This window comes from Microcystis sp. MC19, from assembly GCF_003019735.1.
Taxonomy (GTDB): Bacteria; Cyanobacteriota; Cyanobacteriia; order Cyanobacteriales; family Microcystaceae; genus Microcystis.
Genome location: NZ_CP020664.1, coordinates 173,015 through 287,521 on the forward strand (window position 1 = coordinate 173,015; position 114,507 = coordinate 287,521).

Annotated in this window: 115 protein-coding genes and 8 pseudogenes; 59 read left to right on the top strand and 64 right to left on the bottom strand. The window is 42.7% G+C overall.

Going from position 1 to position 114,507, the window contains the following annotated elements; translation table 11 throughout:
• Nucleotides 1-2: 2 nt before the first annotated feature.
• The 4 genes and pseudogenes from B5D77_RS00805 to B5D77_RS00815 all read right to left on the bottom strand — a co-directional run bounded on the left by B5D77_RS00805 (nt 3) and on the right by B5D77_RS00815 (nt 2,913).
• A complete protein-coding gene (locus B5D77_RS00805) occupies nt 3-1,199 on the bottom strand; it encodes a DNA double-strand break repair nuclease NurA (RefSeq protein WP_008201756.1) in 1,197 nt (398 codons plus the stop codon).
• 108 nt (nt 1,200-1,307) lie between these two features.
• Nucleotides 1,308-2,174: pseudogene (locus B5D77_RS00810) on the bottom strand (ImmA/IrrE family metallo-endopeptidase); the annotation flags it as partial.
• 120 nt (nt 2,175-2,294) lie between these two features.
• Nucleotides 2,295-2,585 (bottom strand): annotated as a pseudogene (locus B5D77_RS27880) (HigA family addiction module antitoxin); the annotation flags it as partial.
• Nucleotides 2,578-2,913: a type II toxin-antitoxin system RelE/ParE family toxin gene (locus B5D77_RS00815; RefSeq protein ID WP_008201750.1), complete on the bottom strand. Its 336-nt coding sequence runs from the start codon at nt 2,911-2,913 to the stop codon at nt 2,578-2,580. The gene B5D77_RS00815 and the pseudogene B5D77_RS27880, both read right to left, overlap by 8 nt.
• Before the next feature lie 422 nt (nt 2,914-3,335).
• Here B5D77_RS00815 and rpsL point away from each other — a divergent pair, with 422 nt between their 5' ends.
• The 5 genes from rpsL (at nt 3,336) to rpsJ (ending at nt 8,355) form a co-directional block, all read left to right on the top strand.
• Nucleotides 3,336-3,719, top strand: coding sequence for a 30S ribosomal protein S12 (gene rpsL, locus B5D77_RS00820; RefSeq protein ID WP_002740176.1), 384 nt, complete (start codon nt 3,336-3,338; stop codon nt 3,717-3,719).
• A 155-nt stretch (nt 3,720-3,874) separates the two neighbouring features.
• Nucleotides 3,875-4,345, top strand: coding sequence for a 30S ribosomal protein S7 (gene rpsG, locus B5D77_RS00825; RefSeq protein ID WP_002758831.1), 471 nt, complete (start codon nt 3,875-3,877; stop codon nt 4,343-4,345).
• Between the two features lie 143 nt (nt 4,346-4,488).
• Nucleotides 4,489-6,564, top strand: a complete 2,076-nt coding sequence (gene fusA / locus B5D77_RS00830; RefSeq protein ID WP_008201747.1) for an elongation factor G — start codon at nt 4,489-4,491, stop codon at nt 6,562-6,564.
• Between the two features lie 153 nt (nt 6,565-6,717).
• Entirely contained in the window at nt 6,718-7,947 is a 1,230-nt protein-coding gene (gene tuf, locus B5D77_RS00835) for an elongation factor Tu (RefSeq protein WP_008201745.1), read from the top strand.
• 90 nt (nt 7,948-8,037) lie between these two features.
• Nucleotides 8,038-8,355, top strand: coding sequence for a 30S ribosomal protein S10 (rpsJ, locus tag B5D77_RS00840; protein ID WP_002800099.1), 318 nt, complete (start codon nt 8,038-8,040; stop codon nt 8,353-8,355).
• 219 nt (nt 8,356-8,574) lie between these two features.
• Here the strand turns inward: rpsJ and glyQ are convergent, their stop codons facing one another.
• The 4 genes and pseudogenes from glyQ to B5D77_RS00860 all read right to left on the bottom strand — a co-directional run bounded on the left by glyQ (nt 8,575) and on the right by B5D77_RS00860 (nt 12,341).
• On the bottom strand, nt 8,575-9,450 hold the full coding sequence (glyQ, locus tag B5D77_RS00845; protein ID WP_008201736.1) for a glycine--tRNA ligase subunit alpha: 876 nt from the start codon (nt 9,448-9,450) through the stop codon (nt 8,575-8,577).
• 113 nt (nt 9,451-9,563) lie between these two features.
• On the bottom strand, nt 9,564-9,875 hold the full coding sequence (locus B5D77_RS26430; RefSeq protein WP_216824548.1) for a hypothetical protein: 312 nt from the start codon (nt 9,873-9,875) through the stop codon (nt 9,564-9,566).
• Nucleotides 9,872-10,795, bottom strand: coding sequence for a hypothetical protein (locus B5D77_RS00855; RefSeq protein WP_008204313.1), 924 nt, complete (start codon nt 10,793-10,795; stop codon nt 9,872-9,874). Before B5D77_RS00855 ends, B5D77_RS26430 begins: the two co-directional genes overlap by 4 nt.
• A gap of 308 nt (nt 10,796-11,103) precedes the next feature.
• Nucleotides 11,104-12,341, bottom strand: a pseudogene (locus B5D77_RS00860) (RNA-guided endonuclease InsQ/TnpB family protein).
• A 91-nt stretch (nt 12,342-12,432) separates the two neighbouring features.
• Between B5D77_RS00860 and B5D77_RS27885 the strand changes: the two are divergent.
• Nucleotides 12,433-13,034 (top strand): annotated as a pseudogene (locus B5D77_RS27885) (Uma2 family endonuclease); the annotation flags it as partial.
• A 195-nt stretch (nt 13,035-13,229) separates the two neighbouring features.
• On the opposite strand, the gene B5D77_RS00875 reads toward B5D77_RS27885, so the two are convergent.
• On the bottom strand, nt 13,230-13,853 hold the full coding sequence (locus B5D77_RS00875) for a PEP-CTERM sorting domain-containing protein (protein ID WP_106908092.1): 624 nt from the start codon (nt 13,851-13,853) through the stop codon (nt 13,230-13,232).
• 395 nt (nt 13,854-14,248) lie between these two features.
• Between B5D77_RS00875 and hemC the strand changes: the two genes are divergently transcribed.
• On the top strand, nt 14,249-15,208 hold the full coding sequence (gene hemC / locus B5D77_RS00880; RefSeq protein ID WP_106908093.1) for a hydroxymethylbilane synthase: 960 nt from the start codon (nt 14,249-14,251) through the stop codon (nt 15,206-15,208).
• 18 nt (nt 15,209-15,226) lie between these two features.
• On the opposite strand, the gene B5D77_RS00885 is transcribed toward hemC, so the two are convergent.
• The 9 genes from B5D77_RS00885 to B5D77_RS00925 form a co-directional block, all read right to left on the bottom strand.
• Nucleotides 15,227-16,123 (bottom strand): sulfite exporter TauE/SafE family protein, encoded by an 897-nt coding sequence (locus B5D77_RS00885; protein ID WP_106908094.1) that lies wholly within the window; start codon nt 16,121-16,123, stop codon nt 15,227-15,229.
• 215 nt (nt 16,124-16,338) lie between these two features.
• The gene (locus tag B5D77_RS00890) at nt 16,339-16,884 is read right to left on the bottom strand and encodes a rhodanese-like domain-containing protein (protein ID WP_008201726.1); all 546 of its coding nucleotides are present in this window, start codon (nt 16,882-16,884) and stop codon (nt 16,339-16,341) included.
• Nucleotides 16,885-16,906: 22 nt separating this feature from the next.
• A complete protein-coding gene (locus B5D77_RS00895; protein ID WP_106908095.1) occupies nt 16,907-17,608 on the bottom strand; it encodes an MBL fold metallo-hydrolase in 702 nt (233 codons plus the stop codon).
• 210 nt (nt 17,609-17,818) lie between these two features.
• Nucleotides 17,819-18,112 carry a ferredoxin gene (locus B5D77_RS00900; protein ID WP_008201722.1) on the bottom strand — a complete coding sequence of 98 codons (294 nt, stop codon included), beginning with the start codon at nt 18,110-18,112 and terminating at the stop codon, nt 17,819-17,821.
• Between the two features lie 336 nt (nt 18,113-18,448).
• Nucleotides 18,449-19,219 (bottom strand): peroxiredoxin-like family protein, encoded by a 771-nt coding sequence (locus B5D77_RS00905; protein WP_106908096.1) that lies wholly within the window; start codon nt 19,217-19,219, stop codon nt 18,449-18,451.
• The gene (locus tag B5D77_RS00910) at nt 19,216-20,352 is read right to left on the bottom strand and encodes an anhydro-N-acetylmuramic acid kinase (protein ID WP_008201719.1); all 1,137 of its coding nucleotides are present in this window, start codon (nt 20,350-20,352) and stop codon (nt 19,216-19,218) included. The genes B5D77_RS00905 and B5D77_RS00910 overlap by 4 nt, the downstream gene beginning before the upstream one ends.
• Nucleotides 20,353-20,385: 33 nt before the next feature.
• Entirely contained in the window at nt 20,386-20,595 is a 210-nt protein-coding gene (gene thiS / locus B5D77_RS00915; RefSeq protein ID WP_002751314.1) for a sulfur carrier protein ThiS, read from the bottom strand.
• A gap of 261 nt (nt 20,596-20,856) precedes the next feature.
• The gene (locus B5D77_RS00920) at nt 20,857-21,873 is read right to left on the bottom strand and encodes a thiamine phosphate synthase (protein WP_106908097.1); all 1,017 of its coding nucleotides are present in this window, start codon (nt 21,871-21,873) and stop codon (nt 20,857-20,859) included.
• A 228-nt stretch (nt 21,874-22,101) separates the two neighbouring features.
• Nucleotides 22,102-22,713 carry an IS607 family transposase gene (locus B5D77_RS00925; protein ID WP_008201712.1) on the bottom strand — a complete coding sequence of 204 codons (612 nt, stop codon included), beginning with the start codon at nt 22,711-22,713 and terminating at the stop codon, nt 22,102-22,104.
• Between the two features lie 1,118 nt (nt 22,714-23,831).
• Between B5D77_RS00925 and B5D77_RS00930 the strand changes: the two genes are divergently transcribed.
• The 5 genes from B5D77_RS00930 to B5D77_RS00955 all read left to right on the top strand — a co-directional run bounded on the left by B5D77_RS00930 (nt 23,832) and on the right by B5D77_RS00955 (nt 29,443).
• Entirely contained in the window at nt 23,832-24,473 is a 642-nt protein-coding gene (locus B5D77_RS00930) for a PEP-CTERM sorting domain-containing protein (protein ID WP_106908098.1), read from the top strand.
• Nucleotides 24,474-24,862: 389 nt separating this feature from the next.
• On the top strand, nt 24,863-25,498 hold the full coding sequence (gene hisIE, locus B5D77_RS00935; RefSeq protein WP_008201700.1) for a bifunctional phosphoribosyl-AMP cyclohydrolase/phosphoribosyl-ATP diphosphatase HisIE: 636 nt from the start codon (nt 24,863-24,865) through the stop codon (nt 25,496-25,498).
• A 411-nt stretch (nt 25,499-25,909) separates the two neighbouring features.
• Nucleotides 25,910-27,295, top strand: a complete 1,386-nt coding sequence (locus B5D77_RS00945) for an NAD(P)/FAD-dependent oxidoreductase (protein ID WP_008201698.1) — start codon at nt 25,910-25,912, stop codon at nt 27,293-27,295.
• Nucleotides 27,296-27,320: 25 nt separating this feature from the next.
• Nucleotides 27,321-28,013 (top strand): dTMP kinase, encoded by a 693-nt coding sequence (gene tmk, locus B5D77_RS00950; protein ID WP_008201695.1) that lies wholly within the window; start codon nt 27,321-27,323, stop codon nt 28,011-28,013.
• Complete coding sequence (locus B5D77_RS00955) at nt 27,950-29,443, top strand: thymidylate synthase (RefSeq protein WP_106908099.1); 1,494 nt, start codon at nt 27,950-27,952, stop codon at nt 29,441-29,443. Before tmk ends, B5D77_RS00955 begins: the two co-directional genes overlap by 64 nt.
• Before the next feature lie 195 nt (nt 29,444-29,638).
• Here the strand turns inward: B5D77_RS00955 and truB are convergent, their stop codons facing one another.
• The 3 genes from truB to B5D77_RS00970 all read right to left on the bottom strand — a co-directional run bounded on the left by truB (nt 29,639) and on the right by B5D77_RS00970 (nt 33,365).
• The gene (gene truB / locus B5D77_RS00960; protein ID WP_106908100.1) at nt 29,639-30,520 is read right to left on the bottom strand and encodes a tRNA pseudouridine(55) synthase TruB; all 882 of its coding nucleotides are present in this window, start codon (nt 30,518-30,520) and stop codon (nt 29,639-29,641) included.
• A gap of 105 nt (nt 30,521-30,625) precedes the next feature.
• A complete protein-coding gene (tsaD, locus tag B5D77_RS00965) occupies nt 30,626-31,672 on the bottom strand; it encodes a tRNA (adenosine(37)-N6)-threonylcarbamoyltransferase complex transferase subunit TsaD (RefSeq protein ID WP_008201690.1) in 1,047 nt (348 codons plus the stop codon).
• 121 nt (nt 31,673-31,793) lie between these two features.
• Nucleotides 31,794-33,365: a hydantoinase B/oxoprolinase family protein gene (locus tag B5D77_RS00970; protein ID WP_106908101.1), complete on the bottom strand. Its 1,572-nt coding sequence runs from the start codon at nt 33,363-33,365 to the stop codon at nt 31,794-31,796.
• Nucleotides 33,366-33,652: 287 nt separating this feature from the next.
• On the opposite strand from B5D77_RS00970, the gene B5D77_RS00975 reads away from it, so the two are divergent.
• Entirely contained in the window at nt 33,653-33,835 is a 183-nt protein-coding gene (locus B5D77_RS00975) for a hypothetical protein (protein WP_002734024.1), read from the top strand.
• Here the strand turns inward: B5D77_RS00975 and B5D77_RS00980 are convergent, their stop codons facing one another.
• Nucleotides 33,836-34,291 carry a response regulator transcription factor gene (locus B5D77_RS00980; RefSeq protein WP_173915178.1) on the bottom strand — a complete coding sequence of 152 codons (456 nt, stop codon included), beginning with the start codon at nt 34,289-34,291 and terminating at the stop codon, nt 33,836-33,838.
• An 802-nt stretch (nt 34,292-35,093) separates the two neighbouring features.
• Here B5D77_RS00980 and B5D77_RS00985 point away from each other — a divergent pair.
• From B5D77_RS00985 to B5D77_RS00995, 3 genes are all read left to right on the top strand, one after another.
• Entirely contained in the window at nt 35,094-35,675 is a 582-nt protein-coding gene (locus tag B5D77_RS00985) for a DUF1997 domain-containing protein (RefSeq protein WP_106908103.1), read from the top strand.
• 8 nt (nt 35,676-35,683) lie between these two features.
• Nucleotides 35,684-36,034 carry a Rieske (2Fe-2S) protein gene (locus tag B5D77_RS00990; RefSeq protein WP_106908104.1) on the top strand — a complete coding sequence of 117 codons (351 nt, stop codon included), beginning with the start codon at nt 35,684-35,686 and terminating at the stop codon, nt 36,032-36,034.
• A gap of 291 nt (nt 36,035-36,325) precedes the next feature.
• Nucleotides 36,326-37,822 (top strand): IS5-like element ISMae6 family transposase, encoded by a 1,497-nt coding sequence (locus tag B5D77_RS00995; protein ID WP_046660474.1) that lies wholly within the window; start codon nt 36,326-36,328, stop codon nt 37,820-37,822.
• Between the two features lie 733 nt (nt 37,823-38,555).
• Here B5D77_RS00995 and B5D77_RS01000 read toward each other — a convergent pair.
• The gene (locus B5D77_RS01000; RefSeq protein ID WP_002739868.1) at nt 38,556-39,161 is read right to left on the bottom strand and encodes an NYN domain-containing protein; all 606 of its coding nucleotides are present in this window, start codon (nt 39,159-39,161) and stop codon (nt 38,556-38,558) included.
• Between the two features lie 100 nt (nt 39,162-39,261).
• Nucleotides 39,262-40,875: a methionine--tRNA ligase gene (gene metG, locus B5D77_RS01005; protein ID WP_106908105.1), complete on the bottom strand. Its 1,614-nt coding sequence runs from the start codon at nt 40,873-40,875 to the stop codon at nt 39,262-39,264.
• A 156-nt stretch (nt 40,876-41,031) separates the two neighbouring features.
• Here metG and B5D77_RS01010 point away from each other — a divergent pair, with 156 nt between their 5' ends.
• The gene (locus B5D77_RS01010) at nt 41,032-41,748 is read left to right on the top strand and encodes a 1-acyl-sn-glycerol-3-phosphate acyltransferase (RefSeq protein ID WP_002758823.1); all 717 of its coding nucleotides are present in this window, start codon (nt 41,032-41,034) and stop codon (nt 41,746-41,748) included.
• A 265-nt stretch (nt 41,749-42,013) separates the two neighbouring features.
• Here B5D77_RS01010 and B5D77_RS01015 read toward each other — a convergent pair whose 3' ends face one another.
• The 4 genes from B5D77_RS01015 to B5D77_RS01040 form a co-directional block, all read right to left on the bottom strand.
• The gene (locus tag B5D77_RS01015) at nt 42,014-42,190 is read right to left on the bottom strand and encodes a type II toxin-antitoxin system HicA family toxin (protein ID WP_106909935.1); all 177 of its coding nucleotides are present in this window, start codon (nt 42,188-42,190) and stop codon (nt 42,014-42,016) included.
• Nucleotides 42,191-42,592: 402 nt separating this feature from the next.
• The gene (locus tag B5D77_RS01025) at nt 42,593-42,796 is read right to left on the bottom strand and encodes a type II toxin-antitoxin system HicB family antitoxin (protein WP_002783541.1); all 204 of its coding nucleotides are present in this window, start codon (nt 42,794-42,796) and stop codon (nt 42,593-42,595) included.
• Between the two features lie 360 nt (nt 42,797-43,156).
• The gene (locus tag B5D77_RS01035; RefSeq protein ID WP_106908106.1) at nt 43,157-43,849 is read right to left on the bottom strand and encodes a Rho termination factor; all 693 of its coding nucleotides are present in this window, start codon (nt 43,847-43,849) and stop codon (nt 43,157-43,159) included.
• Nucleotides 43,846-45,180 (bottom strand): AAA family ATPase, encoded by a 1,335-nt coding sequence (locus tag B5D77_RS01040; protein WP_106908107.1) that lies wholly within the window; start codon nt 45,178-45,180, stop codon nt 43,846-43,848. Before B5D77_RS01040 ends, B5D77_RS01035 begins: the two co-directional genes overlap by 4 nt.
• 84 nt (nt 45,181-45,264) lie before the next feature.
• On the opposite strand from B5D77_RS01040, the pseudogene B5D77_RS01045 reads away from it, so the two are divergent.
• Nucleotides 45,265-45,462, top strand: a pseudogene (locus B5D77_RS01045) (GAF domain-containing protein); the annotation flags it as partial.
• 57 nt (nt 45,463-45,519) lie between these two features.
• Here the strand turns inward: B5D77_RS01045 and B5D77_RS01050 are convergent.
• A protein-coding gene (locus tag B5D77_RS01050; protein WP_106908108.1) for an ISKra4 family transposase occupies nt 45,520-46,583 on the bottom strand; the annotation gives its coding sequence in 2 pieces (ribosomal slippage) (nt 45,520-46,427 and nt 46,427-46,583; 1,065 coding nt in all).
• A 141-nt stretch (nt 46,584-46,724) separates the two neighbouring features.
• Nucleotides 46,725-47,069, bottom strand: a pseudogene (locus B5D77_RS01055) (ParA family protein); the annotation flags it as partial.
• A gap of 84 nt (nt 47,070-47,153) precedes the next feature.
• Here B5D77_RS01055 and B5D77_RS01060 point away from each other — a divergent pair.
• Nucleotides 47,154-47,573, top strand: coding sequence for a GAF domain-containing protein (locus B5D77_RS01060; protein ID WP_106908109.1), 420 nt, complete (start codon nt 47,154-47,156; stop codon nt 47,571-47,573).
• Here the strand turns inward: B5D77_RS01060 and B5D77_RS01065 are convergent.
• Nucleotides 47,553-48,746, bottom strand: a complete 1,194-nt coding sequence (locus B5D77_RS01065; RefSeq protein WP_106908110.1) for an NAD(P)/FAD-dependent oxidoreductase — start codon at nt 48,744-48,746, stop codon at nt 47,553-47,555. The genes B5D77_RS01060 and B5D77_RS01065 overlap by 21 nt on opposite strands.
• A gap of 517 nt (nt 48,747-49,263) precedes the next feature.
• On the opposite strand from B5D77_RS01065, the gene B5D77_RS01070 reads away from it, so the two are divergent.
• Nucleotides 49,264-49,614, top strand: a complete 351-nt coding sequence (locus tag B5D77_RS01070) for a hypothetical protein (protein WP_008201641.1) — start codon at nt 49,264-49,266, stop codon at nt 49,612-49,614.
• On the opposite strand, the gene B5D77_RS01075 is transcribed toward B5D77_RS01070, so the two are convergent.
• Together B5D77_RS01075 and B5D77_RS01080 are read right to left on the bottom strand one after the other, a co-directional pair.
• On the bottom strand, nt 49,615-50,184 hold the full coding sequence (locus B5D77_RS01075; RefSeq protein ID WP_008201640.1) for a biopolymer transporter ExbD: 570 nt from the start codon (nt 50,182-50,184) through the stop codon (nt 49,615-49,617).
• Nucleotides 50,185-50,202: 18 nt separating this feature from the next.
• Nucleotides 50,203-50,841 (bottom strand): MotA/TolQ/ExbB proton channel family protein, encoded by a 639-nt coding sequence (locus B5D77_RS01080; protein ID WP_081504672.1) that lies wholly within the window; start codon nt 50,839-50,841, stop codon nt 50,203-50,205.
• A 437-nt stretch (nt 50,842-51,278) separates the two neighbouring features.
• Here B5D77_RS01080 and B5D77_RS26845 point away from each other — a divergent pair.
• Together B5D77_RS26845 and B5D77_RS01090 are read left to right on the top strand one after the other, a co-directional pair.
• Nucleotides 51,279-51,449 (top strand): annotated as a pseudogene (locus B5D77_RS26845) (IS630 family transposase); the annotation flags it as partial.
• A gap of 153 nt (nt 51,450-51,602) precedes the next feature.
• A pseudogene (locus B5D77_RS01090) lies at nt 51,603-51,851 on the top strand (helix-turn-helix domain-containing protein); the annotation flags it as partial.
• A 132-nt stretch (nt 51,852-51,983) separates the two neighbouring features.
• Here B5D77_RS01090 and B5D77_RS01095 read toward each other — a convergent pair.
• Nucleotides 51,984-52,889: a metal ABC transporter permease gene (locus B5D77_RS01095; RefSeq protein ID WP_106908112.1), complete on the bottom strand. Its 906-nt coding sequence runs from the start codon at nt 52,887-52,889 to the stop codon at nt 51,984-51,986.
• A gap of 135 nt (nt 52,890-53,024) precedes the next feature.
• Between B5D77_RS01095 and B5D77_RS01100 the strand changes: the two genes are divergently transcribed.
• Genes B5D77_RS01100 through B5D77_RS01110 form a run of 3 tightly spaced genes read left to right on the top strand, consistent with a single transcriptional unit; the run spans nt 53,025 to nt 54,609 of the window.
• Nucleotides 53,025-53,543 carry a cofactor assembly of complex C subunit B gene (locus tag B5D77_RS01100; RefSeq protein ID WP_002734244.1) on the top strand — a complete coding sequence of 173 codons (519 nt, stop codon included), beginning with the start codon at nt 53,025-53,027 and terminating at the stop codon, nt 53,541-53,543.
• A gap of 7 nt (nt 53,544-53,550) precedes the next feature.
• The gene (locus B5D77_RS01105; protein ID WP_106908113.1) at nt 53,551-53,967 is read left to right on the top strand and encodes a thioesterase family protein; all 417 of its coding nucleotides are present in this window, start codon (nt 53,551-53,553) and stop codon (nt 53,965-53,967) included.
• 3 nt (nt 53,968-53,970) lie between these two features.
• A complete protein-coding gene (locus tag B5D77_RS01110) occupies nt 53,971-54,609 on the top strand; it encodes a DUF1361 domain-containing protein (protein ID WP_106908114.1) in 639 nt (212 codons plus the stop codon).
• An 8-nt stretch (nt 54,610-54,617) separates the two neighbouring features.
• On the opposite strand, the gene B5D77_RS01115 is transcribed toward B5D77_RS01110, so the two are convergent.
• From B5D77_RS01115 to B5D77_RS01125, 3 genes are all read right to left on the bottom strand, one after another.
• Complete coding sequence (locus B5D77_RS01115) at nt 54,618-55,082, bottom strand: DNA phosphorothioation-associated protein 4 (protein ID WP_008201626.1); 465 nt, start codon at nt 55,080-55,082, stop codon at nt 54,618-54,620.
• Nucleotides 55,083-55,162: 80 nt separating this feature from the next.
• On the bottom strand, nt 55,163-56,755 hold the full coding sequence (locus tag B5D77_RS01120; RefSeq protein WP_106908115.1) for a glycosyltransferase family 39 protein: 1,593 nt from the start codon (nt 56,753-56,755) through the stop codon (nt 55,163-55,165).
• A 239-nt stretch (nt 56,756-56,994) separates the two neighbouring features.
• Nucleotides 56,995-57,201 carry a hypothetical protein gene (locus B5D77_RS01125; RefSeq protein WP_008201622.1) on the bottom strand — a complete coding sequence of 69 codons (207 nt, stop codon included), beginning with the start codon at nt 57,199-57,201 and terminating at the stop codon, nt 56,995-56,997.
• A 339-nt stretch (nt 57,202-57,540) separates the two neighbouring features.
• Between B5D77_RS01125 and B5D77_RS01130 the strand changes: the two genes are divergently transcribed.
• The gene (locus B5D77_RS01130; protein WP_008201621.1) at nt 57,541-57,933 is read left to right on the top strand and encodes a pre-16S rRNA-processing nuclease YqgF; all 393 of its coding nucleotides are present in this window, start codon (nt 57,541-57,543) and stop codon (nt 57,931-57,933) included.
• A gap of 39 nt (nt 57,934-57,972) precedes the next feature.
• Nucleotides 57,973-59,127 (top strand): glutamate--cysteine ligase, encoded by a 1,155-nt coding sequence (gshA, locus tag B5D77_RS01135; RefSeq protein ID WP_008201619.1) that lies wholly within the window; start codon nt 57,973-57,975, stop codon nt 59,125-59,127.
• A gap of 4 nt (nt 59,128-59,131) precedes the next feature.
• Here the strand turns inward: gshA and B5D77_RS01140 are convergent, their stop codons facing one another.
• A complete protein-coding gene (locus B5D77_RS01140; RefSeq protein WP_008201617.1) occupies nt 59,132-59,419 on the bottom strand; it encodes a YggT family protein in 288 nt (95 codons plus the stop codon).
• Here B5D77_RS01140 and B5D77_RS25620 point away from each other — a divergent pair.
• Nucleotides 59,412-59,567 carry a hypothetical protein gene (locus tag B5D77_RS25620; protein WP_157221748.1) on the top strand — a complete coding sequence of 52 codons (156 nt, stop codon included), beginning with the start codon at nt 59,412-59,414 and terminating at the stop codon, nt 59,565-59,567. The two genes, B5D77_RS01140 and B5D77_RS25620, sit on opposite strands and share 8 nt — an antisense overlap.
• A 126-nt stretch (nt 59,568-59,693) precedes the next feature.
• The gene (gene fumC, locus B5D77_RS01145) at nt 59,694-61,097 is read left to right on the top strand and encodes a class II fumarate hydratase (RefSeq protein ID WP_106908116.1); all 1,404 of its coding nucleotides are present in this window, start codon (nt 59,694-59,696) and stop codon (nt 61,095-61,097) included.
• 120 nt (nt 61,098-61,217) lie between these two features.
• Here fumC and B5D77_RS01150 read toward each other — a convergent pair whose 3' ends face one another.
• From B5D77_RS01150 to map, 5 genes are all read right to left on the bottom strand, one after another.
• Nucleotides 61,218-63,545 carry a YCF48-related protein gene (locus B5D77_RS01150; RefSeq protein ID WP_008201614.1) on the bottom strand — a complete coding sequence of 776 codons (2,328 nt, stop codon included), beginning with the start codon at nt 63,543-63,545 and terminating at the stop codon, nt 61,218-61,220.
• A gap of 134 nt (nt 63,546-63,679) precedes the next feature.
• Nucleotides 63,680-64,306 carry an aminoacyl-tRNA hydrolase gene (gene pth, locus B5D77_RS01155; protein ID WP_008201612.1) on the bottom strand — a complete coding sequence of 209 codons (627 nt, stop codon included), beginning with the start codon at nt 64,304-64,306 and terminating at the stop codon, nt 63,680-63,682.
• A 49-nt stretch (nt 64,307-64,355) separates the two neighbouring features.
• Nucleotides 64,356-64,580: a DUF2811 domain-containing protein gene (locus B5D77_RS01160; protein WP_008201610.1), complete on the bottom strand. Its 225-nt coding sequence runs from the start codon at nt 64,578-64,580 to the stop codon at nt 64,356-64,358.
• A 444-nt stretch (nt 64,581-65,024) separates the two neighbouring features.
• A complete protein-coding gene (locus tag B5D77_RS01165) occupies nt 65,025-65,426 on the bottom strand; it encodes a universal stress protein (protein WP_008201608.1) in 402 nt (133 codons plus the stop codon).
• 103 nt (nt 65,427-65,529) lie between these two features.
• Nucleotides 65,530-66,375: a type I methionyl aminopeptidase gene (gene map / locus B5D77_RS01170; RefSeq protein WP_008201607.1), complete on the bottom strand. Its 846-nt coding sequence runs from the start codon at nt 66,373-66,375 to the stop codon at nt 65,530-65,532.
• Nucleotides 66,376-66,739: 364 nt separating this feature from the next.
• Here map and trxA point away from each other — a divergent pair, with 364 nt between their 5' ends.
• From trxA to B5D77_RS01205, 7 genes are all read left to right on the top strand, one after another.
• The gene (gene trxA, locus B5D77_RS01175) at nt 66,740-67,057 is read left to right on the top strand and encodes a thioredoxin (RefSeq protein ID WP_008201603.1); all 318 of its coding nucleotides are present in this window, start codon (nt 66,740-66,742) and stop codon (nt 67,055-67,057) included.
• A gap of 33 nt (nt 67,058-67,090) precedes the next feature.
• Nucleotides 67,091-67,375: a DUF427 domain-containing protein gene (locus B5D77_RS01180; RefSeq protein WP_002743550.1), complete on the top strand. Its 285-nt coding sequence runs from the start codon at nt 67,091-67,093 to the stop codon at nt 67,373-67,375.
• Entirely contained in the window at nt 67,372-67,845 is a 474-nt protein-coding gene (coaD, locus tag B5D77_RS01185; protein WP_008201601.1) for a pantetheine-phosphate adenylyltransferase, read from the top strand. Before B5D77_RS01180 ends, coaD begins: the two co-directional genes overlap by 4 nt.
• A 36-nt stretch (nt 67,846-67,881) precedes the next feature.
• Entirely contained in the window at nt 67,882-68,541 is a 660-nt protein-coding gene (locus B5D77_RS01190; protein ID WP_008201600.1) for a hypothetical protein, read from the top strand.
• Between the two features lie 150 nt (nt 68,542-68,691).
• On the top strand, nt 68,692-69,489 hold the full coding sequence (locus B5D77_RS01195) for a hypothetical protein (protein WP_106908117.1): 798 nt from the start codon (nt 68,692-68,694) through the stop codon (nt 69,487-69,489).
• A gap of 218 nt (nt 69,490-69,707) precedes the next feature.
• The gene (gene folP, locus B5D77_RS01200; RefSeq protein WP_106908118.1) at nt 69,708-70,550 is read left to right on the top strand and encodes a dihydropteroate synthase; all 843 of its coding nucleotides are present in this window, start codon (nt 69,708-69,710) and stop codon (nt 70,548-70,550) included.
• Nucleotides 70,551-70,598: 48 nt separating this feature from the next.
• Nucleotides 70,599-71,057: a cupin domain-containing protein gene (locus B5D77_RS01205; protein ID WP_008201594.1), complete on the top strand. Its 459-nt coding sequence runs from the start codon at nt 70,599-70,601 to the stop codon at nt 71,055-71,057.
• A 17-nt stretch (nt 71,058-71,074) separates the two neighbouring features.
• Here the strand turns inward: B5D77_RS01205 and B5D77_RS01210 are convergent, their stop codons facing one another.
• Together B5D77_RS01210 and B5D77_RS01215 are read right to left on the bottom strand one after the other, a co-directional pair.
• Nucleotides 71,075-71,275 carry a hypothetical protein gene (locus B5D77_RS01210; protein ID WP_039899996.1) on the bottom strand — a complete coding sequence of 67 codons (201 nt, stop codon included), beginning with the start codon at nt 71,273-71,275 and terminating at the stop codon, nt 71,075-71,077.
• Nucleotides 71,276-71,548: 273 nt separating this feature from the next.
• On the bottom strand, nt 71,549-72,349 hold the full coding sequence (locus B5D77_RS01215; protein ID WP_106908119.1) for an Rpn family recombination-promoting nuclease/putative transposase: 801 nt from the start codon (nt 72,347-72,349) through the stop codon (nt 71,549-71,551).
• Nucleotides 72,350-72,407: 58 nt separating this feature from the next.
• Here B5D77_RS01215 and B5D77_RS01220 point away from each other — a divergent pair, with 58 nt between their 5' ends.
• From B5D77_RS01220 to B5D77_RS01255, 8 genes are all read left to right on the top strand, one after another.
• The gene (locus B5D77_RS01220) at nt 72,408-73,298 is read left to right on the top strand and encodes an LD-carboxypeptidase (protein ID WP_106908120.1); all 891 of its coding nucleotides are present in this window, start codon (nt 72,408-72,410) and stop codon (nt 73,296-73,298) included.
• Nucleotides 73,299-73,359: 61 nt separating this feature from the next.
• A complete protein-coding gene (locus B5D77_RS01225; RefSeq protein ID WP_008201587.1) occupies nt 73,360-74,337 on the top strand; it encodes an SDR family oxidoreductase in 978 nt (325 codons plus the stop codon).
• A 23-nt stretch (nt 74,338-74,360) separates the two neighbouring features.
• Nucleotides 74,361-75,278 (top strand): NAD(+) kinase, encoded by a 918-nt coding sequence (locus B5D77_RS01230; RefSeq protein WP_008201585.1) that lies wholly within the window; start codon nt 74,361-74,363, stop codon nt 75,276-75,278.
• Between the two features lie 86 nt (nt 75,279-75,364).
• Nucleotides 75,365-76,153 carry an ion transporter gene (locus tag B5D77_RS01235; protein WP_106908121.1) on the top strand — a complete coding sequence of 263 codons (789 nt, stop codon included), beginning with the start codon at nt 75,365-75,367 and terminating at the stop codon, nt 76,151-76,153.
• A gap of 193 nt (nt 76,154-76,346) precedes the next feature.
• Nucleotides 76,347-77,369, top strand: a complete 1,023-nt coding sequence (hemF, locus tag B5D77_RS01240) for an oxygen-dependent coproporphyrinogen oxidase (RefSeq protein ID WP_106908122.1) — start codon at nt 76,347-76,349, stop codon at nt 77,367-77,369.
• A complete protein-coding gene (locus B5D77_RS01245) occupies nt 77,357-77,590 on the top strand; it encodes a hypothetical protein (RefSeq protein WP_159036927.1) in 234 nt (77 codons plus the stop codon). Before hemF ends, B5D77_RS01245 begins: the two co-directional genes overlap by 13 nt.
• Before the next feature lie 83 nt (nt 77,591-77,673).
• Nucleotides 77,674-78,648 carry a tRNA lysidine(34) synthetase TilS gene (tilS, locus tag B5D77_RS01250; RefSeq protein ID WP_106908123.1) on the top strand — a complete coding sequence of 325 codons (975 nt, stop codon included), beginning with the start codon at nt 77,674-77,676 and terminating at the stop codon, nt 78,646-78,648.
• A 208-nt stretch (nt 78,649-78,856) separates the two neighbouring features.
• Nucleotides 78,857-81,157 (top strand): ATP-dependent helicase, encoded by a 2,301-nt coding sequence (locus B5D77_RS01255; RefSeq protein ID WP_106908124.1) that lies wholly within the window; start codon nt 78,857-78,859, stop codon nt 81,155-81,157.
• On the opposite strand, the gene B5D77_RS01260 is transcribed toward B5D77_RS01255, so the two are convergent.
• On the bottom strand, nt 81,122-81,361 hold the full coding sequence (locus tag B5D77_RS01260) for a DUF6737 family protein (RefSeq protein ID WP_016514583.1): 240 nt from the start codon (nt 81,359-81,361) through the stop codon (nt 81,122-81,124). The two genes, B5D77_RS01255 and B5D77_RS01260, sit on opposite strands and share 36 nt — an antisense overlap.
• A gap of 246 nt (nt 81,362-81,607) precedes the next feature.
• Here B5D77_RS01260 and B5D77_RS01265 point away from each other — a divergent pair, with 246 nt between their 5' ends.
• Nucleotides 81,608-82,174 carry a hypothetical protein gene (locus B5D77_RS01265; RefSeq protein ID WP_106908125.1) on the top strand — a complete coding sequence of 189 codons (567 nt, stop codon included), beginning with the start codon at nt 81,608-81,610 and terminating at the stop codon, nt 82,172-82,174.
• 34 nt (nt 82,175-82,208) lie between these two features.
• Here the strand turns inward: B5D77_RS01265 and B5D77_RS01270 are convergent, their stop codons facing one another.
• From B5D77_RS01270 to B5D77_RS01280, 3 genes are all read right to left on the bottom strand, one after another.
• Nucleotides 82,209-83,090, bottom strand: a complete 882-nt coding sequence (locus B5D77_RS01270; RefSeq protein WP_008201568.1) for a 4-hydroxybenzoate solanesyltransferase — start codon at nt 83,088-83,090, stop codon at nt 82,209-82,211.
• Between the two features lie 156 nt (nt 83,091-83,246).
• Nucleotides 83,247-83,744, bottom strand: a complete 498-nt coding sequence (locus B5D77_RS01275) for a DUF427 domain-containing protein (RefSeq protein ID WP_002779848.1) — start codon at nt 83,742-83,744, stop codon at nt 83,247-83,249.
• A gap of 37 nt (nt 83,745-83,781) precedes the next feature.
• On the bottom strand, nt 83,782-84,297 hold the full coding sequence (locus tag B5D77_RS01280; protein ID WP_012264253.1) for a DUF1499 domain-containing protein: 516 nt from the start codon (nt 84,295-84,297) through the stop codon (nt 83,782-83,784).
• Nucleotides 84,298-84,367: 70 nt separating this feature from the next.
• Between B5D77_RS01280 and B5D77_RS01285 the strand changes: the two genes are divergently transcribed.
• The gene (locus B5D77_RS01285) at nt 84,368-84,571 is read left to right on the top strand and encodes a hypothetical protein (RefSeq protein ID WP_002742962.1); all 204 of its coding nucleotides are present in this window, start codon (nt 84,368-84,370) and stop codon (nt 84,569-84,571) included.
• 73 nt (nt 84,572-84,644) lie between these two features.
• Here B5D77_RS01285 and B5D77_RS01290 read toward each other — a convergent pair whose 3' ends face one another.
• A complete protein-coding gene (locus tag B5D77_RS01290; protein ID WP_002736419.1) occupies nt 84,645-85,109 on the bottom strand; it encodes an SRPBCC family protein in 465 nt (154 codons plus the stop codon).
• A 446-nt stretch (nt 85,110-85,555) separates the two neighbouring features.
• The gene (locus tag B5D77_RS01295) at nt 85,556-85,804 is read right to left on the bottom strand and encodes a hypothetical protein (protein WP_002762990.1); all 249 of its coding nucleotides are present in this window, start codon (nt 85,802-85,804) and stop codon (nt 85,556-85,558) included.
• Nucleotides 85,805-86,128: 324 nt separating this feature from the next.
• On the opposite strand from B5D77_RS01295, the gene B5D77_RS01300 reads away from it, so the two are divergent.
• The 4 genes from B5D77_RS01300 to B5D77_RS01315 all read left to right on the top strand — a co-directional run bounded on the left by B5D77_RS01300 (nt 86,129) and on the right by B5D77_RS01315 (nt 87,210).
• Nucleotides 86,129-86,326, top strand: a complete 198-nt coding sequence (locus tag B5D77_RS01300) for a type II toxin-antitoxin system HicB family antitoxin (protein ID WP_002762992.1) — start codon at nt 86,129-86,131, stop codon at nt 86,324-86,326.
• A 5-nt stretch (nt 86,327-86,331) separates the two neighbouring features.
• On the top strand, nt 86,332-86,670 hold the full coding sequence (locus B5D77_RS27890; protein ID WP_002762993.1) for a hypothetical protein: 339 nt from the start codon (nt 86,332-86,334) through the stop codon (nt 86,668-86,670).
• Entirely contained in the window at nt 86,618-86,887 is a 270-nt protein-coding gene (locus B5D77_RS01310; protein WP_002736772.1) for a hypothetical protein, read from the top strand. The genes B5D77_RS27890 and B5D77_RS01310 overlap by 53 nt, the downstream gene beginning before the upstream one ends.
• Nucleotides 86,888-87,051: 164 nt before the next feature.
• On the top strand, nt 87,052-87,210 hold the full coding sequence (locus B5D77_RS01315; RefSeq protein WP_004159063.1) for a type II toxin-antitoxin system Phd/YefM family antitoxin: 159 nt from the start codon (nt 87,052-87,054) through the stop codon (nt 87,208-87,210).
• Between the two features lie 52 nt (nt 87,211-87,262).
• Here B5D77_RS01315 and B5D77_RS01320 read toward each other — a convergent pair whose 3' ends face one another.
• The 4 genes from B5D77_RS01320 to B5D77_RS01340 form a co-directional block, all read right to left on the bottom strand.
• Complete coding sequence (locus B5D77_RS01320; protein ID WP_106908126.1) at nt 87,263-89,146, bottom strand: GTPase domain-containing protein; 1,884 nt, start codon at nt 89,144-89,146, stop codon at nt 87,263-87,265.
• Between the two features lie 26 nt (nt 89,147-89,172).
• Nucleotides 89,173-92,652: a hypothetical protein gene (locus tag B5D77_RS01325; protein ID WP_106908127.1), complete on the bottom strand. Its 3,480-nt coding sequence runs from the start codon at nt 92,650-92,652 to the stop codon at nt 89,173-89,175.
• A gap of 161 nt (nt 92,653-92,813) precedes the next feature.
• Entirely contained in the window at nt 92,814-93,452 is a 639-nt protein-coding gene (locus B5D77_RS01330) for a hypothetical protein (protein ID WP_106908128.1), read from the bottom strand.
• A 234-nt stretch (nt 93,453-93,686) separates the two neighbouring features.
• Nucleotides 93,687-95,999: a DUF3488 and DUF4129 domain-containing transglutaminase family protein gene (locus B5D77_RS01340; protein ID WP_106908129.1), complete on the bottom strand. Its 2,313-nt coding sequence runs from the start codon at nt 95,997-95,999 to the stop codon at nt 93,687-93,689.
• Nucleotides 96,000-96,174: 175 nt separating this feature from the next.
• Here B5D77_RS01340 and B5D77_RS01345 point away from each other — a divergent pair, with 175 nt between their 5' ends.
• The 4 genes from B5D77_RS01345 (at nt 96,175) to B5D77_RS01360 (ending at nt 99,952) form a co-directional block, all read left to right on the top strand.
• The gene (locus B5D77_RS01345) at nt 96,175-96,912 is read left to right on the top strand and encodes a phycocyanobilin:ferredoxin oxidoreductase (protein ID WP_008201538.1); all 738 of its coding nucleotides are present in this window, start codon (nt 96,175-96,177) and stop codon (nt 96,910-96,912) included.
• A 402-nt stretch (nt 96,913-97,314) separates the two neighbouring features.
• On the top strand, nt 97,315-98,898 hold the full coding sequence (gene ndhD1, locus B5D77_RS01350) for a photosynthetic/respiratory NAD(P)H-quinone oxidoreductase subunit D1 (protein ID WP_008201529.1): 1,584 nt from the start codon (nt 97,315-97,317) through the stop codon (nt 98,896-98,898).
• A gap of 404 nt (nt 98,899-99,302) precedes the next feature.
• Nucleotides 99,303-99,632, top strand: a complete 330-nt coding sequence (locus B5D77_RS01355; RefSeq protein ID WP_002791786.1) for a hypothetical protein — start codon at nt 99,303-99,305, stop codon at nt 99,630-99,632.
• A gap of 41 nt (nt 99,633-99,673) precedes the next feature.
• Nucleotides 99,674-99,952: a hypothetical protein gene (locus tag B5D77_RS01360; RefSeq protein ID WP_002735949.1), complete on the top strand. Its 279-nt coding sequence runs from the start codon at nt 99,674-99,676 to the stop codon at nt 99,950-99,952.
• A 212-nt stretch (nt 99,953-100,164) separates the two neighbouring features.
• Here the strand turns inward: B5D77_RS01360 and B5D77_RS01365 are convergent, their stop codons facing one another.
• Together B5D77_RS01365 and B5D77_RS01370 are read right to left on the bottom strand one after the other, a co-directional pair.
• Entirely contained in the window at nt 100,165-100,929 is a 765-nt protein-coding gene (locus tag B5D77_RS01365) for an ABC transporter ATP-binding protein (RefSeq protein ID WP_106908130.1), read from the bottom strand.
• Between the two features lie 256 nt (nt 100,930-101,185).
• Nucleotides 101,186-101,998, bottom strand: coding sequence for an inositol monophosphatase family protein (locus tag B5D77_RS01370; RefSeq protein WP_106908131.1), 813 nt, complete (start codon nt 101,996-101,998; stop codon nt 101,186-101,188).
• A 61-nt stretch (nt 101,999-102,059) separates the two neighbouring features.
• Between B5D77_RS01370 and scpB the strand changes: the two genes are divergently transcribed.
• Together scpB and B5D77_RS01380 are read left to right on the top strand one after the other, a co-directional pair.
• Nucleotides 102,060-102,578: an SMC-Scp complex subunit ScpB gene (gene scpB / locus B5D77_RS01375; RefSeq protein ID WP_106908132.1), complete on the top strand. Its 519-nt coding sequence runs from the start codon at nt 102,060-102,062 to the stop codon at nt 102,576-102,578.
• 133 nt (nt 102,579-102,711) lie between these two features.
• A complete protein-coding gene (locus B5D77_RS01380) occupies nt 102,712-103,062 on the top strand; it encodes a DUF760 domain-containing protein (protein WP_008201515.1) in 351 nt (116 codons plus the stop codon).
• A 288-nt stretch (nt 103,063-103,350) separates the two neighbouring features.
• Here B5D77_RS01380 and B5D77_RS01385 read toward each other — a convergent pair whose 3' ends face one another.
• The 6 genes from B5D77_RS01385 to B5D77_RS01410 all read right to left on the bottom strand — a co-directional run bounded on the left by B5D77_RS01385 (nt 103,351) and on the right by B5D77_RS01410 (nt 108,515).
• The gene (locus B5D77_RS01385) at nt 103,351-104,214 is read right to left on the bottom strand and encodes an NAD(P)-dependent oxidoreductase (protein WP_106908133.1); all 864 of its coding nucleotides are present in this window, start codon (nt 104,212-104,214) and stop codon (nt 103,351-103,353) included.
• A 25-nt stretch (nt 104,215-104,239) separates the two neighbouring features.
• Nucleotides 104,240-104,899, bottom strand: coding sequence for a class I SAM-dependent methyltransferase (locus B5D77_RS01390; RefSeq protein ID WP_106908134.1), 660 nt, complete (start codon nt 104,897-104,899; stop codon nt 104,240-104,242).
• A gap of 13 nt (nt 104,900-104,912) precedes the next feature.
• On the bottom strand, nt 104,913-105,770 hold the full coding sequence (locus B5D77_RS01395; RefSeq protein WP_106908135.1) for a DUF6671 family protein: 858 nt from the start codon (nt 105,768-105,770) through the stop codon (nt 104,913-104,915).
• Nucleotides 105,771-105,889: 119 nt separating this feature from the next.
• Nucleotides 105,890-106,747 carry a S1 RNA-binding domain-containing protein gene (locus B5D77_RS01400; RefSeq protein WP_008201506.1) on the bottom strand — a complete coding sequence of 286 codons (858 nt, stop codon included), beginning with the start codon at nt 106,745-106,747 and terminating at the stop codon, nt 105,890-105,892.
• A gap of 96 nt (nt 106,748-106,843) precedes the next feature.
• Nucleotides 106,844-107,578: a dienelactone hydrolase family protein gene (locus tag B5D77_RS01405; RefSeq protein WP_106908136.1), complete on the bottom strand. Its 735-nt coding sequence runs from the start codon at nt 107,576-107,578 to the stop codon at nt 106,844-106,846.
• 121 nt (nt 107,579-107,699) lie between these two features.
• Nucleotides 107,700-108,515 (bottom strand): Cof-type HAD-IIB family hydrolase, encoded by an 816-nt coding sequence (locus B5D77_RS01410; protein ID WP_008201502.1) that lies wholly within the window; start codon nt 108,513-108,515, stop codon nt 107,700-107,702.
• Between the two features lie 494 nt (nt 108,516-109,009).
• On the opposite strand from B5D77_RS01410, the gene B5D77_RS01415 reads away from it, so the two are divergent.
• Nucleotides 109,010-109,489 (top strand): hypothetical protein, encoded by a 480-nt coding sequence (locus B5D77_RS01415; protein WP_002782775.1) that lies wholly within the window; start codon nt 109,010-109,012, stop codon nt 109,487-109,489.
• 219 nt (nt 109,490-109,708) lie between these two features.
• Nucleotides 109,709-111,361 (top strand): acetolactate synthase large subunit, encoded by a 1,653-nt coding sequence (locus B5D77_RS01420; protein WP_008201498.1) that lies wholly within the window; start codon nt 109,709-109,711, stop codon nt 111,359-111,361.
• Nucleotides 111,362-111,461: 100 nt separating this feature from the next.
• On the opposite strand, the gene B5D77_RS01425 is transcribed toward B5D77_RS01420, so the two are convergent.
• Nucleotides 111,462-112,709, bottom strand: a complete 1,248-nt coding sequence (locus tag B5D77_RS01425) for a DUF4912 domain-containing protein (RefSeq protein WP_008201496.1) — start codon at nt 112,707-112,709, stop codon at nt 111,462-111,464.
• Between the two features lie 416 nt (nt 112,710-113,125).
• Here B5D77_RS01425 and B5D77_RS01430 point away from each other — a divergent pair, with 416 nt between their 5' ends.
• The gene (locus B5D77_RS01430; RefSeq protein WP_106908137.1) at nt 113,126-114,463 is read left to right on the top strand and encodes a histidine phosphatase family protein; all 1,338 of its coding nucleotides are present in this window, start codon (nt 113,126-113,128) and stop codon (nt 114,461-114,463) included.
• Nucleotides 114,464-114,507 lie beyond the last annotated feature (44 nt).

The following is a 114,507-nucleotide window of genomic DNA, read 5'->3' on the forward strand; positions in this document are numbered from 1 at the left end:
AATTAAGCGATACTACTGCGCTTTCTCGCTTCCTTATAAGATGTTCCCACATCCTGTAAACCGACTTTAATCATCTGTTGTTCCAAAAGGGCAAAAAAACGCAAGCGATCTCCACCTTTAATCACCGCTAAATTGTGCGCTTCCGCTAAGGCGATCGGATAACCATAACCTTTTAACACCTGGGCCAGTAAAATACTTAAAGAGCGATCGAGTAATTCTCCCTCCTCCACCACCCAAGCAGGAACCTCTACCCTAGCGATTTCCGTCCCCACATGGAGATAACAGAAGTAAATACGGTGTTCATCCCCATAAAGATCGAGTATTTTCAAAGAACTGCGCCAAAAAGGACTTCTTTGCCCCGGTTCCAATAAATAACCCCAGAGAGAAGCATCCCGGAGAGGATCGACAACGCGACAAGGGGTTTTTTCGGGGTCTAAATCACCGCAATTGATCAAGCAATTGGGACTATCATGGGGACAAGATTGTAAACGCAGGAAATTTAAGCCTTCCGTGCTACGAGAAGCACTAATATAACCTATAAGCGGGATTTTAGCCCCTCGCAAATCGTCCCAAGACTGAAAAATCGGTGGCAAAATTAAATCCTTTGCTTCCGGGGGGAGACTATCGATAAACCAATAGATCAAAGAACCATCCACAAGGGCTAAATTTGGTTCATAATGGGCGCCGGGGGGTTTTACCCAACGAGTAGCCATTTCTGCTAACATTTGGCTTTCTAATACCGTGCGACGATAACTCATCCACTCATCGACGCGAATACCCCACTGTTTAGAAATGTAGAGGTCTTCTGATTTGTAATAGACTTCGGGAATGCTATCGAGGAGCGGGTGCAAATTTTGACCATAGTGCAACATAATCCTACCGATATTAATTAGATAACAGTAGGCGATTTCGTGGTGAGAAGGGGCAATTTGGGAACCATCCGTGGCAAAAACGCTATGACTTTCGGGAGCGGGAAGGATACTAACCCGGGTGTCGAGAGGTTCGATCGGTAGTGCAACGGAGAAAATTAGGCGATCGTGCCAGTTATGATAGAGTTCTAGCAGTTTTTCCTGTTGCTGTTGAGCCTGTTCTAAAAGAATTTTAGCCCGTTGCACGCGCTCGCGACTAGCTGTCACTTCCTGTTGAAAATGTTGACTGATTCCTGGCATTTTTGCCGCTAATTTCGCAAGATCGAGCATAGCTGTCCTCTCCCTGACTTTTTTTGATTTTATCGCAATTTCCTGTCTCTAAGGATAATTTTGTCAATGATTGCCAAATTTATCCTTAGTAATCTCCGCTTACAGCAGTTATCTTAATGGTGAGATAGGAAGTTTTCCTTTTGGGGAGTCACTCGTCAATACCAAAAAGGAATTCTGCGTATTTAGACAATATTTCTCCTTAAGATCATTATAGTTTTGATAAGAAGTAATTTGCTCATGTTGCATTCTACCAACAATAATACCAGGGTGTATCCCTAGTTGTTCGGCAAATTGATTAATAGCTTTTCTATTCAGAGAATTATTGGCGATAAATCTCTGCCAATCTCCAGGATCAATTAAGAAATTAGCCGCAAAAACATCCGCCTCTTTTTCTTTAATTGTATCTTGAATATCTTGCCCCTCTAAAAATAAAGTTCGTTTCCCATGTAATAAAATATGACCAGCTTCATGAAAAAAAGAAAACCAAAAATGATCATTTGTTTTGTATCGATCGCTCAATTGAATTAAAGCTCTGTGAGAACCTAACCAACGGGTAGCACCGTGTACCCTTGTTTTCGGAAGTTCAGGGACAAAGGCTAAGGCAACCCCCGCTGCCGCACAAAGCTCGATCATTTGCGGTTGAAATACCTCGATAGACTTAATAGTTAACGAACGAATTTGTCGCAAGGCATCTCTGAATTTCAACTCGTTGTAATCAGCACAATTAATTTTCGATGCTTCTATTTCTACTTGACGCAACCATGCCGTTATTGCCCCTCGATCGCTATCAAATGCTTGAGACTTTCTAAAATCAATCGATAAATTTATCCCCCAAATCTCCTCCCATTTCTCAGGGGAGACAACGGCAAAAAAATTCAAGCTCTCTCGTAATTGCTCTATTTTATCCTCATCAAACTTGAGCCAGCCTAATTCAGTCATCTGGCGATAAGGAATTTGTTTTAACCAGCCTAAGTAGGTGGGTGGAATTAAATATAAAATGAACGTAGGTTGGGTTGAAGCATGAAACCCAACGCCCGCATGGGTTACGCTACCGCTAACCCATCCTACAAATAATTGTGCCTACCTACTTAAATAACCTTTTAATCTTTGATTCTCATTTTTTCTCGCTAAATATTCCCGATAAAGTCTTTCGCGCTCTATCCAGAAACTGGCGGGAGTTCCTAACACTAACTCTATCTGTAAGGCGGTATCGATAGTAATCTCCGCTTTACCTTTTATGATCTCATTGATAGTCTTTTTTGGTCTGCCCATGCGTTGGGCTAGTTCCGATTGAGACATATTTCTTTCTTCTAGGATTTCGGCAAGGGTTTCTCCCGGTGGAGAAATAAAATCCGGTGCATATCTGTTCTCAATAGTATTAGTCAAGGGTGTCATCTATGCCAATAATTACGACTGCGGTTACTTTCTGCCAATCAATTCCCCCGTCTGCTTTTTGAGGAATCGGTATATTAGCCGGCTCAAAAATTAGTCTGAGAGGATGAACTAAATCTAGAGATAGTTGTCCAGCACGGTTATGTAACAATTCGTGGCAACGTCCCAGCAGCGATCGCATTTCCTCCAGGACAATAACTGCTTTTAAGTCGTCGAGTCTTTGCCTGATTTTCTTAGCCATCTTCTCTCCATACTGTTTTTTCAGTAGTTTTTGGCTATTGCATTCGTTCTCAAATTTTTTTTCCTTAAATACAATATCCATTGTAGATGACCCTTGTAATATTGTTAACCTCAAAGGTTAACAATATTTTATGGCAGCACACCTGGGTCGCATCCAGTACAAACGCTCTAAATATATCGTTAAGAGCTAATAGTCTAGACACCAGTTCTGAAAATGAGGTTAGCTAGAGACAGCTTTTCAGACATTGGCCGATTAATCAGGTGATAATTATCGCTAAAATTGCACCATCAAGCCAAAACAACGAAGCTGTAATTTTATCGCCTAATAACGCCCGAATTGAGTGCCGCCGCCGCCCAAGAAAAAGACAATCTCTAACATCTAAACCGGAGAAAAGCACAATCGCGGACTTGACAACAACAGCAACAATTTGCTATAATGACCTTTTGTCAACGATTTGACCTTCGGTAATAGGAGTTCAGAGTAACCTTAGATACAGCCCTATCATGCCCACCATTCAGCAATTAATACGCGACGAAAGATCCAAAGCGAAAAGAAAAACCAAATCTCCCGCCCTCAAACAATGCCCCCAACGCCGGGGAGTTTGTACAAGAGTATATACCACCACACCGAAAAAACCCAACTCAGCCCTGCGGAAAGTCGCTAGGGTACGTTTGACCTCTGGATTTGAGGTGACAGCCTACATACCGGGCATCGGTCATAACCTGCAAGAACACTCGGTCGTCCTGATTCGGGGCGGTCGGGTCAAAGATCTACCCGGAGTCAGATATCACATCATTCGCGGCACCCTCGATGCCACCGGGGTGAAAAACCGTCAAAAGGCGCGGTCTAAGTACGGAACCAAACGCCCCAAACCCGCCGCTAAATAAACAGGGAATTGATTAACCAAAAAAATACTCCCACCGAGTCGGTCAAAGTTAACCCAAGAGACTGAAGACTCGCAGGAGAGGGTTTGAGATGGGCTGTAATCATCCGACTGTCAAGCAAAAGTTAAAGTTAACCTAGAAAATTCAGGAATATTCCGATGTCTCGCCGTAAAAACGTCAAAAAACGTCCTATTCCCCCCGATCCCGTTTACAATAGCTGTTTAGTCAGCATGACCATCCGCCGGATCATGCGATCGGGCAAAAAATCCTTGGCCGCTAACATCGTTTACGATGCCCTGAAAACCGTCGGCGAACGTACCGGTCAAGAACCCCTAGAAGTATTTGAAAAAGCCGTTAAAAACGCCACCCCCCTAGTGGAAGTGAAAGCCCGCCGGGTCGGTGGAGCCACCTATCAAGTGCCGATGGAAGTGCGCAGCAACCGTGGTAGCACATTGGCACTACGTTGGTTAGTCCATTATGCCAGAACCAGAGGCGGCAAAACCATGGCAGGTAAACTAGCCAACGAGATCATGGACGCAGCCAATGAAACCGGCGGCACAATCAAAAAACGGGAAGAAACCCACCGGATGGCAGAGGCAAACAAAGCCTTTGCCCACTATCGTTACTAAGAAAGATACTTTAAAGATACTTTAAGGGCGGTGGATCACACCGCTGCCGCCAAAAAACTGTCAAGAAAAGTATAGAATTGTAAATAGTGTAAAAAATCCTAGAACAAAATCCCATCACTGGCAAGCAAAGCAAGGAGGTTGCTGTGGCACGGACTATCCCGCTAGAGAGAGTGCGAAACATCGGAATCGCCGCTCATATAGATGCGGGCAAAACAACGACAACAGAAAGAATCCTGTTCTACACGGGAGTCGCTCATAAACTGGGCGAAGTCCACGACGGAACGGCAATTACCGACTGGATGGAACAGGAACGGGAGCGAGGAATCACCATCACCGCCGCCGCCATCAGTACCAGTTGGCAAGATCATCGCATCAACATCATTGACACCCCTGGCCACGTCGATTTCACCATTGAAGTGGAACGTTCCATGCGGGTACTCGATGGCGTGGTGGCAGTTTTCTGCTCTGTTGGTGGTGTACAACCCCAGTCGGAAACCGTCTGGAGACAAGCCGATCGGTACAAAGTACCCCGGATTGCCTTTATCAACAAAATGGACAGAACGGGAGCGAACTTCTTCAAAGTTTACGAACAATTAAGAGATCGCCTCAGAGCTAACGCCGTTCCCATCCAAATGCCGATCGGCGCAGAAAGCGAACTGAGCGGGATCGTTGATCTCGTCAAGATGCGCGCCTATATATATAAGGACGATCTAGGGAAAGACATAGAAGAAACCGACATTCCCGAAGACTTATTGAAAAAGGCCGAAGAATTCCGCGTGCAGCTGGTGGAGGCTGTAGCGGAAGCGGATGAAGAACTCCTAGAAAAATATCTAGAAGGTGAAGAACTCACCGAAGCCGAAATCAAACGCGGTCTCAGGGAAGGGACGATTGCTGGTACAATTGTTCCCGTCCTCTGCGGCTCGGCTTTCAAAAACAAAGGGGTACAACTGCTCCTCGATGCTGTCGTCGATTACCTACCCTCACCCTCGGAAGTAGCCGCCGTTAAAGGGATTCTTCCCGATGGCAGCGAGGCAATCCGGGAGGCTAAGGACGATGCGCCCTTCTCTGCTCTGGCCTTCAAAATCATGGCCGATCCCTTCGGTCGTTTAACCTTCCTGCGGGTCTATTCCGGTGTGTTAGCCAAAGGCAGCTACGCCTACAACTCCACCAAAGGAACCAAAGAACGGATCGCTCGCCTGATCGTCCTCAAATCCAACGAACGGATCGAAGTGGATGAACTGCGCGCCGGTGATCTAGGAGCGGCGATCGGACTGAAAAACACCATTACCGGGGATACCCTCTGTGATGATAAGAACCCGATTATTCTAGAATCCCTCTTTATCCCCGAACCGGTGATCTCCGTGGCGGTGGAACCGAAAACCAAACAGGACATCGAGAAACTCAGCAAAGCTCTGCAAGCTCTCTCCGATGAGGATCCCACCTTCCGGGTCAAAGTTGATCCCGAAACCAATCAAACGGTAATCGCCGGGATGGGAGAACTGCACTTGGAAATCCTCGTCGATCGGATGCTGCGGGAATACAAAGTCGAAGCAACCGTGGGCGCTCCCCAAGTTGCCTATCGGGAAACTGTGCGGAAACCTGTACGGGCCGAGGGTAAATTTATCCGTCAAAGTGGCGGTAAAGGACAGTACGGCCACGTCGTCATCGAACTCGAACCGGGTGAACCGGGATCTGGCTTTGTCTTCGTCTCCAAAATTGTCGGTGGTGCTATCCCCAAAGAATACATCAACCCGTCAGAACAAGGGATGAAAGAAGCTTGCGAATCGGGGATCGTTGCGGGTTATCCCGTCATCGACCTGAAAGCAACCCTTGTGGATGGTTCTTTCCACGATGTGGACTCCTCCGAGATGGCCTTTAAGATTGCCGGTTCCATGGCGATCAAAGAAGCGGTGATGAAAGCTACCCCCGTTCTCCTAGAACCGATGATGAAGGTGGAGGTGGAAGTACCCGAAGACTTCATCGGTAACGTCATCGGTGATCTTAACTCCCGTCGGGGACAAATCGAAGGTCAAGAAACCGAGGCCGGCATCGCCAAAGTGTCCGCTAAAGTTCCCCTAGCGGAAATGTTTGGTTACGCCACTGATATTCGCTCCAAAACCCAAGGACGGGGCATCTTCACCATGGAATTTAGCCATTACGAAGAAGTCCCCCGCAACGTGGCCGAGGCGATTATCACCAAAAGTAAAGGGAACGGCTAATCAGTGACCGGTGAGCAGTGAGCAGTGAAGACAAACCGATCATTTAAATTTGATCGGTCAACCCTAATAACTGCTAACTTAAAACTGATCTCCGGTGACTGATTAATGTTCACCCACCTGAAGAAGAAAAAAAAACAAAGGAACAGAAAGTAAATGGCACGCGCTAAATTTGAACGGACGAAACCCCACGTTAACATCGGTACGATCGGTCACGTTGACCACGGCAAAACTACCCTCACCGCCGCTATCACGATGACCCTAGCGGCTCTGGGTAATGCCCAAGCTAAAAAATACGATGAAATCGATGCCGCTCCCGAAGAAAAAGCCCGCGGGATCACCATCAACACCGCTCACGTTGAGTACGAAACCGCCAGTCGCCACTATGCACACGTGGACTGCCCTGGCCACGCCGACTATGTAAAAAACATGATCACCGGTGCGGCACAGATGGACGGTGGTATTCTCGTGGTCTCGGCCGCTGATGGCCCGATGCCCCAAACCCGGGAACATATCCTGCTGGCTCGTCAGGTGGGGGTACCTAACCTGGTGGTCTTCCTCAACAAAAAAGATATGGTGGACGATGAGGAATTACTGGAACTGGTGGAACTGGAAGTGCGCGAACTTCTCACCAGTTACGACTTCCCCGGCGACGATATCCCCATTATTGCCGGTTCTGCGAAAGAAGCCCTCGACTACATGACCAAAAATCCCAAGGCCAAAAAAGGCGACAACGAGTGGGTAAATGCGATCTATGAATTGATGGAAGCGGTAGATAGCTATATCCCCACCCCTGAACGGGCGATCGATAAACCCTTCCTGATGGCGGTAGAAGACGTATTCTCGATTACTGGTCGGGGGACGGTGGCTACCGGTCGGATCGAACGCGGTATTGTGAAAGTGGGTGATAACGTGGAATTGGTCGGGATCAGAGAAACTCGCCCCACCACCGTCACCGGGATCGAAATGTTCAAGAAAAGTCTTGATCAAGGGATGGCCGGTGACAACGCTGGTATCCTCCTGCGTGGTATCCAAAAAACCGACATCGAGCGCGGCATGGTGATCGCTAAACCGAATACAATCAAACCCCACACCCAGTTTGAAGGTGAGGTGTATGTGTTAACTCAAGCAGAGGGTGGTCGTCACACTCCTTTCTTTAAAAACTATCGTCCTCAGTTCTATGTACGGACAACCGACGTAACTGGCACGATCCAAGACTACACCGCCGACGATGGCAGCACTGTAGAAATGGTCATGCCGGGAGACCGGATCAAAATGACCGTGGAACTGATCAACCCGATCGCTATTGAACAGGGTATGCGCTTCGCTATTCGCGAAGGTGGTCGCACCATCGGTTCTGGCGTTATCTCGAAAATTATCAAGTAGGCTAATCTACTAATTAACGGGGCAGTGAATTTAAAAGCTGCTCCGTTACTGTCTTGATCTTGTACCTTGACAATTGCAATAGGTGAAATTATGGCTACGTTACAACAACAGAAAATTCGCATTCGTTTGAAAGCTTTTGACCGGCGCTTACTCGATACTTCCTGTGAGAAGATTGTCGATACTGCCAATAGAACTAACGCCACAGCGATCGGACCGATTCCCCTACCGACAAAAAGAAAGATTTATTGTGTCCTGCGTTCCCCTCACGTTGACAAGGACTCCCGTGAACATTTTGAAACCCGCACCCATCGCCGCATTATTGATATTTACCAACCCTCTTCTAAGACAATCGATGCTTTGATGAAATTAGATTTACCCGCCGGGGTTGATATTGAAGTTAAATTGTAAAAAATGCCAAAAAGATGTTAGTGCTAACATCTTTTTTTCTTAGAAACTCTTTCTGATACCAAATCCGTTTTTAATAGTCTGATTAACTCCCAAGTTAGGAATTTTTTCTCCCCACTCTCCCATAACTTTTAGATAGGATTTAGCATAAAAAGAGGTTATTAAAAGAAGGCCAGTACACTTGTTAAGGGTGCATCGCCACAATTGAGATGCCCCCGATCGCTAAACCGTTTGTAGGGGAAAACCTAAAGCTTCTCGTTGCTGTAAATACAATTGAGCAACCTGTCGCGCTAAATGGCGAATTCTGCCGATATAACGGGTTCTTTCAGCTACAGCAATCACACCTCTAGCATCGAGTAAATTAAAAGTATGGGAACATTTGAGAACATAATCTAGACTGGGAATCACCAGAGAGCGATCGATTAATTGTTTAGCTTCCTGTTCATATAAACTGAATAAACTAAACAATAACTCAGGATTAGAAGCCTCAAAATTGTAGGTACATTGTTCGATTTCATTTTGCAGAAAAATATCACCGTAGAGGATATTTTCATTCCATTGAATTTTATTAATTGCCTCCACATCTTGCAGATACATGGCTAATCTTTCTAAACCGTAGGTAATTTCGATCGCCACGGGACGACAATCGATACCCCCACACTGTTGAAAGTAGGTAAATTGGGTGATTTCCATCCCATCTAACCACACTTCCCAACCCACACCCCAAGCGCCGAGGGTGGGAGATTCCCAGTTATCTTCCACGAAGCGAATATCATGATCTTCTGGGTTAATTCCTAACACCCGCAGGGAGTCTAAATAGATTTCCTGAATATTATCGGGAGAGGGTTTAATTAGGACTTGATATTGATAGTAATGCTGAAAACGATTGGGATTTTCGCCATAACGGCCATCCGTAGGACGACGACAGGGTTCCACATAGGCAACAGCCCAAGGTTCCGGACCAATTGCTCTTAAAAAAGTGTGGGGACTCATGGTTCCTGCACCTTTTTCTGTATCATAGGGTTGAGCAACTAAACAACCGCGATCAGCCCAAAATTCATTTAATTTAGCGATAACAGCTTGGAAAGTTAGAGACATGGGAAAAAGTAAAAAAGCGGGTTAGGGGTTGGGTAATTATAAATTATAAATTATAAATTATAAATTATAAATTATGAATTGGGAATTGGGAATTATAAATTATAAATTATGAATTATGAAGTGGGGTAGTGGGGAAGTGGGGAGCTTATCAGTAAACTGATAACTGATAACTGATAACTGATAACTGATAACTGATAACTGATAACTGATAACTGATAACTGATAACTGATAACTGATAACTGATAACTGATAACTGATAACTGATAACTGATAACTGATAACTGATAACTGATAACTGATAACTGATAACTGATAACTGATAACTGATAACTGATAACTGATAACTGATAACTGATAACTGATAACTGATAACTGATAACTGATAACTGATAACTGATAACTGATAACTGACGGTTAAAGTCACTGACTTACTTTTAATTGCAAGCGCAAGTGAACGGGGGTAGAAGACTGGGGGAGAATAACTAATTCATAAAATCCCTCTTCGGGTAATTGACCGGACCATTGCCGATCGCTAGACTTATCTAAAAGGGTAATATTACCCGTGGGAGAGTAGAAAGATAGTAAAACTTCGCCTTCCGTCTCTAAATTTAAGTTTAACCGATCACTGGAACGCAATTTTATCGCATAGGCTTTTCCTTGTCCCTGGCTGAGAATTGCCTCGATAATCTCCTCCCCCCCCGCGTCTAAACTTTCGATCGCCCGGTAAGATAGGCCAGACTGTAAAGATTGTAACTGATTCCAGGCCAAACCACTCCACAGTTGACCCAGGCTGCCACCAAAATTTGGTCTTTCTGTCAATTCGGGAAATAGCTGAAAAAAAGCATTATCAGTGAGTAAATTAAGAACTCTACTGCTTAATCGTAACTGATTCACTTGTTCTCGCCATTTTTCTCGCTGTTGCTCGTTGTAGCTACCTAATGCTTCCCTAGTGCCAGAATCGAGATGTTCTAAGCGATCGAGGATTTCTGCTGCTAGAATATCTCTTTGTTCCTGTTTCTGTTTTTCCTCTTTGATATCCCCATAGCGGAGGTTAAACAATTCATTGACGAGATTCTTAAAAAACCGACCATCAATTCCCAACTCTAGACGGCGCTTTCTCATCTCGGCTTTCCGTTGCCATGCCGTATCTGTGGCAGAATTAAAATTATTTTCCTCCGTGGCAAAAACGGGTTTAACGGTTTCGGGTTGATTGCTATGTTTAACCCACTGTTTCCCGATTAACCAGCCTATTGCCGCCGATAATAACATCAAAAGGCAAAAAATAGCGATTCTGCTGGAACAGCCGAGAAAAACGGGCGATTTATTCCGAGAATTAGCGGCCATTATCTCCTGAGACGATGTGGGGTTTTGATCTGTAAAGATGAGATTAACACATAAGTAGGTAGGCACAATTATTTGTAGGATGGGTTAGCGGTAGCGTAACCCATGCGGGCGTTGGGTTTTATGCTTCAACCCAACCTATGTTCATTTTATATTTAATTCCACCCACCTACTTAATAATAGGCTAGGACGCATTTTAAGCACCTATCCTGAGATTAGCTGAATCTCCCTCAATCCCTTTACTGTTGCCCTTTATTATTCCTAGCAGTTGACATCCTCGCCGCCGTAAAACGGACGGCGATTCCCAAACCTCACGATTTAGGTTTCTGCTTCTTTCCCTTGCGGGGTTCCGCACCTGCCTTAACAGATTTACTCTGTTCTGGTCTTATGGTCGCTCTACAGACTGACACCGCAAGCCCTGCGGCCAAAATATTTTTACTGGCGTTAATATCTCGGTCATGGTGAGTCCCACAGTCTGGACAGTCCCACTCTCGAATATTTAACGGCATTTTCTCAGCAATATACCCGCAATTACTACACTTTTTAGAGCTAGGAAACCATCTATCTATTTCGATGTAATTTCTCCCATACCAACGGCATTTATAGGCTAATTGTCGCCCCCCCCAACCCCCACCCCCCCTGCCCCCCGACATCGGGGGGGTCGGGGGGGCAAGGGGGGGCAGCTTACATCAGATATTGCCTGAGATAACTTGGGGTTTTTGACCATATTCTTGACGGCTAAATTCTCAACCACAATCGTTTGGTTTTCACGAACTAATTGAGTGGTTAGCTTGTGTAGATGGTCTTTTCTACTATCGGTGATTTGAGCGTGAATTCTGGCTACTTTGATTCTTGCTTTTTCCCGATTTTTTGACCCTTTCTGTTTTCTAGAAAGGCTTTTTTGGGCCTTTCGCAGTCTCCGATAATGCTTTTTAAAATGCTTGGGATTAGACACTTTGTCACCATCGCTGGTAATCACGAGGCTACTAATTCCTAAGTCAATTCCGATGGCTTTATCTGTTACTGGTAAAGGCTTAATCGTTGGGTCATCAAATCTAATTGAGATATGCCAACGCCCAGAGGGATGTAATCTGACTGTTACTGTGCTTGGTTCACAGCTTTCTGGTATTTGTCTTGACCATCGAATAGGTAAAGGTTCTGTGCATTTAGCTAAATAGATTTGTTTGTCTTTAAATTTAAAAGCAGATTTGGTAAATTCGGCACTTCCTCCCTGATGTTTTTTCTTAAAGTTAGGATACTTAGTACGACCAGCAAAGAAATTAGTAAAAGCTGTTTGTAAATGTCTTAACCCTTGTTGTAAAGGTACACAGCTAACTTCGTTTAAAAACTCTAATTCTTCTTGCTTTTTCCAATCGGTTAGCATTGAAGAAGTTTGAGCGTAGCCTACTCTTTCTTGCTTTTCGTACCATGCTTGTGTTCGTTCGTGGAGAGCTTTGTTGTAAACTAATCTTACACAGCCCAAAGTGCGCCGCAATAGCGACTCTTGTTCGGGTGTTGGGTAAAATCGGTAAGAATAGGCTTTTTCCATGTCTCACATTTTAGGATATATTTCGTAAACGATGCTCATATTTAACAGTAAAGCCGTCGTAGAACGACGGGGTTTCAGACCCAAATTTCCGATGACTAGAACTCAACCCCTATCCCCTAGCCAAACCGACCGAAAAGATCAGATAATCTTCCCCAAGGGCGAATTTTGGAGTGATGAACCAACCTGGGAAAGTAATTTACACCTAACCCAGATTATTTTATTGATAAAATGCCTAGAATGGTTATGGCAAGATAGAGAAGATTACTTTGCAACCTGGAATTTAACCATCTACTACAGCCCAAATCAGAAAAAATCAGAATACTTTAGAGGACTTGACTTTTTTGTAGTATTAGGAACCACTAGAAACCAAAACCGGAAAAGTTGGGCAGTATGGCAAAAAGAGGGAAAATATCGGCTCTCTTAGGTTTGGTGGGCAAAATGTATTCTAAGATACATTCTTCCTAGCGAGCGAGTGGAAGGAACCACAAAGACACAAAGGACACAAAGATTGATCGATCCTATATAAGTTAAACTTATCACACAGAACCTAGAAGAGCCAAATATCAACCGATTCAACCCAATCAGCAAGGTTGGTTATGGAGTGAAGAATTGGGGTTATATTTAGGTATATACGCCGATAAATTGCGTTATTTTAGTTCTAAGGGCGAGTTAGTCCCCACACCGGTGGAAGCCGCTATTCTGGAGAGACAGTCCAAAAAATCTGAACGTCAACAAAAATAACTAGCTCCACCCAAAGTCGAGCAGTTAACGGCAAGATTAAGGGAATTAGGCATCAATCCTCAGGAAACCCTGTGGGGGAGGGGTACAAGGTGGTCAGTGCGTTTATCGAACTGCTTGCACCCTCACCTCTCATCGGGAAAATCAAAATTAACCTTTTTTGATAACTTTAGAAGCCAAGGCACCCAAACCTAACCCCAATAGGCCGACAACAGCACTAGGCTCAGGGATGAGTTGTAGGTTCCAGCCCGGTTGATTAAATGCTTCTTCCACACCCATTAAGTCATCCGGAACTGTAATATCCATGCCGGTATCGGGAAAGTTAGAAATAAAAGCGGGGTTGCCCAATTCCTCAAACTCACCAGTACCAAAGCCAATATAATCATTAGTCCCATTAGCTACAAGCACAAAATTCATCACTGAACCATCGAAACTAGCCTGAGCAGGTGGGTTCGGCATATTGAAAAAACCACCATAATCAGAGACAGTAGTGCCAGACTCCCAGATAGTGGTGTTGAGGGGAACACCATTATACACGAGGTTACTAAATCCATCGATCTCGATAATATTCCCTGTAGCCGTTCCCGTCAGTATTCCACTGAGAACTATCATGTTCGCGGCGTCGTTATAGGTGAAGCTGAACTGGGCAGCTTGGGCGGGATAGGCTAGGGCGGTCAAACCGATGGCGGTAGCAGCCCCTGCTAAAGAGGTTTTTAAAGACATCATTGCTTTGCTCACGAAAAATACTGTTAGGGACACCGGCCAAGATAGCATAGGACGGGTAGAAAGTCAAGTCTCTTCATAGAAAGGGTTGGCTGAATAAATTAAATATAAAAACCTTGTAGCATAGGACTTTTCGGCTTTTTTGGCAGTCCAAAAAACAGATGGTTAACCGCTCACCCCCACCCCCCCAACCCCCCCGACGTCGGGGGGGCAAGGGGGGGTAAGATAGCTGCCAAGAATAAAGAAAAATGGTATTAACCGCTCACCCTACTCCCCTCTCCCAGAAAAGGAGAAATGGGTAATTACCCTCACCCTATTTGCCTAAAAATATTAAGAGATGTAACTATTTATGCCTAACCGAGAAAGTGATTACTCAACAGGGGTGAGATCAGGATAGTCTAGATCGAGCAGTCAGATAGATGTTTACTTAAATTCCTAGTTCAGATATGTCCGTTTCTAGTCCTCCTCGTTCCCTGCGTATCGGTTCGCGTAAAAGTCAGTTAGCCCTAGTACAAACCTATTGGGTACAGGCAGAATTGAGTAAACACCACCCCCATCGACAGTTTGAGGTGGAGACGATGAGTACCCAAGGCGATAAAATTCTCGATGTGGCCCTGGCGAAAATCGGTGATAAGGGTTTATTTACCAAAGAATTAGAACTGGGAATGTTGGATAGATCGATCGATCTTGCTGTTCATTCTCTCAAGGATCTGCCCACTAATTTACCGGAAGGTTTAATCTTGGGTTGCGTCACGGAAAGAGTTAATCCGGCCGATGCTTTGGTGGTAAATAGCCAAAACCAAGACTATCAATTAGACAGTTTACCGGCAGGTGCGGTGGTGGGGACTTCTTCCCTGCGGCGATTGGCCCAGTTGCGTTACCATTATCCCCATCTGACTTTTAAAGATGTGCGCGGCAATGTTAACACCCGTCTGGCCAAACTGGACGCAGGAGAATACGACGGGATTATTCTGGCAGTAGCGGGACTGGAAAGGTTAGGATTAGGCGATCGAGTTCATCAGGTTATTCCGGCGGAAATTTCTCTCCATGCGGTGGGACAGGGGGCTTTAGGGATAGAATGCCGCGATGGAGATGCGGAGGTTTTGCAAGTCCTAAAAGTGTTGGAACACGCCCCTAGTCGCGATAGATGCTATGCTGAACGCGCTTTTTTACGGGAGTTGCAGGGGGGTTGTCAGGTTCCCATCGGAGTGAATACGGCGATCGAGGATGGTATCCTAACTTTAACGGGTATGGTGGCTAGTCTCGACGGTAAGCGCCTGATTAAGGACTCGGTTAGCGGCGCTCCTAGCCATGGGGAAGTCTTAGGACGAGATTTAGCCCATAAAGTGTGCGAGGCTGGTGCTGGAGAGATTTTAGCCGAGATTTTCGCTGAAGTGGGCCGATAATTAGTTATCAGTGATCGGTTATCCGTTATCAGTCTTAAGTAGGGTTGGCTGAATAAATCTCACCTTTTCCGCCGGGATGATAGAATTGCCTTTCGGAGTCAGGAAATTGTGCAGGATGTGACGATTTTGAATTAAAACTAAAGTTGCGATCGCTAAGAGAAAATAACCAAAACCTTTTTGTAACTGTTTTGCGGACACAAAATGTCCCAGATAGGAACCGATAAGAGTACCGAGGGCAGCCGCAAAAGCAAAAGATAGGGTTAACTGCCAATCGACGCTAATATGACCTAAATAGCCCAATAATCCCGCTACAGAATTGAGGAAAATAATCAGCAGGGAAGTGGCGATCGCTTGAACCATGGGGATTTTGCCCAATAATACCAGTGCGGGAACGATAGCGAAGCCTCCCCCAACCCCAACTAATCCCGTCAGGACACCCACAGCGATTCCTTCGCTCATTAACCAGAGCCAGCAATATCGGCAGACTGGTTGGGGGTAGAGAGTCAGATTTTTTTGCCGATCGCGGGCTTTATAATCAGGATTATCTATCTGTGTTGATCTACTAATCATAAAGGCTGCCGCTAGGAGCATTAGTGTCGCAAACAGGAGCATCTGGAAGGTGGCAGTGACGAAGGGTAATGTGGCTAATCTTGCTCCCAAAAAAGCCCCTATCATCGTGGCAGAACCGAAGATAAAAGCGGTTTTTAAGTTAATGTTGCCTTTTTTCCAGTGGGGAATCGTGCCAAGTAAGCTAACACTACCAATGACTAGAAGCGTCATAGCGATCGCCGATTTGGTCGGTACTCCCATCACATAGACTAGAATCGGTAATGCTAGTACAGAACCTCCTCCTCCTAACAATCCCAGACTAATCCCCGTACAAACGGCTAATAAATGTCCAATTAACCAAGTCATTTCAGTTATCAGTTATCAGTGATCAGTGATCAGTTATCAGTTATCAGTTTCTGAAGGCAACAGGCCCCAAGTAAAGAATCTGACAATTCTCCTACCTAAAAAGAAGGCTAGAAACTAAGTACATCTTAGGTTTTAGATTCTTCTCTTGTTATCAGTTATCAGGAAATCATATTTTATTATTTACTGGTTACTGATTACTGATTACTGCTTACTGCTTACTGATGGGGTTGATTGTAGGGAAGTTTAGCCAGAAGCATAGCTAAAGCACAGGTATTACTAATCCCCGCAAAAACTAGACCAGAACCGACAAAACCGCTTAAAATCAGGAACCAAGGCGAGAGAAAGGCTCCTAATACTGTTCCGAGGACTACTAAGGAACCAGCGACGATCTGCACCTGACGAAATAGGCTAATTGGCGCATTTTGGTCTTTTTCTGTAGCATAACCCGCACTTTTCCAAGTATTTAAGCCGTTTTTTAGCTGGGCAACTTGGCTAAATCCTGCCGCAATCAGTTTTTGTGCCGCTACAGTGGATCTGCTGCCGGAATTACAATAGAGAACTAGGGTTTGATTGGGGTCAAAAGCGATCGAATTAGGGTTAAAACTGGAAAGTGGTACTAATTTGGCCCCTGGAATGCGATCGCTGGCGTACTCCCCCGGTTCTCGCACGTCGATTAAGCAAACTTCTCGGCGCTCAATTAAGTTTTTTAAAGTATGGGCATCAAATTCTAGTAATTTTGCTTGATTTGTGGTATGGGTCATCGTTAATCTCCTGAATGGATATTTAAGTTAAAACAACTCCTAAATTGCCGCAGCCTTGGTTAGCGGGAACCGCCTCCATGATCTTTTTGGGATCTGGTAAATTAAGACTGTTCATAAACTCGATAAATTGTCTGCGGTTACGTCCGACAAAACGGGGATTGTATTGTTTTTCTTCGGCAATGGTGGAGACAGTTAAACCGCGATAGTCGTGGCCGGGATAAACTAGGGTACTATCGGGAAGAGTGAAAAGTTTTTGCGTGACCGAATCAAAGAGAGTACCAGCATCGCCGCTTTGGAAGTCGGTACGACCACAACCCCGGATAAATAGGGCATCTCCTGTCAAAATATGACTGTTATTGACTAAATAGGCTAGATGACTATCGGTGTGGCCAGGAGTAGCAATCGCTTTGATGGTGATATTTCCCAGTAACAATTCCTCTCCACCCGCCAGATGGCGATCGGCACAGGCTACTTGAGCATTTTCGGGAACTATACCCAGACAGCCTGTGATTTGCCTTAATTTTCCAGTTCCTGTGACGTGATCGGCGTGAATATGGGTTTCTAAACAATATTTTAGCGTTAATCCTAGCTCCCGTAATTGCCGATCATCCCTTTCCACCTGTTCCCGCACTGGATCCACTAATACCGCTTCCTTGCTGACGGGATCGGCAATCAAATAAGTATAAGTGCTGGTTTCGGGATCGAACATCTGACGGAATAGCATGATCTCTGACTCCCCTTACATAGCTTTATAACTATACTACCATATAATTATAAATTTGTAGGAAACCTCTGGCAGGATTAATTTTTGGGCTGTATCTCACTGTCGAGTCAAGAGCCAAAATACAAATAAAGCGAGAACTGTCGCTCTTACAGTTCCCGCTTTATTCCTGTTGCATTGTTGGAGTATCTAACCCCCAAATATTGAGTTAAATTAGTACAAATCTTCTTCTTTGTGGGTGACGATCACACAGTCAGAAGTCGGATAGGCCACACAGGTGAGGACATAACCCGCTTCAATTTGATCGGCATCTAAGAAGGATTGTTCGGACTGATTAACGCTACCAGATTCGATTTTACCAGCGCAACTAGAGCAAGCACCAGCACGGCAAGAAGAGGGTAGAGCTAATCCTTTTTCTTCTGCTATATCGAGAATATATTCATCATCGGGAACATCAATTGTCTGCTCGCCACCGGGTGTTTTCAGGGTGACTTTATAAGTTGCCATAGGTTTTTCCTCTTAATTAATCTAGTGAAAACGGCAGTCTCAAAATGCCTTTTCTCCCCGTTTAAACTGAACGGGTCGAATCAGTTTCCTTTTTGATACTACGGGAAAATTCACCAGGCTCAACTTAGCATTAGTAATGACATCTTTAAATAAACTTAAAATAATATTTACTTATCTCTTGGGTAAATAACCCCCGATAGTTGTGGATCAATCGTCAAATAATTTCATCAATCTTTAGGTAATTAAGTAGTCGGATAACATTAAATTTTTTTAGCTATCAGCTAGAAAAGGTAAAAGGCAAAAGTTGGGAGTGGGTGAGATGCAGAAGAAAAAAGCTTAATCCCGCAAAAAAGCGAGGGGATAACTCATATTCTCAGCAAAGCCCAAAATAGCTCGATCGCGATGCTCATAGAGTAAATTTCCTTGACTATCAAATAAAAAAGTCCCTCCTCGTTGGGTGAGATAACTACTATCGGGGATATATGTTGACCAATTGCCCAAAACTTGACCCATATTACGGAGTCTCAGGGTGGCTAATTCAAAAGGTCGCTGAAAACCTTCACCCCCGGCAAGATTGAATAGGGAACCCCGGAAAGGTGGTAAAGGCCGCGCTTGCATTGTTTCCTCCTCGGCAATTAATTGGGGAGCTTTGCGATCGCCAAGATAACCCCGCAGCACTTCGGCCAGAGTCCCCGGACTACCCAGACCCGCACACATCAAAATTAGATTTAACCAGGCATTTTGCCCAGGAGAAAATCTGGGTAATTTTAACGATAAACCGCGATACAGTCCTAATAAATTATGTAATTCAGCTTTGGGGTCAACAAAAAGCCAATCTTGCCGAAATTTCGTATATTCAGCGAATTTCAACCCTGAATTGCGATCGCCGATACCGATGGCACGAATGGATATCCCGGCATTTTGCCAAAGGGCTGCCTCTTTTTCTAACCACCAAGCGTATTCGAGACTGTCAAAATCTCCCAATTGCGGCCAAACAAGAATTAAAAGACGTTTGTAATCAGTACAATCGCTTAAAATTGGCACTATTTGCCCATCGCTGACCCTTTGGCGTTGAATTGTTGAAAATATTTCATATATGCTGCTCATAGATAAATTTCTCCTAATAAAACCGCTGCTTTTGCCCCCGTGACTTGCGGTAAATTACCGGGGAAATCGTGCCAGCGCCAATAGGCCAAGAGGGCAAAAGCGATCGCTTCTTTAAAATCGCTATTTAATCCTACCTCATCAGTGGTCAAAAGCTTGACATTTGACCCCAAATGTGCTAAGAGTCGTTGGCGCAGGTAGGCATTACGAGCGCCACCACCGCAGAGCAGCACTTCCGCGGGCATTTCCGGCAAAAAGGTTTGATAGCTGTGAGCGATCGAAATGGCGGTTAAATCGGTTAAACTGGCCAACCAGTCGGCATGACTGAGGCAATAAGCTTGGGCATCCCGGTGCAATTGGGCTAGATAGGCGGGGCTAAATAACTCTCTGCCGGTGGATTTAGGGGGATATTGTTGAAAATAAGGCTCCTGTAGCCATTTATGAACTAATTCGGAGCAGGGTTGACCCTGGGCCGACCATTGACCGTTATGGTCGTAGGTTTGTTGGCCTTGGCTCAAAAATTGTACGGCCAAATCGATAAGGACATTGCCGGGGCCAGTATCCCAACCGAAAATTTTTTGCTGCCAATTTTCCCTTTGTCGGGGGGGTAGATAGGTTAAATTGGCAATACCGCCGATATTTTGGACGCAGCGGGTTTTGGTGGGGTGAGAAAGCAGATAAGCGTCAATTTTCGGCACTAGGGGCGCACCGTGACCAGCTTGGGCGATATCGGCAGCGCGAAAATTACTAATGGTGGGAATACTGGTGATTTTTGCGATCGCTGCTCCCCGTCCTAATTGTACCGTGTAACCGAGGCGATCGTTTTCGGGGGGTCGATGAAAAACGGTTTGACCGTGACTGCCGATTAATTGGGCTTTTGGGGCTTCTTTTTGGATATTTAAAGCGGCTTGGGCGAATTCTGCGGCTATATCATCATCTAAGCTGGCTAAAGCTTCAATAGATAGCTTTTCTCCCCCACAGACTTGTAAAATTGTCTCTCGTAATCGGGGGGAATAGGGGTAGGTTTCCCCTGCTAAGAACTGCACCTGTGGAGATTCCACTGTACCGCTAATCTCCACTAAAGCGGTATCGATACCATCCACCGATGTGCCACTCATTAAACCGATAACTAACAAGTTTTTTCCCTCAAGTGTCGATTGTTGATTATTTTATCCCCCCCCGACAATAGTAACAATTTCTAATTTATCCCCCTCCTTGATTTCCGTGTTTTCCCAATACTGACGATGGAGGATTTCCCCGTTATATTCCACTGCCACTAACCGAGGATTCATGCCCAAATTTTCTAACATTTGCGGTAGTTTAGTTGCGGGTAAACAGGTTTGAGTTTTGCCGTTAATTTGCAAGGTTATTTCTGACATGGATTTGGATACGAACAAATGAATTAATCGGAGTATTCAGGAGACAGGAGACAGCTTTTTTCTCCCCACACCCCACACCCCACACCCTACACCCTACACCCTACACCCTACACCCCACTTCATAATTCATAATTCATAATTCATAATTCCCCCTCCCCACACCCCACACCCCACTTCATAATTCATAATTCATAATTCCCACACCCCACACCCCACACCCCACTTCATAATTCATAATTCATAATTCCCACACCCCACACCCTACTTTAATTGGGTTAATAATTCTTGTGTCACCACATCGGGGTGCTGCGCTTCCATGATGGCCCGGACTACAGCTACCTGTTGCGCTCCTGCCTCTAAAACCTCTTTAATGTTACTACTATCAATACCACCGATCGCAAACCAGGGTAAAGGGCAATTTTCCCGCGCATAACGGACATATTCCAATCCTGCCGGGGTTTTTCCGGCTTTGGTGGGGGTGGCATAAACAGGACCGACTCCCACATAATCGGCCTTTTCTTGGATTGCTTTGGCCATCTCTTGGGGATTAGTGGTGGACCTGCCGATAATTGCCGTTGGGCCGAGAAATTGCCGCGCTAGGGAAACCGGTACATCCTGTTGGCCGAGATGAACACCATCGGCATGAATGGCCTGAGCAATATCGACGCGATCGTTCATAATAAACAAAGCATCGTAACGGTGGCATAACTCACAGAGTTTAGCAGCTTCTTCTAAACGAATGGTATCAGCGGCGGTTTTATGGCGGTACTGCACCAATTTTAACCCCCCTTTTAGGGCTAATTCGACGATTTCTAAGAGATTTTCGGCAGGAGAAGTGACTAGATAGAGAGGAGAGGCTTTCAGTTTTTCCAGAGGTGGAGAGATTAATAGTTTACTCTCTAGCTGATAAACCCGATAGCGCAGCTGTTTACAGGCTATCCCTAGCTCCAGATCATAGAGTTTACCGTATTCTTCTAAAACCCTTAAGGCCTCCTGCACGCGAGCCAGATTTGCCTGCAGCAGTCCCTCGACAGTCTCCCGGATTTCTTCCCTGGGATGGCTTAAATCCCTGCCGATATCGCCGGCCGTGTCCCGATGTAGTTTAAGATCGATCGAGTGCCAACTAGCTAATTGATGGCGCATTTCTTTACATTCTTGGGCTAAATCGGGATTATCTAAGCCAAAACGACACCACTCTTCGATAATTCGCAGTCCTTCTCTGGCGCGGTCAAGGTTAGCATCGATAATCCGTTTAATCGCCGTGGTTTCTAGTTTCATTTGCCGTCAATGGGGAGTGATTATAGCCGTCAGCCAATTTGATCCCCCTCAATCCAGCTTGGAAAACGGAACTTTCCTGGTTTTCCCCCCTTTTTTAAGGGGGGCAAGGGGGGATCATATTCTCTTTATCATCTAAGATATTACTATTCTTGGCCCTGGTTCGGGGAACAGTAGAGGCGGCATCAGACAACTAAAAAGAGGGATGAGAAACCCAGGCCAAGGATAATTTTAACCCACACGGATATTCTTAAGCGCCCCTAGGTGTTCTAGTAATTGCTGATGAGCCTGGTCATGTATTGGGTAGAGACTATTGTAACAGATGGTGACGAGGGATTGGATATCCTCGACTAAATCCGCGTCTGCAATGGATTCATGGGGTTGATTGAGGATAATGACTTGGACATTCAAGAGACTGCACAAACCCAAAATAAAATCATGACAAAAGCGACTGACAGTTTCCGCATGGGTTAAAACTAGACATTTCACCTCACCCTGACAAATCATCGCCACTAGACGCATAAAATTAGGGTGATTGTGGCTGACTCCGTTGCCGATATCGGTGAGAATTTCAAAGGGTTGACCCTGCTGACGACAAAAGGATTCTAACGCTTTTATCTGGGTGTCTAATTGGGGTTTTTGTTCAGGTCGATTAACACGAGCATAGCCAATAATCAATGGGGTTGCTTGACCAGATTGTAAGAGATCTTCTGGTCGAAATCGGCGATGACCGCCGCGGGTACGAATTGAGGCAATTTTACCCTGTTGTTCCCAGCGCCGGAGGGTTTTAATGCTAACTCCGAGCAAATCCGAGGCTTCTCGAATAGTGATGAGGGTATTCATAGTATATAAGCTTTTAAGTAGGGTTTGCTGAAAAAGTTTGTTGGTGGGACTGGGAGTCAGGAGTCAGGAGACTCCGAGACAGGAGACAGGAGACAGCTTTTGTGTATTCTCCCCACTTGCCACTTGCCACTTGCCACTTTCAAGTCAGGAGTCAGTAAGAATTGCGGCAATTTACATTTCTTAAGATAGAGAACAGAATTTATGTCCGACTACTTAACTTAATCCAGTTTTAATTAAAGAAATTTCTCGAGAGAGAATCGTCCAACTTTAGACAGTCAGTTGTCCACTTTTATACTGCCATTGCCCTACACCAGCAACTATAGATGATTTAGGAAAATTAGTCATACCTCTTTAGATAGAGATATTAAACGGGATTTTTGGTCTTTCTAAAACCTGAGTTTGTCCGGGGGTTTTGGGGTGACATTTTTAGGGGACTAAAAAGACCTTGCTGTGGGGATGAATTGCCTTCCCCCCGTTTTCCCCGTTAGGGAGTTGATTGCCATCGAACTACAGTTTTGACTGTCAAAACTGTTAAGTTTTATATATTGTACCTCTCTTGATTAAGTTGTGTAACGAATTGAGAGATTTTTTTTAAGTAGAGCCTGTTTATTTGTCCAACTTTCACCAAAAAGCTTGGGTATATTTATAAACTTTTGGGTAATTATATTCGGGGAGAACTGCTGTAAATTGGACAAAAATATATAGGTATTGTCGAAAAATAATTTTCTAAAACACAGGGTAAGCGAAGCGCATCTTAACAATCCTTAACAAAATGAACTTGATTTATGTGAGTTGCTTACCCAGAGGGGGATTCAGGAATATTTGAGGAGAATTTACCATCTCAATTGTTAAGCAAAAATCGACCAAATATTAAGAATTACTAACTATTTTGATTGACTGGTATCACTTGAAATGCCCACACAGCAAGCAAATAACAAAATAGTCCAATGGTCAATAGCATTTGAGATGCGCTCACCCTGTTCTAAAACATTTGTTTTTTGTTGAAGAGTTTCGCTATAATTATGTTAGGTCAAATAAAAGGGTATCAGCAAGCTTAACGATTGTTTAACCTCTTTTTATGGCTATAGTACACACAATTAACGCTGGATGATTCAGTTATGATGACAACCAACAAATTAACCAAAACTTTTGCTTCTGGCTCTCTAGCCATTGGGGTTCTCGCCGGCGCAGTGCTTACCGCTACCAGTGCCAGTGCCGCGATGTTAAGTTGGGCGGATTGGACGAGCGGAACTCCTCTTATTGAAGGGGACAAAAAAGTTACGTTCGTCTCGGGTACCATTGGGGCCGAGGCGGTGGATGATGTTGCGCTGATGGGGATGGGTGATCATTATTATTTCGTATACGATGCTATGAATGGTCCCGCTATGGCTAATGTCAATTCCGGGTCTTTCACATATACAATCGAGGTCATTGGCTCCCCCGATTATATTGTCGGGGTTGACCTGGATTCAAACGTAACATCCAACTACGGGACTGTAACCGAGACATTTGTTGAGGTACCTAATGTCTTAGTTTCAACTAACGGCTCACCGGTCCCTGCTAGCGGTTTCATCCCTATCGCCCCCAAGAAACTGTTGACCGTCACAAATACCCTAAATAATACTGGTGGCGCCACTGAAGGTCTAATAGACTTCCAAAATTCTTTCCGTCAAACAACCGTTCCCGAACCGGGTACTATCCTCGGACTTCTGGCAGTGGGTGGTTTAGGATTGGTTTCCCGCTTCAATAAGCAAAAATAACAGTTACCAATGTGTGCAAGACATTGATAACTGTGACGTTGAAGAAGAATAGCTAAAGGTTAGATGCCCTGGGAGGATTTCTAACTTTTTCTTAAGTGTTGATTCTAACACAAGTCAAGACCTGATTTTGGTTTTTAATCAACTTCTGTAGGGGCGTACCGCGTACGCCCTCCCCTCGAAGGCAATTCGCCCCTACGGTGGGGAAAATTCGTATTCTGTAGGGGCGTACCGCGTACGCCCTCCCCTCGAGGGCAATTCGCCCCTACGGTGGGAAAAATTAGAGTATTGTAAAGTGTAATTCTGTGCGGCCATTTAGGGGAATTCCTCAAGGCTATATAATTAAGCTTTGGGTAATTTGTCCCACCATATTTCTTGCCCGCGAAAAACTGATGTCTTCTTTACTTTCCGCTATTCCCCTCGACGCGATCGCTTATAATCCCCAGGGTTTAGTGCCGGCGATCGCTCAAGACTATCTTGATGCTACAGTGTTAATGATGGCCTGGATGAATCGGGAATCCCTCGAAAAAACCCTCACCACTGGGGAAGCGTGGTATTGGAGTCGTTCTCGTCAAGAATTGTGGCACAAAGGGGCCACCTCGGGCCATATCCAAAAAGTGCGTCAAATTCGCTACGATTGCGATAGTGATGCTATCCTGCTGACGATTGAGCAAATCGGTGATATCGCCTGTCATACCGGCGAAAGAAGCTGTTTTCACCAAGTAAATTCGCAAAAATCACCGCCAGCGGCCGACACCCTCTCGGAATTGTTTAAGGTAATTTGCGATCGCAGAGACGAGCCTCATCCGGAATCCTACACCTGTAAACTTTTGGCCGGAGGAGATAACAAAATTCTCAAGAAAATCGGCGAAGAATCGGCAGAAGTGGTCATGGCCTGCAAAGATAATGATGGCGATGCTATTGCCTCAGAAGTGGCCGATCTTTTTTATCATACCCTCGTCGCCCTCGCCTATCATCAAGTCCCCCTGCGAGATGTCTATAAAAAACTGCAAGACCGGCGCCGGTAATCAGTTATCAGTTATCAGTTATCAGTTATCAGTTATCAGTTATCAGATTTGAGTTTTAAGTGGGTGGGTGGAATTAAATATAAGATGAACGTAGGTTGGGTTGAAGCATGAAACCCAACGCCCGATTATGTTACGCTACCGCTAACCCATCCTACAAATAATTGTGCCTCCCTACTTAAGTGTTAAGTTTCCGATTCCTGAATACCGTCTCCTGACTCCTGACTTGAAAGAGGGTGTAGGGTGTAGGGTGTGGGGTGTGGGGGGATGGGGAAATGGGGAGACCACTTCGTGCGCGTTGCGGGGGGAAGTGGGGAAGTGGGGAAGTGGGGGAATTTCAACTAAAACCCTTAAACCCTAACACCCCAAAACCCCCAACACCTTTTTTGACTTTTGACTTTTTACTTTATATTTGTGGTTTACGACTTAGTAATTATCGGTGCCACTCCTGCGGGGATAGAAGCGGCTTTGTTGGCTGTTCACCTCAAAAAAAGGGTGGCTTTAGTGCAACAGCCTTCTAGGGACAATTTAGAGGCATCTGAGGACATTTTTAGCAAGGGCTACAGCCAAATTATCCATCTCTATAAACTGCTTAATCATTGGCAAGAAACGGCTATTTATCCCCAATGGCAACGGTTGCGGCAATGGTTAGAGGAAGTGGATAAAACTATTAATAAATATCATTCTTTGGCAAGATTAGCCACGGAAGGAATAGACGTGATCCTGGGTGGGGGGGAATTTGTCCGGCTGCCCCATTTAGGATTCGTGGTTAACGGTCGGCAATTGTTGGCTAAACACTATCTTATCGCCCCGGATTTTTCTCCGCAAGTCCCGAAAATTTTCGGCTTAGATGATGTTAATTATTTTACCGCTCAAACCCTTTGGCAAGAGCCAAATTTAGACAAGTTGGGACAACATTTAGGGATTATTGGCAACAGCAGCATGGCTGTGAGTTTAGCCCAAATTCTCCGACGTTTGGGGAAAGAAATTAGCTTAATTATCGAGGATAGTTATCTACTACCGGATATTGATCAGGAAATCTCCTCTTTAGTTACTGCCATTTTAGAAGCGGAAGGAATTAAGATTTTACCCGGCTATTGTCCTAGTCAAGTGAAAGCGATCGAGGGTCAAAAATGGCTACAATTAGGTAATCGTGTTATCGAAGTTGATGATCTGATTTTTGCCGGTAATTATCAAGTCAATGAACAGGGATTAAATTTGGTCGGGGTGGGAGTGAAACTAGAACAAGGATTAATCAAGGTTAATCAGCAGTTACAAACCGATAATTCCCGCATTTATGCTCTAAATTTACTCAGAAATAATTATCCCGATCCTACTTTAAATCACCGGGCCGCTTTTGGGTTAGTCAAGCATCTGCTCACGGGAGAAAAATTTAACTTTAATCCCGATCAAATTCCCTCATTTATTGCTTTTGATCCGGCTATTGCTTGGGTGGGTTTAACCGGAAAAGCGGACCAGGACAGCTATGGTGAGCAGGTAAAGATGATCAACTATCCAATTAAAAATATGGTCTCACAGCAAATCTGGGGGGAAACCACGGGATTTTGTCAATTAATCTACCGACAAGATGGTAAAATACTGGGAGCGCAAATAGTCGGTAATCAAGCAGCAGAAATGATTAGTATTATCAGTTTAGCTTTACAAGAAAATTTAACCATACAATCCCTCAATAAAAATATTTATGCTTGGGGAAGTATGGGAGAGATTATCGGAGAAATGACGGAATTAATCCCCCAGAAAAAATCTTGGTTAACTTGGCTAAAAAAATTATTTAGATAATTAGATTGAGAAGGAAGATTAAATTATGAAACCGAAATTTATTGTCTTTGAAGGTATTGACGGATCTGGAACAAGTACCCAAGCAAAACTCCTACAAGAATATTTTTTCAAGCGAGGGGAAAAAGCAGTTTTAAGTCCAGAACCTTCCGAGGGAGTCATCGGTCGTTTGATTCGAGAAATAATGCAAACTAATCTTATTTCTATCCAAGATCAAAATAAATTTGACCGACAAATGGCTTATCTGTTTGCAGCTGATCGCCATTATCACTTATATAATGATCACGATGGCGTTTTTAAACTTATTCACCAAGAACAAACCCACGTTATCACTACTCGTTATTATTTTTCCTCCCTGGCCTACAATTGCAATAATCCCGAAGAATTTGCGTTTGTTAGGCAGTTAAATCAACATTTTCCCAATCCCGATTTAGTCATTTATATCGATGTTCTTCCCGATATTTCTCTGGCAAGAATTAAAAACCGAGCCATCACAGAAGTGTACGAAAAACAAGAAAAATTAATCAAAGTTCGTCAGATGTTTCTGGATATATTTAAAGAATATAAAGATAATTGTTTACAACTGGATGGCAGTGATACAATAGAACAGCTTCACCAAAATATTATTAATTATCTTGACCGAATTAATTTAAATCCATGCTTAGTACAGAAACCACCCCTAAATTCATCTACCAACCCCACTATAAACCCAATCAATTAATCTGCGGTCACGGCCAAACGGCAATTATCACGGGATGGACAGTAAAACAGTCCCTTGCTAAACATTTAAATACCGACCAATACGCAGTAATTGGTAATCTTTATAGTCCCACCAGAGGAATTAGTCCCCTGCTGAGAAACTTAATAGCAAATCCCCACGTTAGATATTTAGTTATTCTCAATGCGACTAAGGAAGATAAAAACTCTGGTAGCTGTCAGTGTTTGCTAGATTTTTTTAGTCAAGGATTTCAGTCAGGAAAAAGTGACACAGGTAGAGAATGTTGGCTAATTAATTCTTCTATCACGGGATATATTGACAAAGAAATTGACCGAGAAACTCTCGAAAAATTACGTCAATCGATTCAATACCAAATGGTTAAATCTATCCCAGAAGCGATTGAAACTGTCAAAAATTATGCAGAACAATCTCCCTTACCAACTTGGGGAGAACCCTTAATCTTTCCCCTCTTAGAAAATCTTCCTTCTCTCCTACCCGGGACAAGATACGGTCATCGCATTGAAGGCAAAACTATTGCCGAAACTTGGGTAAAAATTCTCCAAAAGATTAAAACCACTGGCACAATTAGACCGACGGGATATGATGGTAAATGGCAAGAATTAATTGACCTAATGGCCGTTGTCACAAATGAACCCTCAGACTTTTATTTTCCCGAACCTAATTATTTGCCTATAGATAGAGCTTTTCTTACCGAATATATCGGACAAATTCTCGATGATTCCCCTATACACCAAGGAGTTAAATACACCTACGGTCAAAGATTGCGCTCTTGGTTTGGTCGAGACCAAATTGCACAGGTTATCAATAAATTAATCTCAGAAATTGACGCCGCTAGTGCAGTTATGTCCCTCTGGGATGTGAAAGACCACGAAAAGGGAGGTAGTCCCTGTTTAAATCATATTTGGGTGCGAGTGGTGGAAAATGAATTGTCTCTCACTGCAATATTTAGAAGTAATGATATGTTTGCCGCTTGGCCGGCAAATGCCATGGGATTGCGCGCTTTACAGCAACATATTAGAGATGAGATTAGTAAGCGCTCTGACTACAATTTATCAATGGGTCCATTGATTACTATCAGTCAATCGGCCCATATATACGATGATACTTGGGAAAATGTCGAACGATTAATCGCCACCCAGTACGATAAAATTGTCAATCAGCGCGATTTTTTTGACCCTAGCGGTAACTTTTTGATTTCTGTGGAAAAAGAACAAATTCTTCTCCAACAAACTACCCCCGGCAGTGGGGAAATTGTCGCCTGTTATCAAGGCAAAAATCCCCTCAAATTAATCCGCGAGCTTGCCGCTACTAATCCCGCAATTATTCCCGAACATATCGGTTATCTGGGAATCGAACTACAAAAGGCATACAACTGTCTCAAGAATAATCAGCCGTATATACAAGACCAGTAGGAATTATGAATTATCAATTATGAATTATGAATTATCAATTATGAATTGGGAATTGGGAATTGGGAGTTGGGAATTATGAATTGGGAATTGGGAGTTGGGAGTTGGGAATTATGAATTATGAATTATGAATTGGGAATTGGGACCTATTTTCAGTGAAGGGTGAACAGTAATCATCAGATCTACCCATTATTAACCCTATTGCTGAATAACTATTTTAGGCTGTAGGTAGTATTCATCTTCTCTGACAACTATCTCACCAATGCCGAGAAATTGAGCCTCTAAAGACTCCACGGCAACCAGAGAACCTATCATAACATTTGTATCGGTGAGATTAATTTTTCTGCCGTGAAACCAATCGATAACTTTCTCTGGTGTCAAAGAAATCCAGTCTAGATGTGCCAAGGCAATGCGAGGCGAAATTAAACTCTCGGAATTAGCCATTAACGCTTCCAGATTAATACTATCGGCTAATTGAAAACCACAGCTTTCCGTGCGAGTTAAACTGGCTAAAGTGCCACCCACAGCTAACACCTTGCCCAAATCTCTGGCCAGGGAACGGATATAAGTCCCCGATCCACAGTCAATATCTAGCTCTATTTGTGGAAATTCGCCCTCTAACCAGCCTAAAACCGTAATTTGGTCAATTTTGACCTGACGAGGCTCCACTGCGATTATTTCCCCTTTGCGAGCCAATTCGTAGAGACGGCGACCATCCTGGTGAATAGCACTATACATCGGCGGAATCTGAGCAATATTGCCAATAAATTCCGCTAAATGGGGTTTAACTGCCTCTAAAGTTAAATCGCCACAGGGACAAGTGGCGATCGCTTTTCCCGTAATATCATCGGTATCGGTGCTGAGTCCTAACTGGATTTTGGCCCGATAAGCCTTATTTTCGGGTAAATAGGGCAGTAATCGGGTGGCAGATCCGACGGCGATCGGTAAGACTCCCGTAGCCATAGGGTCTAAAGTTCCGCCATGGCCGACTCGTTTTGTCTTAAGAATTTTTCGGACTTTGGCCACACAATCGTGAGAAGTCCAATCGGGGGGTTTATTGAGATTTAAAAAGCCAAACATTATAAATTATCAATTATGAATTATGAATTATGAAGTGGGGTGGTGGGGTGATGGGGAGAATAGATAAAAGCAATCTCCTCAATTCTGAATACTGACGGCTGATAGCTAAAAATCTGACGTATTATATAATTGCATAACTTCGCTTAAAGGTAAACGGGAACGAACACCGAGGGAAAGGTCAGAAAAATGACCAAGATCATAATGATCAACGGCAGCGCGAGCAATCATAGCGGCGTTATCAGTACAGAGTTTAAGCGGCGGAAAATAGACGGTTAAATCATGATTTTTGGCGGCAGTTTCCAGATGATTTCTCAAGGCACTATTAGCAGCCACTCCTCCCCCGATCGCGATAGTTTTTAAACCATAATCTAAGGCACAATTGATTGTCCGACGGGTTAAACTTCTGGCTACCGTATCTTGAAAACTAGCGGCTATATCAGCTACGGGTAAATTATCTGGCTCGAATTTCTCTACTAAGCGCAAAACAGCAGTTTTTAAACCGCTAAAACTGGAATCGTAGGCATGAAAACCGCCGGAAGGTAAAGATATTTTACCTTCAGGTAAGGGAAAAGCTTGGGGATTACCATCTTTAGCCATGCGATCGATGATCGGACCTCCGGGATAACTTAAGTTTAATAATCGTGCCACTTTATCAAAAGCTTCTCCGGCTGCATCATCTCTAGTGGTTCCTAATTGTTGATATTTACCGCAGCCCTGCACATGGATTAAACTGGTATGACCTCCAGAGACTAAAAGAGATAAAAAAGGAGGTTTAAGATCAGATTCAGCTAGATAGGAAGCATAGATATGACCTTCGAGATGATGAATGCCGATAAAGGGTTTATCGTGGACAATAGCGAGGGTTTTGGCTGCCGTCATTCCCACCATTAAAGCACCTACTAAACCGGGGGCAACTGTGGCGGCTATTCCATCAATTTCTGACCAAGTTAAACCCGTTTCTTGCCAAGCTTTTTCTAGACAAAAATTAATGGTTTCTAAGTGTTGTCGGGAGGCCATTTCTGGCACAACACCGCCATAGAGACGATGGAGATCAATTTGAGAAGAAACCACACTACTCAACACACGGTTATGGTTAACAATAGCCACAGCCGTTTCATCGCAACTGGTTTCGATCGCTAAGATAATTGTCATGATTTAATCAGTAAATCGTCAGAAACCCCCCTTATTAAGGGGGGATTAAGGGGGAATCCATCTTTAATTTAATTATAACCACTTACTTAATTTTGCTTAGGTACTTAATTAAAATTATCGTTCAGCAATTTCCATAGCCACCACCGCCGGGAGTTTCAATAATAAAAATATCACCAGGGTTCATTTCTACAGTCGCTGTGCCGGGCAATTCTTCGATAGTTCCATCGTTTCTTTCCACGACATTACGTCCTATTTTACCGGCTTTTCCTCCCGCTAGTCCAAAGGGGGGAATCTGGCGATTACCCGATAAAATATTAGCAGTCATGGACTCTTGAAATTTAATTCTTCTAATCACACCATCACCTCCAGAATATTGTCCCTTGCCGCCACTATCGGGGCGAATGCTAAAACTTTCTACTAACACAGGATAGCGCATTTCTAATACTTCCGGATCGGTGAGACGGGAATTAGTCATCTGGGTCTGTACGGCAGCAGTTCCCGCAAAATTTGCCCCCGCACCAGAACCGCCACAAATAGTCTCATAATATTGGTACTTTTGATTGCCAAAAGTGAAATTATTCATCGTTCCTTGACTGGCTGCCTGAATGCCTAAAGCGCCGTATAAAGCATTAACTATAGCCTGGGAAGTTTCCACATTTCCCGCTACTACGGCTGCTGGATAAACGGGATTAAGAAAACAGCCAGATGGGATAATTAAATGGAGGGGTTTGAAACAGCCAGCATTTAAAGGAATTGCCTCCTCCACAAGGGTACGAAAAACGTATAAAACCGCCGCTCTTGTCACTGCCAGGGGTGCATTAAAGTTATTATTTAACTGGTTAGATGTGCCAGTAAAATCGATGCTTGCTTGACAATTTTCAATATCTATGGTAATTCTGACCTTGATGACAGCACCGTTATCTAGATAATAGGTAAATTCGCCATCTTTCAAGACAGATATAGCTTTTCTCACCGCTAATTCGGCATTATCTTGAACAAACTGTTGATAGGCTTTAACCATAGCTAATCCGTAGCGATCAACCATATTATGTAATTCTCTTTCTCCCTTAGCATTAGCAGCTATTTGTGCCTGAAAATCGGCAATATTTTGGGCGATATTGCGTGCAGGAAAAGGACTATTAGTTAAGTGATTAATTAATTCTTGTTCCCGAAACTGTCCCGCCGCTACCAGCAAAAAATTATCGAATAAAATTCCTTCTTCGCTAATATGGACAGAGTGGGGAGGCATAGAACCGGGGGTAATGCCACCGATATCAGCTTGATGTCCCCGGGAGGCAAGATAAAATAATATTTCCTGATTTTGGCGATCAAAAATAGGACTAATTACTGTGACATCCGGCAGGTGAGTACCGCCATTATAAGGATTATTAGCTAGATAAACATTCCCCCGACGAATCGTCTCACCTTTATCCTGAATTAAACTTTTAACACTATCGGCCATAGAACCTAAATGGACGGGAATATGAGGAGCATTAGCGATTAAGTTTCCTACCTCATCAAAGATAGCACAGGAGAAGTCTAGACGTTCTTTAATATTGACACTTGCTGCCGTATTTTGGAGAGTAATCCCCATTTCTTCGGCAATAAATTGATAGAGATTTTTAAAGATTTCTAGATAAATAGGATCGGCAACGGTAGTTATTTCTGTGCGGTGAGAATTGAGAGGGGACATAGGAAAATCAGTTATCAGTTATCAGTTATCAGTTATCAGTTATCAGTTATCAGTTATCAGTGATTAGTTATCAGTTAAGCTGTACTGAATTTAATTGGAAATTTTAGTACAAATGCTCAAACTGCCTCTCCCTGCTCCGCGGCTCTGGCACTCCCCTGCAATCTTAACGAGTAATTTAGATAGTCAACAGCTTACTGGTGATCACTGGCTGTTCACTGTTCACCGATCACTGTTCACTGATAGGGGCTGACTGATATATAATCGCAGTCAGTACCAGAGGGTGAATTATGGATAAAACCAGCTTGATCGATAAAGTGAAACAAATGGCTAATAAACGCGATTATTTACTGCAATTGCGCGATAAACCCGACATTGGCGGACTGAGATTAGATGTTAATCAAGCTCTTGAGGAGTTAGATGAATTGCTCGATGAGTTTCAAGCAACTTTTCCTGAAGAAAAACTTAGTTAACTATCCGACTCGACGGAATTGATCTTTGTCCGATTGTGCTAATTTTCCCAAGTCATCGATCGCTTTGATCAGAGCTTGGGAAGATATATCTTTAGAGCAGTATAGGTCAAAAGCTGTACTTTGATTATTTTTTTCCATTGGAAGCTTTGGCAAGGAACTATAGGCAATAATGCGAATATAAGGGTCGAATTGTTTGATTTGAATAGCGGCGCTGTGTCCATCTAAGACAGGCATCCCTATATTTAAAATAATTACATCTGGTTGACAACTTTTCGCCAAGTCGATCGCCTGTTGACCATTAACCGCAATTCCCACCACCTGACAATGCGGCTGCTGGGAAATTAAAGTCTTGAGTCCTAAACAAGTTAGATCGTGATCGTCGGCAATCAAGACTTTAATTAGGTCTATCGGCTTCATGATTATTTTCCTTTCCCTAGAGGTCTCACTTGTTATCATTGTAGAGCCTGTTGATCTTTTGGACTTAACTTCACGACACTTCCCATCACCCCATCACCCATCTCCCCAATTCATAATTTATAATTCCCCCACTCTCTTCTCTCTTTGCTCTTCTCCCTTCTCCCCAACTCCCACTCTGCAATAACTACTGGCAGCCAGAAATACGTTCGTTCATATCACACTTTGTGCTTTTTGTCAAAAAAACTTTTTCTTTGCAATAAAACTACACAAAAAAAAGATCGTCGTTGTCGGTGAAATTGACTAATTTACCCGTTTTAATTAGGATCACCTTGTAGGTGTGGCAAGGGTTTCAACCATTGCTGCCCAAAAAAGCACAAAGTAACCCACCATGAAATTATATCAAATCGCTGTAACCATTACAACATCGTTGTTAAATAAAAATCTTTCTCAATTAATTCTTAAGAATTTGTAAATATTGCGGAATGTTAATTTAAATATTCTCAAGCTTTTGGAGTCAATAGATAATTTTTGCTTATCTTTGTCGGAAAATAGAACTCCTGTAAAAATCCAACATCTACCATTGGGCTAGAATTCTCCGAGTCAGGAGATTATTTTTATTTATTCTTCCCACTTCATAATTCATAATTCATAATTCCCCTTCTCCCCCACTGTTTACTTAAAACCCCCCACTGATCACTGATCACTGAAAAAAGCCTAACTTTGGGCAAAAATCTGGTTTGTGTCCCCTCTTAGCGATAAAATTTCTACATCTGGACTGTCGAAAAGTATAAGTTTTGTAAAGTAAAATTAAGAAGGGAGACAAATTTAAGATAGCCAACTTATGGAAGTAACTTTTACCGCTGCCGAATCCCTAGAAATTGTTGTTGCTGAACAAACCATCCCGATTCAGCATTATCTGCGCCAACCGCAAAGATTAGTACAGGCTATCGTTGAGACTAGCTTAACAGAACACTTGTCTGAACATCGGTTTCGCCTAAAAATGCGTCCCCTAAACTTCTTGGATCTGTACTATTTTCAGCCCACGGTTATTCTCAATGTCTGGGCCACCTCTGGGGGGACGATATTTTTGCAATCAGAAGACTGTCAGATCAAAGGTATTGATTATATCAACGATCGCTTTAGCCTCAATGTTAAAGGCAAACTCGCTCCTGTGGAAAAAAATAATCAAACCTATCTAGCGGGAAAAGCCAATCTTGAGGTGAAAGTCGCCCTACCACCGCCATTATGGTTAACCCCGCGTCCCTTGTTAGAAATCACCGGCAATAGTCTCCTAAAAGGGGTTTTATTGCGGATTAAACAGCGTTTAATGAGTCAATTGTTGCAAGATTACCAACAATGGGCTAAACAGGATATTATTGCCCAAAATTACCCCGAAACCATTCTCGATCTCTCCCTTAGTTAAATAAAAATATGAGTTGGACAAAAGTACTATCTGTAGATTCCCTTGCCCCCGGCGCCCGTCAAGTGGTAAAAGTGGGGGAAAATTCCATTCTGTTGATTAACAATAACGGTCAATTCCACGCCGTCGGTAATCGTTGTCCTCATTTAAAATTATCGATGACGAAGGGCAAAATTACCGAAGACGGCGCGATCATTTGTCCCTGGCATCGTAGTTCGTTTGATCTCTGTACTGGTGCTGTCAAAGACTGGATTACTTGGCCCCCGGTGGTTAACAAAGCGATGGCGGCAGTTTCTCAACCCCAAGCTTTACCCGTTTATCCCCTTCGCATCGAAGACGGCAGCATCTGGATAGACGCATAACCGCTCACCGAGGGGGGGTTTTGGGCAACCTAAAGAGCAGTTGCTTTAACTGACAATGGGTTAATCTTTTAAAGCAACCTCTCAAATGTCATTCTCTCAAATCCTTATCTAGCAACGTTTTTAGTCGATTTCTCGGAAATATATAGGGTTTGCTGAATAATGGTAAAAACCTTACAGGAAAGGGCTTTTAGCTTGATTGAGAGCTTCCCAAATGCACTTAAATCTGCTAGAATCTCTTAAAACCCTTGCATCACCCTTGCATCACCCTTGCATCTTCTCTAATTAGTGCTAATGTACCGTAAAAGCGAGTTACCCTCAACCCCACCAGAAAACTTCGAGCTGCCCTTTGAGGGGAAATTATCCCAAGACAATCGTTGGGTAATTATGGCCAACCTCATTCCCTGGTCAGAATTTGAAGCGGAATACGCATCACTTTTTTCAGAAGAAATGGGCACACCCGCCAAAACATTCAGGACAGCACTCGGAGCATTAATTATTAAAGAAAAATTAGGAACAAGCGATAGAGAAACGGTAGAACAAATCAAAGAAAATCCTTATTTACAATACTTCTTGGGGTTTTCATCCTACAGCAATGAACCCCGGTTTGAAGCGTCAATGTTGGTTCACTTTCGAGAAAGAATCACTCTGGAACTAATTAATAAAGTGAATCGCTTTATGGTCAAAAATTCGAGAGAAATAAAAGAAGAAGAAAACACCGAAAAAAAGTTAGAGAGCGAAACCCAAAGTCAACCAGAAAATCGAGGTAAATTAATTTTAGATGCCAGTTGTGCGCCCGCAGATATTAGTTATCCTACGGATTTAAACCTGTTAAATCAAGGAAGAAAACAAACCGAAAAAATTATTGATATTCTCTATGAAACTTTAAAAGGAAAACTTGTTCAAAAACCGAGAACCTATCGTCTCCTAGCCAGAAAAAGTTATTTAGAAGTAGCAAAAAAAAGAAAACCTACCGTCAAACAAAGACGAAAAGCTCTGAAAAGACAACTGCAATATCTAAAAAGAAATCTCGACCATATTGAACAACTTTTAGCAGAAGGAGCCTCGCTACAAAGCTTGAAAAAAAGAGACTATAAACTGTTATTAGTAGTCACAGAAGTTTATCGCCAACAACTCTGGATGTACCAAAATAACAAACAGAGTATTGAAGACAGAATTGTCAGCTTAACTCAACCCCATATCCGTCCGATAGTCAGAGGAAAAGCTGGAAAACCCGTAGAATTTGGGGCTAAATTCTCAGCAAGCTGTATAGATGGTTACATATTTTTAGACCGGATTAGTTGGGATAACTTTAATGAATCGGGAGATTTAAAAGCACAAATAGAAGCTTATTATGACTATACAGGATACTATCCAGAATCAGTTCATGTGGACAAAATTTATCGAACCAGAGAAAACAGAGCTTGGTGTAAAGAAAGGGGAATCAGAATCAGTGGGCCCCCATTAGGAAGACCAGCCAAAAATGTTAGTAAAGAACAAAAGAAACAAGCTACCGATGATGAGAGGATTCGGAATTGTATAGAGGGCAAATTTGGACAGGGGAAAAGAAGATTTAGCTTAGGTAAAGTGATGGCTAAACTTCCTCATACTTCCTTTTCAGCGATTGCTATTACTTTTTTAGTCATGAATCTTTCTAACCTGTTGAGGCAGGTTTTTTGGGCTTTTTTATGTCTGAAATGGAAAAACAGCACTTTTTCTCGGTCAATGATTAGGATAAGTTATAACTTAAAAATTAATCAACAACTAAAGCTTATGCTTGTAGCTAAGTGAAATCATTGATTAAGAGACCTGTACTTTTCAATGACTTTTTCAGCAGACCCTATATAGCTGAAAATTCGTCAAAACGTTGTGCCTTGTAGGTTGATTCATGAATCAACCTACCATGAGAGCCAAAACCTGTACTTCCCTGCTCCCTAGCTTACCTCATAAGCGATTAAGGGTAGCAAACAAAAGAATTAAGTAGCTGGTTATAATTAAATTAAAAATGGATTTTAGGTTCGATCCCCCCTGCCCCCCTTGATAAGCTATCCCTTATAGGGATCTTTCTTAACAATTTTTTCAGTAAGCACTCCAACCCTTATCCTGACTTGATTTCAGTTTTTTCCTTGTCAGTAAGGGTGTCAACAAGGAATATTACAGATTGTTAACCGAGTCTTGAAAGCCTTGTGCTACAAAGGTTTGAAATGTTAAGAAAGATGTGACTAAAGGACAGCGGGGGGATCTGACAACTTTTAACGCCTACCTACTTAGATTCGGAGAATGAATCAGCCCTACGGAGCGCATTAGTTTTTCGGTGGGATGCTTGCACACGGCTGCTGACACATCTGTAATAATTTAAGAGTCACTCCACTTCCATGAGTGCCTCTCCTGATATGTAGCCTATACTCAGCGGATTTAGTATCACTGATAACTGCTAACTGCTAACTGATAACTGATAACTGATAACTGATAACTGATAAAGGTGGGTAATTCCCACCTTAAACTGGATTTTTACTGAATTTTTCTAGCGACTGCTACGGTCTTGATCCAAGACGCTGACGGGGAAATTATTATAACCAACGTGATGTTTGCTGGTTTTTTGAATTTCTTCTTTAATTTGATCTAAATCAACATAGCGATCAGCCACATTAATTAAACTATCACTGGTCATCGATCGCAAACTAACCACTTCCACCCGCGCACCGCGGTAACTGACGGAATCGGCAGCATAGGCTAAATCTCCATCACCACTGACAATGACTGCGGTATCATAGGAACCCACTAGCGCCATTAAATCTACGGCGATTTCCACGTCAAGATTGGCTTTTTTGGAACCATCGGGCAATTGTACTAGATCTTTGGCGATGACTCGATAGCCGTTGCGACGCATCCAGAGGAGGAATCCCTGCTGTTTTTCGTTAGTGCGATCAACTCCAGTATAAAAGAAGGCCCGCAGGAGACGAGAACCGGCAGTTAAACGACAAAGTAATTTGGTGTAGTCAATTTCGATACCTAATTGCAGGGCCGCATAAAATAAATTAGAACCATCGATGAAAATCGCCACACGACCGCGATTTTCTAGCACTTGTTCGGGGGTGAAGACTGGGGCCGTGTCATAATCATCAAACATTTTATTTTTCCTCGTTTGTTAAAAGTTTAGTGTTGAGTGTTTGCCAGTTGTGTCCCAAAGGACAACAGACCTTAAAAAATAGAGTTATCAAAAAATTCCTTTAGGAATCGTTTAACGGCAGTTCTAGTTTAGAAAAGATCGGTTCAGGTGTTCCTAGTTGTGGATTTGTCGGTAATCCCCATTGACGGTGTTTACAAAAAGAGACACCATCAGAGGAGTTTTCCCCAGCCTCCGACCTGAAAGTATTAAAATCAATAACAAAACCTAGTTGTTGATAAATTTTACTGCTCAAGGTCGGTATTATCGGTGAGAGTAGGTAGGCAGAGAGTCTTACTGATTCCAAAACTGCGTAGAGAACCTGTTCTACGGCTGCTTGTTGTTTCTGTTTAAATAAACTCCAGGGCGCACTCTCATCGATAAACTTGTTACTAGCACGAATTAACGCTAATATTTCCTCACAGGCTTGATCAAATTGTAGCGCATCGTACTTCTGTTCAACAATCCCCCCTAAATTGATCCCCATATTCTTAAGGTGATTATCGTTGGGGATATCTACACCGGTCAACTGGGGGGGGTTATTTTGGCAGTATTTTTTGACCATGCCTAGGGTGCGATTGAGGAGGTTGCCTAAATCGTTGGCTAAATCCGCGTTCAGAATATTCACAAATCTGGTTTCCTGAAAATCGCCATCCTGTCCTAATTCAATCTCTTTGACGAAATAGTAACGGACGGCATCGGCCCCATAGCGATCAACTAAATCGAAGGGATCGAGGGTATTACCGAGACTTTTGCCCATTTTCCGCCCGTCTTTGGTCAAAAAGCCATGGCCGAATACTCTTTTAGGCAAGGGTAAACCCGCCGACATTAGCATAGCTGGCCAATAAATGGCATGGAATCTTAATATATCTTTACCGATCAGATGCAGATCGATCGGCCACCATTTGGCCAAGGCATTTTCTAGGGTGGGTTCGTCTTCGGGGTCGAGAAGGGCGGTAACATAGCCAAGAAGGGCATCAAACCAAACGTAGATGGTATGCTGACCATCGTGGGGAATGGGAAACCCCCAAGCCACATTAACCCTAGAGATGGAGAAGTCCTGTAGTCCTTGGTTGACGAAGTTGAGAACCTCATTACGTCGGCTTTCCGGTTGAATAAAATCGGGTTGTTCTTGGTAAAATTGTTCTAGTTGCGTCTGATACTTAGAGAGACGGAAAAAATAGTTTTCCTCGTCGCGCCATTCGGCGGCCAGATTAGTATGAATGGGACAACAGCCATTATCTAACAGTTCTCTTTTTTCCTTAAATTCTTCACAGGCGACGCAATACCAACCCTGTTGGCGATCGAGATAGATATCGCCCTTTTCCCAGACTCTTTCAAAAAATTCGTTAACAATTGCCTGATGACGGGGGGCAGTGGTACGACTAAAGCGATCATACTGGATCTGTAGCTTGGCCCAGAGATTGGCAAAACTGGTGGCGATGCGATCGCAGTGTTCCTGGGGAGCGAGTCCTTTGGTTGCCGCAGTCCGTTCGATTTTCTGTCCGTGTTCGTCGGTTCCTGTAATTAGGAGGACAGAATTCCCCTGTAACCGCTTCCATCGTGCCATAACATCCGCTACGATCGTTGTGTAAGCACTGCCGATGTGAGGGATATCGTTGACATAATAAAGAGGTGTTGTTAAAGCAAATGTTTTTCGCTCATTTAAATCATTCATGAAATTTATTTTTTTAAATAGACGAGGCTGCCCCGAGGCTGATCCGTAGATGATTGGGACATAATCCCTTATATTTTATGATCCTCTAATTCTGTTTTATCCTTTAGTTGTAGTCTAAGTCAATAAAAACAATCTTAAGGCCGATTTTTTTTTTCCATGAAGCTGCTTACCCCCCTATCCACCTCTCGTTTAATTCTTGATACCACGCGCACGAGTCTGTTTACCGTCGGTCAAGAAAATCTACCCAGCCAAGGAGTGGCGATCGTGGTAAGTAACCATCGTAGCTTTTTGGACGCGCCGATCTTAATTCAAGCTTTGGGCAAAACTCTCCCGATCGCCTGTCATCACTACATGGGAAAAACGCCACTTTTGCGAGAATTAATCGGAGAATTGGGCTGTTTTCCCTTTGATACCCCCGAAAAACGCCACCGGACTTTTTTTCGGCAAGCAACGGATTTTTTACAGTCCGGACGATGGATCGGTTTATTTCCAGAAGGTGGATCGCCGATGTTAAATTTGACTGCTCCTCGTCAAATTAGCCCTTTTCAGAGCGGATTTGCCCATTTAGCCCTGCGTTGTCCCGTGGAGAATCTATCGGTCTTACCTGTGGCTATTCTCTCCGAGTCGGAAACTGTTATTAGTCCTTTTCCTGTGCGTTTGCTGCGCTGGTTAGATACCACGGAACCTTTATTCGATCAAGATGGTTGGCATCCCGTTGTATTTTATCATCGTGTCAAGGTGGCGATCGGTCGTCCCTATGGAATTACTGAAAGCGATCGCTCAGATTATCAAGGTAAACAAGGAAAAAAAGCCCTTAATCGTTTAATTGGTCATTGTCAGTCGGAAATTAGCGATTTATTGCTGAAAGGCTAACGAAGTCAGGAGGCAGTCGGCAGCTTTTTTCTTCCCACTTCCTAACTCATAATTCATAATTGATACTGGAGTGATTTGTTATAAGTAGGGAGACACAATTATTTGTAGGATGGGTTAGCAGTAGCCTAACATGATCGGGCGTTGGGTTTCATGCTTCAACCGTTCGGCAAAAGCTCACGGCCGAAGCCCAACCTTGAATGATATTATCAGTCTAACTCTCGGTCGGGTGCAGTGATTGGTTAGACAGATGGACTTTAGATGAAGTTTATGGAGATTTCCACTCTCCTTCTGGGATCATGGCTGTAATCATGATGTTACGCAATGTTCCAGTAGGTAAATCTCTCCCTTGATGGTAAGGTACGATAACTTGAGTATCTTGATCCCTACCACGCCATTTTCTATGACTACCCTTCTGAGAGATCAGTTCAAAGTTATCGAAAATTTGGGTTAAAACCCCGTCCTTTTAGGACGGCTTTAAGCTACAATGGAAAAAGCGATAACCAAGCTAAAAACTGAACCTTGACAACAGATAGTAGGGGGTTTTGTTCAGAAAAGAATTCAAATTCGGCCTTGAACGAGTAAAACTTTCTAGGAAATAAGGTTGAACATTAGATTTTTTCGACTTGTTCAAAGTGGACGGAGGGCATTCGGACACTCAAAACGGACGGGTCGAAAGTGTCAGACTTAAGCAATTAAGCGTTTTTCGGTGAAGCGTCAACCCCGTTCAGCGACCACCCTAAAAAAGTGGCGTGGTGAGGAATCGCCGTCCGTTTTACGGCGGCGAGGATGTCAAACTTGCGTAATATGCGCTCAACCTCGTCAGCATTCATTCTCCTGAGTCGAGTCATCCCACCATAACCTCACGGATTACTGCTCCTGGTAGAAGATCGATAGCATCAGGTTGTAAATAAAGCTCGATCGCTTCGCGTATATTATTGAGAGCTTCCTCTTCTGTAATACCGGCAGATGTGCATCCGGGCAGTTCCGGACACCAAATTGCCCATTCGTTTGTATCGGGATCGGGTTCAAGTATCACTCGCCATTTCATAGGGACTAAATCCTTAGAGAACTACCCAAGATGATAACAGATGGACTCCACAAGCATAATCAATGCTCAAGTCCGGGATGACTCGATAGTGGTTCACGTTGAAAAAGCTCCCAATTCCATATCTTCGTTAGAAAGGCGGCTCTTCTCAACTTTGTGTGATAATTTTTGCTTATGGAACCCTGAAGTGCTTATTGGGCAAAACTTTTAGGACTATTTTGCGGATATTCTATCAGTATAGACCTCGTTTCCACACAGAAACCAGAAGAGCCGAAAGGCTTTGCTGCCATTTTAATTCACTTTCAATATCTTCTAGCAATTGATAATTCATAATTCATAATTCATAATTCATACTCCTTTTTCTTATTGCGCTAATATTCTGACTAGCTCTGCTTTCTTAATCTTGCTTAAACCAACGATTCCTTTTTCTTTGGCTAGAGTCTTTAATTCAGAAACAGTCTTGAGTTTGAGAGTTTCTTCTGAAAACTCCTCAATCACTGCATCTTGTTGAGATTGAGGAGTGAGATAAAAGACAGTTTTGAGTAAATCTAATCCCTTCCCTTTTGTAATTCCACACTTGAGGGCAACAATTGAATCTAAACTCTTCCAGAATTGACGGGGAGCCTCATCAATCCTAGCAGTAGCAGTAGCTAATTTAACTGTTTTCAGGGGGCTATTCGGTTGTTCAATTAAGAACTGTAAAGCAGATTTAATTTCTTCTCTTGAAGCTGTTGACAGATTTAGTTTTGGGGTTTCTTCTCTTGCCAAAACTCTGGATATATTCCTAGCATCTTCTGTTCCATCGGCAATAATACACCAAATTCTTTCTAGTCCAGCCCTTTCAGCCACAGCATAAACAAATGAGTTGCCGATAACTTCATAGCGATCCTCTGATAATTCTTTGACGATTACAGGCAGCCAATTGCGTCCACCTGTCTGCTGTAATAGTTTAGCAGTAGCTTCAATTAAAAAACTATCAGCATCGGTCCCATTGGTAATTTCTATTTCATCTAAGTAGAGATACTTCAAAGTACCAATATCGGTATATTCCATCATTGTAAAAAATACTCCTTTGCTAAGTCTTTGTAGTAGTCATAAACGGAACGATGTTTATAAACGGCTGGCACGCGCTCAAAAGCAGCACTGGCTATAATAGCGTATTCTGGCAGGTGATGAATATGTAAATCTTTTTTGGCATTAGTATATCTGGGATAAAAATAGTGTACAAGGTTTTTGTCATTTTTTAGTATTTGATTAATTTCTTTTTGGGCAAGCTCTAACTGTGGTTGAGTAATCTTCTCACCGTTGAAAAAAATTGGTAAGGCTATGGGAGTCCCATCTTTTTTTAATTTTTGCATTTGCGGCAGAAACTCCTTGATGGCAGTGGCTGCATTATTAAGGGAGAATGAATTGTTATGTTTTGTGGGTAAGAGGACAACATCGGCAGCATAAACAGCCAGCTGGCTAGGAAATCGCCAATTGGGAGCTGCATCTATAAAGATGTAATCATATTCATATCTAGCTAAGTCTAATTTTCTATGGAGAGTGAATATTTTCATTTGAGAATTATACTGAAATTCCGGATACTCTGCCATTTTAGGATCAGCAGGAACAACATCGAAGGTAATTTGTCGTTTTGAATTCTTAAAAATATAGGGAATGATCACTGATTTTATATCAATATTGCGGTCAGTTAAAGCCTTTTCTAGTAGTCCATCTTCTGGGTTTATAGTTAGGATAGATTTAGTTAAATCTCGTTGATTAAAATCAAAGTCTAAAACTAAAACTTTTTTACCTAAAAGGGCAAGGAAAGCTGCAAGATTTACGGTGGTGGTGGTTTTGCCTATACCGCCTTTATTATTGTAAACAGTAACCGTTAGTGCTTTGGGAGTGCTGTCAATTTTTGTCTTGATTAGAGCTATAGTGTCATCAATGTTATCAGGAGTTAGCTCTATGCAAGTAGTAGCAGGAAAAATGGTTTTACCATGTTTTCTAAATAACTGGATGTGTGAACTATTATTGATAATTCCCCATTGGGCTGCTTTACAGTTATTCCCTAATAACTGACGCTTTAACTGATTGACAGTTGCCTTATAACTTGGACTATTTTCAGTTAGGTTAATATCTCTACCCTTTAACTCTATCAGCAGAAAAGGATTACTCTTTGTCTGCAAAAAAATATCGTTTGCTAGGTTTCTCCGAGTGGCAAAGTCGGTAATCCCACCGCCTCCCGTGTCGTACTGTGGGATTATCTCCGTGGTTGAAAATCCTAAATATGATATCAGGTAACGTGCAAAGTTGGTGCTAACGATCGCTTCCGACGCATCTTGAGGCAAATGCTGAAGATAAGATTTGAGACTTGTTACTCTGGGGGTGTTATCTTTCATTTGAGTTCACAAACTATAGACTAAAGTTAATGAATTACTGTTTTTTTGAGTATAACACTCTATTTCCTCAACCCCTAACCCATTATGGAAAAATTAACTAATCTCGATCGCATTGCTGAAGAAATTTTAGGTTTAATTCCAACAGAAACGGTTATCATTGCCGAATTTGACGGTGATAGTATTGATTATCGCGCGGGTGCGGGTAAAAACAGCCAGGCAATTGTGGGCAAAAGGGGTGATATTGCCACGTCGGGATTGTGTACGGTGGTTTACCGGGATAGTTGGGGAGCATCTCACCTTTGCAATAAGTAGAAATGCTTAATGAGATCAATAAAAAAGTTAAAAAAGGCAACCATTTAGATAAGCACAGCGATGACGAAGGACTTGCGGTACATTACAAGATTGCCAACTTGCACCAGTAATTTTAAGACGATGAGCAATTTGTTTAATTTTTGATTCGACGGAGCCAGAGCCAATGGAAATCCCCTCTGCCTGCAAATAACCATAATTGACAATTCGATGTTTATGCTTGTTTAAATAAGTAATAAAATTCTCAACTTGCGGCTCTGACCATCCTTCACAACAAGAGATAGCGGCGTCCACGTCCCCCTTCCATAGAAAACATTTTACCTCCTCAATTCGCTGGAATGACCCGCCAACTTTATAGAGGTTTTCGATTAAATGATACCAATCCAATATTTCAATTCTTTCCTGTTTCTCTCCGATCTCACGAAATAAATTCCAGATACCATCATGTCCATCTCCTAAACAAATTAAAGGCTTGGCCAAAACTTGAGAATTAACCAAATCTAATAAAGCTGAGTTATCTTGAAAAAAAGCCGCTACCCCCAGTTGATGAAAACTCACTGCTTTATAATCACGCCAAATTAAGGCTTTTCCCTTGGCAGTTCTTAGTCGTACCTTACCGCCATCTAGGCTCATTTCTTCCACTTCCACTTCTGGGTTAGACGGTAATTCTTCAAAAGCATATCGATGTACGAGGCGTTGTTGGGTACTGTGAGAAACAGCAATCCCTGTCAATGATTTGATTTTCTGCGCCGATTTTTCGTAGGATTCATCGCCACTTAATAGCAAACAGTTCTTCTCTAACATTGGACTCATCTGAGTCCGAGACTTTATTTCTAATTTTTTCGCTTGTTTTTCTGTAATTGGTAATTCCCCCAAAATACTTTTCACTTTTCTCGTCCGACCGGCAGTTTCTTCTGTGCTTGTTTTGACAAAAAAATACCGATTTCTGGGTTAACATAATGAATCATTAAATCTCTGACTGTCTCCTCTATCTCTCCCAAGTTATTAAATTTCTTAATTTGGGATTGCTCATAGAGACATTGCCCTAACTCTTGACATAACTCTTTAATTCTTTTTTCATTTTCTGATAACATTGAATTATTCCTCCCATCGAGAGCTATTCTGAATTGTAAGTTATAACTATTATAATCTCATTTCTCTTTGTGATCAAGTTGAAGATTTTCTAGTTTTTGACTGCTATAAGTATTAATACTCATTGCATAAGTGAGATGCTCCCTACAGTTATTCCCTAATAACTGACGCTTTAACTGATTGACAGTTGCCTTATAACCTGGACTATTTTCAGTTAAGTTAGTATATCTATCTTTTAACTCTATCAGCAGAAAAGGATTACTCTTTGTCTGCAAAAAAATATCGTTTTCTAGGTTTCTCCGAGTGGCAAAGTCGGTAATCCCACCGCCTCCCGTGTCGTACTCTGGAATTATCTCCGTGGTTGAAAATCCTAAATATGATATCAGGTAACGTGCAAAGTTGGTGCTAACGATCGCTTCCGACGCATCTTGAGGCAAATGCTGAAGATAAGATTTGAGACTTGTTACTCTGGGGGTGTTATCTTTCATTTGAGTTCACAAACTATAGACTAAAGTTAATGAATCGCTGTTTTTTTGAGTATAACACTCTATTTCCTCAACCCCTAACCCATTATGGAAAAATTAACTAATCTCGATCGCATTGCTGAAGAAATTTTAGGTTTAATTCCAACAGAAACGGTGATTATAGCCCTATTTGACGGTGATAGTATTGATTATCGGGCGGGTGCGGGTAAAAACAGCCAGGCAATTGTGGGCAAAAGGGGTGATATTGCCACGTCGGGATTGTGTACGGTGGTTTACCGGGATAGTTGTCCGGTGGTGGTGGAACAAACCCTAGGAGATAATCGCATTCGTCAGGATATAGCGGTGGCTTTGGGGATAAAAACGGCTTTAGCTGTGCCAATTAGGGTTAATAATCAGTTATTTGGTGCAGTAATGCTTTTAAATCGTCTCGATGGTCAGGAATTGACCGATCGAGATAGTTTGTTAGTGGAGGAATATCTGAACTCGCTACTCAGAAATGAGGGATAGAAGGGGTTGGGTAATCCAGTTGAATGCTACGGCGATTTGATGGTTAAGGGTGGGCAGACGGTAGAGATAGACTAAGCGACGGGTAAGATGGGCAAGGGGACCGGCTAATTCTAGTCCTAAACCGCTAATGGTAGCTTCATCGACTCCGAGGGTCAACATTTCGCCTAAAGGTTGATAACGGAAGGGTAAAGCCGGTTTATCGTGGAAACTCGCCCAAATATTCCAAGCGCAGTAGTCGGACTGTTGAAGGGCCACTTGGGCCGTGGCAGCATAGGGTTTATCCTCTTGGTCGCGACCATCGGCCGCATCGCCGATCGCGTAGATGCTGGGGTTTTCGACAGTTTGTAAATATTGATTAACTTTTAGTAATTTGCGCTCATTATGTGCTAGAGGCAAATTAGCGATCAGTGGAGAGGCGATCGGACTAACGGTCCAGAGAATTAGATCAACGGGGATATTGTCGATCTGTCCTTTGTAGTCAAGGGAGAGGCGATCCGCTTGGATATCGGCGACGGTGGTTTCGAGGTCTAACCAAACCAGACGTTTTTCTAGGGCTTTTTTGGCGGTGTCGCGGTTAAATTGGGTTGAAGGGCCAAGTATATCGCTATTTCTTTCGATCAGACGAATTCTTCCCCTTTCTCCGAGACGATCGGCCAGCTTACAGGCTAATTCTACGCCGCTATAACCGCCCCCGATAATGGCGACCCGAATTTTATCGCGATCGGATTGTTCTAGGGTTTTGAGTCGATCCCGAAGACGATAGGCATCCTCTAGACTACGAAAGGGGATAGCGTGGGTTCTGGCCCCAGGTAGGAAGTCAAGGGAGGATTGACCACCGAGGGCGATCACGAGGCGGTCATAGCATATATCTTTTTGATTGTCAAGGGTTATTTTATGATTATTAACATCGATCGCCGTGACGGTTCCCTGTTGGAAGTCAACGGGGGTATTAGCGAGCAATTCGCTGAAAGGGGGGGCAATTTCCCAGGATTGCAGTTCTGAGGTGACTAATTCGTAGAGAAGGGGAGAAAATAAAAAGCGATCGCTTTTATCAATTAAGGTAATTTGGGGGGGGTGTTGATCTTGCCAAGGCAATTGACTCAAACGCAAAGCAGTATAGAGTCCACCAAAACCACCACCGAGAATACAAATTTTTGGGCTTGAGTCAGTCATAAGTAGTCGTGCAAAATAAATTTCCTAGTGAAGATAGGCAAGAGGCAATAGGCAAGAGGCAAAAGCTTTATCGAGATGTGTAATTAATTTTGCTTAGGTACTTATCGATCGCTGAGGGTTTTGTTTCTTATTGTGACACTGCCTGCCGTAAAATGGACGGGGAACCTTAACCCCAAATTTTCGGTAAAGCCAGGAAAGAAAAATAGTTTTTAATTATCTACCCAGCCAAATCGCCAGCAAAGCCACAATTGTAGCCAGAAAAAGGATATGATTCATCCAATCATCGAAAGACCAATTTTTAAACATAATTTAGTTCCTTAAAATCGAGGCTTACTGCTCAACAGCTTACCTTAATTTCTAATAGAAGTGCTATCGGGGGCAGCTGGTTGACCGGGGCAATATATTAAGATTAGTTAAGGGCAGTAAAGGGATCGTTAAATCAATCATAAATTGTTATAGTCCATCTCTTCTAGAGCCTAGCATAGAGGGGAATCCTCCTTAATTCCTAGATAATTGCATGAATGGACTACAACAACAGATTATCAGTCTTGATCGGAAAGTCGATCACCTACAGGATATTGTCGAAAGCCTCAGCCGGCAAATTGCTATCCTAGCCGGGGATAAATCGAGTCGTTCTCCGCGAGAATCCCTAGAAATGGTCGGTTTTTCCGAGTTATCCGATAATAGTCTCTACGATCATAAAGATATTCTCCGGGATCACGGTGGCAAACAGGCCCCGGCTGTCAATGGTGATAATTCTTTTGCCGATGAAATCCAAATTCGCCGATTGACGGCACAATTGACGGCGGCTTACAATCGTATTGCCGCCCTCGAAGAGCAATTACTCACCTATCGCATCCATTCCTAGTTAATTTCTGCCCAGAGGATTGGGTAAACTGGGTAAGGTGGGATTGGTAGGTAAATTGGGCAAAGGATTACTATTTTCCAGGGTGGGATTGTTAGCTTCCCCCGCTAGAGTCGCTAAAGCCACGCGATCGCCGCCTACCTGTCGCAGGAGGTCTAAAACCCCCACCACTTCGTTATAACTGGCATTACGGGAGGCATTGAGTACCATCAGTCCATTGGGACTATATTGATGATAATTCTTAATCGCCTCGAACAACTGGGCGCGAGTCACCATCTGTTTTTCGACGTAGAGTTGTCCGAAATCATCGAGACTAACCACCAACATTTCCCGCATCGGGGTGGTGGCGGTACTAGCTTTCGGTAAATCGAGGCTGATGGCCTGTTGGCGAGATAATCCCACTGCACCGAGAATAAAGAAAGTGAGAATACAGAAAATTACATCAATCAGGGGAATGATATTAACCTGCACATCCTCTTGAATGCGGTGTTGCTCATGCCATAATTTCAGGGGACGAGCCGTAATGTGGCTACTTTTGGGCTTTTTGTGGTTAAGAGATTTAGTTTCGGCCATGGGTGATTAGGGAGGAATTTAGCGATCGAGGGGTTTTTCTAGGTTAGCACTGAGGGAGTATTGTTGGTCTTCTCCATCTAGCCAACGTTGACGGTAGATAATTTCTAAATCACTGCCGGCCTTGCGAAAAATTCGGGCTTGATTGAACCAGAGTCCCTGAAAAACACGATAGAAAGCGAGGCTAAAAATAGCGACAATTAAGCCAGTAGCGGTGGAAATTAAAGCTTCACTAATACCTAAAGTTACTCCCGCCGTTGAGGAAGTTCCCAGGTCACTTAATTGAATATTGGCCAAAGAGGTAATTAAACCGAGTACCGTCCCCAATAATCCTAACAGGGGAGAAAGGGCGATGACTGCCTCAAGGATTTTATCACCCCGTTTCATTAGGGATAATTGTTCATCGGCAGCCGATTCGAGGGCAAAGTGAAAAACCTCTGGATCTGGATTTTCTAAGCGCAGGGGAGCGTAGAGATAGCTACCAATGGGATGATTACGGGAATCTCTGGCGACTTTCGTGGCTAGATCCCAGTTACGCATGGCGGATTCCATAATGCGATTTAAAATCTGCCCCTCACTGAGGAGGGTGCGACTCCAAAACCAAATTCGTTCGATAATAGTGCTAAGAGCTAAAATAGACAGAAAAAGCAGCGGCCACATGGCCACTCCGCCTTTTTGGATTAAATCAGTTATATTCACGGGTTTTTTGTTTCCTCCAATACCGAGCGATTCGGGCTTGATTATTTAGTTTAAGATTTAAGTCGATCAATTGACATTTGACATTTATAGTTCTTACGCTGACTTAGAATACAGGATGAGATGGGGCTTTTCAAGAGGCCAGAAGAGGTCAAAAAAAGGCTTTAGGGACTGTCCCGACTCTATTTGAATCTAATTCTGGCCGGAGAAGTCCAAACCAGAGCTATCTAGACCTGGATTCAGTGGCTGGGATTTTGCGCCTATGGTTAGGGATGGGATTCCCAGGCGGTGGCAATGCCGCCACTCAGCCGCCAGTATTTGATGTTTTAAATCAAATTATGCCATTTTTCAAAAACTGTGGCATACTTGGGGGGGGAGATAATTAAGCGGATCAATTGGCTATGTCTGGGGTAACTAAAATCAACATTGTTGAGTCAGTGGAAGATTTAAAAGAATTAATGAAACAACAAAAAAGTAGTTTAGCCTACGCTAAAGTACAGTCATTATATTTTTTGAAGATGGGCGAGGTAGAGACAGTTCGCCATCTAGCATTGTTAATGGGACGAGGGGAAAGAACAATGGCTCTCCCAGGTTTGGTGGGTAAAATGTATTCTAGGATACAGTCCTGCTGGCGAGTGAGTGGAACGAACCACAAAGACACAAAGGACACAAAGATTGATCGATCATATTGTAAGTTAAACTGATCACACAGAACCTAGAAGAGCCGAACAATTCATCGCTGGTTAAGTTTCTATCGAGAAGGTGGAATCGAGCGCTTATTATCCGAAGGAACCCCCTCTGGAAGACCGAAAAAGATTTCGCCAGAAGAAGTCGCTCTTTTACAAAACAAATTAAAAGAAACTGGGGGTTTGGCCCGCTATAAAGAGATTTATTTTTGGCTCTCGTTCGTGCGAGAAATTCCCATCAGCTATACAACAGTTTACCGTCTCGTTAGACAGGAATTCGAAGCTCAATGAAAAGTACCTAGGCTAGGAAATAGGCTCGGTTATTTAACGGTTTGCTGAAAAATTAGGGGCGAAGCATTCCGATAGAAAATCTACGGTTTCAGCGAGAGTTTATTGCCCGAATGCTTCGCTCCTACAGGACTAACGCCGTCTCAACAAATTTTTCATCTCTACCCAGATAGAAAGTTGACCACCTAGACTAGAGGGATGAGTGAAAATTCCTTGACGGGGACTGAATAAAAAGGCCAACATAAATAGGCTAAAAGCGACAAGCACGATCGCCGGTCCAGAGGGTAAATTCCAGTAATAACTTAAATACATCCCACTGATACTAGAAATAATACCCACACCCACACCTAAACCCATGACTTGATGAAGACGGGTAACTAAAAGATAGGCAGTGGCCGCGGGGGTAATCAAAAGGGACAAAACGAGGATTACTCCCACCGCTTGGAGACTAGCAACGATTGTCAAACCGATCAGGAGCATTAAGCCTAAATCTAATAAATTTACTGGTAAACCCGCCGCTTGCGCCCCGATTTTGTCGAAAGTGTAGAATAATAGTTCTTTATACAGGAGCAAAACGGTTAATAAAACGATAATGGCAATAATTAGGGTATCGCGAATGTCGGCAGCAGTAACACCGAGAATATTGCCGAAGAGAAAGTGATTAAGGTCAATTTTGTTGTTTTTTTGGATAAGAGTGATCAGGGTGATACCAAGGGCAAAAAAAGCCGAGAAAACAATACCCATGGCCGCATCTTCTTTGATTGGGGAACGATTACGGATCAGGTTAATCAGTAGGGTACTGACCATTGATGCTAGTAAAGCACCCAGTAGCAGATTAAAATTACCAATAAAAGCGATCGCTAGTCCGGGTAAGACCGAGTGACTGATGGCATCGCCCAAGAGGGCCAAACGTTGTACCATCAGGTAGGTTCCCACCACCGCACAGATGATCCCGACGATGATAGCTTCAATTAGGGATCTCTGCATGAAACTATACTGCAAGGGTTCGATTAATCCTGTTAATAGATTGTTGCCCATGAATCTGCCTTGGGGTTAAATTTTTCTGATTCTCGATCGAGGTTTTGCTCCTAGGGTCTATCTTCTAAATCGGGGGAGAAGATGAGTTAGGATAATTAGGATTAATTGTAAGTTTTTTCGCTCCTAACCGCCGCCATGGATACCCCCGTTCTTTCCTCAACTTTTTTTCTGACTCTCCTGCTCATGGTGGGATTATTCTTTTTTATTCGCGGTTCCGTCAAAGAGCGTATCGAACAGCGTGTCTATCTTACCAGTACCAGTGACGACCAACTATTAGAACAACTGCGAGATTATTTTGACCGACGTTCCTATCAAGTCAAGGCGATCGAACCCGAACAGAATATTGTCAGATTACAGGGTTTTGTGCCTCCTAGCCCTTTTCTAGCGATATTTTTGACAATTTTGGCGGCCTTGGGTTTATTTTGCTTCTCACTGGTCTTATCGGTGTTATTTCCCGATACTAATCCCTATATTTTTGCTCTTGTGGGTTTATCTCCCCTCGCCGGTGTTTTCTATTGGCAAAAAGTCGGCCGGTTAGAAGAAGTGGCTTTTAAAGTGGAAAGCAAATCTCAGCAAACGGAATTAACTGTCAAAGCCCATCGGGACGAGTTAAGACAACTACAAGATAGTTTAACCTTTCTAGAAAGACAATAAGCTTTTTATGTCCTATGAGCGCCTAATTTATCTGGCCGATACCGATGCGGCCGGTGTGGTTTACTTTGCCCATCTTCTCTCGATCTGTCATGAAGCCTACGAGTTTTCTTTAGCACAATTTGGCATCAATATCAAGGATTTTTTGAAAGATTCTCCGGTTGCCCTACCGATTACTCAAGCGGAAATCCAGTTTTTTCGTCCTCTTTTTTGTGGTAATCGCATAGAGATTGATTTCACTGTCCGATCCCTAAGCGAAAACGAGTTTGAATTGCAGTATAAAATTTATTTGGCTGAAATCATGGTCGGAAAAGCAAAAACCCGCCATGTCTGCATTGATCCCACCGCTAGAGAAAGAATCCCTTTCCCGGAATCTTTAAAAAATTGGTTAGGATATTTATCAACTTTAGAGGAGACTGGTATTTAAGGAATGATTTTGGCAGATTTAACCATGATTTTAACTAGGGATTGGTGGCACAGTGCTTGGCAATTATTTAACCTTAGTACCGGGAGGATTGTCTGGAATTCTTTTCTGGCCTTTATCCCCTTTATCCTCAGCTTTTGGCTATTTCGGACCACCCTCGATCGTTCCCTAATCTGGTGGTTAATTCTCTTAGTTTTTGTGCTTTTTTTACCCAATGCTCCCTATATTCTCACCGATAGCATTCATTTAATCTCTTATATTCAGCAGGATTACGCCAAAAGTTTATTTTTTTTAGTTTTAATTCCCCAGTATAGTATCTTTATTTTTATTGGCTTTCAGCTATACGTTCTCTCCTTACTTAATTTTAAAAGTTATTGTCAGGAAAGTCAGCTAAATTCAGCAGTTTTACCCCTAGAAATAACTCTCCATTTTTTAAGTGCGATCGGTATCTATCTGGGGCGTTTTCTTCGGCTGAATAGTTGGTATCTAGTCACTCAACCGCAGCAACTATTCTGGAGTTTGCAGAATTTACTAACTAAAAAACCTTTGATATTTATCCCTGTCTGTTTTTTAATTATTTGGTTACTATACGAGATCAACAAAAGACTTTACAATCGATTTTTTGCCTCCTGCGAGAATAACTAGAATTTCTACTACAAAAATCTCCCTAAATCGAATTCGGTTGTGGCAGTAATGTCTCGAAAACGTTCTTGACTGATAATTAACAATAATCTTTCAGTATAATCCACCGCACCGCGCAATTCTCGTTCTAATCTTGCTAAACCGGCGTTGGCATATTCCTCGAAAATTGTCACTCGCAAAGCTTCTGAATCTACCCCGTGGGGAGAAAGAATTTTTGTGTCTTGGAACTCATTGACTGCCAATAATTTGATTAGGGTATCGTAGCCACGAGAAATAAAAATTTCCAGGTTAATAGGTGAGGGTTCTTTCGCTACATTTTCTATGGCTACCCTCTCTTGATATCTTACCCCTAAAGCCGCCGCAAAAGCGATGACATCAGCATAGGTTTGAAAGGGTCCAATTCCCTGATTAAAATTAACTAAGGACTGGACAAATTCCCCTTTATCTCTAGCAATACGCACTCGATGAATGGACATATTTATCAAGTAAAAAGTTAAAAAGTTTACAAAATTTAGGAGATAGAAATCAGGAGTATTGATGAACTAATTGATCTATTTTAAGGATAGGTTTTAATTAGTCCTTTAGCTTGGTAAACATGAAATTGTTCGATGGTGACACCACCGCGCTTGATGGGAATGACAGCTACTTTAGTTATATCTTGGAAATAGGGACGGTAGCGATCAATTATTTCTGGTCTTTCTAGAGAACTATTTGTAGTAATTAATAAACCATTTTTACCGATCCATTCTTGAGGATTAAACCAAATTTGATAACCCCTTTGATCGTTGTTAAAACAGGTGACGGGAATAGGAACTAGGGGATAAAGGGCCATATCTAGCCATGCTGTCACATAAAAACTATGGGTAAAAACGAAGCTAGAATCTTTTAATAGTGCTAATAATTCGGGCGAATTAGCAAAGCCTTGGCGCAGTTGATTTATATCGACAATTTCCCGAGAAGGGTCTTGTTCTGGGGCAATAATTCCCCCAAAGATTGCGTATTGACCAGGTTTTTGGAAAGTGCCAAAAGTAACGTGAAGCATTGCTATAGATAAAACAGTAACGATAAAAATTCCCGATCCCCATAACCATCTTTTTACCCAGATTCGAGAAGATTGCTGCCAAGTATTGGCCTTTTCTCCTAATAAAATCGTGCAGGACCAAAACCCGGGTAAAATCCAACTAGGGGCGAGATAATGGGAAGCACCCACATAAAGCATTCCCAGGATTAAAGGCAGAGAAACCGAAAGAATTAACCAGTTTTTGAGGGATTCTTCATCTCGATGAAAAAATCTTTTTTTCGAGAGAAAGTTAGGAATTTGTTCGCCAAAGCTTTTAAATGTCACCCACCACATTGGCAGACCAAAAGGAGGAAACATCGTGGCGATACTAATGCCAATAACCGAGAGAATACCAAGAATATTAAAGGTTTTGGGTTCTCCAGAAAAACGGTCTTCTAAATGAAAGCGAAAGGAAATCCAATCATGGTTAATATTCCAGTAGATAATCGGCAATAAAGTTATCAAAAAAAGAATAAATCCTAATCCCAACCAAGGGGATCTAAATACAGGCCAATAGCGGGGAGTGGTCAGACAAAATAAAACTAAACCAAAACCCAAAATAAAGCCGTGATATTTACTTAAAACCGCCAATCCTACGGCAAGTCCAATATAAGCGAGACGATAGCTAGGATGATAGTTTTTTCCCCGAATTGGCCAGAATTCTTGGGCAGCTAAATAGACTGTTAATGACCAAAAAAAGATTAAAGGACTATCTGGCTGCGAGAGAATCCCGAAGACAATCCCATAGATGGGGATGAGAGTGGCGATCGCTAAAGTCATTCTGGCGACCGGCAGACTGAACAATTTTAAAGCTGTCAGATATAGCAAACAGAGGCTGCCAGTATAGAGGAGGAGAGTACCGAAGCGAATGGTAAATTGATTGACTAATCCCGTGATCCAAGTCCCAAAACCCGTGGAAATCGCTACTATTGGCGGATGATCGAAATAACTCCAATCCAGATTATGGCTGTAAACGTAATAATATGCCTCATCGTACCCCGGATAAAGCCCCAGGGCGATGATTGTTCTAAACAGGAGTCCACCGATGAGCAGATAAACGGCAATGCGATCGCTAATTATTTTGGTCAAAATTCTTACCTCATTTCATCGCTAAAACTGATGTTAGAGACGGGAGATTTTTGGGGTTGCCAGATTTGAGATTTGTGCATCTATGGCAAGGTTAGATTTAAATGTGATCTTTAGTTACTATATCACCAACTCTGTCATCTCTTAGCCCTTGGCTATCAACAAAATCTTCCTAGGCGTTGCTGATTGGCGATCTGAAAGAGGATTAAGGGAACGGGGAACTTAGATAAAACTGATGTTAATTAAATAACTTTTGCCACCATCAAATCAATAATAATCATGACAATAGCTTGTAACCGTAAATCACGACGCTGACTTTCTTGCTCAAGAGCCTCTACCATCCATGAGGGAAACTCAAAGGCAATTGTTTGTTCCTCGGAATTAGCAGGTTTAATTTTAGTTAAATCCAAGTATTCGATGATATTTTCTCCATCATCAAAAGCTTTCATAAATTTCTACCTCTTCAGGTCTAGTTCGTTTCCGTGGCTGCATCTCAATTTGGTCGAAATATCTATATTACATTTTGGGCGTACGCTATGCGCCCCTACCATAATATTATTGTAGTGACTGTATCGGCAAGAGTCATAGTATAATTGAACCAATAGAATTTGGGCTTCCCTTGCTGCTTTTATCAGTGAGCAGTGAACAGTAAACAATAATCAGTGGTTTTCACCTCACACTGTCCACTTAAAACTACAATCTGATCACTGATAACTGAAATCCCCAACACCCGACCCCCTAATTTAATGATTTAATCAAACCGACCAGTGCTGCAGGAGATAAAAACTATGTGTATTCTCGGTTTTGATCCGGGTAAGGATAAATGTGGGATCGCGGTCAGGTCATCGACGGGTAAAATTTATACCCATGAGGTGATAGCATCGTCACAAGCGATCGAGCGTTTAGCCAGTCTCTGTCAACAGTATCCGATCGAATTGTTGGTGATGGGGAATCAAACCACCTCAAAAAGTTGGCGCCAAAAAATTGCCGCTCGTCTCACCATCCCGATTACTCTAGTAGATGAACGCAATAGTACCCTAGAAGCGCGTGATCGCTATTGGCAAATGTTCCCCCCCAAGGGATTACAGAAACTCATCCCCCAAGGTATGCGTCTTCCCGATCGCCCCATTGATGATATAGTAGCGATTCTACTGATCGAACGTCATTTACAGTCCAAATAATGTCAAACTACAAAATAGACACAGCAGGGTGAATTGACGATGCTCCTAAGTAAAGGTTTTGAAGTGGAAATGTATACCGGAACAGCAGCCGGAGAAATTATCGGTTTATCCGATCGCATTGTCAAGGATTTGGATGGTTTTGTCCGGGAACCGGATAGTCGTAACGTAGAATATACTACGGCTCCCATGACTAACTATGACCGTCTTTTATGCGCTACTTTAAAACCTCGTCTGGCTCTACGGCAATATTTGCGTCGTTTAGGCGATTATACCCTAGTCCCCGGCAGTACCCTCTCCTTGGGTGATAGTCAGCATTTTTATCGCAGTGACCCCCACAATCCCTATCATGACTATATCGAACAGACCTACGGCACTAATGTGGTCACGGCCAGTATTCATATTAACGTCGGTATTAGCGATTATGAGGATTTAATGCGTGCCTGTCGCTTAATTCGCCTAGAAGCTCCTTTATACTTGGCTTTAAGTGCTTCTTCTCCTTTTCTCGACGGTAAAATCACCAGTTCCCATTCCCGTCGTTGGCAAGTTTTCCCCCAAACTCCCGCTGATGTTCCCCTCTTTGAAAGTCATAAACATTTTGTCACCTGGACCGAGGAACAATTAAAACTCGGCACGATGCAGAATGTTCGTCATCTCTGGGTGTCGGTACGTCCTAACGGTAGCAATCGTCCCTATAATCTCAATCGTCTAGAATTGCGAATTTGTGACCTGATTGCTGATCCTATTAGTTTATTAGCAGTTATGGCTTTTTTAGAGGCCCGTTTAACTCAACTTTTACAGGATCCCCAATTAGACCCCTTAATTTTAAGTCAATTACCCAGCAGCAATCGCAGCGAGGATTTATTGACTTTAACCCAAGCAAACGAACAGGCTGCCGCTCGTTTTAGTCTTGATGCCACCCTGAGACATTGGTACGATGGCCGAGAAATCTTAGCTAGGGATTGGATTAAAGACCTCTATGTTCAAGTTTATCCGATCGCTAAAGAAAGGGGTTTTAGTTGTTTCCTCTCCCCCTTACAAAAAATCCTCCGTGAAGGTAACACTGCACAGCAATGGTTAAAACAATCCGACCAGGGTATGGATGTTAAAAGTATTATCAAACAGGCGATTATTACCCTAGAAAAACAGGAACGAGAGTTAGAACATAAATTATGTCAGCATATTTTAGTCGCGTGAATAATTATTTTAAGGCCATGGTAATTAAACCCTGTTGACCGAGAAGAATTTCCCGCAGCAGCGTACAAATTCCCACCCAAATAATTGGAGAAATATCAACTCCTCCCAAGGGTGGTATCAGTTTACGCACGGGGATTAAAAAAGGTTCTGTGGGCCAGGCAATAATATTAAAGGGGAAGCTATTTAAATCTGCCTGTGGATTCCAAGTCAGCACGATCCTTAAGATAAACAAAAGGGTCATCAACCCTAAGATAATTCCCAATGTCCAACTTAATGCGATCGCTGTGTCCATAGTTTCCAATCCCGTCTTTTTTACCGATTATTTTCCCTACAATATAACAGTTTTTGTCCCATTTAATCATCCTCATCGCCCCAGCACCCTGCCAGTTATTCTTGTCAACCTCCCGGGTAAAAATGCCGCCAAGAAAAAGTCCCCATAGGGCTTGACAAACCAGCCCGACTTGACTTATACTTTTGTTATAATGGGAATCCGTGCCGACTTGGAGACCCTCTCTTTTCAGACCAAATAACGACCATCTTTTGCTGACCTCAGAAGTAACTTAAAGATGACAGAATTTCGCATCGAGAAAGACAGCATGGGAGAAATTCCCGTCCCTGCCGATAAACTTTGGGGAGCGCAGACCCAAAGATCCCTACAATACTTTAGTATCGGTGATAATCTCATGCCCCGGGAGATGATCCGGTCCTATGCCATTCTCAAAAAAGCCTGTGCAATTGTCAATCAGCAAAAAAATCGTCTCAGTCAGGAGAGAAAAAACCTAATCTGTCAAGTCTGCGATGAAATTTTAGCCGGACAACACGAGGATAACTTTCCCCTCTACGTTTGGATGACAGGAAGTGGTACTCAATTTAACATGAACATCAACGAAGTCATCTCCAATCGTTGCAGTCAACTGACGGGGAATCCTTTGGGGAGCAAAACCCCCGTGGATCCCAACGATCATGTTAATATGTCCCAATCGACGAATGATTCCTTTCCCTCGGCCATGTATATTGCCGTTGCCTTGGCAGTCAAGGAAAAATTAATTCCCAGTTTGCAACTATTACGGAATAGTCTCGATGAAAAAGCGCAATTATGGGCGAATATAGTTAAAATTGGTCGCACTCACCTACAGGATGCCACCCCTTTAACCCTCGGACAAGAATTCTCCGGTTATGTGGGTTTATTAGATGACGGCAGCGATTGGCTAGAAAAATGTCTCGAAAAAGTCTATCGTTTATCCTTGGGAGGAACAGCAGTGGGTACGGGAATTAATGCTCCCCCGGATTTTGATCGAGATGTGGCAGCAGAAATCGCTAATCTGACCAAATTACCCTTTATTACCGCTCCTAATAAGTTTACCGTGCAAGGTTCCCATGATGCTCTGGTTTTCTTGAGCGGGGGACTGAAAACTATCGCTAGTTCCCTCTATAAAATTGCTAACGATATCCGTTTACTTAGCTGTGGTCCCCGTTGTGGAATCGGAGAATTACAGCTGCCGGAAAATGAACCGGGTTCTTCAATTATGCCTGGGAAAGTTAATCCCACCCAATGCGAAGCTTTATCGATGATAGCGGTGCAGGTGATGGCTAATGATTTAGCGGTGACGATGGGAGGCGCCGGAGGACATCTGGAAATGAATGTCTATAAACCGCTGTTGATTCATAATCTCATGCAGTCTATCCGTTTGCTCACTGATGGTTGCGGTAATTTCTGTCAGTTTTTGGTTCAGGGGATGACTGCTAATCAAAAACAAATTGAGACTTTTTTAAATCAGTCCTTGATGCTGGTGACTGCATTAAGTCCCGTGATTGGCTACCAAAAGGCTGCCTACGTCGCTCATTATGCCCTAGAAAAAGATTTAACTCTGAAAGTGGCAGCCTTACAACTGGGATACATCGAGGAAGCGGATTTTGATCGCATTGTTGACCCCGCTAAGATGGTTAATCCCTACGTTGCCGATGGTTAATTGTCTGAGGGGATAACTGCCGCAAAAATCAGAGGTCGCAGGCAGGCACGGATTCCCATTATACATATAAGTATATGGCAAGCGGCGGGATTTGTCAAGCCCCACCGGTCAAAATTTCTCCTAAACTTGGCTAATGATAGCGAAGAAAACAAAGAGAAAAATCATAAATGCTGCTGCCATGCGGAAGAAGGATTTAGGAAGATTAATAACTTTCTCCAGTTGTAGGAAACCCACCAGAAAATAAGCGGCGATTGCGAGGAGAATCGGTATAACTAAGCGCCAGATTGTGCCGAGGGGACCAGAGAAAAACTCACCGATTTTATAGCGGGGTGTATCTTCTTCCGCGTGAGGAGGAATAGTTACACTTGTCCAAGTTTCCCCCCCATCGGTGGAACGAAAAACTGTAGTTTGAGCGCCACCAAAACCGAATAAAGTTTGATCTTGAGCGTAATTAGGAGAAAACTGGACCGAGATCCCAGAGGAAGGGATACTATGAATTTTCACTAGGGGTATTTTAGGATCACCAATTGATTTAAAAGTTTCCCCGCCATCAGTAGATTTAAACAAACCATCTCCCTGTAAACTAACTATTACCGTGCGATCATTAGCATAATCAGGAGAGATAGCAATGGTTTCTACCGATGCTTGCGGATTAAACCCCGGTTTCTCTAATTTTGTCCAACTTTTAGCACCATCTTTGGTGACAAACAAACCGGAAATTGTCCCAGCAAAAATAGTTCGATCACTGGGATAATTGGGAGAGATTGCCAACTGCACATTAGCGGTTTTTGATAGGGGGGGGCCTTGGCTGACATTATTCCAAGTTAGTCCACCATCAACACTTTGATAAATACCCTCTTTTCCCGTGACAAACAAAGTTTTATCCTTAGCAAAATCAGGGGATGCTACCATGGCAGGAGCATAATTACCAGAAATTTTGCCCACTTCACTGATATTTTTAACCGTATTTCCTCCATCGGTAGAACGAAATATTCTCCCCTGCTGATTGGTGAGAAAAAGAGTTTTATCGTTAGCAAAATCTGGAGAAGGAACTATTCTTGGACCGCGGACTCTCTGATCAATTTCGATAATTTTCCAGAAATCACCACCGTTATCGGATTTGGCAAATCTATTGCGTAAAAAACCAGCAAAAATAGTTCTATCTTGTCCATAGTTAGGAGAAAAGGCAATGTCAAAGAAACGCCGGGGATCTTGTCCTGACTCCTCCGTATCTTTACCAAATCGATAAACCTCTAAACCGCGATTAATTGGTGTCCAAGTTTCCCCTTTATCGCGACTGATAAAGATATTGCCTACATAATTAGCAATGACGACAGTGGCATCTTGGGCATAATTAGGAGAAACCGCCATGTCGATAACTGTTCCCCGAGCTAAAGTTTCTATTTCCTGCCATTTTTTGCCGCTATCAGTGTTTTTAAATAAGCCATTAAATCCCCCTAAAAACATCGTATCTTGAACGACTTTTAAATCCATAAAATGGGGAACTTTATAATCATCAGCCTGTTTATCTTTGGTTAAACCCTCGCTCGTTTTTGTCCAACTTTTGCCCCCATCCTGAGAAACATACATTCCGTCATACCAAGTGATGGCATAAAGGGTGGAGTTTTGGGCATAGTCAGGAGAAATAACGATGTCTTCGATGATTTTATCTTTAATTCCTTCGTTGACGGCTTGGAAGGTTTTACCATCATCAACGGTTTTAAAAATACCTGCTTCTTTTGTACCGACAAAAAAGGTTTTATCCCTGTCTAGATTAGGAGAAAAAGCAATTGTATCTACTGCCCCCACATTGGTAGGTAAGGGGAGATTCTGCCAAGTTTTCCCCCCATCAGAGGAAGTGTATAATTTCCCTTTTTCATCCCCGAAAAAAATTCGCCCTGGATTGTTGGGGGTAATAGCTAGAGATGTTATCAGTGCATTGGTGGGGAAAATATTTGACCAATTTTTACCACCATCTGCGGTTAAATAAACCCCTTTTTCTAATCCCACTGCTGCTGCTATATTGGGATCGGAAGGGGCAATTTCTACGAAGCTAATCAAGTTAGTTTCTAAACCCTGATTAACTTTCTGCCAAGATTCCCCCGCATCTTCACTTTTATAAATACCATTGGATCTTGAAGCTAAATAGAGAATATTTTTATTGAGGGGAGATAGGGACAGGGAACTTAATTCCCCCGTATAATCTAAACCTTGAATTAATCTTGTCCAGTTGCTGCCTCCATCGCTAGATTTATAAAAGTTATTTCGCACCAAGATATATACTGTATTATCTGTCTGGAAATCGGGAGAAACTTCCACTTGACTAATTACATCATGGGGACGATGGGCAAAAACGGGATTACTCCAAAGACAAAAAACTGTAGCGATTATCAATAAAATGAGATTAAACTTGTGGGCGCATCTCAGCAAACTTTGGCGATTAATCATAATTAAACTGCTAACATCGAGGATAAAGATTGACCTAATCTAGCAAAGGACGATCAAAATTTAAGCAAGGGTTCTGTAAGAGTATAGACAAAAATGGCGATTATAACCATTACTAAAATCGGGCTTATTTGCTATCAGCATAGATTAGAACCAATCTCTACACTTTGATTATTGTAGAGACTCATTGCCTTTTGTAACCCTTGTTTGAGACCAAGTTCGATCGCTTTTCTGGACAAGTCTAACACTTTCAAGATGACTTCGTTTTCTTGGGGGGTGAATCGGCCTAAAACGTGGGAAATTGTCGCTTTTTCGGTTGATTTACCGATTCCTATGCGTAAACGAGCGAAGTTTTCCGTGCCAACGTGGGCAATCATCGATTTAATCCCGTTGTGTCCGCCAGCCGATCCCGATAGACGGATTCTCAACCGGCCCAGGGGCAGATCCATATCATCGTAAATGACTAAAATCGACTCTGGAGCTAGTTTATACCAGTCCAGCACCGCTCGCACCGATTGCCCGGAGCGATTCATATAGGTTTGGGGTTTCAAGAGACGAATTTTGCCCCAGGGAGGACCGTCACCTTCGGCGATAAAACCTTGAAATCGCTTATTTTCCTGCCAAGATAGCCGCCAATCCCGCGCTAATGCGTCCACAGCTTCAAAACCGATATTATGACGGGTGCGATCATATTTGGGTTCGGGATTACCCAAACCGATAATTAGCCGAGGAATGATTAAATTAGGGGTTTTATCGGAATTCATAGGGAGAAATCGGGCTTTTAACCAGGACCCGACTCTTATTATCACCGAATTAGCACTCCGAGCGCTGGAACAAAGTTTCTAGATAAACCTTGGCACAGCTATTTTGCTCCTCAAAATTCATCCTTTCGGGGGATTGACAATTAAGTAGAAAAAATGACAAGGCCGCCGTAAACACACCATCTTGATCCCAACCGGGGTGAGCTTCTAGGTATTGTTGTAGGGATTGATGGAGGATTTCGGGGATTTCTGCCAAGATACTGACTGATGTATTCATATCGTTTACCTCTGATCGGAAGTGGGGAAATCCCTGACTCCTGTAGTGGACAGTAAGGACTATTGTGAGCCAAGTTGGAGGGAGTTGCAATATTACCAGATGTAAAGGAATGCTTTAGAAAAACTTAATATTTACGAGGGAATAAGGGTTAGAGCTAGATTTTATTTACTTAACTTAACAGTAACTCAGTATCTATCGATGGGGATTTTGACAATCAAGATTAATTTTTTCTGGAAGCAAGTGCCGATTCTATCGCTGTTGCCTGTGGAAAAGTCTGGGTAAACTGTGGAAAACTTGGGAGTGAGTGGGGAAATACCGGGGAATGTATGGGGGAAAACATTGGGGAAAAATAAGATTTGCAAATTTTAGTCAGCAGTGCTGCTCAAATCCGATCCCTGATAGCTGTCTCACCAGTCTGGGAGTCTCGACGCTGAATGCTGGCTGCTATGCTTTCACCACCAATACTGAACAGGTAGCTTCTGCCACCACGAGACTACTAACAGAATCTTCGATCACCCGTTGAACTCCCGTTAATCCCCGGCTGCCGATCACGATCAGATCAGCATGATAGATATTAGCTAAACGAATAATTTCCTCCGCAGGATCGCCGAAGATGACCTCGATTTCACTGGGGACAGCAATCTGGGATTGATAGCAGCGCAATTGATCTTCAATGATCTCACGGGAGGGGTGAGGGCGATCCACTGCCGATTCATCTCCCTCTTTGCCGAGGATATGGGTGAGGATGACGCGAGAATTTGCCGTTAGAGAAAGGGAATTCAAGGCATGGAGGACTCGATCCGATAATTCCCCACAATCTAAGGCAACAACAATATTTTTAAACATTTTGACTAAATCCTGCCGCTAAATAAACTTCCAATTAAGATTCCGGAGCAAAAAATCTTTTATTTTGCCATTATCTAAGGATAATAAGCCGAGATAGACAATTTTATAGGTTATTACGATCAGTTAAGATTTCGTAACCCGTGGCGGTTACTAGGACAGTATGCTCAAACTGAGCGGAGAGAGCATTATCCATGGTCACCACCGTCCAACGATCGCGCAAAGTTCTGGTATGTTTAGATCCCGCGTTGACAATTGGTTCAATTGCTAGAGTCATCCCGGCGCGGAGTTTGACATTGGGTAACTGATTAGTGCGAAAATTAAATACCGAGGGTTCTTCGTGGAGATTTCTGCCAACTCCATGACCGGTAAAATCTTCTACCACTTGAAAACCGTTAGCTTGAACGTGATCTTCGATCGCTCCTGCGATATCGAGCAGATAATTGCCAGCTTTTACCTGATTTATGCCTTTATATAAAGCTTCTTCCGCCACACGGATTAATTTTTCGGTTTTGGGAGAGACGGAACCGATCGCGATCGTGATACAGGAATCCCCATGATAACCTTGGTAGTAGGCCCCCGTATCTACCTTTAACACAGAACCGGCTTTGAGGCGTTTTTTCGGGCTAGGGATACCGTGAACGACTTCGTTATCAACGGAGGCACAAATCGAGGCAGGAAAGCCATAATAACCTTTAAAACTGGGAGTAGCACCCATTGCGCGGATACGTTTTTCCGCATAGGCATCCAGATCCGCCGTCGTCATCCCGGGTTGAGCGATCTCGGCAATTTCCTTGAGGACTGTGGCGGCAATTTTACCCGCTTGTCGCATAATAACGATTTCTGCGGCGGATTTGGTTTCGATTCCCCGGCGGCTTTTCTGTACTCGCGGTGAACCTACTTGCTCTGGGGTTTTAGTTTCGGGAAAAAGCAGCTTGGTTAGGATGTTCATGGAGATTTGGCTGTCGAGTCTTTACCTAACTTAGCATTTTCCCGGCGATCGATGACCACTCTGGAGAAATCAAGGAACATCTAGAAAAAGAAAAGTCTCAAGGGGTGACAAGCAGATTGAAAGTGAAACAGGGTGTGGGGGTAAGGTGTAGGGAAAAACCTTGAGACTTTCCCCGAAATGAGGACGAGAGAATCAGGTTTAAGCTTAAGTAAGTTAATGAATTTGACGGCTGACAGCGAGGAGATTTTCCCCACACCCCACACCCCACACCCCACACCCAGCCTAGACTTCAACCTCGTTGTCACCCCTTCAGTAGAAAAGCTATAGTAGGAAAAAGACTATTTTTCCGGCGAGGTGACAATTTATGGCAGTCAAAAAAGAGTTTTCCAGTTTTCAGGAACTGTTGCAATCCACTAATCTTCCCGTGTTAGTGGATTTCTATGCCACTTGGTGCGGTCCTTGTCAAATGATGGCTCCGATTCTAGAACAAACGGGAATGTATTTCAAAAATCGCCTACAAATTGTCAAAATTGATACAGACAAATATCCCAATTTAGCCAGTAAGTACGGTATTCAAGCTTTACCGACTTTAGTAGTCTTTAAAAATGGTCAACCGATCGATCGAATTGAGGGAGTGGTGCAGGTTAACCAACTGGTTCAACATTTACAAACTCTGTTGTAAGATGATTTTGAACCAGAACTAGGAGTTAGTGTCATGGCAAAGGCGATTTGGAATGGTGCAGTGGTAGCGGAAAGCGATAACTGCGAAATTGTCGAGGGAAACTACTATTTTCCCCCCGATACCATCAAAGCTGAATATTTCCAACCTAGTAACACCCATACCATTTGTTCTTGGAAAGGAGAGGCTAGTTATTATACTCTCAGGGTAGATGGACAGGATAATAAAGATGCCGCTTGGTATTATCCCGATCCTAAACCAAAAGCCCAAAATATTAAAGGATATATCGCTTTTTGGCGAGGTGTGAAGGTTGAGAAATGATCGCCATCTACCCCGGCAGCTTCGATCCAGTTACACTCGGTCATTTAGATATTATCGAACGCAGTGTGCCACTATTCGAGCGAGTAATCGTGGCAGTTCTCTGCAATCCCCATAAAAACCCCCTGTTTACCGTCGAACAACGCATAGAACAGATCAGATACTGCACAAAACACCTGAAAAACGTTGAGATAGACAGTTTTTCAGGATTAACGGTTGAATATGCCAGATTGAAAGGAGCCAAGGTACTTTTGCGGGGGTTGCGAGTCCTCTCGGACTTTGAAAAAGAACTGCAAATGGCCCATACCAATAAAACCCTCTGGGAAGGGATCGAAACGGTTTTTTTAGCCACCACCAAAGAATATAGTTTTTTAAGCAGTAGCGTGGTTAAAGAAATCGCTCAATTCGGTGGCTCCGTCAGCCATCTAGTCCCGGAAAACGTTTCTAGAGATATTTACTCATACTACAGTTAACATACTAGAATACAGTAATGAGGACGACCTGAACCTATGGCGCGCCGAGAACCTAATGATCGCAAAAAAGCAGTACCTAACACTTCTAATAGTGGGGTTCCCAGTCCACCCGTCGATTTCGATATCTATCAGGATCTGGCGCGTCTGCAAGAGATGATTTTTGATAGTTTCCATATCCCCCTCACCCGTTGGACAATGATCGATGAGGGACAGATATCCGAACAAATCGATATCATCTATGAAACCGTGCCACCGGCAGTACAGAAAGCTTTAGCAATTTTGCAGGAAGAACAGGAAATTATCACTAAAGCAGAGGAATACGCTCAACAAGTCCTTCGTTCCGCTCAACAAAGAGCCGCCCAAATTCTCGATGAGTCCGGTATTATTCAACAGGCAGAACGGCAAGCGGCCCAAATTCGTCAACGGGTTCAGCAGGAGTGCGAATCCTTGCAACAACAAACCCTCGATGAAATCGAACAAATGCGTCACAGCGCCGTGCAGGAAGTGCAACAGTTACGACAAAAAAACCAAGCTGAATGTCATGAAATTCAAAAAGACGCTGACGACTATGCCGAAGCAGTTTTAGAACATCTCGATCAACAATTAGGGCAAATGTTACAGGTTATCCGCAACGGTCGTCAACAGGTAAGATCGAAACCAACATCCTCAAACAATCTACCCGGAGAACGTCCTTAATCAGTTATCAGTTATCAGTTATCAGTTATCAGATGTAAGTTTTAAGTTAATTAGTTAGTTATCTTTATCCCTGATTACTGTTTACTGTTTACCGAACACTGAAAAAAAACAAACCTCCGATTCCTCACCGATAACTGATAACGGAATTTCATGAATAACCCCTCCTCGAATTCCCCTCTATTCGGACGCTTTCTTAGCGGGTTATTCAGCTGGAAAATTTGGTTATTTGTCCAGATATTTCAGGGCAGTAAAAGCTTTTATCGATTCCTGTATCATTATTTATATCGTCGTCCTAAAATCGATCGCATTCTCGGTAGCGATGTCGTCTATATTCCTGAGAAAAAACTTTATAGTATTCCCCTCGATGTGCTGAAAATGGAGCGGCAAATGGTTAATAGTGATCGCCAGCAGTTGACTTCTGTTACTACTTGGCAAGTTAAAACGATTCATCCCACCATCACCGAAACCGAGATACAATTCCACGATGTTACCGTCGATTTACAACAGGTAGAGCTGATTAAATCAGACCTTAATAACTACGATTATACTAATACTCGCCGCTTGGCTCCTCTGGTGAAAACCTTACTTTTTGAAATTAACCCCAAAATTGCCAGTTTAGTGGAAAAGAGAAATCAATTACATAGACTGCGAAATCTGGCCGCATCTTCCGAAATTTTTCATTCACAAACTCCATTGTATGATCGAGCAATTAATCAAGTCCAGCTAATTATCGATCAAGCGGAAACTTTGAGACAAGAATGTTTAAAATTTATCCGAGAAACTCTGATCGAACGGGAATTAGTGCAATCCGATATCGATACCAATCTCCTTGATTGTAACCTCGATTTTGCCAGTCAATATCAACTAATTCAAGAAAAATATCAACTCTGGAAAGAAGAGGTACAAGCTTATTTTGAATTAAAAGATTCTTCTCTACTTAAAAATTAACTATCACCGTCAGTTATCAGTTATCAGTTATCAGTTATCAGTTATCAGTTATCAGTTATCAGTTATCAGTTATCAGTTATCAGTTATCAGTTATCAGTTATCAGTTATCAGTTATCAGTTATCAGTTATCAGGAGATTATTTTGATTTATTCTCCACACTTCATAATTCATAATTCATAATTCATAATTCATATACTTTTTCAACAGGATTTATTATTATGTCTAATTTAATGGCAATTCGTGAACATATTTTTGCTTGGGGAAAACGCACCTATATCATGGGTGTTTTGAATGTTACTCCCGATAGTTTTAGTGATGGGGGAGAATTTGACAATGTTGAAAATGCCCTGCTACAGGCGATGAAAATGATCGAGGCCGGGGCTGATATAATCGATATCGGTGGTCAATCCACCCGTCCGGGAGCCGAAGAAATTAGCCTAGAAGCAGAATTATCGCGAGTTATCCCCGTAATCACCGCTATTCGACAACAAAGTTCTATTCCTATCTCTCTCGATACCACTAGGGCGATCGTGGCAGCCCAAGGTATCGCCGCCGGGGCCGATTTGATCAATGATATTTCTGGGGGAACCTTCGATCGCCTATTATTGCCCACGGTGGCTAAATTGGCCGTTCCCATCATCCTCATGCACCTGCGGGGCAATCCGCAAACCATGCAATCTTTAACACATTATGAGGATTTAGTCAAGGAAATTAAAGAATTTTTACAGAATCGCGTTAAGGAAGCTGTACACTGGGGCATTGCTAGGGAAAATATTATCATCGATCCGGGGATTGGTTTCGCCAAAACTGGGAGACAAAATCTTGAGTTATTGCGAGAATTAGGGCAATTTCGGGATTTAGATTTACCTATTTTAATTGGATTGTCGAGAAAACGCTTTATCGGCGAGATTACAGGCAAAGATGACCCAAAAGAACGAGTTTTCGGAACGGCGGCGGCTTGTGCTATAGCGATCGCTAAGGGGGCCGATATCCTGCGCGTCCATGATGTGGCTGCGATCATAGATGTGAGTAAAGTGGTGGACGCAATCGAGCGAAGTTGAAAATTTTTGCTAGTCTTAAAATCATCCACACTTCGATCGAAATTAGCGATGAATAGCCAACTAACCAGCGATCATTGTATGTTACCCGTGATTCGATCTCCCCGGGATTATCAAGTTTTTCGCATTAGCGCTGGGGATACAAATCGTTTAGCGATCGTCTTCGATTCTACCGTAGCGGGGGATTCCTTGACCGTCTGTGTGGAAATTTTCGATCCCCACGGTTGTACCCCTACCCATCGTCATCATTTTGCCGTAGAAATGTTTTTTATCCTCAAAGGGGAGGGAATGGCTATCTGTGATGGTAAACCGATTCCCCTAAGTCCAGGGGATAGTTTATTAGTCCGTCCCACGGGTATTCACGAGATTAGAAATGTGGGGGACGGAAGACTTTATGCACTATGTTTTATGGTTCCCAATGAGGATTTTTCGGAATTAATTCGTAATGGCATCCCAGAGGAGTTAGACGCAGAAGATTTAGAGGTGTTGATGGGAACTATTAAGGGATAATCAAGCAATGCCATCCCTTAAATTTTGGGCTTTTTTTTCAGAAAAAGAGCGATAAAAAAGGTAAAGGTTCCTCCCAGAAGTCCAAAGATTAGCCAATTTAATCTTGGATAGCCTTTATTGATAGCGATGACTGTAGCAATGCCACCGATGAGACAATGCCAGAAAAAAAGCAACAAGAATAAATCCAAACTGGGAGAAATATCAGCGATTAGTTTCATACTTTATCAGTAGAGCGAATAGAATTTTTCCAATGACCGAATCCCTGACCCGATTTTATGTTTATCAACCTTTATAAGTATTTCTCTTATTTTTTTGTCCAAGGCCATTTTGTTCCCATCTCGGTTAAAGCTGAAAAAACTAGATAGAGAATGAGAAAAGCAACACAAAAGAAGAAAGTCAATAAGTCGTTATTCATCGAGTTATCCCTGATAGCTTAAAGGTCACTAATTCACTACTATTGATGCTTTTCTAGACTGTTGAAACGGGATTGATTATTGTTGCTGTTGTGCCAAATAGTTAAGCACTGTTTCCAGAGTCAAGTCTAAGCGTTCCGAGATTTGTTGCGGGGTTAAACCGAGGTCTTGCAGCAGAGGAATTGTTTTCAATTTTTGCAAGTTTATTCCCTGTTCAATACCATCTCCAAAAGCTTCTTGATAGAAACGAGTTTGTTTTAGGTCTTGTAGTTCCAACATAGCTTCAATTTCCTCTCGACTTTTTTGGGGTAACTTATAAATGATGATCGTTTCGATTAAATCAATGACATTTCTCTGCACTAAGCGATCGCTCAATTCTCTTTGAGCCTGTTTAATTAAAATCTTAGCAGAATTAACAGCTTGACTCTCACTTTCCGTAACCAATTTGATCAGGGCGATCGCTAAGGAAGGAATCTCATCATTAGCCACTTCATCCAGATAGATTCTTTTAATCCTGTCCAAGGATAACAAATCTGCAAATTGCTGGGGATGTTCTCGCTCAATTTCTCGACTAGGATAAATAACAACTATCTGCCAGGATGATAAAGGTTTATACTGTCTAAGATACAAGAAAAGTTCCGAAAATAATCGATAATATAGGTCTTCATCCTTTTGAAACTGCACTTCTACCAGATAAAAGGGCAAATTTTCCAGATTATCGAGCGGCAAAAATAAACCATCCAATCGAAAAGCTAGTTGTTTGACTTCTTGGGAAGTAAATCGATAATTGCTAACCATAGCATCGGGTCGCTCAATTAATTCAAAGAACGAATCGGGAAAATCGAGAAACATTCGATAGAATATGCTGTCAGTTTTCATGCTGTCACAAAATTACCTGTAATTTCCGCTTAATCCGCCAACAAAAGAGAATTAACCTATGATCATCCCATCGTTTCTGCAACCCGGCGCTAAAGTTTCTCTGGTGGCCACCAGTGGCGCCGTCAAGGAATTAGCCGCCCTAGAAAAAGGCGTAGAAATCTGGCGATCGAGGGGTTATCAAGTGGAATTTAGCGATAATTGGTCGAATCGTCTCGGTTATCTCGCCGGTAGCGACGAGCAACGTCGTCAAGCTTTAGCCCAAGCATGGCAAGATCCCGATTGTCAAGCAATTCTCTGCGCTAGGGGGGGTTACGGTAGCGCTCGCCTCTTAGAAAATTGGACATGGGCAAAAACTAACCCGAAATGGTTAATCGGTTTTTCCGACGTGACGGGGATTTTATGGAGTTTAGCGAAACAAGGCATTTGTAGCGTTCACGGTCCAGTTTTAACCACCTTAGCCCAAGAAAGTCCCCAATCAATTGATCGCCTCTTTTATCTTCTGGAAGGTCGTCCTTTAGCCCCTCTTATCGGTCAAGGTTGGGGTGGGGGCAAAGTGCGGGGACGCTTATTACCGGCTAATTTAACCGTAGCCACCCATCTCCTCGGAACCTCGGTTCAACCCACCCTAGAGGGGGTAATTTTAGCCCTAGAGGACGTAACCGAGGCCCCCTACCGGATCGATCGAATGTTAACTCAGTGGCGAATGCTGGGCATTTTCTCCCAAATTAAAGGCATTGCCCTCGGTCGTTTTAGCCGTTGTCTGGCAGCCCCCGGCAGTGATAGTCAAACCGTGGAGGAAGTCTTAAAAGAGCGTTTGGGCGATTTAGGCATTGCGGTTATTGCTGAGTTACCTTTCGGTCATGATGGCGATAATGCCGCTTTACCGGTGGGAACAATGGTAGAACTGGACGGGGATCGGGGAATCTTAGAATTTTTCTATCCAGAATGATCCACTTTTTTGATACTATCTTAGAGAAGTGTTAACAAATGTAACAAAAAATTAATTATAGATGAAAGTATTAGTTGTCGGTGCCACGGGAACCCTAGGGCGACAGATCGTGCGTCATGCCATCGATCAGGGACATCAAGTGCGTTGTTTGGTCCGCAGTCAGAGAAAAGCCGCTTTTTTGAAGGAATGGGGCGCGGAATTAGTCGGGGGAACCCTGCGGGATAAGAGTACCATTATTACCGCTTTAGAGGGAATGGATGCGGTAATCGATGCCGCTACTGCCCGGGCGACGGACTCAGCCAGCATTAAACAGGTGGATTGGGATGGTAAAGTTAATCTGATTCAAGCGGCCAAAACTGCCGGAGTCGATCGCTTTATTTTCTTTTCGATTCTCAATGCCGAAAAATATCCCAATGTGCCTTTAATGGAGATAAAACGCTGTACCGAGAAATTTCTGGCAGAATCGGGTTTAAAATATACAATTCTCCGTCCCTGTGGCTTTATGCAGGGTTTAATCGGTCAATACGCCATCCCGATGTTAGATAATCAAACCGTCTGGATCACGGGGGAAAGTACAGCGATCGCCTACATGGACACCCAAGATATCGCTAAATTCGCCGTTCGCGCCCTAGAAGTCCCCGAAACCGTCGGTCAATCCTATCCCGTGGTGGGCAGCAAAGCGTGGAAAGCTGAAGAAATTATCGAAGTTTGCGAGCGCCTATCGGGTAAAGAGGGGAAAATTTGGCGTTTACCCATGGGATTACTGCGTTTTATGCGAGGAATAACCCGTTGTTTCCAATGGACCTATAATATATCCGACCGACTAGCTTTTGCGGAAGTTCTCGCTAGTGGTCAGGCTCTTGATGCTCCAATGAAAGAAGTTTATCAAGTATTTGGCCTTGATCCGAGTCAAACAACTACTTTAGAATCCTATTTACAAGAATACTTTAGCCGCATTCTCAAGAAGCTCAAGGAAATCGACTTCGAGAAACAAAAAGCTCAGAAGAAGAAAAAAACCCCTTTCAAAAAGAAAGCGTGATTCAGCAGTAGGAAAATTTGTCAATGCCCAAAATCGGCATTATTTACAACGATATTAAGCCTATCGCTTGTAAAACAGCCCATCAGATACAAGATCAGCTACTTTCCCTAGGTTGGCAGGTGTTTATGGCTACCGGCAGCGGTGGCCTACTAGGCCATTCTAAACCCTCTCGCCCAGTTTGTTTTACCCCGATCGATCAGTTAGTCCCCCCCCACTTCGAGCAAGATTTAAGTTTTGCGATCGTGTTGGGGGGCGATGGTACAGTCCTATCGGCGGCCCGGCAGTTGGCCACCCTCAATTTGCCCCTGTTAACGGTCAATACGGGACACATGGGCTTTTTGACCGAAATTTACCTAAATCAGCTAGAACCAGCCTTAGAACTGGTTTTAGAGGGGAAATACACCATCGAAAATCGCTCGATGATCACGGTACGACTGTTTCGCGAAGATACCCTCCTCTGGGAGGCACTTTCTCTCAATGAGGTGGTCGTCCACCGGGAACCCCTCACCAGTATGTGTCATTTTGAGATTCAAATTGGTGAACACGCACCCGTCGATATCGCTGCCGATGGGGTGATTCTCTCCACTCCCACCGGTTCTACTGCCTATGCTCTCAGCGCCGGTGGCCCGGTAATAACTCCCGATGTGCCGGTATTACAATTAGCCCCCATTTGTCCCCATTCTTTAGCTTCCAGATCCTTGGTATTTTCTGACAAGGAAACTGTGAATATTTTCCCAGCAACTGCTAACCGCATGGTGATGGTAGTGGACGGTAATGGCGGTTCTTATATCTTGCCAGAAGATCGAATTAATGTGCAGAAATCGCCCCACCAAGCTCATTTTATTCGTCTGCAATCGACGGAATTCTTCCGTATCCTCCGGGAAAAATTGGGTTGGGGTTTACCTCATATTGCTAAACCAACTTCGGTGGAATTACCTTAATCAGTTATCAGTTATCAGTTATCAGTTATCAGATGTGAGCTTTCAGTTCATTGATTGCTGGTTACTGTTTACTGATAGCTGAATTTATGCTCTCTTTTCGTGCCAAGATAGCTTTTTATTTAGAGGATGTCACCACGGCGATCGGACTGACGGTAAATCTGCTTATCTTGGCATTAATTTTACTATCTTTGGGGATTTATGTGGCTCAAACCTATCCCTTATCCGCCACTTGGCAACTGTGGTTACGTCAGCTTGATTGGGGAATTTTAAGCTTATTTTCCCTAGAGTATTTAATTCGGTTTTGGTGTGCGGAATCAAAACTAGGCTTTATTTTTAATATTTTTTCCATCCTAGATTTATTATCAATTCTACCCCTATTTTTTGGTTTTTTTGATATTAGATTCTTTAGAATTTTTCGCTGGTTTAGAATTTTGCGAGTGATTCGGTTTTTTGGTTCCGACCTTTCTATTTTTAGGATTAAAACTTCCGATCAGATAGTATTTACTCGCATATTACTAACTCTATTTTCGATTATTTTTGTCTATGCGGGTTTAATTTATCAGATCGAACACCCGATTAATCCCCAAGTCTATCGGACATTTTTTGATGCTTTTTACTTCGCCGTTGTCACTATGACTACCGTGGGATTTGGGGATGTAACTCCCCTTTCTGATGGGGGCAAAATGGTGACAGTTTTAATGATTTTAACGGGAGTTTTGTTAATTCCCTTGCAAATTAGCACTCTGACTAAACAAATATTAAAATCTGGCACTCAAATTGATTATCCTTGTCCAGATTGTGGTTTACCCCGTCACGATATAGATGCCAACTTTTGTAAAAACTGTGGCGCAAAACTCTTAAAAAAACCTGATTGAGAGTAATTCTGGCGAAATTCAGGAGCCGGTCGTCAGGAGATTATTTTTATTTATTCTCCCCGCTTCCCCACTTCCCCACTTCCCCACTTCCCAACCCCCAATCCGTCTAAATGTTAAGTTAAGTATCGAAGAGCGGCCGTTTCATCACCCAGTAGTAATATAATCACTGAGTTATCAACTTTGATCCTTAAGTATGACTGCATTCACCACAACCCCCACCCTTGCCAATTTACCCGCCAGTGACAGCCGTAGCCGCGTCAGTGAATTTATGAAATCCCTACAGGATGAAATTTGTCAGGGATTAGAAGAAGTGGATGGACAAGCAAAATTTATCGAAGATAGTTGGCAACGGCCCGAAGGTGGTGGCGGACGTTCGCGAGTTTTGCGGGAAGGGGCAATTTTTGAACAAGCAGGGGTGAATTTTTCGGAAGTTTGGGGGAAAGAATTACCCCCTAGCATTGCCAAACAACGGCCCGAGGCTGCCGGTCATCAATTTTACGCCACGGGAACCTCGATGGTTTTGCATCCTCGCAATCCTTATATTCCCACGGTTCACCTCAATTATCGCTATTTTGAAGCAGGTCCGGTTTGGTGGTTTGGCGGTGGCGCTGATTTAACTCCCTACTATGCTTTTGAAGAAGATGCTAGTCATTTTCACCGCACTTTTAAACAGGTTTGCGACCAACATCATCCCGAATATTATCCCGTTTTTAAACGCTGGTGTGATGAATATTTTTATCTCAATCATCGTCAGGAAGCTAGAGGCATCGGCGGGATTTTCTTTGATTACCAAGACGGTTTAGACCCTCTCTATCGGGGTCCTTTTGCCGAAAGTGATGCCGCTATCTATTCAGAAAAATTATCTCCCCAACAACCCCGCAACTGGGAAGAAATTTTTAGTTTTATTAATGACTGTGGCCGAGCTTTTCTACCCGCTTATGTTCCCATTGTCCAGAAACGGCACTCGACGGAATACGGTGACAGAGAACGTCAGTTTCAACTCTATCGTCGCGGTCGTTATGTAGAATTTAATTTAGTTTATGATCGTGGCACAATTTTTGGGTTGCAAACTAACGGTCGTACCGAATCAATTTTGATGTCTTTACCTCCTTTAGTCCGTTGGGAATACTGTTATCAACCAGCACCAAATACCCCAGAAGCAAAACTCTATGATGTCTTCCTAAAACCCCAAGATTGGGTTAATTGGCAAGGTTAAATCAGTTATCAGTTATCAGTTATCAGTTATCAGTTATCAGTTATCAGTTATCAGTTATCAGTTATCAGTTATCAGTTATCAGTTATCAGTTATCAGTTATCAGTTATCAGTTATCAGTTATCAGTTACCAGTTATCAGTTATCAGTTATCAGTTATCAGTTATCAGTTATCAGTTATCAGAAGATTGCTTTTATTTATTCTTCCCAATTCATAATTCATAATTCATAATTCATAATTCATAATTCATAATTCCTTCTCCCGTTCTAGTTATCTGTCATTTGTCAAGTAAATAAATCTAAAAATTTTGGCTAATTTTTGGACACCTCTCCATACTCGTCTGGAAACCACGGTGAAAAAGGGACAATTACTACCTAAAAATGCGTCTCTGTTAGTGGCATTATCGGCAGGTCAGGATTCCCTCTGTTTGGGTCAATTATTGCTGGATTTGCGCTCTCGTTGGGGTTGGCACTTGGCGATCGCTCACTGTGATCACCGTTGGTCTTGCGACCGAGGATTAGTGGCTCATGTGCAGAAAATCGCCGAAATTTGGCAATTACCCGTTTATATTGCCACCGCACCCCCCATGGCGGAAACGGAAGCCAAGGCCCGACAATGGCGTTATCAAGCTTTACAAACAATCGCCCAAGAACAGGGTTTTGATTATCTTCTCACGGCACACACGAGGAGCGATCGAGCGGAAACTTTTCTTTATAATCTCACGCGCGGAGCCGGTAGTGATGGACTTTCTGCCTTAACTTGGTGGACAAGTTTAACCCCGGATATTTTTTTAGTCCGTCCCCTCTTAAATGTCACTCGCGAGGAAACTTTCGCTTTTTGTCAAAGTCGAGAATTACCGATCTGGTACGATCAAGCTAATGAGAATTTACGCTATGCTCGCAATCGCATCCGTCGGGAATTATTACCCTACCTGCAAACTAATTTAAATCCCCAAATTGAAAAACATCTCGCCCAAACTGCTGAAATTTTGGAAGCAGAAAGCGATTATTTAGATAGTATTGCCCGGGATATTTTTCGTCAGGTTATCGATCTAGATCAACAAAGACTCGAACGCTCCCCTTTACAAATTCTACCTCTAGCGATACAAAGACGAGTGATTCGTTTATTTTTGGCTCAATATTTACCCTCATCGCCTAATTTTGCCGAAGTTGAGTCAGTGGTTAATCTCATTACTGGTGTTAATCGCGATGCCACTTCTTCCTTAACTGGCAAAATCCGGGTAGAAGTACAACAAAATTGGCTATATATCAGTTATCAGTGATCAGTTATCAGTTATCAGATTACAGTTTTAAGTGGACAGTGTTAGGGGAAAAATTCGCTACTTTCTTTTCACTGATTACTGATTACTGTTCACTGAAAAGCCCCATCTCCCCATTCTAGTTATCTCTAGCTAACTTTTACAGCAATTAGTTTAAGGATAAACTAAAATAGTAATACAATTAAACTAAAAATAAAATTGGCGGGGCATAATGAGCGAAACTAAAGTAATTAATCGAGAAAATTTACTGGTAAATCTCCGGCAACAACTGCGAGCCGGACAACAGGAATTAGCCGATTGGCAAGGGGGAAAAATGGCCATTTCTGCGGTGCCGGGAGCGGGAAAATCCCACAGTTTGGCCGTAGCTGCCGCCATGGTTATTGCTCGTGAGCAACTTCATGCTAAAAAACAGTTAATTATTGTCACCTACACCCGCTCGGCTGCCGCTAGTATTAAAGCTAAAATTAAACAACGCTTGCAAGATTTACAACTTTCTGCTCAAGGTTTCAGCGTCCAAACTCTGCACGGACTGGCCCTACAATTAGCCCGTCGTTACCCAGAATTATCGGGATTAGACCTCGAATCTTCTACATTAGTTATTCCGACTCCTAGCCACAGAATTATTAGAAACTCGGTGGAAAAATGGCTAATTGCCGATCCAATTCGTTATCAAAAGTTATTAGAAGGAGTGGAATTTGATGGGGAAGAAACAGAAAGATTACGCCGTCAATCGGTGCTGAGAACCGAAATTTTACCTAGTCTTGCCTATACGGCCATTCATGAGCTAAAAAGTTCGGGATTATCACCGCAGCAAGTCTGGGAATTAAGCCACTATAGCGACGATAATTATCAAATTCTCGCTATGGCTAGTGGTTTGTACCAACAGTATGAAATCCTGATGCGTCAGAAAAACTATATAGATTATGATGACATGATTTTAGGAGCCTTACAGGTATTAGATGAAGAAAAAATTCGCCGACAATGGCAAAAATCTGTCTTTGGAGTTTTTGAAGATGAGGCACAGGATTCTAGTCCTCTCCAAGAAAAATTAATTACTATTTTAGCAAAAAATAATGACGGGGAAATACCTAATTTAATTCGCGTCGGCGATCCCAATCAAGCCATTAATTCTACCTTTACCCCCGCCGATCCTGTTTACTTTAATTGGTTTTGTGAAAGTTGTCAAAGCGAAGGCAATTTATCGACTATGAACCAAGCAGGTCGCAGCAATACTAAAATTATTGAAGCTGCTAATTTAGTGTTACAATGGGTCGATCGAGATTGGAAACAGGGAAAAGATAATCATAAAGTTACCGAGGCTCCTTTTCGGGTTCAAGCGATTCTTCCCGTCAGCGCTGAAGATCCCCAACCTAATCCAGTCAAGGAGGGAAAAGGATTAGAAATTTATCAACCTGATGATATTTATCAAACAGTGGAATTAATTGAAAAACGTCTAGTTAAATTACTCCAAGAAAACCCTCAACATAATGGGGCTATCCTCGTTAGAGAAAATCGACAGGGACACTTTTTTGCTCAAAAATTTGCCCATTTTTACAAAAGTTATCAAATCAGAATTTTTGAAGCTAACGAGATTGATCGCTTTTCCCAAATTCCCGCCGAAATGCTGAAACTATTAGCTTTTGTCGAACGTCCCCACTCTCCCGATTATCTCAAAGCGGCCTTAGAAGTGCTACAATTGAGGGGTTTAATTACTGCCCAAGACTTAAATCCTTTAGTTACCTATCCCGAACAATTTCTCTATCCCACTCCCCTCGATCCCGAACTCAAATCTAACGAAAAAATCGCCCGTCGTTATTGCTGCAGTTTACTAAAAGCTAGATTGGAATTACCCCATTATCAACTCCTGTCTTTTTTCGCTATGACTCTCCAATATTCAGGGTCAGAATTAGCCACATTGCAAAAATTAACCGCCCGTATTTATCAGGAAACTGCTGGTAATAGTTCTCTGAAAAATACAATTAACACCCTTAATGAAATTATCGCTTCTGAGCGCTTTGAAGGAGTGGAAGAAGATAACGACGATTGTTATACTCGTCCCGGACAACTGACAATTATTACTATGCACAAAGCCAAGGGTTTAGACTGGGATTATGTTTTTATTCCCTTTCTTCACGAAGATATTATTCCTGGCAAACCTTGGGTTCCCAATGGGGCGAAATTTTTGGGAGATTTTACCCTCGCAGAAGTGGCCCGGGCGCAAATTCGAGCAGCGGTTCATCAACGCTATTTAAACCCCGACAGCATACCAATTATTCCCCCACCTTTAAGTGCTTGGTTAGAAGCTGGACAACTTAAAAAAGCTGAAGAATACCGACTTTTGTATGTAGCGATGACACGAGCAAAAAGACTTTTATGGATGTCGAGTGAAAAAAAAGCTCCCTTCCGTTGGAACACTTTTCGCGGAGACGAAAGTAGTCAATTACAGGATAAAAATCCCTGTCCTGTCTTTCCTGTTTTAATCAATGCTTTCCCCGATTCTTTCTGTGTTTAACTGTTGCTGCAGCGTCCGCGGATAAAGAATTAGGAAGACAAACCACCACAGGAGTATGGGAATAGATAGGAGTAGAGTTAACCAGAGACGCTGGGTTAAAAACCAACACCCAGCAATCAGGGTAATTCCTGTCAACAGAATGGACCAAGGTTGACACCAACGGGGTTTGTGGTCCCAAACGCTACTAGATTTCGAGTTAGACATTGGTTAAGGGGCGGTAATTTACTAACTTGATTTTATCGTACCTGACTATTCAGATCACTGCTATAATTTTGGGAAATTCTAAGTAGGTGGGTGGAATTAAATATAAAATGAACGTAGGTTGGGTTGAAGCATGAAACCCAACGCCCGCATGGGTTACGCTACCGCTAACCCATCCTACAAATAATTGTGCCTACCTACTTATCAATAGATTTTCTTATCTCTAGACAAACTAAGCTAAATTTTCCTATGATTGATGTCTTTTATCCGATTCCCAAGCTGTTAGATACTATTCTGACGGAGATTTATGCCGAAAATCGCCGTAAACATGAAGAAAGAATGGCCGAATTACAAGTAATCTCTAATTCGTCCCTTCGCGATGCCTACGCCCAACAGCTATTATTAGATCGATTTCTTGCTCCCGTGGAAAATGCTCAACATAGCATTCAAAATGCCGCTAAACACGCTCAGTACATGGCAGAAGTAGTTAATTATTATCATCGTGACCATGGCTGTAGTCAAGAGCAAGCCCAAGAAATATCCCGTCAATTTCGGGCTTTAGCGGTTAAAATTTCTCAAATTGACTCTCTTTACGATTTAAAAATCATTTATCAAGTGGTTACTGTTTTCACCCAGCAATTATCAAGATTTAAACACCGAGAAAGAAATTATTCTTGGGAAAGGGAAATCAGAAAGGGTATTTTAAATCCCTTAAATACCTGCATTGCTGTGGAAAAAAATTTTCAAAGACGGGTAGCTTTGATGACTGGTGAACCCGCATCAGCTAAGGTAATGGGATTATTAGAGTCAGAATAGACAAACTGACTCTAGGGACATTTTCGGGGGAGTTTTAATACAAACTCCCCGCAATCATAGCCGCTAATAAAATAAAACCGACCCAAACATTTTGACCGAACATTTGACCATAAACTGGTTTGGGTAAATCCGATTGACGTAACAGCCGGTATTGACGCAACCAAGCGATCGCCGCTAGACCCAACCCTAGCCAAAAAGAGGCTGATAACTGCATTTTTTGCCCCTCCCAAGCCAATAAACCTACTGTTAGGGCAAAAAAGACCCCCACGGCTTCCGGGGCGTATTTGCCGAAAAATATGGCACTAGAGTTAATACCAACCTTGAGATCATCCTCTCGATCGGACAGAGCATAAATTGTATCAAATGCCAATGTCCAAAAAATCACCGCTCCCCATAATATAAATGTATTACTATTTAACGACCCAGTGACGGCACTCCAACAGATTAAAACCGCAAAACCCCAAGCGAGAGAAAGAACCAATTGGGGTACAGGAAAAAAACGCTTGGCGAGGGGATAGCAGATAATCAAGGGAACGGCGGCCACACATAGGCAAAAACTCAGGAAATTGAGATATAAAGCTAAAATTGCGGCGCAAAAGAAAGCAATCAGAGCGATAATCAAACCAACCTTGATCGATAAAGCTCTGGCCGCTAAAGGACGGTTACGAGTGCGATCAACCTGTGGATCAATATCCCGATCCCAAAGATCGTTAACCACACAGCCGGCGGCGCTAGTAGCCAAAGTTCCCAAAACGATCACCCCGATCAAGGGTAGCGGTGGCACCCCGTCTGCCGCCAAAAATACCGCCCATAAAGCGGGAATCATCAAAATTAACCTACCGGCGGGTTTATCCCAGCGCAAGAGGCGAATAATCGTCATCCAAGTGGGTTCTAGATCGGGTTGGGATATAGTCATAATTTCTCGTAAAAAGTAGAAACTAGGAGTTAAGGGGAATTATGAATTATAAATTATGAAGTGGGAAGTGGGAAGAAAAAAGCTGCCTCCTGCCTTTTGCCTTTTGACTTTTGCCCCTTCTGACAAGTAGCATAATGCCCAAAGGACTTAACGTGATTACCAGCCCCAACTATTGGGAACGCCTTTAAACGGACCAACCACATCGGAGGTTATCCATCCCCCATAAAAGTTGCCCGGTTGCGGTTGTACTAATTCCCCGTCGGCATAACAAGCGGTCATTTTGGCAGGATAAAAGGCCAGATAATTCTTAATTGCTTGAAACTCTGGTGTTGGATCCGGATAATACCAAGCGACGTTAATTGCCTGTTGATCCCCAACGGTGATATTGTAATATCCCGCTAGACCTTTCCACTCACAAAAAGACTTTTCTGCTGTGGCTTGCAGGTATTCCATTTTAATATCTTGGGGCGGTAGATAATAAACTGGAGGATGACTGGTTTCTAGAACTCGATAACTGCTTTTAGTATCGGCAATTATCACCCCATTAAAGATGATTTTTAGGTGTTTAGGCGATAATTCTAGGCGCGGGGGACGAGGATAATCCCAGACGGATTCCTGTCCTGCTTTTGCTGGTATCGGTTGGGGACGAAACATAATTTTTCTTATCGTATTCTCCGAGTCAGTTCACTGTTTACTGATTACTGATCACTGAAAAGAGTTTTCTCAGGGTTTCCACTCGTTCTCGATTGACATTTAAATCCGATTCTCCTAACCGGGAGGCCGAGCGAACATCGATCGCATTTTTGCTAGGATTAAGAGAAAATTCCACATCATCGACAAATCCCATCCATTGACTGCTAAATTCGGCGTAGAGATAGTTACTATCTTGGTTAATAATTTTAGTTCTCGGTTGGGAGGCGATAATTTTAGCTAATTGCTCGATCGCTTTTTCACCGCTACCCTGATAACTAAGGGGTTCGATCGCATGAGCCTGATCCTGACTCTGACTACTAACACAATTAGGAGTGACCGGACAAGGAGCCAGTTTACCTTCCCTGACTCCCAAATAATCGGGACGAGTACCAGCGAATAAACTGACGCTATCGGGAGCAATTAACCTAATTCCTAGCCAGATGAGCAGTATTCCCAGGAAAATAAACGGGGTTAGCCGGAAAGATTTTTTTACCGTGTTGGGAGTTTCAGTCATGCTAGTCTTACAGAATCACTTCAATTAACTTAACATTGATAGGTGTGACAATATCAGGAGATAGAATAAGATGTTTCTCGATGAATTACAACCCGTTGTTAAAGAACTGATTCAACAACCGATCGCTTTTTTCGGTGGTTTTGCCTCTGGATTACTGCGCTTGAAACTTTCGGACGATCCCCTCAAAAAATGGTTAGAAGAGCAGGGATTAGTCAGTTTTAACGACAATAATCAGGATAACGGCAACGGTCCCCAGTCGATCTCGATCGATTAGGGATCAGGGGTTAGCTGTTGGGGGTGAGGGTATTCTCCCATCCCCAAAACCCCCCGCTTACCACCCCATCAGCTTAACTTGTTGCTGAAAGTAGATAAATTTCCTCAGCTACTCTTTTTAAGCGTCTTAATTGCGCTTCCATATCCTTTTTAGTCCATTTGGCGGCGAATTGCTGGAATCCCCACCCCACAACTGGATTAGGAATCGCAAACTCAAAACGATTGATTAAACAAGTGCCGTCATCATTGGGTTGACATTCCCAGCGATCGCATCCGCGAAAAAAGCCTTCAAATTGCCAGACAATTAACCCCGGTTCTCTCTCAATCACCGTACTTTTCAGCGTTGGCTGAATTAGGGGGATTTGAATCAAAAAACGACTTCTCCCACCGATATCGGTCTTCCAATCGCCGATAGGTTCACAAACTAACACCGGATTCAACCAACGACGCATTAACTCTAAATCCGTGATACAACGCTCCACCGTCGTGGCACTAGCTTTAATCTGAATTGATTGTTCAAATACTTGACAAGATGACATTGATCTGCTTATAAGTGGGTGGGTGGAATTAAATATAAGATGAACGTAGGTTGGGTTGAAGCATGAAACCCAACGCCTGCATGGGTTACGCTACCGCTAACCCATCCTACAAATAATTGTGCCTCCCTACTTAAATTGCTGGCTGAGAATTATCGGTAGTCGGACAAAAATAAAGTTCACTGTTTAGACAAGGCAACAGTAAGGGTTTCGGCCTTGGTTACATTTCTTAACATAGTCTTGTTTATAGCCTTTCTCATCAAGATAAAGTGTAACCTAATTTGCTATGGACGACCGGCGATCGACTCCCCAAAACGAAAACTTCCTACCTCAGCATTAAGATAACTGCTCTCAAGCTCACTTTTTCACTAGCTTGACAAATTCTCGAAAACGTTGGCGTAAACTCTCAATATTAACTGATAATAACATTGGTATCGAGAACAAAGCGTCTAGTCATCTTCATTTAAGAGAGATTCTAAAATTTCAAGGGTTAATCCTCTCTCTTGTGCTTTTTGTCCAATAGTATCCATCGTTTTATATAATTTGTCCAGAGATTCTTTTCTAGATAAATTTGAAGATTGAACATAAAAAGCGATTTTTTCTGCTATTTTTTGACGCTCTTCTTCCGTTGCATTCCAATAAGTTTCAGCAACATCTAAAGGAACTTTGATTAGGATTTCTGTTTGATAGTTTGTCATAATTATATTTTTTTAGTTTAGTAATAAAGAAATTTAGTCGAAATTAATAGCTTCCCTTCAGCCAGCGTTACAGTCTAGAAGTTTCAGTTACTCTAGCGCATTGTTAAACTGATTGTCAAGTTTAGTTACTCTCAATTTAATATCTGTAATTTACTTTGGTTGCGAAAAACCAGTGCCGCTAGTGTAAGTATTCTCCAGCGCCGGGGCTAAATCTAGAGATGACGTTGGGGGGAAGGCTAATGTGGGAACGGTAAATAAATTTCGCTGAGTTGCTTGCTATGATTAGGGGTAATTATTAACACTTCTTAAAGAGCGAGTGGGAAAATGAGGCAAGTCATTGTATATCGAGACGAAGATGGCTATTGGATTGTGGAGTGTCCAAGTCTCAAGGGCTGTGTTAGTCAGGGAAAAACGAAAGAAGAAGCCTTGATTAATATAAAAGAGGCGATTGCCGGTTATATTGCGGCTTTAGCGGAAGACGGCCTGCCGATTCCAGCAATTATTAGAGACGTTGAAGTCTAACCATTATGAGCGGAATTAATCGCGAGATTTTTCTTGACACTAAGCATATTTCTAAACATCTACCGAATACTCCACAATCACGGAGATTACTGTTACGAGGACGAGCTATTCATGTGTTTAAAGATGAAGATACAATGCTACGAGTTATTCAGGCTATCATGGAAAGGGGTGAATACACGGGCAATGTTCGAAACTATGAGCGCTATGGGCTATTCTTTGCCGAAGCGATTGGTTGTCGTATCAGCCCAGATGGTTTAAAGTCTTCTTTATTCTACGGCGAGGTTAAGATTAATGCAAACAACGAATATCACGCAATTCCTCGAACCCGACCTAGTGAAGGATAATTGGCGCTTCCTAGAAGTTTGGGTGGATTCCATGCAGTCCCCTCCCTATATCCTGCTAGTGTTGATCGATAAGGCGAGGGGGTGTTATGTTTTTGATCCTGCTGAAAAGTACCGTCTCGTCAAGGCGTTTCCAGATTATGAAGAGGCTCAACTCTGGCTCTTGGAAGATGAATACGAACCGATTGAAGGACGATTATCTAGTGAGGAAAGCGCTTAGATTTGTTTAAACTTGTCGTTTGGAATGAAGTCAGAATATCGCCTTACCAGTGCCGTTAGGGTAAGCACCGAGATAGTTACGAATGGAGTCAGGTTTGGGTAATTGGCGCTAGGATTATCGGAGGATTTTCTTTCGGCGCTGGTAGAAAACAATTAAGAGGATTTATGATCCCAGTTAATGAGGCTCAACAAAAGTTGCAGGATTTGATTGATTCAGTGACTGTTTCCCACGAACCCATTATTATTGAGGGATGCGATGGTAATGCAGTTTTGCTATCTGAAGGGGATTGGAAATCGGTACAAGAAACGTTATATCTCCTCTAAGTTTCAGCAACATCTAAAGGAACTTTGATTTTAATTTTTGTTTGATAGTTTGTCATGAATCTGTAAATTTACCTCGCAAAAACTTGTATAATTCCCAAGAAAAAAGCAAAACAAATTTACTATAGCAAGCTATTAATTTACGACACTGAATTCCAAAAGAGTCAATCTGCTGCTCGTTATCACCTTCTAAAAAAGTCTCTTTAACACAAAATACAATCCTAATGGCTAAAGCTTTAAAGTTGTTTAACTCAAAAAGTATTCTTGTAGTTAATTCCTTATAAAAAGATAAAAGTAATCTTAATTTTGGTGATACTTGGGAATTTTCAACGAATATTGCTGTTGCAGGTAGGTCAAAATATTTCTGATCAAGAATTAAATTTATATTATTTATTATTTGTCCAATTTTCTCTCCTTTAGTCAGCACTTTTAAGTACAAATAGTAAGAGTAAATATATTTTTTAAACTGACTTGTGTCTTGAAAATTACTATTGACCATCGCTAAACACAAACATTTCAAAAAACAAACACCATATAATCCGAAGGGTTTATAAACACTGTAAGAATATTTTTTTAAACCAATTAAATCCCACCATATCTCAATATCTGAAAATTCTTTTTTTGTTCCAATACGAACTTTTTTATTAATTTGTTTCTGTCTAAATTTACCAGTAAATTCTTCTTTATAATACACATTCTCCCACTCTTTTCCCTGTAGTTTATTCCCAATCCCCCCCCAAATGCCTGGATCTGTCGTAACTCGCTTCGTTTCATAGATTGGATTATCCAAATCATCTACTATCTCTGTTTTGTTGCCGTACAATTGTACGTCTTCATAAATGACTTCACAAAAAGGGACAGAAACAGCCACAGGTGTATAGTGATCTGTCTTGACACTATTAATAACTGTTTTGATAAGTGTATTAATAATTTTTTCAAAATCTGAATAAGAATCAATGATTCTTTGAAAATTTGAATTTGGAGAATCTTCTTGCTCATGCAGTGAAAAAGAAGCCAAATAATCCCATAATAATCGACTGGTGTTTTTCATTTTTTCCTTAGCATCATCATAACTTTTAGGCTCGTAATAAGCAACATCAGCAAAAATTTTACTTAATTCTTGTTTAATTAAATCAATATAAACTTGTGGTGCTTTTTGATGCTGTGCCAAAATAATTTGTTTAAATACTAAGCCTCTAGCATCGCCTAAAGATAAAGAAGCTTGTTGAAGTAAACTATCAATTCCTTGACCCGTTTGGCAATTTATCCTAACAATAACTGGCTCTTTCTTCTTCTGGAGATCAAAATAAATATCTTTGATGCTTTTCTCTGTATCTTCAAAATTTTGCCCAGTTGCCAATGGTTTATGATATTTGTCTATCCATACATTTAAAATATACATAACATTATGCCCTGATTCAATTAAATCTATCACATAGTCTTCTTCAGATCTAGACAAGCCTTTCTTCGGATCTATTAAATAAAATACTATATCTGGCTTAAAAGGGAGTTTTTCAAAATCATTTAATTTATATGTATGCTCTTGTGGAAGGCTATTTTTTCTGTAAATAGCGACAGTAATCTCATCAATATTCGGGTAACTAGGAACTTGTTTTAGTCCTAATGCGGCTCGGTTATAATTTTCTAATCGCCCACCTTCTTGTCTTCCACCACCATCTACGCCGGGTAGATCAAAAAATCTAAAACCACCAGAGAAGTCAATTAAATTAACAACCTGTGTGGTATTTTGCCTTCCTGTCGAAAGAAAATAATTTTCACCAATTAACCGGTTACCAAGAGTCGTTTTACCGCTCGCAGATCTACCCGTTACATATATATTAATGTAACTAGAATTAGGAGGTAAATTTTTAAGTTGTTCAGTAATTAAATTGGCTCTTATCTCCGCAAGAGATGGTTTATTAAGTTGATGAATATTCATTTTATTTATACCTCCTAACAGGTTGTTTAAAGTAGTGCTTTTCTGAGAATTGATATAATCTCATTTTCAGCTTTTTTCGAGTCGGAATTATTAATAACCTGCTCAACTCTCGATTTTAAATTGCCAATCTTAAGATTGACTTCTTTTTCACCGGCTTCATAAATATGATTAAAATTACCAGTATTTTCGTCTGGTAAACTTTCAATTCCCAAACCGATTGCTAGAATACCTTTGATGATGTCATAGCCTCCCTTTAAATGCTTCAATCCGACTATTTTGTCATTATAGCCTGTTACGGCTGTCTGATAACCATCACTTACCTCTGTGTGTTTTGTGCCTATTTGCTGATACCTTGTAGTTTTTACTTCTATAACTTTTGGCTGCTTTACTTTATCTACACGAGAGCCACGAATTTTTTGATCAAGTCCCCCCAAAAAACCACCTCTTTTTGTTTCGACTATTTCTTCATTTTCTACAATGATTTGGTTTACTTCTTCAACATTACCAAATACAGGCTCAGATATAGTACGAAAACGTTCTATTGATTCAAGAATTGGCTCTTTGATGGTAATATTTTCAGTGCGAGATTCTTTTGTTTGACCAGCAAAATCAGAAACGACTCCATAGGCATTTTCTCCATTAGAAACTTCTTTTTTGAAAACTCTTGAAGAATAGCTATATACTGCTGCATAAGAACCCAATACAATATCACTGCTGTTATCAAAGGATTGATCTACCTTAAAAGTCGCCAAACGACTAGCGATATAAATTAGGGCTTCACGAAACTTTTTACTTCTTACCATTCTTGCCTTTTCTTTTAACTTATCACCCAGAACATCCTCCATTTTTCCGAGTTTATCCGCAGGAAGTAGCTTACAGATTTCTTCTGCAATTTTATCTGCACCAAGTCCTGTGAGTGAGTTTATTTCAATAATTACAGGTTTGGTAGGATGATTAGGAAATACCTCATTATAGATGTCCGTAATTGTTTTATAGGCATCATCAACATTTGGTTTTGTATATTTAGGCTCACCATTTTTAGTCAAATGTAAGTTCAAGGCAAATACAACATTGCTTGAACCCCGTTTCTCTTTTTGTGCAGATAGTAAATCGTACATATAATTTTCATCATCACGTCCCAGTCCTTCGTGGGGAGCAATAACATATAAAATAACATCAGACCCGTATATTAGTTGATTTTTGTTTGATTGCCATTCATCTACAGATATGGTTTTCTGCTTAGGCGTTTGAGTCTTTGTAAAGTCAGTATAATCAGATAACACAAATTCGGTAACAATAGGATTTCTGCCTCTTTTTGGTTGTATTTGAGCAAGACACAGAATAGCACGATTGATGTTTTCAAATTCCTCTTTAGAGCCAGCACCAGGCAAATCAAAATATCTTAAATTATTAGCAGACTGAAAAGATCCCAAATCAAAAGTACAGTCCCGATGGCCAGTGCTTTTCATCGCTGTCTGTTTCCCATCGAATATAGTATTACCCAGAGAGGTTTTACCTGCTCTCGTTTTCCCTGTCACATAAAAATTGACGGGAGAAGCAAATCCTTCCTGATTTCTATAGTTTTCCAGAATAACTTCCCCAGCAACTCTGTCAGGATCTAAATTTGTAGGATCTAATAGTCTCAAAACTTCTGGACGATCTGAAAAAAGTCTTTGTAAACTCTTTAGAATTTCAGTGGCTTGTTGGTTTTCATTGTTGTTGTTCATGGTTGGTTCTCCTTTGGAAGAATTTTGATTTTTGATGTCTGTCTCACTAATGTTATCACATTTTTTAGGATTTGGATCTGTAATCTTTGGTGATTTCTCGAACTCCATCATTGATACATTTGAAATAATACCTAACCTATCCAAAAACTCCCAACCAGCTATAAGACTCTTAACCCCTGCGCTTTGACTTCCATCAATCCTATCGACATCCTTAACTTTATCTAACAATAACTTTAAAGACTCCAAAAACGGCTTATCTTCTTGATAAATAATCCGTTTCAAAAGCTGACAATCAGCGTCATTGTCGAGATCAAAAACCTTGTCCGAAGGCGCATCATTAGCTCGTAACCAATCTGAAAAAGCCTTATTACCTTGCTCTAAAGCCAAACACCGATACTCGCTTGGTAAATTAGCCAAAGATAATGCTAACTCCATCCGAATTTCATGGCCACAATAGGCAAAATCCGACCTCAAACTATTATAGAACTCTCCGTAAACCTTCACAATGCTGGAAATGGCTTCCTGCCAAAACTCCGAAGTTAACAGAGGGTTATCCCGATATTTTTCTAACAGATAAGGAATTAAACTAGGCAATAAAGGAGTATTTTCCCAAGAATTACCCAAAAAGAGAATGTCAGCATAAAGCCCGATCGCTAAACAATGCCATACCGCCAAATATCGATAAAATGTTTTGTAGTCTTCTTCGGTGATTTTGTATTCCTTGCGAATGGGTAAATCGATAACACCAATTTGTTTTAACTCAGCAATTTCTGCTAACTCTTGGTAATAAATCTGTAAATTTTCCTCATCGACCTTCCCTAAAGCCTTAATATATGCTTCATCTTTACCACTAGCCTTGATTTTTTCTCGTTTTTCTTCCCATTTCAAGGCTCTTTTTTTAGCAGATTCATGAAGCAAATGAGAAACGGATTGACTCGATAAAATGGAAGAGCGAGTAAAGGAAACATCACCACTAAACCAATATCCCACACTGAAATTTAGTTCGTCGAAGGGAATTTTTGTATCCAAGATTAAAACAGGAATGTTTTTCAACTGTGAATGCAGAGATAATAAAGCCGCATTTCCACCCTGGCTATTAGAAATCCAATTTCCATTTAAGAATTGAACAGGCCATTTTTGATTACCAGCATAACCCTGGCGAAGAAACTGATGAATTTCTTCCGCTAAAGTATCTTCAACGCCAGAAATATAGGGTTTTCCTGTTTTGGGATCATAATTTAGTTGCGGCGGTGAAATTAACACCTGTAAAGGCATCACCCGATGGGCAAAAGAATTTTCCAATATATCAAAAGCTGGATTATGAATAGGCGATTTATCTTCCCTAAGCCTTTCCCGCATTTGGATTAAAGCATTTTGATGCTGAATTTGGGTCAAATCACGCTGAAAATCTTGCTGTAACTGCAAAATATCATACTGAATCTTCTTTTCCTGCTCAAAACGCCATTTTTGAAAATCCAGATTTTTTTGATTAATCGCAAAGTTAACCTGCGCCCGAAAAGCCTCAATTTCCTTCGCTCTTTCGTGGTTAAGTTCAGCTAATTCTCTTTGAAATTCTTGATTTTCTCTTTGTTGCAATACGGAAAATTTTAATTGATTATATTGCAATTCTGCGGAATGCTTTCTACTTAATCGAGCAATTTCTTCGGAAGAATCCCGATTTAGCCGACTGATACTTTCAGAAGATTTACGATTTTCTGATGCTGACCAAGCATTAATACCGCTTGATGCTAATAAGCTTAAGCCATACATCCAAGACATATTTCTAAATCCTCCATAATGGTTTTTTGTAACTTTAATTTAGTCTTAGTCAACCCCAGTAATACAGAAAAATCCTGTCCTGGGCTATCAGAAAGAAGGTAAAAGTCAAGGTTTTTGCTCTCTAATGCGACAGTCTAAAAGCTACCTTTCATAATAACCCTCTAGACTTTTTTCGCCTGTTCCCTTAACTTTTGAGCTTCCGCCTGATATTTCTCAGATTCAGCCATCGCATTTTGGGCTTCTTTCCCATGACTAGAGGCATCTGACTGGTTTTTATGCTCACGATGCCAATCGGCTTCTTTACTGTGACTCTGAGAACTACTTAAACTATCGTTAGCTTTTTTCTCCAGTTCATTGGCTTTACTTAATAACTCAGAAGCCGTCTCAGAACCAGATCGCTGTGAAAGATGATCCCAATGGGAAGTATGATCTGCGTGGGAATATTGATGGTCTGGGAAACTGTTAGCATGATGAGGGTGATAATCTGCTAAGTGCTGGTTCTCAAAACCTTGATCAAAATGAGAAGGATGATCAACTTGAGAATATTGATGGTCTAATAAACCATTAGCGTGATGGGGTTGATAATCTGCTAAACCCTGATGCTCAAAAGCATTATGGATATGATGAGGCTCATAAATGCTGATATTAGATGGGACAAAGGGATCGTGGTGAACTCCCAAATTAGGGTCGTTTAACAAATCTTGCTGGTTGTGCAAATCCAGCGACGAATCCGCATGAGTATGTAAAGTGTGGGTAGTATCGGACTGATGAAGGTTATGATCAAAGGCTGGTAGATCCATGATGATATCTTGTCAGTGGAGGAATGAGTATTTATTTAGGCTAGGGAATAACTTGATCCAGATAAATTACCCCAATCCTAGCATATTTATTTTAGTCGAAGCCATCGGATTAGCGCAATGCGATCGCCATTTATCAAAGGATCGCCAAGTAATACTAAATCCAGTTATTAAAGACTAATTATTTAGGATTTGCTGAAAAACTTTTTGCCGCAAACCCTAACTATAGGCTCAAGCTCACTTTTTCACCAACTTGACAAATTCTCGAAAACGTTGGCGTAATCTCTCGATATTAGCCGATTTCCCGCCATAACGCCAATCAACGTAGGCGCGAGCAATCTCCTCGATAATATTCGCCACTGGCGGCGGTTGGACGCGGCGGGCGGCGGTGGCGTATTCTAAAGGGGTTTGAGCGGGATGTTTGCCATAACCGGCTTCTGTTAAGATTCCTAACATTTGCTGGTATAAACGCTCGATTGGTGGTAGTTTTGCCAACTTGCGACTCCTACGCCAACGATGGAACTGTCCCCATCCTAACCAACTAGCGTAAGCGAGGACGACCCCCACTAAACCGCCGAGAATTCCCCCGAAAAGACTGCCAGAAATAAAGCGCCATAACCAGGCCAATAACTTACCGATGGTAACGATAACATTTTCCCAAATCAGACCGAGAAAACCCGTTACTGGAGAGGGCAACCATCCAGCTACCCATTGCCAAAATTGCTTGAGGACGCTAAAAGGTTCCGCTTGCTCAAAGGATGGGGGAATTAATTCGTGGCCCGGGATAGGATCGAAAGTGTACCAACCGTAACCAGGGAAAAACACCTCTGTGATGGCGTAAGCGTCCGTATTTTGGACAACATAAAAGCCAGTGAAAGGATTAAACTGGCCAGGGGCAAAACCGGTGGCTAATCGGGCAGGAATACCGATCGAGCGTAACATAATCGTTAACACGGTGGAAAAATGATCGGCGTAACCCCCCTGAAAACGAAACAAAAAGGCCGAGACTAAATCCTCATTTTCGGCTAAAAAGGGCAAATCGGTTTTTAATTCGTAGTTTTGCTTTAATGCTTGGGCCAAATATAGGGCCTTCTCGTAGGGAGAGGTTAAAGGTGTGGGAGATTTGGCCAGCAATTCCTCGGTTTTTCGGCGGACTTTCGGGGCAATTTCGGCAGGAATTTGTAAATAATAGTTGAGAATAGACTTAGGGTAGGTTTCTGGGGCCGATCGCAGTTGGCTGCGATTGCGTTCCGGCACTTGTGAGATTACAGTATAAGTTAGCCCTTCCGCTAATCCCCCCGGCGACCTTAAGCTATTTTCTCGGTCAAAAGATACCTGTCGAGTGGGAAAAAAGAGAAACTGGGGCCAAGTAAGAGCAGGGATAATATTCGGTAAACTGGAGACAATGCTGTAGGTTTGGACTACCTGATGGGTTTTGGCCTGGGTTGCGGGTAACGGCACAAAAAAGCGATAAGACCAACGATTGCGATTTAAATCCTCTACTTCTTGATCTCGCGAGATTTGCCAACCTTGACCAGTATAGCGATCAAAGGCCATCGCCCGCCAGAATCCGGGGGCTTGGGAACGTACCCGCATGACTGTCTGGGGAGTCATACTTCCCCGCAAATTTTGGTTAATTTGGCTGTTAAAACCGTAATAAAAGGTAGGATCTAACTGTCCTGACCCTGTAGTGGGACTATTACCGCCATTTACGCCACCATTCCCCGTTTCACCCTCGCGCACATAGCCGGGGTTAACGATTTGTCTGTCTCCCTGTTCAAAACCCTGATTTTCCATACCTTCGGGACTATTGACGGGAAAAGATTGAATTTGATAACCCGGAAAACGCGGCATCAGAGCAAAAATTGTCAATCCCAAGAGGAGAATTGTCAGAAAGAAAATCCCGAAACGTTTGGGAGAAAGGGGGGAATTTTCCGGGGAAACTAATTTTTTTGTGGCTAGATGCGGGGGTTTCCTTGAGAAGAAAGGGAGACTCTGATTGAGATTATCTAAACCTAAACGAGAACGATAGTCTAAAACTAGGGTAGGTAGGGATAAAAACAGAAAGAGGATTAACCAAGGCGCAAAAGCGAGGGTTTGGGAGATTGTCCCGGCGACTCCCAAGAGAATTAAACCGATTACCATAGAATACCCTAAATCTTTGCGTCGGGGCAGGTCAAAACTATGGAGAATTTGTAATTGAATTAGTAATTGTGTTAGGGCAATGCGACTATCCTGCATCGCAACTATATCACCCAAGAATAGCGCCAAAACTACCAACATTCCGATCGCTATACAAAATTTTGCCCCGATATTGCGCTTTTTCCTGCGTCGCCAACTCCAGATTCCGCCGATAATACTGAGAGGAACAGCCCAAATACTGGTATAACTATCGGTAGCCACATCGGTGGCGATAATACCGACGATTACTAACGCTTGCACCAGAATTCTTAAAATAATCGATTCCTCGGTTTCTGGCAAGGGAGAAGATTCTATCTTTTGCCAGAGGGTTTTTAAGGAAGGTCTTGGACGAGCGGCACTGCTAACCATAGGCTAAATTGGGAGAAGGATCAAAAAGTTAATTTTATGTTTCCCAGTTCTAATCTCGATCGCTCCATGAGGTAAAGTGGATTTTAGATGTCAGGAGTCAGGAGACGGGAGATAGGGAGCAAAAAGCTGATAACTGATTACTGATTACTGATAACTGATTACTGATTACTGACCCATGATAGCCGTTACCAACCCTGAAATTTTACCGTTGCTTCATCCCCTGATTGGACAATTAGCCACAGCAATTTTGTCCCAGTGGGAAAATTATCTTGATTTGTTGCCCTTTGAGTTGCCGGAAGGTTTAGGCTATGTGGAGGGACGTTTAGAAGGGGAAAAATTAATTATCGAGAATCGCTGCTATCAAACTCCCCAGTTCCGCAAAATGCACCTAGAACTGGCTAAACTGGGCAATGGTTTGGATATCCTTCACTGTGTCATGTTCCCCCGTCCAGAATATCCGCTGCCGATGTTTGGATGTGATATAGTCTCCGGCAAAGCGGGAATCAGTGCCGCTATTGTGGATCTTTCTCCCACCAGTGGCGATAAAACTCTCTCTAGTGCCTATAATCAGGCTTTAGCGGCTTTACCTGGGGCTGATTTCGCCCAAGCTCGTGATTTACCGCCTTGGGGTCATATTTTCTCCCAATATTGTCTGTTTATTCGTCCCGAAACCGCCGCCGAGGAAGGACAATTTTTACAAAGAGTAACAGATTTCTTGACAATTCACTGCAAATGTGCTAGGGAAAGTCAGCCCCTTTCCCGAGAAGAAGCGCGCACTTATTTACAGGGACAACGGGATTATTGTAGTCAACAGCAAAAAAACGATAAAACTCGGCGTGTACTAGAAAAAGCCTTTGGTTGGGAATGGGCAGAGCGTTATATGACGGGCGTTCTCTTTGATTTGCCCGATTAAACTGAACTATCCCTTCCCCCCTTGCTCCTAGGGTTGATTCATCCTAGGGTTGATTCATCGTAGGGTTGATTCATCGTAGGGTTGATTCATGAATCAACCCTACCATTAGTATGGGGGGGAGCCGACAATTTTTAACACCTACCTGCTTATTTAGAGATTTTCTGCAACTTCATCGCTATTTTTCCCATTTTTGAACTCTCAAAAATTAATTAGGGCAGAAGTCTCTTGAAACTTAACAATATTAACAGACAAGGACGGGAAAATAATTGCTAGATTGGGTTAGGTACAGTCAAATGTAACCGCGAGAACAAGCGAAAAAAGCAGGTTTTACCCAGGAAAACCGCTTAAAAGCCCTAGCTTAATTTCTCGATTCTGACGATTAAATAAATATTAAAACAGCCGATGAATCTAACGAACTTTCCTTGGTTAACTGCCATCATCCTTTTTCCCATCGTCGCCGCTTTATTGGTTCCCATAATTCCCGATAAAGACGGTAAAACCGTGAGATGGTTTGCTCTGACGGTGGGATTAATCGACTTTGCCCTAATTATCTACGCTTTCTATAGCAGTTACGATTTCGCTAATCCCAATCTGCAATTAGTGGAAAGTTACCAATGGTTGCCCGAAATTGACCTAAGATGGTCCTTAGGAGCCGATGGCCTCTCCATGCCTCTGATTATCTTAACGGGATTTATCACCACTCTGGCTATCTTAGCGGCTTGGCCGGTCACTTTTAAACCGAAACTATTCTACTTCCTGATGCTGTTGATGTACGGGGGACAGATTGCAGTGTTTGCCGTGCAGGATCTGTTACTGTTCTTCCTCGTCTGGGAATTAGAATTAGTCCCCGTCTATCTCATCCTCTCCATTTGGGGCGGTAAACGCCGTCTCTACGCGGCCACCAAATTTATCCTTTACACCGCCGGAGGCTCCCTATTCATCCTTGTAGCGGCGCTGACGATGGCTTTTTATGGCGATACCGTCTCCTTTGACATGGTGACTATTGCTGGTAAAGACTTCCCCCTGAAACTGCAATTATTCCTCTACGCCGGTTTCCTGATTGCCTACGGGGTAAAACTGCCGATTTTCCCCCTCCATACTTGGCTGCCGGATGCCCACGGCGAAGCCACTGCCCCCGCCCATATGTTACTAGCGGGAATTTTGCTTAAAATGGGTGGTTATGCGCTCTTACGGATGAATATGGGGATGTTACCCGATGCTCACGCCGTTTTCGCCCCCGTTTTGGTGATTTTAGGGGTAGTTAATATTATCTACGCCGCCTTAACCTCCTTTGCCCAACGCAATCTTAAGCGCAAAATTGCCTATTCTTCCATCTCTCACATGGGATTTGTGCTGATTGGCATGGCTTCCTTTACCGATATTGGTACAAGCGGGGCGATGTTACAGATGATTTCCCACGGACTGATTGGGGCGAGTTTATTCTTTATGGTCGGTTGTACCTACGATCGCACCCATACCCTGATGTTAGACGAGATGGGCGGTGTCGGCAAGAAAATGAAGAAAGTTTTTGCTATGTGGACCACCTGTTCCCTCGCTTCCCTAGCTTTGCCCGGGATGAGCGGTTTTGTGGCGGAATTAATGGTATTTATTGGTTTTGCCACCAGTGATGCCTATAGTCCCACTTTCCGCGTCATCATCGTCTTTTTAGCGGCTATCGGTGTCATTCTCACCCCGATTTATCTGTTGTCCATGTTGCGAGAAATTCTCTACGGGCCAGAAAATAAGGAATTAGAAGAACACCATGCCCTAGTAGATGCGGAACCCCGGGAAGTCTTTATCATCGCTTCTCTATTAGTGCCAATTATCGGCATTGGACTCTATCCCAAAGTGGCCACGACGATTTACGATGCTACTACCAATAAATTAACCGCCCTAGCGCGTAATTCTGTTCCCAGTTTAGTGCAACAGGCAAAGGCAAAAACCCCCAGTTTCTACCTTTATTCCCTAAAAGCCCCCGAAATCTAAGGATTTATCAGTTATCAGTTACCAGTTACCAGTTATCAGATTTGAGTTTTAAGTGAGCAGTATTAAATCCCACTTTCCGCACTTCTTAACATTCAATTGATAATTTTTACTAATATTAAATCCGGTTATTAAAGAATGATTATTTATTCCCTCTTGTGCATGAGTGCATGAGTAGAAAACGGGTTTCTCGGAGAAACCCGTTTTCTGTGCGTTACTCAACGGATTTAGTATTATTATACTTTTAATTGATTGTGTGATTATTTTAATGCGATCGCTACTGAGTACAGCCTGGAGAATTATTAGAATTAGTCCCCACTGGAGCAATCGCGCCCACAGAAGATTAGGCGGTCGCAACGCGCTCGCTACGCGAGACCGCAACATGGCAAAATATAGGAGTTTAGCTCATGTCTAACGAAACCGTGACTTATTCCCTAGAAGCTGTTCTAACAAGGATTGAGGGAAAAATAGACTCTCTACAAAGGGATGTTAACAAGCTAGAAATAGGACAATCAGAGTTAAAAGGGGAGATTAAAGCCTTAGGCTTTAAGGTTGAGGGCATCGATAAAAGATTAGAGAAAGTAGAAAATGAACAATCTGTTTTAGTTAAGTCTGTTTCTGACTTACAGGGATTTCGGGGGTTAATTTTACCTCTAATTGTTGGGGGAATTAGTGCTGGTATCGGGGCAATAATCACCGTCAGCATCAGATTTTCTCTCCTCGGTGGCAACCCCTAAATAAGGCGATTATAACATAGCAAAATATAGGAGTTTAGCTCATGTCTAACGAAACCGTGACTTATTCCCTAGAAGCTGTTCTAACAAGGATTGAGGGGAAAATAGACTCTCTACAAAGGGATGTTAACAAGCTAGAGATAGGACAATCGGAGTTAAAAGGGGAGATTAAAGCCCTAGATGAGCGACTAACCACAGAAATTAAAGGATTAACTGCAAGAGTCGCTAATCAGGAATTTACCAATCGAGGGATTCTAATCGCTTTGGTTGTTGCCATTTTGGGAGGGGCAGCCAAACTTTTTGGTTTTCTTCCCAATCCCTAACAGATATCTAATTAGGAAGTTGCCGTTTTCTTGGCTCTTCTAGGTTCTGTGTGATAAGTTTAATTGACATAGGATCGATCGATCTTTGTGTCCTTTGTGTCTTTGTGGTTCGTTCCACCCCCTCGCTCTTGAGAAATGTATCTTAGAATACATTTTACCCACCAAAGCTGGGAGAGCCTTTTCTTTTCACTGATAACTGAAAAATCCCTACCCTACCCAATCACCTCGTGTAAATCCGTCGGTGCGAGATTAGGATAAACCACTTCACCATCCTTAAACCAGATAATGCGCTGAGAGTGACGCGCCACATCAGCCTCGTGAGTTACCATGACGATAGTAATGCCACTGTTATTCAATTCCGAGAAAATAGCCATCACCTCTTGGGTAGTTTTCGAGTCTAGCGCCCCCGTCGGTTCATCAGCAAGTAATAATATGGGTTGATTGACAATTGCCCTAGCAATAGCAACGCGCTGCTGTTGTCCCCCCGATAATTGATTGGGTTTATTGTGCAGTCGATTATCTAATTTTACCTTCGTTAAAGCAGCGATCGCTCTTTCCTTTCTTTCTTGGGGAGAAACCCCACCATAAATCATTGGTAACATGACATTTTCCAGCGCACTCATCTGGGGTAAAAGATGGAATTGCTGGAAAACAAAGCCGATTTTACGATTGCGAATCTGAGCTAAATCCCCATCCGGCAGCGTAGAAACGTCGAGATTTTCTAGATAATAAGCTCCCGAGGTGGGACGATCAAGACAGCCGATAATATTCATGGCCGTGGATTTTCCCGAACCCGATGCCCCCATAATAGCGCAATATTCACCTTTTTTTAGGCTTAAATTGACGTTATTAAGGGCTTTAACCATGGTTTCGCCACTGCCGTAGATTTTAGATACATTTTCGAGGCGAATAATTACTGGCTGATAGACTTCGGCTTTATCGTTGCGTTCGCTGAGAGAGGAAGTATCAAAACTCATGAAATAAATTCGTGGGGGCAGGGTGTGGGGTGTAGGGTGTGGAGTGTAGGGTTTTACCGATTTTCAGGGGGTCAATTACCTAATTTTCAGGCAAAAAGTGCCTAAATTTCCCCCCTGATCACTCCAAGGGCTGGCAGTTTTTGATTTCAAACAAGCTTAAAGATATTATCCAACAAGGTTTTTAGATTTATTCAGCAAGCCCTAAATAGAGATAAAACCAATAAATGCAGCTATTCTAACCTGAGCAATTCTCCATTCAAGCAACATCCTTGAGAAAACCGACTAAAGGCAAGAAAACCGGCGCTAAATTCGATCGAGCTACGGCTAAACAGGGATAGGAGCGATCACTATAATTTTCCCCCACCTGCAAGGGAAAAATCTTTTCTCCTAAAGAGATAAATACTCCGCCAGCGGCCTGTAGAATTGCCCAAACCGCGGCAATATCCCAGACTTTTGGGGTTGCTTCCACTCCTCCCAACACCGTGCCATCGGCAACCAAAAGCAGATTATAACTAGCCACTCCTATCATCCGCACTTTGCAGGGAAAGGGATTTTTTAATATATCTGTACTGCGAGCGCAGAGATTGAACAGATGATTTTTGCTGGGAAAATCGTCGCTGGTGTGAATCGGTTGACCGTCGCGGTAGGCCCCTAGCGGACCGGTTAAACCCGTCTCACCGTACCAATAGCCATAATAGGCCTGTTTTAGGCAGGGGAGATAAACAAATCCGAACACGGGAGTCCCCTGGTAGAGAAGTCCTAGGGAAATGCCCCAGATGGGAATACCGCGAGTAAAATTAGTCGTGCCGTCGATCGGATCCACTACCCAACACCATTCTTGATCCGGGAAAATATGGGTAGTTTCCTCGGTTAGGACTCCATGATCCCGGAAAGTGCCAGCAATTAGCGATCGCAATTCGCCATCAGACCAACGGTCGGCAGCCGTCACTAAAGTCCCGTCTGCTTTATTGGTGGCCTGTAATTTGCCAAAATCAGCTAGTAGGCGATCGCTCACCTGGCCGGTAGCCTGATAACAAAAGTCTAAAACCTGACTCCAAAAAGTTTCCATAATTTTCTCGTTCGTCTTCTAGTAGAATATTAAATCATTGTCTAAACTTAGGTAGTCGAGATTGAGCGCGGAAGCCCACCAGGAGATCAGACTAGCTACCCGTCTAGAAGCGATACTTTACCTAAAAGGGCAGCCTGTCCCCTTAACCGAGATGGTGACGTTGACCAACAGCGATCGCTTGACGGTAGAAGATGCCATGATCGAGTTAATGTCCGATTATGCTCACCGGGATAGTGCCTTGGAAGTGGTGGAAACCCCCCTCGGTTATAGTTTACAATTGCGGTCAGCTTATCAGAATTTGATCGAAGACCTGATCCCGGCCGAATTAGGTACAGGAACTCTCCGCACTTTAGCAGCGATTGCGCTCAAAGGACCGATTTTGCAAGCGGATTTAATTAATTTACGGGGCAGTACAGCCTATCAACAGGTTCAGGATTTGGTAGAACGAGGATTTGTGAGAAAACGCAAGCAAAATGAGGGTAGATCGTACTGGTTAGAAGTAACCGATAAATTTCATCAATATTTCGAGGTTGACAATCTTAGGGAACAGGGTATTCTGGAAGCTACCGATCAGGAATAAGGGGAGAGGGTATATTAGGGGTGAATGTTTCCGATCACTGAGCTAAACTTGAAAAAGATGGGGGGACTTCGGGCAATCAAGAAGAGCGATTTGTTAACCTAAATCCAATAACCACTACAGCGTGGGAGTTCTGATGACTTTTAATCCTGATTTTTTTCCCTGGGAAACCGAAGAACAAAATGATAACGGTCTGATGCAGTATCTCCAGCAGCAGCACCCTGAAACCCTTGAGAGAATCGCCCAATCGGTCAGTAGCGAAATTAAAGATATTATCTCGCAAAATGTCAGGGGATTGGTGGGAGTGTTGCCCTCAGAGGATTTTGCAGTACAAATTACCACCGACCGCGAGAATTTGGCGAATCTTCTCGCTTCAGCGATGATGACGGGTTATTTCCTCGGTCAAGTGGAGAAGCGCCATCATTTAGAATCAATTTTGTTAGCTACAGAATCAATTAAATTGGGCAAAAAACCAAAAATAGATTAATCTTCAGCCAAGACAGAGACACTTTCATCGGTGTCTCTATCAGTTTTTAACCCCCTTTGGCAAAACTCACCATCACCAAAATCGAGAGCAGGATACCGGGGACAAGTAAACCCGCTAATAATCCAAATTCAGTCAGCGTCATAGGAGAATATGCCCAAAATTCCATCACTTTTTACTCTAACCCCCTCTTCCGGCCACCTCAACAAAGCTTAAGGAAAATTTAAAGCCTTTTATCGGTTTTTCTTCCTACACAAACCAAAGAGAGTCTTTTTGATGTGGGTAAGCGGTTTATAATTCTTTTTTCAGCGCCTCGTATAAAGCTGAATAATCTTGCTCTGCTAATCCCATTGCTAAAGCTTTTTCCAGAAGACGCTCTACTCCTGTTAGGGGAAAAGTGGTTAAATCTAACTTCTCCGATTCCTCTAAAAAGAGATTGACATCTTTGAGTAAATGTTTAGTGGGAAAGTTAGGGTTAGCATAATTTTTCTCTAACATTCTGGTTAATTTTTTGTCAAAAGTAGGCGCATATAAGGCACTTTGACGCAGGATAGTCATGAACTTTTCTAAATCTACTCCTTGCTGGGATAAAAAAGCTAAACTCAAAGCAAAAGTACTGGTTAGAGAGGCAATTAATTGATTTAAAGCTAATTTTAACGCCGCAGCGGTTCCCACTTCCCCGATTAACATCGGTTCTTGACCAAAATGTGCTAATAAATTTGACCATTGATGGAACTGTTTCTCCGTTGCTCCCACCATAACTAAGAGAGTGCCATTTTTAGCTTCGGGAATACTTCCTAACACGGGTGCTTCTAGATATTCTCCCCCTTTAGCCACAATTTGATCTCGCAGTTGTTTACTTTCAGAAGGAGCAATGGTTCCCATCTGGATAATAGTACGATTATTGAAGTTAGATTGCTCGGAATTTAATCCTAAAACCTCTTGGATAGCGGCGGCATTGGTTAACATTAAAATCAGACAATCTGCCTCTTGAATTACTTGTTCAGGAGAGCTAACTGTTTTGGCTCCTAACTGCTGTAAAGGTGCTAATTTTTCTAAGGTGCGATTATAGGCAATAACAGGAATTTTCTGATTTAATAATCTTTCTACCATTGGCGTTCCCATTAATCCCGTTCCCAAAATTCCAACTTTCATAACTTAATTTTACCTGATTTAGTGATTAATTTTTACTGGTTTTTATAGCTGTCCAATGACGTTCGGAAGACTGATAAATTTTAACATTTTTTAATCCAGATTGCTGGATTAAATCGGCGATTTCTGCTAGTTTAAAAGCGGCATGGAGAGAATCTTTAAATAGTTGCGCTTGTCGCAGAGAAAAATTGGGACCGATTTCCCTCACCATCCCCTGGATTATTTCCTCGGAATCGGGACGGAATAAATCTCTTAAAAAAATGCCACCATTGGGTTTTAAAACTCGCTTAATTTCCCGTAAAAAAGGCAGAGGATTTTCGAGATGATGGATTAAACTATTAGAAATAACTAAATCAAATTGCTCGGATTGGTAGGGAAGATTTTTTCCATCAACTTTCTCCAATTTGATCTGTTCTTGACAGTTAGCATTAAGGATATTTTTTTGACCAATTTCTAACATAGAATCGGCCAGATCAATAGCGATAATTTGCCATTGGGGACGTAGTTGACTGAGCATAATCGGAATGCGTGCAGTACCAGTTCCTACATCTAATACCCTAGCATTAATACCAGCCAATTGTACGGCTTCTTTAGCGAAATTAGTATTAACTTCCGTGAAGTCCATGGCATCATATTCGATCGCTTCTTCCCGATCATCCATCACTTCTGGTTCTAGAATTCTTTCCATAGAAAAGCTATCTTTAGGGATTACAATATTCACAATACATCGGATCGGCGGTTTTTTCACCGTTGGGAAAGAGTTTTTCCTCTCGATAATCACACCTTTGACAACCGTATAGTTCCAGTTTAATTAAAGAGGTGGGAAAGTGACATAAACCACAGGGTAAACCCGCTTTTCTTTCGATAATATCAAACCCCGGACAACCACAATTAGGACATAATTGATTGAGTTTTTGAACCAGATTTGCTGTTGCAGCTGCAATCGCTTTCATCCGCGTGGGATTGTGCATAGCGCGCATATCGGTTTCTAGGTGTACTTTACCGTTTTTGTCAAGAATATCTTCAACAATTTTAACGAAATTTTTCTGGTCAGTAATTCCCTTAAAAATATGCTCAGAGTCGAGAGAATTTTTATCAAACATCACCACTAAACCATGACTAGGAAACCCTATTTTTTCGGCAAATTCTAAAGCAGCTGCTAGATTAGTGACAGTTTGGTGAGCGTGATTAGTTTCCGTGACTATTGCTTGACCAATTATTTCTAGATTATGGACTCGATCGAGCAATAAAATCAATTCACGATTACAGGAAACTAACGGCAAGTTAGGATAGGGATAAAAACTACCCTCACTGGCAATTCCAATATCGTATCCCGAAAGCTCGATCGCTTGTTGTGCCTTCCTGCGAGCGGCTTCAATTTGTGTCCCGATGCGCTTAATGTCCCGGGTAAAAGTGCCAAAGCGATCGGTATCAAAATTATCAGGTACAATCACCTTAAGGCCTATTTCTTGCGCTAAAATCGGTGCAATTACCCGCTCTTTTCCGTGCATAGTCCCTAAAATTGCTATCCGATCTTGAAACATCTTTTCTTGAAACATCTTGATCAAGGAAAAAGTAAAAAACAGCAATCAGCGAAAAGAAAACGGCAATTTCCTACTTAAGACTGTCCACTTAAAACTCACATCTGATAACTGATAACTGATAACTGATAACTGATTTAACTGTCCATTGTTTTTCCCTGAGCTTGTTGTAATCTTTCTGCTGCTGTTTCCATGACTTCTGCAAAGTTTTCGAGAATTTCGCCGGGGTGCGCTTCCAGGATTTTTGTAGATAGGGAAATGCGATTTTTATATTCGTCAATTTCTGCGACTACCACTTGAATTGCCTGACCAACTTTAAAGAAAGTCATAGGAGAATTAAAAGAGGCCCCCGTCACCTGTTTAGCATGGAGTAATCCCGTCACTCCACCGCAATCGACAAAAACACCGTAGGGTTGTAATTTAACCACAGTGCCACTTAATAATTTACCCACAGCTAACTGACTGATAGCGTTAGCGCGAGCAATTTCTCGCTGAGACAAAACTAACTTATTATTTTCTTGATCGATTTGAATAAAAGTTGCGGTTAAAAGTTGTCCGATCAGGGAATCTAAATCATTTTTTTCGATTAAATGGGAGCGAGGGATAAATCCTTTTAATCCCTCCACTTCCCCCGTCACTCCTCCCTTATTCACCCCCGTGACGCGCAGCTGCACCGACTTGCCACTTTCAGAGATTTCCCTGACATTTTCCCAAGCTTTTTGTAGTAATAATTGCCGCAGAGAAAGGGTAACTTGTCCTTCCGCATCCTGTCCACGGGTAATTAGAAAATCGAATTCTGCACCTATGGGTAAAGCTTCGGCAATGGAAGTGACATTTTCCAGGGAAATTTCCCTTAAAGAAATAAAAGCGGAGGATTTGCCGCCAATATCGATATATGCTCCATCGGAGGTGTGTTGATCGACTCTCCCTCGCACGATTTGCCCTTTTTCAAATTGATAATCGTATTGATCAAGAGCTTTGGCAAAATCGTCCATGGAAAAGGCAGGGTTCGGTGTCATGATAAATAGAATGGTTACAAATGTGATTTCGAACTGCTTCCAGTGTAAGCTGAAGCTTGAGGGGTCAGACCATTAAGATTTAAGAAGGCTAAATAACTCTAGCACATGATCCCAGGCAGATTTGGCCGCCTTAGCATTATAACTAGCTCTTTGGTCGCAGAAAAAGCCATGGTCGGCATTTTCATAGCGGAAAACTCGATGAGGAATCTGATAACGGGTTAATGCCTGTTCTATCTCATCCACTTGCTTTTGAGGAATACTGGCATCTAACATCCCGAAAAATGCGTAGATTGTCCCTTTGATTTGGGGAGTCACCTTCACTGTCGCTTGGCCACCCCCAGGGGTTCCCGTGGTGATTCCTGCACCGTAAAAAGAGGCAGTAACTTTGATATCCTCTAGAGTGGAGACAAGATAAACCACATGACCACCAAAACAAAAACCGATCGTGCCGACACCAGTTTTTTGCACCTGTGGCAAACTGTAAAGATAATCGATGGTGGCCTGGATATCGCTGAGTAATTCGGCTGCTTTGGTTTGTTCCTTGTACTGACGACCGATTTCGATATCTGCCATACTGTACCCCGTTTCAAAACCGGGAGCAAATCGCTGATAAATGGCAGGAGCGATCGCTATATAGCCTTCTTGGGCAATTCTGCGGGTGACATGGCGAATATGGTCGTTTACGCCGAATATTTCCTGAATCACGATAATTGCTGGATAAATTCCCACTCGATCAGGAATGGCTAAATAGGCATCTATGTCAATATCTTTGTTAGAAATCGTAACAGTTTGCGTATTAATAGTCATAATTTTCTCGGTGAAAAGCGAATTGGTGTTAGGGTGTTAGGGTGTTGGGGTGTTAGGGTTTTAGGGTTTTAGTTTAAATTCCCCACTTCCCCATTCCCCCATTTCCCCATTCCCCCATTCCTCAAATTAAAACAAACTTTGCCAAGGCCGCGGCCACCCCATTTAAGTCTACACTGGGGGCAACCCAATCAGCTTGATCCTTAACGGCTTGGGGAGCATTACCCATGGCAACACCGACACCCGCGTAGGTGAGCATAGAAACATCATTAAAATTATCACCGATCGCCATGACGTTTTGCGGTTGTAATCCTAGGATATCTTCGGCCAAAAATTGGGTGGCGCTTCCCTTGGTAGCCTCAACGTGGGTAACTTCAAAAAAAGTCGGACTCGATTGGGTAAAGTATAAATCTTGATTTTGATAGCGTTGCTGTAAATGCTGCCAAATCTCGGCGATAAATTGCTTATCTTCCCCCATGGCCAGGATTTTAGTGGTTTTGTGGGCAACTTTGCGTAAATCTCCCACTGCTTCGGCAACAATACCCGAGCGCTGGCGATAGAATTCCGTTTCCGCGTTTAATTGCCGCACATAAAGCACATCGTCCATATAAAAATTAAGGGAGATTTTCTCCTTCCATTGGGGTTGTTCGAGATAATCTAAAAGATCGATCGCCAAGTCAGGGGAAATGGGGGTATGTCGATGGTGAACTTGGGAAACAGGATCTTGAATCCAAGCGCCATTGTAAGCAATTAAAGGTAAAGTCGATTTAAGGCGTTGATGAAAACGTAAAGCCGAGCGGTACATCCTGCCAGTGCCAATAGCGACGGGAATCCCCTTTTTTTGGACGGCCGAGACAGCTTGCACCACAGCCGGATTAACCTGATTGTTATCACCGGCGATCGTTCCATCCACATCGACAACGATTAAGCGAATATCCACAGTCTTGTCCCATTCAACGGTAACAGTTAACAGTTTGCCATAAGAATTAAGTAGGGTTGGCTGAATAAATCTAAAAACCTTCTTGGATAATATCTTTAGGCTTTTTTTCCCTCAAAAAGTGCCGACCATTGGAGTGATTGGGGGGAAAATTCAGGGACTTTTTCCCTAAAAATTAGGTAATTGACCCCCTGAAAATGGGTAAAACCCCACCCACCCCTGCCCCCGATGTCGGGGGCAGGGGGGCCACACCTTGCCACCACCGAAAAACTTTTTCAGCAGACCCTAAGTAGTCGTGACCAATAAATTTAGTAGTTCATATTTACTAATTAGCTGGAAAAAGTATCGGGGGGGGAGAAAAAAGTTGATTGCGGACTGCCGACGGCTGATCATAGCTTACGTCCGGATCTTAAAATTATCAAAAGCGCACAGTCCAGGGAAGCCATTTATTTTTTACAATAGAAAATTCCCTAGATTATTTTTGCGGGAGGCAATCGGTGATTCTCAATTTTTCCTTAAGGATTGTAGCGGCCAAAGGCAGACTATTCTGTAAGTTTTCACTCTACAAAACCTATCGGGTGGTCAGTAGCGCCCCCGTCGATGTCCTCTGGCAAAAATTAATCAATGTGGCCGATGTCTCTTGGCATCCTTTGATTGCCAAGGCTGATGTTCCCTTGGGTTTAATCGCTAAACCAGGGTTAATCTATCAAGCTGTCACCCGTCTGACTCCCATTCCTATCCGGGTTTTCGTGGAAAATGTCCGCCCCGGGGAACTCCTCAGCCTCAGAGTTCTCGCTATCCCCGGTATGGAACAAAAAATGACCTACCAAGTAGAATCAACCCTCTGTGGTAGTTATATTTCCTATTCTGTCACCCTGCGCGGTTGGCTGTCCCCCTTTATCTGGTGGTTAAGTCGTCCCTATTTAGCCAAAGTCGCCGCCCAACTGGCCCACGCTGCCGAAGAATTAACGGCCTAAAAAAAAAATCCCCCCATTGTGCTAATAAATAATCTGCCAAGGGTCAAGATCTAAGTCACAATGATATATGGATAGACTTAAACAAAATTTTATTCAGCTACATTGGTACATATAGTCTACTGATATCATCCCGACGAGTTGAGCGCAACAACCTCAATCCGCCGGGATGAACTATCTCTGGAGACTTCACTGATGAAGTAAGTTCTACAGGAGGGAATTATGGGGGAATTAAACACAGCCGAACTTCTAGTTAAATGTCTAGAGAATGAAGGGGTCGAGTATATTTTTGGGCTACCCGGGGAAGAAAACCTCGATGTTTTGGAAGCCCTGAAAAACTCCTCGATCAAATTTATCACCACCCGTCACGAACAGGGGGCCGCTTTTATGGCCGATGTCTATGGACGCTTGACGGGAAAAGCGGGGGTTTGTCTCTCCACCTTAGGACCGGGGGCGACTAACCTGATGACAGGGGTAGCCGATGCTAACCTCGATGGGGCGCCCTTGGTGGCCATCACCGGCCAGGTGGGAACCGATCGGATGCACATTGAATCCCATCAATACCTGGATTTGGTGGCCATGTTCGCCCCGGTGACGAAATGGAATAAACAGATCGTCCGGCCGGGTATCACCCCGGAAGTGGTACGGAGAGCCTTTAAAACCGCCCAAAGTGAGAAACCCGGGGCAGTTCATATCGATCTTCCCGAAAATATCGCCGCTATGGCTGCTGATGGTCATCCCTTGCCTCTCGATAGTCAGGAAAAAGTTTACGCTTCCTACCGGACTTTGAATATGGCGGCGGCAGTGATTTCTAAAGCGAAAAATCCCTTGATTTTGGCGGGAAATGGGGCAATTCGCGCTAATGCTAGTGAGGCTTTAACGGAATTCGCCACGGCCTTGAATATCCCTGTGGCTAACACTTTTATGGGTAAGGGGGTGATTCCCTATACCCATCCTCTGGCTCTTTGGGCGGTAGGATTACAGCAACGGGATTTGATTAGTTGTGCCTTTGATCGCAGTGATTTAATTATTGCTGTTGGTTACGATTTAATCGAGTATTCCCCGAAAAAATGGAATCCAGACGGGAAATTACCGATTATTCACATCGGCATGACTCCGGCGGAAATTGACAGCAGTTATGCCCCGGTGGTGGAAGTGGTGGGTGATATCACCGATTCTCTCATCGATATCCTCAAACGGGCTGATCGCCAGAATAAACCAACTCCTGTCACCGCAGCATTAAAGACGGAAATTCGGGCCGATTACGAAACCTATGCCAATGATACGGGTTTTCCGATCAAGCCACAAAAATTGATCTACGATCTGCGTCAGGTAATGGGACCGGAAGATATCGCTATTTGTGACGTGGGCGCTCATAAAATGTGGATGGCCCGCCATTATCACTCCGATTGTCCTAATACTTGCATTATTTCTAACGGTTTCGCCGCTATGGGTATTGCCATCCCTGGTGCGATCGCCGCTAAGTTAGTTCATCCCGATAAGCGCGTTGTGGCGGTGACGGGGGACGGCGGTTTTATGATGAATTGTCAGGAGTTGGAGACAGCTTTGCGGGTGGGAACTCCCTTCGTCACTCTCATCTTTAATGATGGCGGTTACGGTTTAATCGAATGGAAGCAGTTCAACCATTTTGGCACCTCTTCTTTTATTAAGTTTGGTAATCCCGATTTTGTTAAATTTGCCGAAAGTATGGGATTAAAAGGCTATCGGGTGGAATCTACTCAGGATTTGATCCCGATACTAGAGGAGGCTTTCCGGCAAGATGTCCCTGCGGTGATCGATGTTCCCGTCGATTACGGTGAAAATCTGCGTCTTTCCCAAAAATCGGGCGATTTAAGCTGTCAGATTTGGGAATAGAAGTTGATAGCGGCAAGCAACCTCCAAAAAAAATCCCCTAACTAAATCTCAGTTAGGGGGAAGTAATTAGGTTGGCTTTAGTAACGTTAGAAAACGCAATCTAGAACAACCATTCTAGAACCGCCTCATCTTTAGTGTTGGTATTGCGAGAGGGGGTTTCCCTGGTGAATTTCATGTGGATAGAACGATTTTGTTCACCATCGGCGGCTACGGCCATAATCGGATAATCGATTAAACCGTCTTGGAAGGACATCTGATAGCGGAAAGTGCCATCGGGATTGAGTTTGATCGGACGACCACCGATAGTTACAGTGGCATCCGGTTCGGTGGCACCATAGACGATTAATTCTGCATCGGCAACTAACCAGAATTTGCGCGGACGTTGTAGGGTTTCCGAAGCACCCATACCGATACCAGAAGCAGTCATCCCGATACCGGAAGCGGTTAGTCCCGATACCGTGGGAACTGCCCACATACCAACCCCGGAGGGGAATACATAAGAACTGATCACTTCCGACATCGGTACGGAACCAGCGACGTGCTGCATGGAACCAAACAAGGAACCGGCCACCCGTAGGGCCTCGATATCGCCGACACTCTCGAAAATTTGGTCGTAGATGGGGCTAGTTCCCGTGGTTCCGGCGCTGCTGCCGTAGCGTTTGCTGGGGGGAACGAGTTCGTAAACAGTTTTACCCACCAGTTCTTCTTCCCAGTTAACGGTGACAAAAATATCTTCAATCCAGTCGGAAGGATAGACGGGAGGAATCCGCACTAAAGGAGAACGGGCCAAAACTAACCAACGACCATCAGCACAACGATAACCGATATCGATAACATAATCTCGATCGCTGACTGGAATCGGTAAATACCATTCCCGGGCCAATTCATCACAGAGATATTCTTGGACACTGTGGGCGCCTTGGCTATTGAGATCGATATCGGTGACATCATAAAGACGCAGGGCTAATTGTTGTCCCCCTTGACGACGCAAATCTTCTTTCGATTCGTTGGGGATATCCCAGTAAGCATAGGCCCACTGAGGATCGCGCGGTAGGAGGGTAATGCGATTTTCACCGTAGCCACCGGGCAGATCTCCTAAACCATCATCCACTGAACCTAGGATATCTTCGATCGGGTTAGCTTGACCTAATTCAAATTTTGCTGCTTCCACTGGTTTTTCCTCTTTAATAATAGATTTAAAATTGCCGCTTACTCCCATAGCTTGGGTAATTGCCTCGATTAACTGCGTTTTCCGCATCCGACTGTAACGAGAGATGCTGTATTGACTGGCAACTCGTCGTAGTTGCCGCAAGGTCATCTCATCTAAGGGTGGGTATTCTGGAACCATGAGTTGACACTCTCCGATTAGTTACGACGGCAAATGTTTTTGAGCATTTGCAAAAGCAGTGATCTGGGTAATCCTTCAACTACTCATCGATTGCTTTGTGAACGAGAGATCCACTCGATGGGGATCAAGGGAATCGCTTGTTATAAATACCTATTAAACAGCAAGATTCTGATTTTGACCAAGTACATTGTCATGATTTCTTGACAAAAACGCCAAACCCTTGATCCCAAAGAGATTTTCATGTCAGGAAGTTTTGATACGCTGTGCTGCCTTGAAACTGCATAAGGAAATTTTAGTACAAATGCTCGCCGATCTCCACTGATTACTGATTACCGATTACTGATCACTGATTTGTACTCCGATCCCGATCGCCTGTAATCTGATATTGAGACTTTTAGTTAAGGAGACTGAACCGCTTGGCTACCCGTGTGATTATTGTTCGTCATGGACAAAGCAGTTATAACGCACAGCAGAAAATACAAGGTCGCAGTGATGGCTCGGTTTTGACGGAAAAAGGGCATCTGGACGCGGAAAAAGTGGGAAATGCCCTCAGTCAAATCGATATCGCCGCTTTTTACTGTAGTCCTCTCCAAAGAGCCAAATCTACTGCTGAGGTGATTCAGTCTCGTTTAAATAACTCTCCCGTCATTCAACCCACTTCGCAGTTACTAGAAATCGATCTGCCTATCTGGGAAAATATGGTCAAAGAGGAGGTAAAAGCTCAATACCCGCAAGAATATCGGGATTGGCACCAAAAACCTCACGAATTTAAGATGATACTGCCCGATGGTCAAGAACATTATCCCGTTCTCTCCCTCTATCAACAAGCCCAAGATTTTTGGCGAGAAATTATTCCCCAACACGAGGGACAAACTATCCTCATTGTTGCCCATAACGGCATTAATCGCTGTTTAATCCTCAGTGCCATCGGTATTCCGGTTTCCTTATACCATTCCCTCCAACAATCTAACTGTTGCGTTAATGTTCTCAATTTTACGGGTGATTTTGGTGATCCTGTGCAGGTGGAATCCCTCAATCAAACGGCACACCTAGGGATAGCTTTACCCCCACCGCGTCCTCCTTTCCAAGGTTCTAGGCTGCTACTGGTGCGTCACGGAGAAACCCAATGGAATCGGGATAAACGTTTTCAAGGTGTGCGCGATATTCCTCTCAATGATAATGGCAAAGCTCAAGCTGAGAAAGCCGCCGAATTTCTGCGAGAAACGGCGATCGATCACGCTGTCACCAGTCCTTTATCCCGTCCCAAGGAAACTGCCCAAATTATCCTGCAATATCACCCCAATGTCACCTTAGATACCCAAGTAGATCTGACAGAAATCTGTCACGGACTTTGGGAAGGTAAATTAGAGGAGGAAATTGAAGCGAGTTTCCCCGGGATGTTAGAAGACTGGAAAAATGCCCCAGAAACCGTGCAAATGCCGGAAGGGGAGAATTTACAGGAAGTTTGGGATCGAGCGATCGCTTGTTGGCAGCAAATCGTTAAAACCTATAGTAATAGCGATAGTCCTAAGACAATTATGGTAGTAGCTCACGATGCCATTAATAAGGTGATTCTTTGTTATTTATTGGGTTTAAAACCCGCCAATTTCTGGAATATTAAACAGGGAAATGGCGCGGTTAGTGTGATCGATTATCCCAAAGGATTTGACTCTCAACCGGTCCTGCAAGCAATTAATATTACCTCTCATCTAGGATCGGGAATACTCGATCGCACGGCAGCCGGCGCTTTATAACAGTTATCAGTTATCAGTTATCAGTTATCAGTGGGTAAGTTAAC

Bases quoted from the DNA above. Each gene is read 5' to 3' on its own strand.
- B5D77_RS00805 (WP_008201756.1), bottom strand. From the start codon at position 1,199: ATGCTCGATCTTGCGAAATTAGCGGCAAAAATGCCAGGAATCAGTCAA.
- B5D77_RS00815 (WP_008201750.1), bottom strand. From the start codon at position 2,913: ATGGATATTGTATTTAAGGAAAAAAAATTTGAGAACGAATGCAATAGC.
- rpsL (WP_002740176.1), top strand. From the start codon at position 3,336: ATGCCCACCATTCAGCAATTAATACGCGACGAAAGATCCAAAGCGAAA.
- rpsG (WP_002758831.1), top strand. From the start codon at position 3,875: ATGTCTCGCCGTAAAAACGTCAAAAAACGTCCTATTCCCCCCGATCCC.
- tuf (WP_008201745.1), top strand. From the start codon at position 6,718: ATGGCACGCGCTAAATTTGAACGGACGAAACCCCACGTTAACATCGGT.
- rpsJ (WP_002800099.1), top strand. From the start codon at position 8,038: ATGGCTACGTTACAACAACAGAAAATTCGCATTCGTTTGAAAGCTTTT.
- glyQ (WP_008201736.1), bottom strand. From the start codon at position 9,450: ATGTCTCTAACTTTCCAAGCTGTTATCGCTAAATTAAATGAATTTTGG.
- B5D77_RS00855 (WP_008204313.1), bottom strand. From the start codon at position 10,795: ATGGCCGCTAATTCTCGGAATAAATCGCCCGTTTTTCTCGGCTGTTCC.
- B5D77_RS00875 (WP_106908092.1), bottom strand. From the start codon at position 13,853: ATGCTATCTTGGCCGGTGTCCCTAACAGTATTTTTCGTGAGCAAAGCA.
- hemC (WP_106908093.1), top strand. From the start codon at position 14,249: ATGTCCGTTTCTAGTCCTCCTCGTTCCCTGCGTATCGGTTCGCGTAAA.
- B5D77_RS00885 (WP_106908094.1), bottom strand. From the start codon at position 16,123: ATGACTTGGTTAATTGGACATTTATTAGCCGTTTGTACGGGGATTAGT.
- B5D77_RS00890 (WP_008201726.1), bottom strand. From the start codon at position 16,884: ATGACCCATACCACAAATCAAGCAAAATTACTAGAATTTGATGCCCAT.
- B5D77_RS00895 (WP_106908095.1), bottom strand. From the start codon at position 17,608: ATGCTATTCCGTCAGATGTTCGATCCCGAAACCAGCACTTATACTTAT.
- B5D77_RS00900 (WP_008201722.1), bottom strand. From the start codon at position 18,112: ATGGCAACTTATAAAGTCACCCTGAAAACACCCGGTGGCGAGCAGACA.
- B5D77_RS00905 (WP_106908096.1), bottom strand. From the start codon at position 19,219: ATGAGCAGCATATATGAAATATTTTCAACAATTCAACGCCAAAGGGTC.
- thiS (WP_002751314.1), bottom strand. From the start codon at position 20,595: ATGTCAGAAATAACCTTGCAAATTAACGGCAAAACTCAAACCTGTTTA.
- B5D77_RS00920 (WP_106908097.1), bottom strand. From the start codon at position 21,873: ATGAAACTAGAAACCACGGCGATTAAACGGATTATCGATGCTAACCTT.
- B5D77_RS00925 (WP_008201712.1), bottom strand. From the start codon at position 22,713: ATGAATACCCTCATCACTATTCGAGAAGCCTCGGATTTGCTCGGAGTT.
- B5D77_RS00930 (WP_106908098.1), top strand. From the start codon at position 23,832: ATGATGACAACCAACAAATTAACCAAAACTTTTGCTTCTGGCTCTCTA.
- hisIE (WP_008201700.1), top strand. From the start codon at position 24,863: ATGTCTTCTTTACTTTCCGCTATTCCCCTCGACGCGATCGCTTATAAT.
- tmk (WP_008201695.1), top strand. From the start codon at position 27,321: ATGAAACCGAAATTTATTGTCTTTGAAGGTATTGACGGATCTGGAACA.
- B5D77_RS00955 (WP_106908099.1), top strand. From the start codon at position 27,950: ATGCTTAGTACAGAAACCACCCCTAAATTCATCTACCAACCCCACTAT.
- truB (WP_106908100.1), bottom strand. From the start codon at position 30,520: ATGTTTGGCTTTTTAAATCTCAATAAACCCCCCGATTGGACTTCTCAC.
- tsaD (WP_008201690.1), bottom strand. From the start codon at position 31,672: ATGACAATTATCTTAGCGATCGAAACCAGTTGCGATGAAACGGCTGTG.
- B5D77_RS00970 (WP_106908101.1), bottom strand. From the start codon at position 33,365: ATGTCCCCTCTCAATTCTCACCGCACAGAAATAACTACCGTTGCCGAT.
- B5D77_RS00975 (WP_002734024.1), top strand. From the start codon at position 33,653: ATGGATAAAACCAGCTTGATCGATAAAGTGAAACAAATGGCTAATAAA.
- B5D77_RS00980 (WP_173915178.1), bottom strand. From the start codon at position 34,291: ATGATAACAAGTGAGACCTCTAGGGAAAGGAAAATAATCATGAAGCCG.
- B5D77_RS00985 (WP_106908103.1), top strand. From the start codon at position 35,094: ATGGAAGTAACTTTTACCGCTGCCGAATCCCTAGAAATTGTTGTTGCT.
- B5D77_RS00990 (WP_106908104.1), top strand. From the start codon at position 35,684: ATGAGTTGGACAAAAGTACTATCTGTAGATTCCCTTGCCCCCGGCGCC.
- B5D77_RS00995 (WP_046660474.1), top strand. From the start codon at position 36,326: ATGTACCGTAAAAGCGAGTTACCCTCAACCCCACCAGAAAACTTCGAG.
- B5D77_RS01000 (WP_002739868.1), bottom strand. From the start codon at position 39,161: ATGTTTGATGATTATGACACGGCCCCAGTCTTCACCCCCGAACAAGTG.
- metG (WP_106908105.1), bottom strand. From the start codon at position 40,875: ATGAATGATTTAAATGAGCGAAAAACATTTGCTTTAACAACACCTCTT.
- B5D77_RS01010 (WP_002758823.1), top strand. From the start codon at position 41,032: ATGAAGCTGCTTACCCCCCTATCCACCTCTCGTTTAATTCTTGATACC.
- B5D77_RS01025 (WP_002783541.1), bottom strand. From the start codon at position 42,796: ATGAAATGGCGAGTGATACTTGAACCCGATCCCGATACAAACGAATGG.
- B5D77_RS01035 (WP_106908106.1), bottom strand. From the start codon at position 43,849: ATGATGGAATATACCGATATTGGTACTTTGAAGTATCTCTACTTAGAT.
- B5D77_RS01040 (WP_106908107.1), bottom strand. From the start codon at position 45,180: ATGAAAGATAACACCCCCAGAGTAACAAGTCTCAAATCTTATCTTCAG.
- B5D77_RS01060 (WP_106908109.1), top strand. From the start codon at position 47,154: ATGGAAAAATTAACTAATCTCGATCGCATTGCTGAAGAAATTTTAGGT.
- B5D77_RS01065 (WP_106908110.1), bottom strand. From the start codon at position 48,746: ATGACTGACTCAAGCCCAAAAATTTGTATTCTCGGTGGTGGTTTTGGT.
- B5D77_RS01070 (WP_008201641.1), top strand. From the start codon at position 49,264: ATGAATGGACTACAACAACAGATTATCAGTCTTGATCGGAAAGTCGAT.
- B5D77_RS01075 (WP_008201640.1), bottom strand. From the start codon at position 50,184: ATGGCCGAAACTAAATCTCTTAACCACAAAAAGCCCAAAAGTAGCCAC.
- B5D77_RS01080 (WP_081504672.1), bottom strand. From the start codon at position 50,841: ATGTGGCCGCTGCTTTTTCTGTCTATTTTAGCTCTTAGCACTATTATC.
- B5D77_RS01095 (WP_106908112.1), bottom strand. From the start codon at position 52,889: ATGGGCAACAATCTATTAACAGGATTAATCGAACCCTTGCAGTATAGT.
- B5D77_RS01100 (WP_002734244.1), top strand. From the start codon at position 53,025: ATGGATACCCCCGTTCTTTCCTCAACTTTTTTTCTGACTCTCCTGCTC.
- B5D77_RS01105 (WP_106908113.1), top strand. From the start codon at position 53,551: ATGTCCTATGAGCGCCTAATTTATCTGGCCGATACCGATGCGGCCGGT.
- B5D77_RS01110 (WP_106908114.1), top strand. From the start codon at position 53,971: ATGATTTTGGCAGATTTAACCATGATTTTAACTAGGGATTGGTGGCAC.
- B5D77_RS01115 (WP_008201626.1), bottom strand. From the start codon at position 55,082: ATGTCCATTCATCGAGTGCGTATTGCTAGAGATAAAGGGGAATTTGTC.
- B5D77_RS01125 (WP_008201622.1), bottom strand. From the start codon at position 57,201: ATGAAAGCTTTTGATGATGGAGAAAATATCATCGAATACTTGGATTTA.
- B5D77_RS01130 (WP_008201621.1), top strand. From the start codon at position 57,541: ATGTGTATTCTCGGTTTTGATCCGGGTAAGGATAAATGTGGGATCGCG.
- gshA (WP_008201619.1), top strand. From the start codon at position 57,973: ATGCTCCTAAGTAAAGGTTTTGAAGTGGAAATGTATACCGGAACAGCA.
- B5D77_RS01140 (WP_008201617.1), bottom strand. From the start codon at position 59,419: ATGGACACAGCGATCGCATTAAGTTGGACATTGGGAATTATCTTAGGG.
- fumC (WP_106908116.1), top strand. From the start codon at position 59,694: ATGACAGAATTTCGCATCGAGAAAGACAGCATGGGAGAAATTCCCGTC.
- B5D77_RS01150 (WP_008201614.1), bottom strand. From the start codon at position 63,545: ATGATTAATCGCCAAAGTTTGCTGAGATGCGCCCACAAGTTTAATCTC.
- pth (WP_008201612.1), bottom strand. From the start codon at position 64,306: ATGAATTCCGATAAAACCCCTAATTTAATCATTCCTCGGCTAATTATC.
- B5D77_RS01160 (WP_008201610.1), bottom strand. From the start codon at position 64,580: ATGAATACATCAGTCAGTATCTTGGCAGAAATCCCCGAAATCCTCCAT.
- B5D77_RS01165 (WP_008201608.1), bottom strand. From the start codon at position 65,426: ATGTTTAAAAATATTGTTGTTGCCTTAGATTGTGGGGAATTATCGGAT.
- map (WP_008201607.1), bottom strand. From the start codon at position 66,375: ATGAACATCCTAACCAAGCTGCTTTTTCCCGAAACTAAAACCCCAGAG.
- trxA (WP_008201603.1), top strand. From the start codon at position 66,740: ATGGCAGTCAAAAAAGAGTTTTCCAGTTTTCAGGAACTGTTGCAATCC.
- B5D77_RS01180 (WP_002743550.1), top strand. From the start codon at position 67,091: ATGGCAAAGGCGATTTGGAATGGTGCAGTGGTAGCGGAAAGCGATAAC.
- coaD (WP_008201601.1), top strand. From the start codon at position 67,372: ATGATCGCCATCTACCCCGGCAGCTTCGATCCAGTTACACTCGGTCAT.
- B5D77_RS01190 (WP_008201600.1), top strand. From the start codon at position 67,882: ATGGCGCGCCGAGAACCTAATGATCGCAAAAAAGCAGTACCTAACACT.
- B5D77_RS01195 (WP_106908117.1), top strand. From the start codon at position 68,692: ATGAATAACCCCTCCTCGAATTCCCCTCTATTCGGACGCTTTCTTAGC.
- folP (WP_106908118.1), top strand. From the start codon at position 69,708: ATGTCTAATTTAATGGCAATTCGTGAACATATTTTTGCTTGGGGAAAA.
- B5D77_RS01205 (WP_008201594.1), top strand. From the start codon at position 70,599: ATGAATAGCCAACTAACCAGCGATCATTGTATGTTACCCGTGATTCGA.
- B5D77_RS01210 (WP_039899996.1), bottom strand. From the start codon at position 71,275: ATGAAACTAATCGCTGATATTTCTCCCAGTTTGGATTTATTCTTGTTG.
- B5D77_RS01215 (WP_106908119.1), bottom strand. From the start codon at position 72,349: ATGAAAACTGACAGCATATTCTATCGAATGTTTCTCGATTTTCCCGAT.
- B5D77_RS01220 (WP_106908120.1), top strand. From the start codon at position 72,408: ATGATCATCCCATCGTTTCTGCAACCCGGCGCTAAAGTTTCTCTGGTG.
- B5D77_RS01225 (WP_008201587.1), top strand. From the start codon at position 73,360: ATGAAAGTATTAGTTGTCGGTGCCACGGGAACCCTAGGGCGACAGATC.
- B5D77_RS01230 (WP_008201585.1), top strand. From the start codon at position 74,361: ATGCCCAAAATCGGCATTATTTACAACGATATTAAGCCTATCGCTTGT.
- B5D77_RS01235 (WP_106908121.1), top strand. From the start codon at position 75,365: ATGCTCTCTTTTCGTGCCAAGATAGCTTTTTATTTAGAGGATGTCACC.
- hemF (WP_106908122.1), top strand. From the start codon at position 76,347: ATGACTGCATTCACCACAACCCCCACCCTTGCCAATTTACCCGCCAGT.
- B5D77_RS01255 (WP_106908124.1), top strand. From the start codon at position 78,857: ATGAGCGAAACTAAAGTAATTAATCGAGAAAATTTACTGGTAAATCTC.
- B5D77_RS01260 (WP_016514583.1), bottom strand. From the start codon at position 81,361: ATGTCTAACTCGAAATCTAGTAGCGTTTGGGACCACAAACCCCGTTGG.
- B5D77_RS01265 (WP_106908125.1), top strand. From the start codon at position 81,608: ATGATTGATGTCTTTTATCCGATTCCCAAGCTGTTAGATACTATTCTG.
- B5D77_RS01270 (WP_008201568.1), bottom strand. From the start codon at position 83,090: ATGACTATATCCCAACCCGATCTAGAACCCACTTGGATGACGATTATT.
- B5D77_RS01275 (WP_002779848.1), bottom strand. From the start codon at position 83,744: ATGTTTCGTCCCCAACCGATACCAGCAAAAGCAGGACAGGAATCCGTC.
- B5D77_RS01280 (WP_012264253.1), bottom strand. From the start codon at position 84,297: ATGACTGAAACTCCCAACACGGTAAAAAAATCTTTCCGGCTAACCCCG.
- B5D77_RS01285 (WP_002742962.1), top strand. From the start codon at position 84,368: ATGTTTCTCGATGAATTACAACCCGTTGTTAAAGAACTGATTCAACAA.
- B5D77_RS01290 (WP_002736419.1), bottom strand. From the start codon at position 85,109: ATGTCATCTTGTCAAGTATTTGAACAATCAATTCAGATTAAAGCTAGT.
- B5D77_RS01295 (WP_002762990.1), bottom strand. From the start codon at position 85,804: ATGACAAACTATCAAACAGAAATCCTAATCAAAGTTCCTTTAGATGTT.
- B5D77_RS01300 (WP_002762992.1), top strand. From the start codon at position 86,129: ATGAGGCAAGTCATTGTATATCGAGACGAAGATGGCTATTGGATTGTG.
- B5D77_RS27890 (WP_002762993.1), top strand. From the start codon at position 86,332: ATGAGCGGAATTAATCGCGAGATTTTTCTTGACACTAAGCATATTTCT.
- B5D77_RS01310 (WP_002736772.1), top strand. From the start codon at position 86,618: ATGCAAACAACGAATATCACGCAATTCCTCGAACCCGACCTAGTGAAG.
- B5D77_RS01315 (WP_004159063.1), top strand. From the start codon at position 87,052: ATGATCCCAGTTAATGAGGCTCAACAAAAGTTGCAGGATTTGATTGAT.
- B5D77_RS01320 (WP_106908126.1), bottom strand. From the start codon at position 89,146: ATGAATATTCATCAACTTAATAAACCATCTCTTGCGGAGATAAGAGCC.
- B5D77_RS01325 (WP_106908127.1), bottom strand. From the start codon at position 92,652: ATGTCTTGGATGTATGGCTTAAGCTTATTAGCATCAAGCGGTATTAAT.
- B5D77_RS01330 (WP_106908128.1), bottom strand. From the start codon at position 93,452: ATGGATCTACCAGCCTTTGATCATAACCTTCATCAGTCCGATACTACC.
- B5D77_RS01340 (WP_106908129.1), bottom strand. From the start codon at position 95,999: ATGGTTAGCAGTGCCGCTCGTCCAAGACCTTCCTTAAAAACCCTCTGG.
- B5D77_RS01345 (WP_008201538.1), top strand. From the start codon at position 96,175: ATGATAGCCGTTACCAACCCTGAAATTTTACCGTTGCTTCATCCCCTG.
- ndhD1 (WP_008201529.1), top strand. From the start codon at position 97,315: ATGAATCTAACGAACTTTCCTTGGTTAACTGCCATCATCCTTTTTCCC.
- B5D77_RS01355 (WP_002791786.1), top strand. From the start codon at position 99,303: ATGTCTAACGAAACCGTGACTTATTCCCTAGAAGCTGTTCTAACAAGG.
- B5D77_RS01360 (WP_002735949.1), top strand. From the start codon at position 99,674: ATGTCTAACGAAACCGTGACTTATTCCCTAGAAGCTGTTCTAACAAGG.
- B5D77_RS01365 (WP_106908130.1), bottom strand. From the start codon at position 100,929: ATGAGTTTTGATACTTCCTCTCTCAGCGAACGCAACGATAAAGCCGAA.
- B5D77_RS01370 (WP_106908131.1), bottom strand. From the start codon at position 101,998: ATGGAAACTTTTTGGAGTCAGGTTTTAGACTTTTGTTATCAGGCTACC.
- B5D77_RS01380 (WP_008201515.1), top strand. From the start codon at position 102,712: ATGACTTTTAATCCTGATTTTTTTCCCTGGGAAACCGAAGAACAAAAT.
- B5D77_RS01385 (WP_106908133.1), bottom strand. From the start codon at position 104,214: ATGAAAGTTGGAATTTTGGGAACGGGATTAATGGGAACGCCAATGGTA.
- B5D77_RS01390 (WP_106908134.1), bottom strand. From the start codon at position 104,899: ATGGAAAGAATTCTAGAACCAGAAGTGATGGATGATCGGGAAGAAGCG.
- B5D77_RS01395 (WP_106908135.1), bottom strand. From the start codon at position 105,770: ATGTTTCAAGAAAAGATGTTTCAAGATCGGATAGCAATTTTAGGGACT.
- B5D77_RS01400 (WP_008201506.1), bottom strand. From the start codon at position 106,747: ATGGACGATTTTGCCAAAGCTCTTGATCAATACGATTATCAATTTGAA.
- B5D77_RS01405 (WP_106908136.1), bottom strand. From the start codon at position 107,578: ATGACTATTAATACGCAAACTGTTACGATTTCTAACAAAGATATTGAC.
- B5D77_RS01420 (WP_008201498.1), top strand. From the start codon at position 109,709: ATGGGGGAATTAAACACAGCCGAACTTCTAGTTAAATGTCTAGAGAAT.
- B5D77_RS01425 (WP_008201496.1), bottom strand. From the start codon at position 112,709: ATGGTTCCAGAATACCCACCCTTAGATGAGATGACCTTGCGGCAACTA.